At 72.3% G+C, this 112,766-nt stretch carries 98 protein-coding genes, 2 tRNA genes, 2 pseudogenes and 1 riboswitch (1 of these 103 running past the window's edge); of the genes and pseudogenes, 54 read left to right on the top strand and 48 right to left on the bottom strand.

All coding sequences use genetic code 11. The annotated features are described in order from the left end of the window. On the top strand, window positions 1-673 hold the end of the coding sequence (locus ACZ7BZ_RS17300; RefSeq protein ID WP_470359048.1) for an FAD/NAD(P)-binding protein. 1,253 nt of this gene lie to the left of the window's left edge; the window shows 673 of its 1,926 coding nt (coding positions 1,254-1,926); the start codon falls outside the window, past its left edge; its stop codon occupies window positions 671-673. A 39-nt stretch (window positions 674-712) separates the two neighbouring features. On the opposite strand, the gene ACZ7BZ_RS17295 is transcribed toward ACZ7BZ_RS17300, so the two are convergent. Beyond that, window positions 713-2,737: a serine/threonine-protein kinase gene (locus ACZ7BZ_RS17295; RefSeq protein WP_470359047.1), complete on the bottom strand. Its 2,025-nt coding sequence runs from the start codon at window positions 2,735-2,737 to the stop codon at window positions 713-715. A 138-nt stretch (window positions 2,738-2,875) separates the two neighbouring features. On the opposite strand from ACZ7BZ_RS17295, the gene ACZ7BZ_RS17290 reads away from it, so the two are divergent. Next, window positions 2,876-5,161 (top strand): FdhF/YdeP family oxidoreductase, encoded by a 2,286-nt coding sequence (locus tag ACZ7BZ_RS17290; protein WP_470359046.1) that lies wholly within the window; start codon window positions 2,876-2,878, stop codon window positions 5,159-5,161. A 90-nt stretch (window positions 5,162-5,251) separates the two neighbouring features. Here ACZ7BZ_RS17290 and ACZ7BZ_RS17285 read toward each other — a convergent pair whose 3' ends face one another. Continuing rightward, window positions 5,252-6,784, bottom strand: a complete 1,533-nt coding sequence (locus ACZ7BZ_RS17285) for an NlpC/P60 family protein (RefSeq protein ID WP_470359045.1) — start codon at window positions 6,782-6,784, stop codon at window positions 5,252-5,254. A 367-nt stretch (window positions 6,785-7,151) separates the two neighbouring features. Between ACZ7BZ_RS17285 and ACZ7BZ_RS17280 the strand changes: the two genes are divergently transcribed. Together ACZ7BZ_RS17280 and ACZ7BZ_RS17275 are read left to right on the top strand one after the other, a co-directional pair. Further along, window positions 7,152-8,336, top strand: a complete 1,185-nt coding sequence (locus ACZ7BZ_RS17280) for an inorganic phosphate transporter (protein WP_470359044.1) — start codon at window positions 7,152-7,154, stop codon at window positions 8,334-8,336. Between the two features lie 25 nt (window positions 8,337-8,361). Beyond that, complete coding sequence (locus ACZ7BZ_RS17275; RefSeq protein ID WP_470359043.1) at window positions 8,362-8,610, top strand: hypothetical protein; 249 nt, start codon at window positions 8,362-8,364, stop codon at window positions 8,608-8,610. Between the two features lie 99 nt (window positions 8,611-8,709). Here the strand turns inward: ACZ7BZ_RS17275 and ACZ7BZ_RS17270 are convergent, their stop codons facing one another. After that, window positions 8,710-10,206 carry an MDR family MFS transporter gene (locus tag ACZ7BZ_RS17270; RefSeq protein WP_470359144.1) on the bottom strand — a complete coding sequence of 499 codons (1,497 nt, stop codon included), beginning with the start codon at window positions 10,204-10,206 and terminating at the stop codon, window positions 8,710-8,712. A gap of 203 nt (window positions 10,207-10,409) precedes the next feature. After that, the gene (locus ACZ7BZ_RS17265) at window positions 10,410-10,859 is read right to left on the bottom strand and encodes a MarR family winged helix-turn-helix transcriptional regulator (RefSeq protein WP_380452836.1); all 450 of its coding nucleotides are present in this window, start codon (window positions 10,857-10,859) and stop codon (window positions 10,410-10,412) included. 112 nt (window positions 10,860-10,971) lie between these two features. Between ACZ7BZ_RS17265 and ACZ7BZ_RS17260 the strand changes: the two genes are divergently transcribed. Next, window positions 10,972-12,030 carry an ABC transporter permease gene (locus tag ACZ7BZ_RS17260; RefSeq protein ID WP_470359042.1) on the top strand — a complete coding sequence of 353 codons (1,059 nt, stop codon included), beginning with the start codon at window positions 10,972-10,974 and terminating at the stop codon, window positions 12,028-12,030. An 80-nt stretch (window positions 12,031-12,110) separates the two neighbouring features. On the opposite strand, the gene ACZ7BZ_RS17255 is transcribed toward ACZ7BZ_RS17260, so the two are convergent. The 4 genes from ACZ7BZ_RS17255 to ACZ7BZ_RS17240 form a co-directional block, all read right to left on the bottom strand. Beyond that, window positions 12,111-13,322 (bottom strand): ROK family transcriptional regulator, encoded by a 1,212-nt coding sequence (locus ACZ7BZ_RS17255; protein WP_470359041.1) that lies wholly within the window; start codon window positions 13,320-13,322, stop codon window positions 12,111-12,113. A 71-nt stretch (window positions 13,323-13,393) separates the two neighbouring features. Next, window positions 13,394-13,936, bottom strand: coding sequence for a GtrA family protein (locus ACZ7BZ_RS17250; RefSeq protein WP_470359040.1), 543 nt, complete (start codon window positions 13,934-13,936; stop codon window positions 13,394-13,396). 45 nt (window positions 13,937-13,981) lie between these two features. Beyond that, window positions 13,982-16,378: an endopeptidase La gene (gene lon, locus ACZ7BZ_RS17245; RefSeq protein ID WP_470359039.1), complete on the bottom strand. Its 2,397-nt coding sequence runs from the start codon at window positions 16,376-16,378 to the stop codon at window positions 13,982-13,984. Between the two features lie 165 nt (window positions 16,379-16,543). After that, window positions 16,544-17,302, bottom strand: a complete 759-nt coding sequence (locus ACZ7BZ_RS17240; protein ID WP_470359143.1) for a rhomboid-like protein — start codon at window positions 17,300-17,302, stop codon at window positions 16,544-16,546. A 619-nt stretch (window positions 17,303-17,921) separates the two neighbouring features. On the opposite strand from ACZ7BZ_RS17240, the gene ACZ7BZ_RS17235 reads away from it, so the two are divergent. The 7 genes from ACZ7BZ_RS17235 (at window position 17,922) to ACZ7BZ_RS17205 (ending at window position 28,517) form a co-directional block, all read left to right on the top strand. After that, window positions 17,922-18,659, top strand: a complete 738-nt coding sequence (locus ACZ7BZ_RS17235; RefSeq protein WP_094742879.1) for a response regulator transcription factor — start codon at window positions 17,922-17,924, stop codon at window positions 18,657-18,659. A 79-nt stretch (window positions 18,660-18,738) separates the two neighbouring features. Next, on the top strand, window positions 18,739-19,869 hold the full coding sequence (locus ACZ7BZ_RS17230; RefSeq protein WP_380452827.1) for a sensor histidine kinase: 1,131 nt from the start codon (window positions 18,739-18,741) through the stop codon (window positions 19,867-19,869). Between the two features lie 285 nt (window positions 19,870-20,154). Continuing rightward, window positions 20,155-23,913: a multifunctional oxoglutarate decarboxylase/oxoglutarate dehydrogenase thiamine pyrophosphate-binding subunit/dihydrolipoyllysine-residue succinyltransferase subunit gene (locus ACZ7BZ_RS17225; RefSeq protein ID WP_470359038.1), complete on the top strand. Its 3,759-nt coding sequence runs from the start codon at window positions 20,155-20,157 to the stop codon at window positions 23,911-23,913. Window positions 23,914-24,162: 249 nt separating this feature from the next. Further along, the gene (locus tag ACZ7BZ_RS17220) at window positions 24,163-26,130 is read left to right on the top strand and encodes a serine/threonine-protein kinase (protein ID WP_470359037.1); all 1,968 of its coding nucleotides are present in this window, start codon (window positions 24,163-24,165) and stop codon (window positions 26,128-26,130) included. 33 nt (window positions 26,131-26,163) lie between these two features. After that, a complete protein-coding gene (locus ACZ7BZ_RS17215) occupies window positions 26,164-26,346 on the top strand; it encodes a DUF6104 family protein (protein WP_350504423.1) in 183 nt (60 codons plus the stop codon). 193 nt (window positions 26,347-26,539) lie between these two features. Beyond that, on the top strand, window positions 26,540-27,463 hold the full coding sequence (locus ACZ7BZ_RS17210) for a DUF4097 family beta strand repeat-containing protein (RefSeq protein WP_380462648.1): 924 nt from the start codon (window positions 26,540-26,542) through the stop codon (window positions 27,461-27,463). A 1-nt stretch (window position 27,464) separates the two neighbouring features. Next, window positions 27,465-28,517, top strand: coding sequence for a PadR family transcriptional regulator (locus tag ACZ7BZ_RS17205; RefSeq protein ID WP_470359036.1), 1,053 nt, complete (start codon window positions 27,465-27,467; stop codon window positions 28,515-28,517). A 59-nt stretch (window positions 28,518-28,576) separates the two neighbouring features. On the opposite strand, the gene ACZ7BZ_RS17200 is transcribed toward ACZ7BZ_RS17205, so the two are convergent. Next, complete coding sequence (locus ACZ7BZ_RS17200) at window positions 28,577-29,539, bottom strand: zinc-binding dehydrogenase (protein ID WP_470359035.1); 963 nt, start codon at window positions 29,537-29,539, stop codon at window positions 28,577-28,579. Window positions 29,540-29,763: 224 nt separating this feature from the next. Then, window positions 29,764-30,957 (bottom strand): NAD(P)-dependent malic enzyme, encoded by a 1,194-nt coding sequence (locus ACZ7BZ_RS17195; protein ID WP_380462642.1) that lies wholly within the window; start codon window positions 30,955-30,957, stop codon window positions 29,764-29,766. Between the two features lie 587 nt (window positions 30,958-31,544). Here ACZ7BZ_RS17195 and ACZ7BZ_RS17190 point away from each other — a divergent pair. From ACZ7BZ_RS17190 to ACZ7BZ_RS17170, 5 genes are all read left to right on the top strand, one after another. Next, window positions 31,545-32,471, top strand: a complete 927-nt coding sequence (locus ACZ7BZ_RS17190) for an ABC transporter substrate-binding protein (protein WP_470359034.1) — start codon at window positions 31,545-31,547, stop codon at window positions 32,469-32,471. 479 nt (window positions 32,472-32,950) lie between these two features. Beyond that, window positions 32,951-33,880, top strand: a complete 930-nt coding sequence (locus ACZ7BZ_RS17185) for an ABC transporter substrate-binding protein (protein WP_380462638.1) — start codon at window positions 32,951-32,953, stop codon at window positions 33,878-33,880. Between the two features lie 152 nt (window positions 33,881-34,032). Next, window positions 34,033-34,890 (top strand): amino acid ABC transporter permease, encoded by an 858-nt coding sequence (locus tag ACZ7BZ_RS17180; RefSeq protein WP_470359033.1) that lies wholly within the window; start codon window positions 34,033-34,035, stop codon window positions 34,888-34,890. Window positions 34,891-34,934: 44 nt separating this feature from the next. After that, window positions 34,935-35,687, top strand: a complete 753-nt coding sequence (locus ACZ7BZ_RS17175; protein ID WP_380462650.1) for an amino acid ABC transporter ATP-binding protein — start codon at window positions 34,935-34,937, stop codon at window positions 35,685-35,687. 114 nt (window positions 35,688-35,801) lie between these two features. Beyond that, window positions 35,802-36,389 carry a CGNR zinc finger domain-containing protein gene (locus ACZ7BZ_RS17170; protein ID WP_380462635.1) on the top strand — a complete coding sequence of 196 codons (588 nt, stop codon included), beginning with the start codon at window positions 35,802-35,804 and terminating at the stop codon, window positions 36,387-36,389. Window positions 36,390-36,431: 42 nt separating this feature from the next. Here the strand turns inward: ACZ7BZ_RS17170 and sodX are convergent, their stop codons facing one another. Continuing rightward, window positions 36,432-36,875 carry a nickel-type superoxide dismutase maturation protease gene (gene sodX / locus ACZ7BZ_RS17165; protein ID WP_470359032.1) on the bottom strand — a complete coding sequence of 148 codons (444 nt, stop codon included), beginning with the start codon at window positions 36,873-36,875 and terminating at the stop codon, window positions 36,432-36,434. 196 nt (window positions 36,876-37,071) lie between these two features. Here sodX and sodN point away from each other — a divergent pair, with 196 nt between their 5' ends. From sodN to ACZ7BZ_RS17125, 8 genes are all read left to right on the top strand, one after another. Next, the gene (sodN, locus tag ACZ7BZ_RS17160) at window positions 37,072-37,467 is read left to right on the top strand and encodes a superoxide dismutase, Ni (protein WP_045699892.1); all 396 of its coding nucleotides are present in this window, start codon (window positions 37,072-37,074) and stop codon (window positions 37,465-37,467) included. Window positions 37,468-37,797: 330 nt separating this feature from the next. Beyond that, the gene (locus ACZ7BZ_RS17155; RefSeq protein WP_470359031.1) at window positions 37,798-38,850 is read left to right on the top strand and encodes a FecCD family ABC transporter permease; all 1,053 of its coding nucleotides are present in this window, start codon (window positions 37,798-37,800) and stop codon (window positions 38,848-38,850) included. Then, window positions 38,847-39,626: an ABC transporter ATP-binding protein gene (locus ACZ7BZ_RS17150; protein ID WP_470359030.1), complete on the top strand. Its 780-nt coding sequence runs from the start codon at window positions 38,847-38,849 to the stop codon at window positions 39,624-39,626. Before ACZ7BZ_RS17155 ends, ACZ7BZ_RS17150 begins: the two co-directional genes overlap by 4 nt. 17 nt (window positions 39,627-39,643) lie before the next feature. After that, complete coding sequence (locus ACZ7BZ_RS17145; protein WP_470359029.1) at window positions 39,644-40,636, top strand: ABC transporter substrate-binding protein; 993 nt, start codon at window positions 39,644-39,646, stop codon at window positions 40,634-40,636. 91 nt (window positions 40,637-40,727) lie between these two features. Further along, on the top strand, window positions 40,728-41,111 hold the full coding sequence (locus tag ACZ7BZ_RS17140; RefSeq protein WP_470359028.1) for a nuclear transport factor 2 family protein: 384 nt from the start codon (window positions 40,728-40,730) through the stop codon (window positions 41,109-41,111). Between the two features lie 9 nt (window positions 41,112-41,120). Next, window positions 41,121-41,597: a GNAT family N-acetyltransferase gene (locus ACZ7BZ_RS17135; protein WP_380462623.1), complete on the top strand. Its 477-nt coding sequence runs from the start codon at window positions 41,121-41,123 to the stop codon at window positions 41,595-41,597. A 137-nt stretch (window positions 41,598-41,734) separates the two neighbouring features. Further along, entirely contained in the window at window positions 41,735-42,145 is a 411-nt protein-coding gene (locus ACZ7BZ_RS17130; RefSeq protein WP_380462621.1) for an ATP-binding protein, read from the top strand. Between the two features lie 154 nt (window positions 42,146-42,299). Then, on the top strand, window positions 42,300-43,295 hold the full coding sequence (locus tag ACZ7BZ_RS17125) for an RNA polymerase sigma factor SigF (RefSeq protein ID WP_465740710.1): 996 nt from the start codon (window positions 42,300-42,302) through the stop codon (window positions 43,293-43,295). A 78-nt stretch (window positions 43,296-43,373) separates the two neighbouring features. Here the strand turns inward: ACZ7BZ_RS17125 and ACZ7BZ_RS17120 are convergent, their stop codons facing one another. Next, window positions 43,374-43,790: a hypothetical protein gene (locus ACZ7BZ_RS17120; protein WP_470359027.1), complete on the bottom strand. Its 417-nt coding sequence runs from the start codon at window positions 43,788-43,790 to the stop codon at window positions 43,374-43,376. Window positions 43,791-43,840: 50 nt separating this feature from the next. Between ACZ7BZ_RS17120 and ACZ7BZ_RS17115 the strand changes: the two genes are divergently transcribed. Beyond that, window positions 43,841-44,812: a diacylglycerol/lipid kinase family protein gene (locus ACZ7BZ_RS17115; RefSeq protein ID WP_465740712.1), complete on the top strand. Its 972-nt coding sequence runs from the start codon at window positions 43,841-43,843 to the stop codon at window positions 44,810-44,812. Between the two features lie 369 nt (window positions 44,813-45,181). Next, window positions 45,182-45,433, top strand: coding sequence for a WhiB family transcriptional regulator (locus ACZ7BZ_RS17110; RefSeq protein WP_014138019.1), 252 nt, complete (start codon window positions 45,182-45,184; stop codon window positions 45,431-45,433). Window positions 45,434-45,948: 515 nt separating this feature from the next. Here the strand turns inward: ACZ7BZ_RS17110 and ACZ7BZ_RS17105 are convergent. The 7 genes from ACZ7BZ_RS17105 to ACZ7BZ_RS17075 all read right to left on the bottom strand — a co-directional run bounded on the left by ACZ7BZ_RS17105 (window position 45,949) and on the right by ACZ7BZ_RS17075 (window position 55,884). Beyond that, entirely contained in the window at window positions 45,949-47,469 is a 1,521-nt protein-coding gene (locus ACZ7BZ_RS17105) for a sensor histidine kinase (RefSeq protein ID WP_380459147.1), read from the bottom strand. A 579-nt stretch (window positions 47,470-48,048) separates the two neighbouring features. Next, window positions 48,049-49,134, bottom strand: a complete 1,086-nt coding sequence (locus ACZ7BZ_RS17100) for an SIS domain-containing protein (protein ID WP_470359026.1) — start codon at window positions 49,132-49,134, stop codon at window positions 48,049-48,051. Between the two features lie 226 nt (window positions 49,135-49,360). Then, entirely contained in the window at window positions 49,361-50,674 is a 1,314-nt protein-coding gene (locus ACZ7BZ_RS17095) for an extracellular solute-binding protein (protein WP_470359025.1), read from the bottom strand. Between the two features lie 420 nt (window positions 50,675-51,094). Further along, a complete protein-coding gene (locus ACZ7BZ_RS17090) occupies window positions 51,095-52,648 on the bottom strand; it encodes a glycoside hydrolase family 3 protein (protein ID WP_470359024.1) in 1,554 nt (517 codons plus the stop codon). Window positions 52,649-52,654: 6 nt separating this feature from the next. After that, window positions 52,655-53,482 (bottom strand): carbohydrate ABC transporter permease, encoded by an 828-nt coding sequence (locus ACZ7BZ_RS17085; RefSeq protein WP_380459136.1) that lies wholly within the window; start codon window positions 53,480-53,482, stop codon window positions 52,655-52,657. Further along, the gene (locus tag ACZ7BZ_RS17080; RefSeq protein WP_470359023.1) at window positions 53,479-54,507 is read right to left on the bottom strand and encodes a carbohydrate ABC transporter permease; all 1,029 of its coding nucleotides are present in this window, start codon (window positions 54,505-54,507) and stop codon (window positions 53,479-53,481) included. Before ACZ7BZ_RS17080 ends, ACZ7BZ_RS17085 begins: the two co-directional genes overlap by 4 nt. 90 nt (window positions 54,508-54,597) lie before the next feature. After that, window positions 54,598-55,884: an extracellular solute-binding protein gene (locus ACZ7BZ_RS17075; RefSeq protein ID WP_470359022.1), complete on the bottom strand. Its 1,287-nt coding sequence runs from the start codon at window positions 55,882-55,884 to the stop codon at window positions 54,598-54,600. A 338-nt stretch (window positions 55,885-56,222) separates the two neighbouring features. On the opposite strand from ACZ7BZ_RS17075, the gene ACZ7BZ_RS17070 reads away from it, so the two are divergent. The 4 genes from ACZ7BZ_RS17070 (at window position 56,223) to ACZ7BZ_RS17055 (ending at window position 60,296) form a co-directional block, all read left to right on the top strand. Next, window positions 56,223-57,014 (top strand): GntR family transcriptional regulator, encoded by a 792-nt coding sequence (locus ACZ7BZ_RS17070; RefSeq protein ID WP_380459128.1) that lies wholly within the window; start codon window positions 56,223-56,225, stop codon window positions 57,012-57,014. Window positions 57,015-57,355: 341 nt separating this feature from the next. Further along, complete coding sequence (locus tag ACZ7BZ_RS17065) at window positions 57,356-57,652, top strand: DUF3311 domain-containing protein (protein WP_465740719.1); 297 nt, start codon at window positions 57,356-57,358, stop codon at window positions 57,650-57,652. Beyond that, complete coding sequence (mctP, locus tag ACZ7BZ_RS17060) at window positions 57,649-59,259, top strand: monocarboxylate uptake permease MctP (protein WP_465740720.1); 1,611 nt, start codon at window positions 57,649-57,651, stop codon at window positions 59,257-59,259. Before ACZ7BZ_RS17065 ends, mctP begins: the two co-directional genes overlap by 4 nt. A 200-nt stretch (window positions 59,260-59,459) precedes the next feature. Then, on the top strand, window positions 59,460-60,296 hold the full coding sequence (locus tag ACZ7BZ_RS17055; RefSeq protein ID WP_380459120.1) for a histidine phosphatase family protein: 837 nt from the start codon (window positions 59,460-59,462) through the stop codon (window positions 60,294-60,296). Window positions 60,297-60,396: 100 nt separating this feature from the next. Here the strand turns inward: ACZ7BZ_RS17055 and ACZ7BZ_RS17050 are convergent, their stop codons facing one another. Continuing rightward, window positions 60,397-61,359, bottom strand: coding sequence for a helix-turn-helix domain-containing protein (locus ACZ7BZ_RS17050; protein ID WP_470359021.1), 963 nt, complete (start codon window positions 61,357-61,359; stop codon window positions 60,397-60,399). A gap of 400 nt (window positions 61,360-61,759) precedes the next feature. Here ACZ7BZ_RS17050 and ACZ7BZ_RS17045 point away from each other — a divergent pair, with 400 nt between their 5' ends. Beyond that, complete coding sequence (locus ACZ7BZ_RS17045) at window positions 61,760-62,254, top strand: GNAT family N-acetyltransferase (protein WP_470359020.1); 495 nt, start codon at window positions 61,760-61,762, stop codon at window positions 62,252-62,254. A 193-nt stretch (window positions 62,255-62,447) separates the two neighbouring features. Then, entirely contained in the window at window positions 62,448-64,574 is a 2,127-nt protein-coding gene (locus ACZ7BZ_RS17040; RefSeq protein WP_470359019.1) for a DUF459 domain-containing protein, read from the top strand. 18 nt (window positions 64,575-64,592) lie between these two features. On the opposite strand, the gene ACZ7BZ_RS17035 is transcribed toward ACZ7BZ_RS17040, so the two are convergent. From ACZ7BZ_RS17035 to ACZ7BZ_RS17015, 5 genes are all read right to left on the bottom strand, one after another. Then, a complete protein-coding gene (locus tag ACZ7BZ_RS17035) occupies window positions 64,593-65,786 on the bottom strand; it encodes a glycoside hydrolase family 113 (RefSeq protein ID WP_470359018.1) in 1,194 nt (397 codons plus the stop codon). A 16-nt stretch (window positions 65,787-65,802) separates the two neighbouring features. After that, window positions 65,803-67,254 (bottom strand): glycosyltransferase family 2 protein, encoded by a 1,452-nt coding sequence (locus ACZ7BZ_RS17030; protein ID WP_188308442.1) that lies wholly within the window; start codon window positions 67,252-67,254, stop codon window positions 65,803-65,805. A gap of 66 nt (window positions 67,255-67,320) precedes the next feature. Beyond that, window positions 67,321-68,172, bottom strand: a complete 852-nt coding sequence (locus ACZ7BZ_RS17025; protein WP_470359017.1) for a hypothetical protein — start codon at window positions 68,170-68,172, stop codon at window positions 67,321-67,323. 164 nt (window positions 68,173-68,336) lie between these two features. Next, on the bottom strand, window positions 68,337-69,791 hold the full coding sequence (locus tag ACZ7BZ_RS17020) for a glycoside hydrolase family 26 protein (RefSeq protein WP_470359016.1): 1,455 nt from the start codon (window positions 69,789-69,791) through the stop codon (window positions 68,337-68,339). A 136-nt stretch (window positions 69,792-69,927) separates the two neighbouring features. Then, window positions 69,928-70,848 (bottom strand): hypothetical protein, encoded by a 921-nt coding sequence (locus ACZ7BZ_RS17015; RefSeq protein WP_470359015.1) that lies wholly within the window; start codon window positions 70,846-70,848, stop codon window positions 69,928-69,930. Window positions 70,849-71,287: 439 nt separating this feature from the next. Beyond that, window positions 71,288-71,428: riboswitch (cobalamin riboswitch) on the top strand. Between the two features lie 191 nt (window positions 71,429-71,619). On the opposite strand from ACZ7BZ_RS17015, the gene ACZ7BZ_RS17010 reads away from it, so the two are divergent. The 3 genes from ACZ7BZ_RS17010 to ACZ7BZ_RS17000 all read left to right on the top strand — a co-directional run bounded on the left by ACZ7BZ_RS17010 (window position 71,620) and on the right by ACZ7BZ_RS17000 (window position 75,614). Beyond that, window positions 71,620-74,040: a ribonucleoside-diphosphate reductase subunit alpha gene (locus ACZ7BZ_RS17010; protein WP_470359142.1), complete on the top strand. Its 2,421-nt coding sequence runs from the start codon at window positions 71,620-71,622 to the stop codon at window positions 74,038-74,040. Further along, a complete protein-coding gene (locus ACZ7BZ_RS17005) occupies window positions 74,040-75,056 on the top strand; it encodes a ribonucleotide-diphosphate reductase subunit beta (RefSeq protein WP_470359014.1) in 1,017 nt (338 codons plus the stop codon). The genes ACZ7BZ_RS17010 and ACZ7BZ_RS17005 overlap by 1 nt, the downstream gene beginning before the upstream one ends. 84 nt (window positions 75,057-75,140) lie before the next feature. After that, on the top strand, window positions 75,141-75,614 hold the full coding sequence (locus tag ACZ7BZ_RS17000) for a hypothetical protein (protein WP_470359013.1): 474 nt from the start codon (window positions 75,141-75,143) through the stop codon (window positions 75,612-75,614). On the opposite strand, the gene ACZ7BZ_RS16995 is transcribed toward ACZ7BZ_RS17000, so the two are convergent. Beyond that, window positions 75,607-75,828 (bottom strand): DUF397 domain-containing protein, encoded by a 222-nt coding sequence (locus tag ACZ7BZ_RS16995; RefSeq protein ID WP_470359012.1) that lies wholly within the window; start codon window positions 75,826-75,828, stop codon window positions 75,607-75,609. The genes ACZ7BZ_RS17000 and ACZ7BZ_RS16995 overlap by 8 nt on opposite strands. Before the next feature lie 27 nt (window positions 75,829-75,855). Beyond that, on the bottom strand, window positions 75,856-76,710 hold the full coding sequence (locus ACZ7BZ_RS16990) for a helix-turn-helix domain-containing protein (RefSeq protein WP_470359011.1): 855 nt from the start codon (window positions 76,708-76,710) through the stop codon (window positions 75,856-75,858). 231 nt (window positions 76,711-76,941) lie between these two features. On the opposite strand from ACZ7BZ_RS16990, the gene ACZ7BZ_RS16985 reads away from it, so the two are divergent. The 5 genes and pseudogenes from ACZ7BZ_RS16985 to ACZ7BZ_RS16965 all read left to right on the top strand — a co-directional run bounded on the left by ACZ7BZ_RS16985 (window position 76,942) and on the right by ACZ7BZ_RS16965 (window position 78,703). After that, on the top strand, window positions 76,942-77,355 hold the full coding sequence (locus ACZ7BZ_RS16985) for an ATP-binding protein (protein ID WP_470359010.1): 414 nt from the start codon (window positions 76,942-76,944) through the stop codon (window positions 77,353-77,355). After that, window positions 77,352-77,624 (top strand): hypothetical protein, encoded by a 273-nt coding sequence (locus ACZ7BZ_RS16980; protein ID WP_470359009.1) that lies wholly within the window; start codon window positions 77,352-77,354, stop codon window positions 77,622-77,624. Before ACZ7BZ_RS16985 ends, ACZ7BZ_RS16980 begins: the two co-directional genes overlap by 4 nt. Window positions 77,625-77,640: 16 nt before the next feature. Further along, window positions 77,641-77,835, top strand: a pseudogene (locus ACZ7BZ_RS16975) (DUF6879 family protein); the annotation flags it as partial. Further along, window positions 77,832-78,026 (top strand): annotated as a pseudogene (locus ACZ7BZ_RS16970) (helix-turn-helix domain-containing protein); the annotation flags it as partial. The pseudogenes ACZ7BZ_RS16975 and ACZ7BZ_RS16970, both read left to right, overlap by 4 nt. A 530-nt stretch (window positions 78,027-78,556) precedes the next feature. After that, window positions 78,557-78,703, top strand: a complete 147-nt coding sequence (locus ACZ7BZ_RS16965) for a hypothetical protein (RefSeq protein ID WP_470359008.1) — start codon at window positions 78,557-78,559, stop codon at window positions 78,701-78,703. 167 nt (window positions 78,704-78,870) lie between these two features. Here the strand turns inward: ACZ7BZ_RS16965 and ACZ7BZ_RS16960 are convergent, their stop codons facing one another. After that, the gene (locus tag ACZ7BZ_RS16960) at window positions 78,871-79,464 is read right to left on the bottom strand and encodes a DinB family protein (RefSeq protein ID WP_470359007.1); all 594 of its coding nucleotides are present in this window, start codon (window positions 79,462-79,464) and stop codon (window positions 78,871-78,873) included. A 289-nt stretch (window positions 79,465-79,753) separates the two neighbouring features. Further along, the gene (locus ACZ7BZ_RS16955) at window positions 79,754-80,674 is read right to left on the bottom strand and encodes an LLM class flavin-dependent oxidoreductase (RefSeq protein ID WP_470359006.1); all 921 of its coding nucleotides are present in this window, start codon (window positions 80,672-80,674) and stop codon (window positions 79,754-79,756) included. Between the two features lie 65 nt (window positions 80,675-80,739). Between ACZ7BZ_RS16955 and ACZ7BZ_RS16950 the strand changes: the two genes are divergently transcribed. Next, window positions 80,740-81,180 carry a MarR family winged helix-turn-helix transcriptional regulator gene (locus tag ACZ7BZ_RS16950; protein WP_470359005.1) on the top strand — a complete coding sequence of 147 codons (441 nt, stop codon included), beginning with the start codon at window positions 80,740-80,742 and terminating at the stop codon, window positions 81,178-81,180. 86 nt (window positions 81,181-81,266) lie between these two features. On the opposite strand, the gene ACZ7BZ_RS16945 is transcribed toward ACZ7BZ_RS16950, so the two are convergent. After that, window positions 81,267-82,235 carry an oxidoreductase gene (locus ACZ7BZ_RS16945; RefSeq protein WP_470359004.1) on the bottom strand — a complete coding sequence of 323 codons (969 nt, stop codon included), beginning with the start codon at window positions 82,233-82,235 and terminating at the stop codon, window positions 81,267-81,269. An 84-nt stretch (window positions 82,236-82,319) separates the two neighbouring features. Here ACZ7BZ_RS16945 and ACZ7BZ_RS16940 point away from each other — a divergent pair, with 84 nt between their 5' ends. Then, a complete protein-coding gene (locus tag ACZ7BZ_RS16940) occupies window positions 82,320-82,934 on the top strand; it encodes a TetR family transcriptional regulator (protein WP_470359003.1) in 615 nt (204 codons plus the stop codon). A 61-nt stretch (window positions 82,935-82,995) separates the two neighbouring features. Next, a complete protein-coding gene (locus ACZ7BZ_RS16935) occupies window positions 82,996-83,256 on the top strand; it encodes a hypothetical protein (protein WP_470359002.1) in 261 nt (86 codons plus the stop codon). 106 nt (window positions 83,257-83,362) lie between these two features. Here ACZ7BZ_RS16935 and def read toward each other — a convergent pair whose 3' ends face one another. The 8 genes from def to ACZ7BZ_RS16895 all read right to left on the bottom strand — a co-directional run bounded on the left by def (window position 83,363) and on the right by ACZ7BZ_RS16895 (window position 91,415). Next, window positions 83,363-84,016: a peptide deformylase gene (gene def, locus ACZ7BZ_RS16930; protein WP_470359001.1), complete on the bottom strand. Its 654-nt coding sequence runs from the start codon at window positions 84,014-84,016 to the stop codon at window positions 83,363-83,365. Between the two features lie 27 nt (window positions 84,017-84,043). Then, the gene (locus ACZ7BZ_RS16925) at window positions 84,044-85,030 is read right to left on the bottom strand and encodes a tetratricopeptide repeat protein (protein WP_380459061.1); all 987 of its coding nucleotides are present in this window, start codon (window positions 85,028-85,030) and stop codon (window positions 84,044-84,046) included. Window positions 85,031-85,335: 305 nt separating this feature from the next. Continuing rightward, window positions 85,336-86,748: an HD-GYP domain-containing protein gene (locus ACZ7BZ_RS16920; protein ID WP_470359000.1), complete on the bottom strand. Its 1,413-nt coding sequence runs from the start codon at window positions 86,746-86,748 to the stop codon at window positions 85,336-85,338. Continuing rightward, window positions 86,745-88,166 (bottom strand): HD-GYP domain-containing protein, encoded by a 1,422-nt coding sequence (locus ACZ7BZ_RS16915; protein ID WP_470358999.1) that lies wholly within the window; start codon window positions 88,164-88,166, stop codon window positions 86,745-86,747. The genes ACZ7BZ_RS16920 and ACZ7BZ_RS16915 overlap by 4 nt, the downstream gene beginning before the upstream one ends. Window positions 88,167-88,505: 339 nt before the next feature. Further along, window positions 88,506-88,931, bottom strand: a complete 426-nt coding sequence (gene rsrA, locus ACZ7BZ_RS16910; protein ID WP_470358998.1) for a mycothiol system anti-sigma-R factor — start codon at window positions 88,929-88,931, stop codon at window positions 88,506-88,508. Further along, complete coding sequence (locus ACZ7BZ_RS16905; RefSeq protein ID WP_380459155.1) at window positions 88,928-89,671, bottom strand: sigma-70 family RNA polymerase sigma factor; 744 nt, start codon at window positions 89,669-89,671, stop codon at window positions 88,928-88,930. The genes rsrA and ACZ7BZ_RS16905 overlap by 4 nt, the downstream gene beginning before the upstream one ends. Before the next feature lie 327 nt (window positions 89,672-89,998). Next, window positions 89,999-90,640 carry an alpha/beta hydrolase family protein gene (locus tag ACZ7BZ_RS16900; protein ID WP_470358997.1) on the bottom strand — a complete coding sequence of 214 codons (642 nt, stop codon included), beginning with the start codon at window positions 90,638-90,640 and terminating at the stop codon, window positions 89,999-90,001. Window positions 90,641-90,662: 22 nt separating this feature from the next. Further along, complete coding sequence (locus tag ACZ7BZ_RS16895) at window positions 90,663-91,415, bottom strand: SOS response-associated peptidase (RefSeq protein ID WP_470358996.1); 753 nt, start codon at window positions 91,413-91,415, stop codon at window positions 90,663-90,665. A 137-nt stretch (window positions 91,416-91,552) separates the two neighbouring features. On the opposite strand from ACZ7BZ_RS16895, the gene ACZ7BZ_RS16890 reads away from it, so the two are divergent. The 5 genes from ACZ7BZ_RS16890 (at window position 91,553) to hisN (ending at window position 96,117) form a co-directional block, all read left to right on the top strand. After that, complete coding sequence (locus ACZ7BZ_RS16890; RefSeq protein WP_470358995.1) at window positions 91,553-92,275, top strand: M50 family metallopeptidase; 723 nt, start codon at window positions 91,553-91,555, stop codon at window positions 92,273-92,275. Window positions 92,276-92,393: 118 nt separating this feature from the next. After that, the gene (gene aroA / locus ACZ7BZ_RS16885; RefSeq protein WP_470358994.1) at window positions 92,394-93,731 is read left to right on the top strand and encodes a 3-phosphoshikimate 1-carboxyvinyltransferase; all 1,338 of its coding nucleotides are present in this window, start codon (window positions 92,394-92,396) and stop codon (window positions 93,729-93,731) included. Window positions 93,732-93,746: 15 nt separating this feature from the next. Next, a complete protein-coding gene (rsgA, locus tag ACZ7BZ_RS16880) occupies window positions 93,747-94,802 on the top strand; it encodes a ribosome small subunit-dependent GTPase A (RefSeq protein WP_380459042.1) in 1,056 nt (351 codons plus the stop codon). Between the two features lie 119 nt (window positions 94,803-94,921). Beyond that, complete coding sequence (locus ACZ7BZ_RS16875; RefSeq protein WP_470358993.1) at window positions 94,922-95,245, top strand: DMT family transporter; 324 nt, start codon at window positions 94,922-94,924, stop codon at window positions 95,243-95,245. Window positions 95,246-95,319: 74 nt separating this feature from the next. Beyond that, window positions 95,320-96,117, top strand: coding sequence for a histidinol-phosphatase (hisN, locus tag ACZ7BZ_RS16870; RefSeq protein WP_380459039.1), 798 nt, complete (start codon window positions 95,320-95,322; stop codon window positions 96,115-96,117). A 107-nt stretch (window positions 96,118-96,224) separates the two neighbouring features. On the opposite strand, the gene ACZ7BZ_RS16865 is transcribed toward hisN, so the two are convergent. Continuing rightward, complete coding sequence (locus ACZ7BZ_RS16865) at window positions 96,225-97,700, bottom strand: catalase (protein WP_470358992.1); 1,476 nt, start codon at window positions 97,698-97,700, stop codon at window positions 96,225-96,227. 105 nt (window positions 97,701-97,805) lie between these two features. Here ACZ7BZ_RS16865 and ACZ7BZ_RS16860 point away from each other — a divergent pair, with 105 nt between their 5' ends. Next, the gene (locus ACZ7BZ_RS16860; RefSeq protein ID WP_470358991.1) at window positions 97,806-98,219 is read left to right on the top strand and encodes a Fur family transcriptional regulator; all 414 of its coding nucleotides are present in this window, start codon (window positions 97,806-97,808) and stop codon (window positions 98,217-98,219) included. A gap of 19 nt (window positions 98,220-98,238) precedes the next feature. Here ACZ7BZ_RS16860 and ACZ7BZ_RS16855 read toward each other — a convergent pair whose 3' ends face one another. The 4 genes from ACZ7BZ_RS16855 to ACZ7BZ_RS16840 all read right to left on the bottom strand — a co-directional run bounded on the left by ACZ7BZ_RS16855 (window position 98,239) and on the right by ACZ7BZ_RS16840 (window position 103,874). Further along, on the bottom strand, window positions 98,239-100,212 hold the full coding sequence (locus tag ACZ7BZ_RS16855) for a tetratricopeptide repeat protein (RefSeq protein ID WP_470358990.1): 1,974 nt from the start codon (window positions 100,210-100,212) through the stop codon (window positions 98,239-98,241). 366 nt (window positions 100,213-100,578) lie between these two features. After that, window positions 100,579-100,652, bottom strand: a tRNA-Met gene (locus ACZ7BZ_RS16850). Between the two features lie 83 nt (window positions 100,653-100,735). Continuing rightward, a tRNA-Met gene (locus ACZ7BZ_RS16845) sits at window positions 100,736-100,809 on the bottom strand. 68 nt (window positions 100,810-100,877) lie between these two features. Then, window positions 100,878-103,874 (bottom strand): UPF0182 family membrane protein, encoded by a 2,997-nt coding sequence (locus ACZ7BZ_RS16840; protein ID WP_470358989.1) that lies wholly within the window; start codon window positions 103,872-103,874, stop codon window positions 100,878-100,880. Between the two features lie 247 nt (window positions 103,875-104,121). On the opposite strand from ACZ7BZ_RS16840, the gene ACZ7BZ_RS16835 reads away from it, so the two are divergent. Further along, window positions 104,122-104,694, top strand: a complete 573-nt coding sequence (locus ACZ7BZ_RS16835) for a PPA1309 family protein (protein ID WP_470358988.1) — start codon at window positions 104,122-104,124, stop codon at window positions 104,692-104,694. A 14-nt stretch (window positions 104,695-104,708) separates the two neighbouring features. Here the strand turns inward: ACZ7BZ_RS16835 and ACZ7BZ_RS16830 are convergent, their stop codons facing one another. From ACZ7BZ_RS16830 to ACZ7BZ_RS16815, 4 genes are all read right to left on the bottom strand, one after another. After that, window positions 104,709-105,821: a YlbL family protein gene (locus ACZ7BZ_RS16830; protein WP_470358987.1), complete on the bottom strand. Its 1,113-nt coding sequence runs from the start codon at window positions 105,819-105,821 to the stop codon at window positions 104,709-104,711. 42 nt (window positions 105,822-105,863) lie between these two features. Continuing rightward, window positions 105,864-106,055 (bottom strand): hypothetical protein, encoded by a 192-nt coding sequence (locus ACZ7BZ_RS16825; protein ID WP_380523985.1) that lies wholly within the window; start codon window positions 106,053-106,055, stop codon window positions 105,864-105,866. Between the two features lie 224 nt (window positions 106,056-106,279). Then, on the bottom strand, window positions 106,280-106,720 hold the full coding sequence (locus ACZ7BZ_RS16820; protein ID WP_470358986.1) for a molybdenum cofactor biosynthesis protein MoaE: 441 nt from the start codon (window positions 106,718-106,720) through the stop codon (window positions 106,280-106,282). 159 nt (window positions 106,721-106,879) lie between these two features. Then, complete coding sequence (locus ACZ7BZ_RS16815) at window positions 106,880-108,028, bottom strand: NAD-dependent epimerase/dehydratase family protein (protein WP_188303064.1); 1,149 nt, start codon at window positions 108,026-108,028, stop codon at window positions 106,880-106,882. A gap of 200 nt (window positions 108,029-108,228) precedes the next feature. On the opposite strand from ACZ7BZ_RS16815, the gene ACZ7BZ_RS16810 reads away from it, so the two are divergent. Continuing rightward, window positions 108,229-109,749 (top strand): zinc-dependent metalloprotease, encoded by a 1,521-nt coding sequence (locus ACZ7BZ_RS16810; protein WP_470358985.1) that lies wholly within the window; start codon window positions 108,229-108,231, stop codon window positions 109,747-109,749. After that, a complete protein-coding gene (locus tag ACZ7BZ_RS16805) occupies window positions 109,746-110,333 on the top strand; it encodes an NUDIX hydrolase (protein ID WP_470358984.1) in 588 nt (195 codons plus the stop codon). Before ACZ7BZ_RS16810 ends, ACZ7BZ_RS16805 begins: the two co-directional genes overlap by 4 nt. Window positions 110,334-110,420: 87 nt before the next feature. Here the strand turns inward: ACZ7BZ_RS16805 and ACZ7BZ_RS16800 are convergent, their stop codons facing one another. Continuing rightward, window positions 110,421-110,996, bottom strand: a complete 576-nt coding sequence (locus ACZ7BZ_RS16800; protein WP_470359141.1) for a M48 metallopeptidase family protein — start codon at window positions 110,994-110,996, stop codon at window positions 110,421-110,423. Between the two features lie 423 nt (window positions 110,997-111,419). Between ACZ7BZ_RS16800 and ACZ7BZ_RS16795 the strand changes: the two genes are divergently transcribed. Continuing rightward, a complete protein-coding gene (locus ACZ7BZ_RS16795) occupies window positions 111,420-112,508 on the top strand; it encodes a TOMM precursor leader peptide-binding protein (protein ID WP_470358983.1) in 1,089 nt (362 codons plus the stop codon). The last annotated feature ends 258 nt before the right edge of the window (window positions 112,509-112,766 follow it).

Genomic DNA, 112,766 nt, shown 5'->3' with positions numbered 1-112,766 from the left:
CCGCGCCGACCCGGCCCACAGCGCCGACCTCGGCGCCTTCTTCGCCCTGCTCTCGCTGTTCGGCCAGCTCCCCCGGCTGCTGGCGGCCGGCCGGCTCACCGCCCGCTCGGTCGCCGAGGAGGTGGACGGCTGGTTCTTCGGCTACTTCGGCTTCCTCGCCTCCGGCCCGCCCGGCTTCCGGCTGCGCCAGCTGGTCGCGCTCTCCGAGGCCGGCGTGGTGCGCTTCCTCGGCGCGGGCGTACGGGTCGAACGGGACGAGCCCACCGGCACCTGGCGGGCCTCCGGCGCCACCGTGCCCGGCCACACCGTCACCGCCACCGCGCTGGTCGAGGCCTACCTGCCCAAGCACGCGTTGGCCCGCACCCTCGACCCGGTCCTGGGCGAACTCCACCGCGCCGGACGGGTGGTGGAGGAGGTGGTCAGCGACCGGGAGCACACCCACCGCTCCGGCCTGGTCACCATCGACCCGGCCGACGGCCGACTGATCGACCCCGCCCTGGGCGGCGCCCCGCACCCCCGCCGCACCGCGCTCGGCCCGCACACCAGCCTGCGGGCGGCGACCGCCTTCGCCCGCCCGCGCACCGACTCACCGGGGTTCCGGCAGAACGACGCCGTCGCCCGGGCGCTGCTACGGGCCCTGGCGGCGCTCCCGACGGCGGCACTGGTGGGGTGAACCGCGCCGGGGCCGACCGGATCGGCTCGCCCCGGGCGGTCAGGGGCCGAAGATCTCCTCCACCAGGTCCTCGTCCGAGACGTGGTCCGGCGCCTCGAAGACCAGGTCGGCGACGCCCTTGAGGCCGATGCCCCGCTCCAGCGCGGCCACGCAGGCGGCGACCTCCTGATCGGTGGCGAAGTCCCACACCCGCAGCCGCCGGACCAGCACCAGCGCCTCGACCGGGCTCATCCTCGGCGTCCGGCGGCGGTGGGTGCCGCCCTTGCGGCCGGCCTGGGCGAGGCGCTGCTGGTAGCCGGCCAGGTCCTGCCAGGCCTGGACGGTGCTCGGGTGGTGCTCGCCCAGCGAGCGGGCGAGCTCGGGCAGCAGCGCGTGCAGGTGCGCCGTCGCGCCGTGCAGGTCGCCCCGGTTGGCCAGGTGGACGGCGAGGTCGTGCCGGGCCTTCAGCACCCGGCTGTCCTGCGGGCCCCAGGCCGCGGTGAGGTCCGGCAGCAGTGCGTGCAGCAGCCGGACCGCGGTGACCGAGGAGCCGCTCTCGCCGATGCACCAGGCCAGGTGGTAGCGGGCGCCCAGGGTGTCCGGGTCGGCCGGACCGAGCGCCGCGTGCATGTCGCCGACCACGCTGGACAGCAGCCGGATCGCACCGTCCAGGTCGCCGGCGCGGCTGAGGTACCAGGTGAAGTCCCGCCAGGCGCCCAGGGTGTCCCGGTCGGCGGCGCCGAGTGCGGTGACGCTCTCCTGGGCGATCGTCTGCAGCAGGATCGCCGACTCCCCGGCCGTCGCCGCCCGGTAGGCGGCCGACCGGCGCTCGCGCAGCCCGGCCCGGACGGCGTCGTCGACCGGCGCGGGGGCCACCACCGGCGGGGTGGTCAGCGGGGGCAGCACGGAGGGTGCCCCGGGAACGGCGGGCGGCACGGCGGGCGGCGCCGGAGGCATCGCGGGCCTCGCCGGCGCGGCGGGAGGCGTGGGCAGGGCGGACGGGGCGGACGGGGCGGACGGGGCGGACGGGGCGGACGGGGCGGACGGGGCGGACGGGGCGGACGGGGCGGACGGGGTGGACGGGGCGGACGGGGCGGACGGCGGCAGCGGCAGCGGCGGAGGCACCACCGGCCCCACCGGAACGGACCCGACGGAGTCCGAGGGAACCGCCGACGGGACCGTCGAAGGAGCCGGCGACACGGCCGCCCCCCGGTCCACCACCGTCGGCACCGCGCCCCCCGCCCCGCTGCCCGGCCACCCGGCCAGCTCGGCGAGCCGCCGCTCGACCGTACGGGCGTCGGCCGGCCGCTGCTGCGGGTCCTTGGCCAGCAGCTCCGCGACCAGCCCGGCCACCTGCGGCGGCAGCCCGAACTGCGCCGGGTCCAGCGCGGGGGGCGGCTCGTTGAGGTGCTGGTACATCAGCACCGGCGTCGAGTCCCCGCCGAACGGCCTTGCCCCGGTGAAGAGTTCGACCAGCACGCAGCCCAGCGCGTAGAGGTCGGCCCGCCCGTCCACCCGGCCGCCGGTCCAGCGCTCGGGCGCCATGTACGCGGGGCTGCCGACGATCGTCCCGGTGGTGGTCAGTCCGCCGGCGCCGGTGTCCAGCTGGGCGATCCCGAAGTCCAGCACCTTCAGGTGCCCGGCGTCGGTGATCATCACGTTGTCCGGCTTGATGTCCCGGTGCACCATGCCCGCGTCGTGGGCCGCCGCCAGGGCCCCGCAGATCTCCCGCCCCCAGCGCAGGCTGAGCGCGGGCTCGGGCAGGCCCGTCCGCAGCACCTCGGTCAGGGTGCGGCCGGTGAGCAGCTCCATCACCAGGAAGGTGACCTGCCGGTCGGCGAGTTCGCTCTGCCCGAGGTCGTGCACGGTGACGATGTGCGGGTGCGAGAGGTTGCCGGCCGCGCAGGCCTCCCGGACGAACCGCAGCGCGGCCTTCGCCTGGTCGCCGCCGTGGTGCCCGATCACCTTGACCGCCACCGGCCGCCGCATCCGGGTGTCCTGGGCCCGCCACACCACCCCGAAGCCGCCCTGGCCCAGCTTCTCCCGCAGCTCGTACCGGCCGTCCAGAACGTCCCCGACTCGCACGGCGCCCCTCCCCTCCCGTTGTGACGCCCAGACTCTACCGACGGCCCTCCCCCTGCCACGGGCCAGGTGGAAGGATGGGCGGAGAGCCCCCGCAACGGTGCGCCGGCTCGCACCAGCACAGCCCCGAGGAGCGCAGTCATGGCCAAGCAGGCCCCGCAGAGCGACCCGGTGCAGGACGCCCCCGAGGTGTCCGCGCCCCAGCACGCGGCCGCCGGCCTGCCCGCCGTCGGCCACAGCCTGCGGATGGCCGCCGAGCAGATGGGCGCCCGCCGCACCGTCGCCACCCTCCTCAAGGTCAACCAGCCGAACGGCTTCGACTGCCCCGGCTGCGCCTGGCCCGAGCCGGACAGGACCCACACCGCCGAGTTCTGCGAGAACGGCGCCAAGGCCGTCGCCGAGGAGGCCACCGAGCGCCGGATCCGGGCCGAGTTCTTCGCCGCCCATCCGGTCGCCGAACTGGCCGAGCGCTCCGGCTACTGGCTGGGCCAGCAGGGCCGGCTCACCCAGCCGATGCTGCTGGACGAGGGCGCCACCCACTACACCCCGGTCTCCTGGGACGACGCCTTCGCGCTGATCGCCGAGGAGCTGCGCGCCCTGGACACCCCGGACGGCGCCGCCTTCTACACCTCCGGCCGCACCAGCAACGAGGCCGCGTTCGCGTACCAGCTGTTCGCCCGCCGGCTCGGCACGAACAACCTGCCGGACTGCTCCAACATGTGCCACGAGTCGTCCGGTTCGGCGCTGACCGAGACGCTCGGCGTCGGCAAGGGCAGCGTCAGCCTCAAGGACCTCTACCAGGCCGACCTGATCATCGTGGCCGGCCAGAACCCGGGCACCAACCACCCCCGGATGCTCTCCGCCCTGGAGCGCGCCAAGCGGTCCGGCGCCACCGTCGTCAGCGTCAACCCGCTGCCGGAGGCGGGCCTGGAGCGGTTCAAGAACCCCCAGCACGCGCGCGGCCTGGTCGGCCACGGCACCAAGCTCACCGACCTGTTCCTGCAGATCCGCCTCGGCGGGGACCTCGCGCTGTTCCGCGCACTCAACCGGATCGTGCTGGAGCAGGACGGCGTCGACCGCGCCTTCGTCGCCGAACACTGCCACGGCTACGAGGAGTTCGAGGCGCAGGCACTGAAGACCGAGCGCGACGAGGTGCTCGCCGCGACCGGCCTGCCCTGGGAGCAGATCGAGGAGCTGGGCCGGCTGGTGCTGGCCTCGAAGAAGATCATCGTCTGCTGGGCGATGGGCCTCACCCAGCACAAGCACGCCGTGCCGACCATCCGCGAGGTGGTCAACTTCCTGCTGCTGCGCGGCAACATCGGCCGCCCCGGCGCCGGGGTCTGCCCGGTGCGCGGGCACAGCAACGTCCAGGGCGACCGCACCATGGGCATCTTCGAACGCCCCAGCAAGGCCTTCCTCGACGCACTGGAGAACGAGTTCGGCTTCGAGCCGCCGCGCGAGCACGGCCTCGACTCGGTGGACACCATCCGCGCGATGCGGGACGGCCGGGTCAAGGTGTTCTTCGCGATGGGCGGCAACTTCGTCGCGGCCACCCCGGACACCGAGGTCACCGAGGCGGCGATGCGGCGCTGCCGGCTGACCGTCCACGTCTCCACCAAGCTCAACCGCTCGCACGTGGTCACCGGCGCCCGCGCCCTGATCCTGCCCACCCTCGGGCGCACCGACCGGGACGTCACCGGCGCCGGCGCCCAGTTCGTCAGCGTCGAGGACTCGATGGGCCAGGTCCACTCCTCCCGCGGCGGACTGCGCCCGCCCGCGCCCGGCCTGCTCTCCGAGACGGCGATCGTCTGCCGCCTGGCCCGTACCGTCCTCGGGCCGCGGGACACCGTGCCGTGGGAGGACTTCGCGACCGACTACGACACCCTGCGCGCCCGGATCGCCCGGGTGGTGCCGGGCTTCGAGGACTTCAACGAGAAGGTCCGCCGCCCCGGCGGCTTCACCCTCCCGCACGGCCCGCGCGACACCCGCACCTTCCCCACCGCGACCGGCAAGGCCAACTTCACGGTCAACCCGCTGACCGCCCCCGAGGTCCCGCCGGGCCGCCTGCTGCTGCAGACCCTGCGCTCCCACGACCAGTACAACACCACCATCTACGGCCTGGACGACCGGTACCGCGGCATCAAGGGCGGCCGCCGGGTGGTCCTGGTCAACCCCGCCGACGCCGCCGAACTCGACCTCGCCGAGGGCCGGTACGTCGACCTGGTCAGCGAGTGGACGGACGGCACCGAACGCCGCGCCCCGCACTTCCGGGTCGTCCACTACCCCGTCGCCCGCGGCGGCGCGGCGGCCTACTACCCGGAGACCAACGTCCTGGTCCCGCTCGACTCCACCGCGGACATCAGCAACACCCCCACCTCCAAGGCCGTCGTCGTCCGCTTCGAGCCCGACTCGGCGCCGACGGGCTGACCCGCCCCCGGACGGCACGGAGGCCGCCCAGCGTCACCGGACGCTGGGCGGCCTCCTAGGTCCTGGCCCGACAGGGCCTGGGCCGCCGGGTCAGTGCAGCAGGCCGCCCAGCGGCAGCGTGGCCGTCGGGCTGCCCGGTGCGGCGGCGCTCGACGAGCCGGTGGTGCTCGGCGTACCGGTACCGGTCGGGGTCTGCGTCGGGCTCTGGGTCGGGCTGCCCGTGGGGGTCTGAGTGGGCGTGCCGGTCGGCGTCTGGGTCGGCGTGCCCGTCGGGGTCTGGGTCGGGGTGGCGGTGGGCGTCCCGGTCGGCGTGCCCGGGTCGGTCGGCGTGGGCGTGCCGGTGGACGGCGTGCCGCCCGGGGCGGGCGTCGCCGGGGTGCCGCCGGCCGCGGGGGCCGGGGTCGTCGGGGCCGGGCTGGGCGCGATCGGGGTGGCGGAGTCCCAGCCCTTGGGCAGGTCCGGCACCTTCCAGGCGCCGCCGGCGTCGTCCGCCGCGCCGTCCGGGTCGGGCCGGACGGCGCCGAGGATCGGCATCGAGCCGATCGGCGACACCTTGATGAAGGCGCCGGGCCGCGGGGCCTGGACGATGAGTCCGCCGCCGATGTACATCGCGACGTGCGAGGCGTCCTGGAAGTAGACCACCAGGTCGCCGGGCCGCAGCTGGTTGAGCGGGACGTGCTGGAGCTGCGCCCACTGCTCCTGGCTGGTGCGCGGGATGGCCTTGCCGGCGTGCAGCCAGGCCTGCGAGGTGAGGCCGGAGCAGTCGTAGGAGTCGGGGCCGGTGCCGCCCCACAGGTACGGCTTGTTCAGCTGGGCGAGGGCGAAGGCGACGGCGCCGCGGCCGGCCAGCGAGGGGGTGCGCTCGCCCTTGCCGAGGGCGCCGGAGGCGAGGAAGGCGAGCTGGGCCTCGTCGGCCTGGGCCTTCTCCAGCTGTTCGAGTTCGGTCCGCTGGGCGCCGGTCAGCGAGGAGACCAGCTGTTCGACCGAGGCGAGGTCGGCGGCGACCTTGGTCTTGGCCGCGTCCTGCTGGGCGACCAGCGTCCGGGAGGTCGCGAGGGCGTCCTCGGTCTGCTTCTTCAGACCGTCGAGGGCGTCCCGGTCGGCCTTCAGCTTGTCCAGGAACTCGGACTGCGAGCGGCTGGCCGCGGCGAGCAGTTCGGCGATGGTGACGGCCTCGTACGGGTCCTTGGAGAGCAGCAGTTCGGCGTAGGCGGAGGTGGCGCCGTTGCGGTACTGGGCGGCGGCGAGCTGGGAGGCGATGTCCGTCCCGGCGTCGACCTGCTTCTGCTGCCGGTCGAGCTTGCCCTGGAGGTCGGTGAGCGTGGCCTGCTGCTCGGTGACCTTGGCGACCGCGCCGTTGTACTGCTCGGTGGCGGCCTCGGCGCTCTGGTACAGCCCGTGGAGCTGGTCGAGCAGCGGTCCGAGGGTGGCCTTGGCGGCGGCGAGCGGGTCGGCGCCGGGCGCGACGGTGATGCCGGTGCCGGGGTCGGGCGAGGCGTAGGCGGCCTGGGTGGCGACCGGCAGGGCGAGTGCGGCGGCCGCGAGGACGGCTCCGCACCTCAGGGCGGCCCGTACCCAGGGGCGTGCCCCCGACGTCTCCGTGCGCTGTGCAGCCCCGCCCATGGGTTGGTCCTCCCCGCCCTTGCCCTGTCCTGCCCCGGTGGCGCCGTCCACGGGCTCCCCCGGGGACGATCCCGGAGATCCTCCCACGGGTTACTCGGCGGAAACAGAGCGCACGCGGACCAGGAGGTTAATTTCCGATTGATCCGTTGATCTGTGAGACAGCTCTCATCAAACGGGGGCGAACCAGGACGTTCTCGGCTAAGGGCCAGCTCAGCGCGGCCAAGGTCACCCTCCCGAAAGCTCCTGGCCACCGCCGGGACACCGGAGGAACCACGATTCCCGATCCAGTTCACCTTCCGTTCACCAGACGGACCTACGGTCGCGACGTCATCAACGTCCGTGCGACAACTAAGACGATTGTTTGGGTATGGAACACATCTCGTTCCTGGTGGCCGTTGTGATCATCACGGCGCTCGCCTTCGACTTCACCAACGGGTTCCACGACACCGCCAACGCGGCCGCCACCGCGATCGCCACCGGCGCCCTTCGCCCCAAGGTCGCGGTCACCATCGCGGCCCTGCTCAACTTCGCGGGTGCGTTCCTGTCCGTGAAGGTCGCCACCACCATCTCCGGCGGCATCGTCAACGAGAAGGCGGGCGTCCACCCCGAGATCATCTTCGCCGCACTGGCCGGAGCGATCCTGTGGAACCTGCTGACCTGGCTGCGCGGCCTGCCGTCCAGCTCCTCGCACGCGCTGTACGGCGGCCTGATCGGCGCCACGATCGTCGGCGTCGGCATGAACGGCGTCAACTTCGACACCGTGATCACCAAGATCATCATCCCGGCAGTCGCCTCCCCCGTCGTCGCCGGACTCGCCTCCTGGGGCGCCACCAAGCTGGCCTACGCGATCACCCGCAAGGGCAACGGCGCCGCCACCGACAAGGGCTTCAAGACCGGGCAGATCTTCTCCTCCTCACTGATCTCGCTCGCGCACGGCACCAATGACGCCCAGAAGACGATGGGCATCATCACCCTGACCCTGGTCTCCGTCGGCGCCCTTCCGCACGGCGCACTGCCCCCCACCTGGGTGATCGTCTCGGCCGGCGCCGCGATCGCGCTCGGCACCTACATGGGCGGCTGGCGCATCATCCGCTCGATGGGCAAGGGCCTGGCGGACATCAAGCCGCTGCAGGGCTTCGCCTCCGAGTCGGCCGTCTCCACCGTCATCCTGACCTCCTCGCACATGGGCTTCGGCCTCTCCACCACCCAGGTCTGCACCGGCGGCATCATGGGCGCCGGCCTCGGCGGCCCGAAGCCGGAGCTGCGCTGGAGCCTGGTCCGCCGCATGGTCTACACCTGGGGCCTGACCCTGCCGGCCGCGGCCCTGGTGTCCGGCGGGGCGGCCGTGCTGGCCCGCCAGGGCACCTGGGGCGTCGCCCTGGTCGGCGCGGTGCTGGTGGCCGGTTCGGCCACGATGTGGATGATCTCCCGCCGTCAGCCGGTGGGCGCGGACAACGTCAACGACGTCCCCGAGATCACCCCCGTCGAGGTCACCACCGCCACCCCGGCCAACGCCGTCCCCACCCCCGCCTCGACCACGGTCGCGGCCTGAGCGCCGAGACCGAGGAGCACTCACCATGCACATCAAGTGGAACGCCCTGGCCCAGACCGCCGGCATCAGCTTCGGCGTCACCGTCGCCGTGGTCGCCGTCTTCGCCCTCGGCATCCTGGCGCTGTCCCGCCGGGAGGCCGCGCTGAGCGCCCGTGAGCCGGGCGGCCGGGCGGCCGGCGGCGGCAAGCCCGCCCTGCTGGCCGGCGCGTACGCCTGTTTCGCGCTCTGCGCCTGCGCCGTGGTCTACGGCCTGGTGCTGATCGCCGCGCCGTAGCAGCACCCGCACCGTAGGGCCTGCCGGCACCCGCAGCACGCCGAACGGGCCGGGGAGTGTCGAACACTCCCCGGCCCGTTGCGCGTTTCCCCGCCGCCGTCAGCTCTCCTGGCTGGTCCGCAGCGCGGTCTCCCGGATGAACAGCACGGTGACGAAGGCCAGCGCCGCGAAGGGCGCGGCCCACAGGAAGACGGTGCCCACGCCGTGGCCGAAGGCGTCGGTCACCAGCGGGAGGATCGGGGCGGGCAGCTTCGCGAGGTCCGGGATGCCGCCGCCGGCCGCCGCGTGCCCGGCCGGGATGTGCGCCGCGGCCAGGTTCTCGGTCAGGTAGTGGCCGACCTTGTTGGTCATCAGCGCGCCCAGCGCGGAGACGCCCATCGCGCCGCCCATGGTGCGGAAGAAGGTGACGACGGAGCTGGCCGCGCCGAGCTCGTGCCGGGGCACCGTGTTCTGCACCGCGAGCACCAGGTTCTGGCTGGTCAGGCCGAGGCCGATGCCGGTGAGCGCCATGTAGAGGGAGAGCAGCCCGTAGTTGGTGTCGACCCGGGCGGTGCCGAGCAGGCCGAAGCCGACGGCGAGCAGCGCGGTGCCGGTGACCAGGTAGGCCTTCCACCTGCCGTACTTGGTGATCAGCCGGCCGGCCACGGCGGAGGAGACCGCCAGGCCGACGATCATCGGCAGGGTCATCAGGCCGGCCGTCGTCGGCGACTTGTCCCGGGCCAGCTGGAAGTACTGGCTGAGGAAGGTGGTCGCGCCGTACATCCCGACGCCGACCAGCACGCTGGCGATCGCGGCCAGGGTGACGGTGCGGTACTTGAAGAGGTCCGGCGGGATGATCGGCTCGGCGGCCCGGCGCTCGACCACGATCGCCAGGGCGCCCAGCAGCAGGCCGCCGCCGACCATCACCGCGGTCTGCCAGGACAGCCACGGGTAGTTGGTGCCCGCCAGGGTGATCCAGATCATCAGCAGGCTGACGGCGCCGGTGATGACCAGCGCGCCCAGGTAGTCGATCTTCACCTTGCGCTTGACCACCGGCAGCTTGAGGGTGCGCTGCACCACCAGGATCGCGGTCACGGCGAACGGGATGCCGACGTAGAAGCACCAGCGCCAGCCGAGCCAGGAGGTGTCGACGATGACGCCGCCGATCAGCGGGCCGCCGATGGTGGCGAGGGCGAAGACCGCGCCGAAGTAGCCGCTATACCGGCCGCGCTCGCGCGGCGGGACCATCGCGGCCAGGCAGATCTGGCCGAGCGCGACGACACCGCCGGCGCCGACGCCCTGCAGGGCGCGGCAGGCGATCAGTTCGCCGGTGTTCTGCGAGAGCCCGGCCAGCGCGGAGGTGGCGATGTAGATCAGCAGGGCTATCTGGAGCAGCAGCTTCTTGCTGACGAGGTCGGAGAGCTTGCCCCAGATCGGGGTGGCGGCGGTCATGGTGAGCAGCGCCGCGGTGATGACCCAGGTGTAGGCGGACTGGCCGCCGTGCAGGTCGGTGAGGATGTGCGGCAGGGCGTTGGAGACGACGGTCGAGGAGAGCACGGCCACGAACAGGCCGAGCAGCAGGCCGGACAGTGCCTCCATCACCTGCCGGTGGGTCATCGGTCGGTCGTCGACGGCGGCTGTGGTGCCGATCGAGGCCTCGGTGGTCACGGTCATCTGGGTCCTTCGGCGAGGCGGGCTGGGCGTGGAGCGCGGGGGTACGCGGGGCATGAAAATTTGTTGCCTTAAGCAACCATACGACCGATGGTTGACTAGGGCAACTTTCTTCAAGCTCTAGCAAAGCCCGCGCCCGGGCGGCCCGCTCACTCCGCGGGCGGCTCCCCCAGCACCTCGTTGAAGCGGTGCAGCAGCTCGGCGAACCGGTCCACGTCCTCGCGCGGCCAGCCGTTCATCACCTCGCGCACCCGTCGCATCCGGACGTCCCGGGCCGACTCGTAGCGCCGTCGGCCGTCCTCGGTCAGCGAGACCAGCGCCGCCCGGCGGTCCAGCGGGTCCGCCTCCCGGGCGACCAGGCCGAGCTCCTCCAACGCGCGGATCTGCCGGCTCACCGTCCCCTTGCCGACCGCGAAGTGCACGCCGACGTCCGTCACCCGCACCCGCCCGGCCTGCTCGATGTAACCGAGCATGCTGTACGCCATGCCGTCCAGCCCGGGGTGCACCCGACGTGAGAGTTCCGCCACTCTCGCGCGGCCCCGCCGGAACATCAGCCCGACCTCACGCTCCACCGCCACCAGGGCTTCCTCGTCCGTCACCGCGCCAGTATCGCCCAGCGACGGTGGCCGAGAATCGGCGCGGGAGGTAGGACAACCCAGTTAGTTCATGGTATTAAGTATCCGTTTTCCGCCGATACGCAAGGAGATGTGGATGGCCGCCCCGGGGCAGGGATTCGTCGCGGAACTGAAGGGCGCGGTCACACCGCGTGCGGCACTGCTCGTGATCGGGGTGCTGCTGCTGCAGCTCGGCTTCATCACCTCGTACGTCGGAGCGCTGCACCACCCGACCCCGCACAAGCTGTCGATCGCGGTGGTCGCCCCGCCGCAGGTCACGCCCAAGCTGGTGGCGGCCCTGGAGTCGGTGCCGGACGAGGCCGTCAAGCCCGTCACCGCGCCGGACACCGAGACGGCGACCCAGCAGATCAAGGACCAGAAGATCTACGCCGCGCTGGTCGTGGACCCGAACGGCACCGAGGACACCCTGCTCACCGGCAGCGCCCGCGGCACCTCCGCCGCCAAGGCCGCCGAGAGCATCACCACCGCACTGGACAAGTCCCAGGGCCGCACCGTCAAGGTCGAGGACGTCGTCCCGCTGGCCAAGGGCGACACCAACGGCCTCACCGCGTTCTACCTGGTCATCGGCTGGTGCGTCGGCGGCTACCTGGTCGCCTCCATCCTCGGCATCAGCGCCGGCTCCAAGCCGGCCAACGTCCACCGCCTGCTGATCCGCCTCGGCGTCCTGGCGCTGTACTCGGTCGGCGCCGGCCTCGGCGGCACGATCATCGCCGGACCGGCGCTGGACGCGATGCCCGGCTCGATCCTGGCCCTGACCGCGATCGGCACCCTGGTGGTGTTCACGGTCGGCGCCTTCACCATGGCGCTGCAGTGCCTGTTCGGCATCATCGGCATCGGCCTGGCCGTGCTGGTCTTCGTGGTGCTCGGCAACCCGAGCGCCGGCGGCGTCTACCCCGCTCCGATGATGCCGCCGTTCTGGCGCGCGATCGGCTCGCTGATCCCCAACGGCGCCGGCACCAGCGCCACCAAGTCGATCGCCTACTTCGGCTCCACCAACCTGGGCATGCCGATCCTGGTCCTGGTGATCTGGGCGGTGATCGGCATCGGCGTCGCCCTCCTCGCCGTCCTGCGCGGCCCGCGCGGCCCGCGCGACGGCGAGCGCGAGCTCACCACCGAGGCCCCCGCCGCGGCCTGAGCCCCGACGCGGCATCGATCCGAGCCCCTGGCCAGCACGGCCGGGGGCTCGGTCGCGTTTCGAACGGGTACGGGCCGGGCTCAACCGCCCGCGAGCGGCCCCGGGTCGGCGACGATCGCGCGCACCACGCCCACCGCCGCGCCCAGCAGCGGGCCGCGCCGGCCCAGCCGGGAGACCGTCAGCCGCTCCGGCGTCCACGGCCGCACCGTCACGCGGTCAGTCAGCTCGCGCCGCATCGCCGGCAGGAGCCAGGGCGCCAGCCGGGCGTAACCGCCGCCGAGCACCACTTCGGCCGGGTCCAGCAGGTTGACCGCCCCGGCGGCCGCGATGCCGAGTGCCGAGCCCGCCCCGGCCAGCGCGGCCCGGGCCGGTTCGTCCCCGGCGGCGGCCCGTTCGGCCAGCAGCGTCACCCAGTCGCCGCGCACGCCGGCCAGCCCGGCCGCCCGCAGCACCGCCGTCTCGCCCGCGTACTGCTCCAGGCAGCCGTGCGCCCCGCAGGCGCAGCGCGGCCCCTCCGGGTGGACGGGCACGTGCCCGAGTTCGCCCGCGTAGCCGCGCGCCCCGCGCAGCAGTCGGCCGCCGACCACCACGGCCGCGCCGACGCCGGCCTCGGCGGAGACGTACAGGAAGTCCTCCGGGCTCTCGCCCAGCCACCGTTCGGCCAGTCCGCCGAGGTTGGCCTCGTTGTCCGCCTCCACCGGCAACTCCCCCAGGCCGTCCCCGGCCAGCCGCAGCGCCGGGCGCAGCGCGGCGGCCAGCGGGACGTCCTGCCAGCCGAGGTTGGCGGCCCGCTGGAGCACCCCGCCGCCGACCAGCCCGGGGACGGCCAGGGTGAGCCCGGCCGGGCGCAGGCCCGACTCGGCGACGGCCGAGTGGATCAGCCGGGCGAGGTCGGTCATCACGGCGGCGGGCGGCCGGCCGCGGTTGGCGCTCTCCTGGCGGCGCCAGGCGCGCACCTCCCCGCGCAGGTCGACCACGCAGACGCCGAGGTGGCGGACGCCGATCTCGGCGCCCAGGCCGCCGGGGCCCAGCGGGTTGAGTCCGAGCGCGGTGCCGGGTCGGCCGACCTTGCCGCTGGGGGCGGCCGGGCCCTCCTCGACGACCAGGCCGCCGGAGATCAGCTGTTCGGCGAGCGAGGAGACCGCGGCCCTGGTCAGCCCGGTCTCGGCGGCCACCTCGGCGCGCGAGCGGGGGCCGCGGGCGATCACCCCGAGCACCAGGGCCAGGTTGGCCCGGCGCATCCCCTGCTGGCTGGCGGGCCCGGCCCGAACGCCGTCCGGCTCCCCGCGCATAACTCTCACCTCACGGTCTCGGAGCGCTCACGGTCACGGAGCGGCTCACGGTCCCGGCGCACCTCTTGGACTCAGGTCGCGTCCCGTGGCATCTCGGGTGCAGCGTAACCGGGTTCCACCTCGGAGTGCGTCCGCACGGCGGGGCTGGTGAAGACCCAGCGCCGCATCGCCCAGAAGCGGAACAGCATGGCGACGAAGGTGCCGACGACCATCCCGCTGAGGAAGTCCGCGACCTCCTGCTGGAACGGGCTGAGGTAGGGCTCGCGCAGGCCGAGGGCGTACCGGGAGAGCGCCAGCGGGATCACGTTCACGCCGATCGCCACCGCGCTGACCAGGAAGAACAGCAGGGCCTCCGGTCGGCGCCCGTCCGTCCGGAAGGCCCAGCGGCGGTTGAGTACATAGGAGACGACGGTGGCGATCACCGTCGCCACCGTCAGCGCCACCACCGGCGCGTGCGCCAGGACGGTGAACTTGAGCTCGAAGTCGATCACCGTGGTGAGCGCGAAGCAGCCGCTGCCGACCAGCAGGAACTTCACCGGTCGGCGGTGCCGCACCAGGAACGGGCGCAGCCGGGCCGGCACCCGGGCCAGGGCGCGCTGCGTGGGGGACGGCATCTCCGCAGTGTTGCACGCGGAGCGGCCGTCCCCCCGTCGGCCACGTCAGGCCGCGGCGACCAGCACCCCGGCGGGCTCCAGGGCCAGCGCGAGCACCTCCCGGACGTCCGCCACCGGGTGGACCGTGAGGCGCTCCAGCACCTCGGCGGGGACGTCGTCCAGGTCGGCCTCGTTGCGCTTGGGGATGATCACCGTGGTGAGGCCGGCCCGGTCGGCGGCGAGCAGCTTCTGCTTCACCCCGCCGATCGGCAGCACCCGCCCGGTCAGCGACACCTCACCCGTCATCGCCACGTCGGTGCGCACCTTGCGGCCCGAGAGCAGCGAGGCCAGCGCCGTGGTCATGGTGATGCCGGCGCTCGGCCCGTCCTTGGGGACGGCCCCGGCCGGGACGTGCAGGTGCACGCCGCGGTCGCGCAGCGAGGTGACCGGCAGTTCCAGCTCGGCACCGCGCGAGCGCAGGAAGGAGAGCGCGATGTGCGCGGACTCCTTCATCACGTCGCCCAGCTGCCCGGTGAGGGTCAGCCCGGTGCCGCCGGTCTCGGCGTCGGCCAGCGAGGCCTCGATATAGAGGACGTCGCCGCCGGCGCCGGTGACGGCGAGGCCGGTGGCCACGCCGGGGACGGCGGTGCGCCGCTCGGCGGGCTGCTGGGCGGACTCCGGCACGTGGTGCGGTCGGCCGATCAGGGCGCGCAGGTGCTCCGCGCCGACCTCGGCGGGTAGCTCGCGCTCGCCCAGCTCGGCCTGCGCGGCGATCTTGCGCAGCACCCGGGCGATCGAGCGCTCCAGGGTGCGCACGCCCGCCTCCCGGGTGTACTCCCCGGCGAGCCGGCGCAGCGCCTCCTCGTCGACGCTGACCTGCCCGTCGCCGAGGCCGGCCTTCTCCAGCTGGCGCGGGAGCAGGTGGTCGCGGGCGATGACGACCTTCTCGTCCTCGGTGTAGCCGTCCAGGCGGACCAGCTCCATCCGGTCGAGCAGCGGCTCGGGGATGGCCTCCAGCACGTTGGCGGTGGCGAGGAAGACGACGTCGGAGAGGTCGAGCTCGACCTCCAGGTAGTGGTCCCGGAAGGTGTGGTTCTGGGCCGGGTCCAGCACCTCCAGCAGGGCGGCGGCCGGGTCTCCCCGGTAGTCGGAGCCGACCTTGTCGATCTCGTCGAGCAGGACGACCGGGTTCATCGAGCCGGCCTCCTTGATCGCCCGCACCAGCCGGCCGGGCAGCGCGCCGACGTAGGTGCGCCGGTGGCCGCGGATCTCCGCCTCGTCCCGGACGCCGCCGAGCGCGACCCGGACGAACTTGCGGCCCATGGCGCGGGCCACCGATTCACCGAGCGAGGTCTTGCCGACGCCGGGCGGGCCGACCAGGGCGAGCACCGCGCCTCCCCGGCGGCCGCCGATCAGGCCGAGCCCCTGGTCGGCCCGGCGCTTGCGGACGGCCAGGTACTCGACGATCCGCTCCTTCACGTCGCCGAGGCCGGCGTGGTCCGCGTCCAGCACGGCGCGGGCGCCGGCGATGTCGTACGCGTCCTCGGTGCGCTCGTTCCAGGGCAGCTCCAGGACGGTGTCCAGCCAGGTGCGGATCCAGGAGCCCTCGGGCGACTGGTCGGAGGAGCGCTCCAGCTTGTCGACCTCCTTGAGCGCGGCCTCGCGGACCTTCTCGGGCAGGTCGGCGGCCTCGACCCGGGCGCGGTAGCCGCCCTCCTCGTCGGCCGGGTCGCCGTTCAGCTCGGCCAGCTCCTTGCGGACGGCCTCCAGCTGGCGGCGGAGCAGGAACTCCTTCTGCTGCTTGGCCACGCCCTCCTCGACGTCCTTGCGGATGGTGTCGTTGACCTCCTCCTCGGCGAGGTGGTCGCGCAGCAGGGTGAGCGCGTACTCCAGTCGGGCGACCTGGTCGGCCTCCAGCAGCACCTTGAGCTTCTGCTCGGCGGTGGCGAAGGGCGCGTAGCCGATGTTGTCGGCGAGCTCGCCGACGCCCTCGATCCGGTCGACGCGGTCGACGATCTGCCAGGCGCCGCGCTTGCGCAGCCACTGGGTGGACAGCGCCTTGTACTCCTTGACCAGCTCGGCGGCCCGACCGGCCACCGGCATGCCGACCGAGGACTCCTTGAAGGGCGTGGTCTCCACCCAGAGCGCGGCGCCGGGGCCGGTGGTGCCGGCCCCGATCCGGACCCGGCGCACGGCGCGCACCAGTGCGGCGGGGTCACCGTCGGCGAGGCGGCCGACCTGCTCCACGGTGGCCAGCGTGCCGGCCGCCGCGTACGAGCCGTCCACCCGCGGGACCAGCAGGACCTGCGGCTTGCCGGAGCCGGTGACCGCCGCGCGGGCGGCCTCGACCGCGGCGCGCACCTCGGTGTCCTTGAGGTCCAGCGGAACGACCATGCCCGGGAGGACGACCTCGTCGTCGAGCGGCAGCACGGGCAGGGTGAGCGGTGTGGACGTCGATGCCATGATCTCTCCCCAGTCAGCGAACTTGAGTCGACCTGACTAAGTCTTCGCGGGCACCGGATGTTCCCGGCATCTTGTTCGCTGTGAGCGAACGCGCCGTCACCGGAGCGGTCGAGTGGAGGCGCCGTCAAAAGGGCGGGGAAAGAACGGCCCAAGAGGGCCCCGGCATCAGCGCACGGCGGACGGCGGCCGCACCCCGGCCCGCACCACCGCGAAGACCTGAGCGGTCGAGGAGGCGGCGGAGCCGACCCCCCGGAGCCGCGCCGAGCGGATCCGCGGCCGCGGCGGGCGGCGCTCGATCCGGCGCAGCCAGGGCCACAGCGCCATCCCGGTGAGCAGCGCGGCCGGGTGCCCCACGGCCGTGACCAGGTCCTTACCGGTGACGATCTGCTGGACGATCATCAGCCCGGCACCGGCCAGCACCGCGACCCGGGCGGACCGCGGCAGCGCCCCGGCCGCCGCACCCAGGCAGGCGAACACCCCGTAGCTGACCCCGATGTCCAGCCGGTCCATCGCCTCCGGCGCCAGCCGCCCGGCCTCCACCGCGGTGATCACCACGCCCTGGGAGAGCAGCGTGGCCGCGACGTGCCCGATCGCGAACACGGCCGCCGCCCGGGCCGGGCCGACCCGGCGCTCCAGCGGCGCCAGGGTGAGGGCGAATCCCCACAGGTAGGGGACCCAGTCGCCGCCGGCCACCCAGACCCCGCTGAGCACGAGGGCCCGCAACGGGTGCTGGAGCAGGTTGTGGCCGTCCGAACTGGAGGCCTCCTGCAAGCGCTGGACGAGTTCCGGATCGGCGAGCCGGGCAAGGGTGGAAGTCGCTCCCACCACGGCCAGATATCCGAGCGTGAAGGGAGTGCGCCGGGGCGTCGGCACGCGTTCCAGCAGCCATTCGAAGACGCCGCCGCGAAGTCCGCACCGGAGCATTCCGTACGGCACCCGCGCGGACCCGCGCCCGGCGGAGTCCCGCCGCAGTCCCGCCATGACGCCTCCGCTCCACGCCCGCGGCCGGCGGTGCCCGAAGGTGCCCGGAGTACCGGCGCGGACGCCGGATTCCGCCCTGCGCGGCGTTGTCGCGGCCACGCTACGTCGAGGTTCTGAGAGGCACCTGAGAAAAGCCCGTGAAGACCGTCGACGCGGGGAGCGGCCGGATTACCGACATTGGTCCAGACCTTCTCCCGATTAACGCGTCAGTAGGGGCTCTGACCGGCGACTTGGCGTCAACTGAACTGCATACGTACCGTTACGCAGTGAAAATTCGCCGGGTAAGGTATCGGCCCGTGCCCACTCGTGCAGTGGGCCCAAGGGCGGCCGGACAGCCGCTCTCAGCGGGCCGGAAACGTCCGGTCCACCTGCCGGGAGGCATCCGCTGTCCGTACGCTGCGGAGTGCGCGGGAGAAGTGGGCGGAAGACCATCCGCCCGCCGCTCCCGGGCGCGCGACGGGACGGCGGACCCGGCACAGTCCACGACGGAACAAGACTACGAGCGGAGCCCCGCCATCCCCACAGGTGGCCGGCCCGCAGCCCTGGGGGCGGTGGCGTGACCGTGACAGAAATTCAGCAGGACAACCCCAACACCGGCGGCACTGTGAGCAGCCAGCGCAGAGTGCTGGTGGTGGAGGACGAACCCACGATCGCCGAGTCGATCGCCGCCCGGTTGGGCGCCGAGGGGTTCAAGGTCGCCGTGGCCCACGACGGCCCCGGCGCGGTGGACGGCTTCCACACCTGGCAGCCGGACCTGGTGGTCCTGGACATCATGCTGCCCGGCTTCGACGGGCTGGAGGTGTGCCGCCGGATCCAGGCCCAACGCCCGGTGCCGGTACTGATGCTGACCGCCCGCGACGACGAGACGGACCTGCTGGTCGGCCTCGGCGTCGGTGCCGACGACTACATGACCAAGCCCTTCTCGATGCGCGAACTGGCCGCCAGGGTCAACGTGCTGCTGCGCCGCGTCGAGCGCGCCCAGCAGGCCGCCCGCACGCCCGCGCTCGGCAGCCTGCGCTTCGGTGAGCTGGAGATCGACCACGTGCAGCGCCGGGTCCGGCTCGCCTCGGGCGACGTCCACCTGACGCCGACCGAGTTCGACCTGCTGGCCTGCCTGGCCGCCCAGCCGCGCGCGGTGCTCACCCGCGAGCAGCTGCTGGCCGAGGTCTGGGACTGGACCGACGCGTCCGGCACCCGCACCGTCGACAGCCATGTGAAGGCGCTCCGCCGCAAGATCGGTGCCAGTTGGATCCGCACCGTCCACGGCGTCGGATACGCGCTGGAGGCCCCGCTCTCCTGACGGGGGCTCCGGGCGACGGGCCGCCGGGGGGCCCGTGTCCGGCACCGCCGTGACACCACGCGGGGATCACAGGGGACCAATGACCTTTCCACAGCAACGCAACGGGGACGCCGACGGCGCGCGCCCGCAGAACCTGGCAGCCCGCGCGGCCAGCCGGGTCTGGGCCGACATCCGTCCGCTCGACCCGGTCCGCTCGATCAAGGGCAAGCTCGCCCTGCTGGTGATCGTCTCCGTGTTCCTGGCCACCGGGATGGTGGTCGTCGCGATCCGGTCCGAGACCCAGATCCGGATCATCATGGTCTTCTCCATGATCGCCTCGCTGCTGTTCATGCAGTTCCTCGCGCACGGGCTGACCGCCCCGCTGCGCGAGATGACGGACGCCGCCCGCGCGATGGCCTCCGGCGACTACAGCCGCCGGGTCGAGGTGAGTTCGCGCGACGAGATCGGCGAGCTGGCGGCCGCCTTCAACGCCATGGCCGCCGACCTCCAGGCCGCCGACCGGCACCGCCGCGAGCTGGTCGCCAACGTCTCGCACGAGCTGCGCACGCCGATCGCCGCGCTGCGCGCCGTGCTGGAGAACGTGGTGGACGGCGTCGTCCAGCCCAATCCGGCGACGCTGGGGGCCGCGCTGGAGCAGACCGAGCGGCTCGGCCGACTGGTCACCCACCTGCTGGACCTCTCCAAGATCGACGACGGCGTGGTCGATCTGGACGCCCGCCCGTTCGAGGTGCGCGAGTTCCTGGACGGCGTGCTGCGCGGGGTCACCGTGGACGGCGCGACGGCCGGCGGGGCGTTCTCCCGGCGGGGCGACGTCCGACTGGCCCTGGAGGTCAGCCCCGCCGGGCTGACCGCCGTGGCGGACCCGGAGCGGCTCCACCAGGTGGTCGCCAACCTGGTCGACAACGCCTGCAAGCACTCCCCGCCCGGCGGCACCGTCACGGTGCGCGCCAGACCCGAGGGCGAGGAGGGCGGCCTGCTGCTGGAGGTCCAGGACGAGGGTCCGGGCATCCCGCCGGCGGACCGCGGCCGGGTCTTCGAACGGTTCAGCCGCAGCGGCACCGCGACCGCCGCCGGACCGGGCGCGGACGGCGGCACCGGGCTGGGCCTGGCGATCGCCCGCTGGGCGGTGGACCTGCACGGCGGGCGGATCGCCGTGGCGGAGTCGCCGCGCGGCTGTCGGATCGAGGTCCGGCTGCCGGGACAGTCCTGAGCGCCGGGACATTTGTCACAGATCCGACACAGACGCATACGAAGATCGTCAATCGATTCGCCTGGTGGTTTGTCCGTTTTCGCCCCGCTTTGCGGGGCGATCGGGCCCGATCGGTTCCCCTCAGATACGGCTTTCTAACGTACTTTTTCAGCCAACCTGCAGGTCAGGACTGTGATCTGGGCGACGCCTGGGGCCCGGGGACTGCGCGATCACTGGTCAGGGGCGTAGCCTTAATCCCCGCTGTCCAAACATCCCAAAAGGAAGCGGAAGAGGGCGGTTGCCGCCGTGTCGCCACAGTCCCCTGAAACCCCCAACAGCTCGGCCCCACGCAGTACGGAGAAGCCCACTGGCTTCGGCCCCAATGAGTGGCTCGTCGATGAGATCTACCAGCAGTACCTCCAGGACCCGAACTCGGTAGACCGAGCCTGGTGGGACTTTTTCGCCGACTACAAGCCCGGTACCGAGGTGACCCCAGTGACCCAGGCCGCGACCCAGGCCGGCCCCACGCCGACCCCTGCCGCTGCCCCCGTGCCCGCCGCTGCTGCTGCTCCGGCCGCACCTGCCGCACCCGCCGCTCCGGCCCCGGCTGCCGCACCGCTCGCCGCCGCGCCCGCCGCGCCGCCGGCCCCCAAGGCCGCCGCCCCGGCCGCCCCGGCCGCGCCCGCCGCCACCGCCGCGGCCGGCCCCGAGCTGGTCCAGCTGCGCGGCCCGGCCAAGGCCGTCGCCACCAACATGGACGCCTCGCTGGAGGTGCCGACCGCGACCTCGGTCCGCGCCGTCCCCGCGAAGCTGTTGATCGACAACCGCATCGTCATCAACAACCACCTGCAGCGCGCCCGCGGCGGCAAGGTCTCCTTCACCCACCTGATCGGTTACGCCCTGGTCCAGGCCATCAAGGCCGCCCCGGGCATGAACTACAGCTACAAGGTGGAGGACGGCAAGGCCTTCCTGGTCAAGCCGGAGCACGTCAACCTCGGCCTGGCCATCGACCTGGTCAAGCCGAACGGCGACCGCCAGCTCGTCGTCGCGGCCATCAAGAAGGCCGAGACCCTCGACTTCTACGGCTTCTGGCAGGCCTACGAGGACATCGTCCGCCGGGCCCGCGCCAACAAGCTGACCATGGACGACTTCACCGGCGTCACGGTCTCGCTGACCAACCCCGGCGGCATCGGCACCGTGCACTCCGTGCCGCGCCTGATGCAGAACCAGGGCACCATCGTCGGCGTCGGCGCCATGGAGTACCCGGCCGAGTTCCAGGGCTCCGCCCCGGAGACCCTGTCCCGGCTGGGCGTCTCCAAGATCATGACGCTGACCTCGACCTACGACCACCGCGTCATCCAGGGCGCGGCGTCCGGCGAGTTCCTGCGCGAGATCCACCGCCTGCTGCTCGGCGAGAACGGCTTCTACGACGAGATCTTCGAGTCGCTGCGGATCCCGTACGAGCCGGTCCGCTGGGCCACCGACGTCGCCACCACCCACGACGACGAGGTCAACAAGACCGCGCGCGTCATGGAGCTGATCCACGCGTACCGCGTGCGCGGCCACCTGATGGCCGACACCGACCCGCTGGAGTACAAGCAGCGCAAGCACCCCGACCTGGACGTCACCACCCACGGCCTCACCCTGTGGGACCTGGAGCGCGAGTTCGCGGTCGGCGGCTTCGGCGGCCAGAAGATGATGAAGCTCCGCGACATCCTCGGCCTGCTGCGCAACACGTACTGCCGCACCGTCGGCGTCGAGTACATGCACATCCAGGACCCGAAGCAGCGCAAGTGGCTGCAGGAGCGCCTGGAGAAGCCGTACGCGAAGCCCGAGCGCGAGGAGCAGCTGCGGATCCTCCGCCGCCTCAACTCGGCCGAGGCCTTCGAGACCTTCCTGCAGACCAAGTACGTCGGCCAGAAGCGCTTCTCGCTGGAGGGCGGTGAGTCGCTGATCGCCCTGCTGGACGCGACCATCGACGCCGCCGCCGAGCACCGCCTCGACGAGGCCGTCATCGGCATGGCCCACCGCGGCCGCCTGAACGTGCTGGCCAACATCGTCGGCAAGCCGTACGGCAAGATCTTCGGCGAGTTCGAGGGCAACCTCGACCCGAAGTCGATGCACGGCTCCGGCGACGTCAAGTACCACCTGGGCTCCGAGGGCACCTTCACCGGCCTGGACGGCGAGACCATCAAGGTCTCGCTCGCCGCGAACCCCTCCCACCTGGAGACGGTCGACCCGGTCGTCGAGGGCATCGCCCGCGCCAAGCAGGACATCCTGGACCAGGGCGGCACCACCTTCCCGGTGCTGCCGATCCAGATCCACGGCGACGCGGCCTTCGCCGGCCAGGGCGTCGTCGCGGAGACCCTGAACATGTCGCAGCTGCGCGGCTACCGCACCGGCGGCACGATCCACCTGGTGGTCAACAACCAGGTCGGCTTCACCGCCGCCCCGGCGTCCTCGCGCTCGTCGATGTACTGCACCGACGTGGCCCGGATGATCGAGGCCCCGATCTTCCACGTGAACGGCGACGACCCGGAGGCCGTGGTCCGCGTCGCGCGGCTCGCCTTCGAGTTCCGCCAGGCGTTCCACAAGGACGTCGTGATCGACCTCATCTGCTACCGCCGCCGCGGTCACAACGAGGCCGACAACCCGTCGTTCACCCAGCCGCTGATGTACGACCTGATCGACAAGAAGCGCTCGGTGCGCAAGCTGTACACCGAGGGCCTGATCGGTCGCGGCGACATCACCATGGAAGAGGCGGAGCAGGCGCTCCAGGACTTCCAGGGCCAGCTGGAGAAGGTCTTCGCCGAGGTCCGCGACGCGGCCCAGGCTCCGGCCGACGCCACCGCGGGCAAGCCGGTCGCCGACTTCCCGGTCTCCATCCAGACCGGCATCTCCCAGGAGATGGTCAAGCGGATCGCCGCCTCGCAGGTCAACCACCCGGACTGGCTGACCGTCCACCCGCGCCTGCTGCCCCAGCTGCAGCGCCGCGCCGCCTCGGTCGAGGACAACACCATCGACTGGGCGATGGGCGAGACCCTCGCCATCGGCTCGCTGCTCATGGAGGGCCACCCGGTCCGCCTGGCCGGCCAGGACAGCCGCCGCGGCACCTTCGGCCAGCGGCACGCCGTCCTGATCGACCGCAAGACCGGCGAGGACTACACCCCGCTGCAGTACCTCACCGAGGACCAGGCCCGCTACACCGTCTACGACAGCCTGCTGTCGGAGTACGCGGCCATGGGCTTCGAGTACGGCTACTCGCTGACCCGCCCGAACGCGCTGGTCATGTGGGAGGCGCAGTTCGGCGACTTCGTCAACGGCGCGCAGACCATGGTGGACGAGTACATCGCCTCCGCCGAGCAGAAGTGGGGCCAGCACTCCGGCGTCACCCTGCTGCTGCCGCACGGCTACGAGGGCCAGGGCCCGGACCACTCGTCGGCCCGCCCGGAGCGCTTCCTCCAGCTGTGCGCGCAGGACAACATGACGGTCGCGATGCCGACCCTGCCGTCGAACTACTTCCACCTGCTGCGCTGGCAGGCGCACAACCCGCACCACAAGCCGCTGATCGTCTTCACCCCGAAGTCGATGCTGCGCCTGAAGGCCGCGGCGAGTGCGACCGAGGAGTTCCTGTCGGGCTCGTTCCGCCCGGTCATCGGCGACACCACCGTCGACCCGGCGCAGGTCCGCAAGGTGGTCATCACCTCCGGCAAGTTCTACTACGACCTGGCGGCGGCCCGGACCGAGCGCGGCGTCACCGACACCGCCATCGTCCGCATGGAGCGGCTCTACCCGCTGCCGGTGGCCGAGCTCCAGGAGGAGCTGGCCCGCTACGGCGACAACGTCCAGTTCGTCTGGGCGCAGGAGGAGCCGGCCAACCAGGGTGCCTGGCCGTTCATCGCGATGAACCTGGTCGACCACCTGCAGGTCGTCATCGGCCGCAGCGGCGGCGACGCCCGTCTGCGCCGGGTCGCCCGCGCCTCGGCCTCGTCGCCGGCCGTCGGCTCGGCCAAGCGCCACGGTGCCGAGCAGCAGGCGCTGATCGAGGAGGTCTTCGCGCTCTGACGCGCCGAGGCCCCGCACCGCAGTGACGCCCGCGGCCCCGCCTCCCGACCAGGGAGGCGGGGCCGCGGGCGTTCCGCACTCCTGTCGTGCCCCGGCAAAGGTCGCAGCTCTGCAACCAATGCCGGACCTGCCCGCACGCCCTCCTGACGGATCGATAGGTTATGCATCGCCAGATCGCCGCCCGGCGCCCGTCATCGCGCCCGCGGCCCCGGCCGAACGACCTCACCGCGCTCCCAGGGGGACCACCACATGACCGCCGACACGCCACGTGACCCGGGCCAGCTCCCTCCGGTCTTCCCGCCGCTGCTCCCCGAGGATCCCCGGGAGGTCGGCGGCTACCGGCTGTTCGCCCGGCTCGGCGCCGGCGGCATGGGCCGGGTCTACCTCTCGTACACACCGGGCGGGCGCCCGGTGGCGCTCAAGGTGGTCCGTCCCGAGTTCGCCGAGGACGGCGAGTTCCGCCGCCGCTTCGCCCAGGAGGTCAGCAACGCCCAGCGGATCCACGGGCTGTACACCGCCCAGGTGATCGACTCCGGCGGCCTGGACTCGGACGCCCCCTGGCTGGTCACCGCGTACGTCCCGGGCCCGTCCCTGCAGCAGGTGGTGCGGGAGCACGGCGCGCTGCCGGTCCGCACCGTGCTGCTGCTGATGGGCGGCATCGCCGAGGCGCTGCAGGCGATCCACAGCGTCGAGGTGGTCCACCGCGACCTCAAGCCCGCCAACGTGCTGGTCGCCGGGGACGGCCCCCGGGTGATCGACTTCGGCATCGCCCGGGCCGCCGACGCCACCGCGCTCACCGGCACCGGCTACCGGATCGGCTCCCCCTCCTTCATGGCCCCCGAGCAGGCCCAGGGCCGCGCCGTCACCCCCGCCACCGACGTCTTCGCACTGGGCGCCCTGGCCGCCTACGTGGCGGGCGCCAGCGCCCCGTTCGGCGACGGCCCGGACACCGCGGTGCTCTACCGGGTGGTGCACGAGGAGCCGGACCTGGAGGCCGTCCCGGCTGACCTGCGCGAGCTGATCCAGCGCTGCCTGGCGAAGTCCCCGGAGGACCGGCCGAAGCCCGCCGAGATCATTCAGGCCGCCCGCAACCACCCGGAGGTCGGCGGCCAGCTACGGTTCGCCGACGACTGGCTGCCCCGGCAGGTCAACACCGAGATCACCCGCCGATCCGACCTCCCCCGGACGCCGCCCACCCCGGCACCGGCCGCTCCCACCGCCCCGCCCGTCCCGGCCGCTCCCACCGCCCCGCCGGTCCCGGCCTCTCCCACCGCCCCGCCGGTCCCGGCCGCACCCCCGCAGCCGCTCGCCGCGCCGACCCACCCGGCCACCGCGATCGCCCCGCCGCAGCAGCCCGTCGGCCCGCCGTCGGGCTTCACCCCGCCGCCGCTCGGCGCGTACGGCGCCCCGCAGCCGCCCACCGAGATGCCCACCGCCCCGGTGCTGCCCGCTCCGCCGACCGTCCGGCTCCAGCCGGAGCCGCCGGCCTTCGACACCCCGCCGCCCGGCCCGGCGGTCACCACCGCCGTCCCGCTGCCCGCGCCGGAGCGCAAGGGCGGGGTGTCCTGGAAGGTGCTGCTCACCGTCGCCCTGGTGATGGCGGTCGGTGGCACGGTCGGCGGCGTGGTGCTGGTGAAGAAGCTGGACGACGGCAAGAAGCCGGCCGCGGCCACCACCCCGGCCCCCGCGGGCTCCGTCACCCAGACCTCCCAGCCGCTGCCGCCGACGGCCTCGCCCAGGCCGACCACGTCGTCCGGCTCCCAGGCCGGCTCCGCGAGCGGCTCCCCGAGCGCCACCACGACGCCGAACCCGGCGATGAGCGCCACGGCGAGCCAGGTCAGGTACACCCCGGTCTACGAGAACCGCGATCTCTCCGCGCCGAGCCACAACTACTACTTCGACCTGATCGCGGGCAAGGTGACGTCCGCGTCCGGCGAGTGGGGCATGAGCCCGAGCTACGACGACTTCAACTGGAGCGACGCGGACCCGTACATCTCCCAGGGCTCCTCGCTCACGCCCGAGGAGTGCTCCGCGGCCATCGACAAGGAGCCGACGGCCAACCTGAAGTACTCCGACCTGCCCCCGGGACGGCTGTTCTGCCTGCGTCACCGCGCCAACGGCAACATCGTGATCGCCAAGGTCGTCGAGATCAACGGCAGCGCGGGCTCGGCCAAGCTGACGCTGTCCCTCTACCGCAAGGACGTCGGTCTATCCTGACCAGGTCAATCCCCATCCGACCGGAGCGAAACCGTGTACTTCACCGACCGAGGCATCGAGGAGCTGGAGAGCCGGCGCGGCGAGGAGGAGGTCACCTTCGAGTGGCTGGCCGAGCGCCTGCGCGAGTTCGTCGACCTCAACCCGGACTTCGAGATCCCGGTCGAGCGGCTGGCCACCTGGCTGGCCCGGCTCGACGACGAGGACGACGACGAGTGACGCCCTGACGGCACGCGCGAAGGGCCCGGGAGGCGGTTGCCTCCCGGGCCCTTCGCGCGTTTCCCGTAGGGGACGGCTCCGGGAAGCGTCCGGGCTCGTCCCGGGGGCGAACCGCTTGCTTTTCCCGGCACGCGATATATCGTCTTCAGAAGAGAACGCGATACATCGCGATCAGCGACGGGAGGCGGCAGACATGAGCCAGTGGACGATCGAGGGGCCCGGCAGGACCACCTTCGAGGAGCCGGTCAGCGCGCTGCACGTGCGCGTCATCGACGGCACCGTGAACGTGGTCGCGGCCGAGGGCCCGGCCCGACTGGAGGTCACCGACCTCAAGGGCGACCCGCTGCACGTCACGCTGGTGGACGGCGTCCTGACCGCCACCTACAAGGACATCAACAGCTGGGGCGAGTTCGGCGACTGGATCAAGTCGATCGGCTCGGTCCGCAGCTTCTTCGACTCCTTCAAGCGCAAGCGCTCCGTCGACCTCACCCTGACCGTGCCGGCCGGCACCGAGGTCAAGGTCGGCACCGTGTCGGCCCACTCCACCGTCACCGGCATCGACGGCCACGTCTCGGTGCAGAGCGCCAGCGGCGACACCACCCTGGCCGGGGTCACCGGGCGGATCGACGCCGGCACCGTCACCGGTGACGTGGACGCCCAGGCGGTCGGTGGCCAGCTCAAGGTCAACACCGTCTCCGGGCAGCTCACCGTGATCGCCGGGACGGCCGACCGGGTGCAGGCCAACACCGTCACCGGCGCCGTCACCCTGGACCTCGACGTGGCCGGCGAGACCGACGTCAAGGTCAACACCGTCAGCGGCCCGGTCGTGGTCCGCATCCCCTCGCTGGCCGACGCCACCGTCGAGGCCGGCTCCACCAGCGGCGACGTCTCCAGCACCTTCGACGAACTCACCATGAGCAGCACCTGGGGTGCCAAGAAGATCTCCGGCCAGCTCGGCGAGGGCCGCGGCAGCCTCAACGTCACCACCGTCTCCGGTGCGGTCACCGTGCTGCGCCGCCCCGAGTCGGAGGACGACGCCCCGGTGGTGGTCAAGGAGCTCCCCGCCTCCCCCGCCGCCGACCGGCCCGCCGGCCCCGACCTCACCAAGGAGGCCTGAGATGACCCCCGTGTTCGGCCACGGCCGGCTCCGGCTCTACCTGCTGAAGCTGCTGGACGAGTCCCCGCGGCACGGCTACGAGGTGATCCGCCTGCTGGAGGAGCGCTTCCAGGGTCTGTACGCCCCCTCCGCCGGCACCGTCTACCCGCGGCTGGCGAAGCTGGAGCAGGAGGGCCTGGTCAGCCACAGCACCGAGGGCGGCCGCAAGGTCTACCGGCTGACCGACGCCGGGCGCGCCGAACTCGACGCCCGGCAGGGCGAGTTGGACGATCTGGAGCTGGAGATCCACGACTCCGTGGCCCAACTCGCCGGGGCGATCCGGGAGGACGTCCGGGACAGCGCCAAGGACCTGCGCGAGGAACTGTGGCAGGCCGCCAAGCAGGCTCCCCGGCCGGACCGCCCGGACACCGGCGGCAAGGCCGGCGGCGACCCGTGGGCCGGGCCATGGGGCGACAACGAGTCCTGGCAGCGCGCCAAGGAGGAGTTCGCCCAGTTCAAGCGGCAGGCCAAGGAGCAGGCCAAGCGCGCCCGGGAGCAGGAGCGGGCAGCCAAGGCCAAGGCGAAGGCCGCCGAGGAGGAGGCCCGCCGACTGCGCGAGCAGGCCAAGGCCTCCCGCACCGCCGCCCAGCAGGAAGCGCTGCGGATCAAGCGCCGGGTCGAGCAGCAGGTGCGCGAGCACGCCGCGAAGGGCGACTGGCCGACCGGACTGGCCGAGGGCCTGTCCGAGCTGACCAAGGGCCTGGCCGGGCTGGCCGACGCGGCCCGCTGGGGCCACCCGACGAAGGAGGCCGCCGAGCCGTCCGAGCGGATCACGGTGACCAGGATCGACCTGGACAAGGACCAGGACGCCGCGGACGCCCCCACCGACCTGCCGGAGTGGGCCCGCACCGACCCGGCCGGCGAGCCGGCCCGCGAACTGGAGCGGCTGCTCGACCGCTTCCGCGACCAGGTCCGCGACGCGGCCCGGGACGGCGGGGTGAGCGCCGACAAGCTGGCCGAGGCCCGCTCGGTGCTGGGCGCGGCCGGCGAACGGCTGAAGCGCCTGCTCGGCTGAGCCGGACGCCCGGTGACGGCCCGTGCCCCTCCTGCGGGAGGGGCACCGGCCGTCACGGCTCAGGGGTTGAGCACGATCTTGCCGAAGACCTCGCCCTTGGCCAGCTTGGCGAAGCCGTCCCGGGCCTCGGCCAGCGGCAGCACCGAGTCGATCACCGGACGGACCCCGGTGTTCGCGCACAGCGCCAGCAGCCCGGCCAGCTCCTCCTTGGTGCCCATGGTCGAGCCGACCACCTTGAGCTCCAGGAAGAAGATCCGGTTCAGCTCGGCGGCCTTCGGGCTGGGGCCGGAGGTGGCACCGGAGATGACGATGGTGCCGCCCGGGCGCAGCGACTTCACCGAGTGCGACCAGGTCGCGGCGCCGACCGTCTCCATCACCGCGTCCACCCGGGCGGGCAGCCGGGCGCCGCTCTCGAAGGCCGCGTCCGCGCCGAGTTCGACGGCCCGGCGGCGCTTGGCCTCGTCCCGGCCGGTGACCCAGACCCGCAGGCCGGCCGCCTTGCCGAGGACGACCAGAGCGGTCGACACCCCGCCCCCGGCGCCCTGCACCAGGACGGTGTCACCGGGCTTGACCCCGGCGTTGGTGAACAGCATCCGGTACGCCGTCAGCCAGGCCGTGGGCAGGCAGGCGGCCTCCTCGAAGCTCAGCTCGGCGGGCTTGGGCAGCAGGTTCCAGGTGGGCACGGCCACCCGCTGGGCGAAGGTGCCCTGGTAGCGCTCGGTCAGGATGGAGCGGGGCTCGTTCGGGCCCACCCCGTGGCCGGACTGGCCGATCACCGAGTGGATGACCACCTCGTTGCCGTCCTCGTCGACGCCGGCGGCGTCGCAGCCGAGGATCATCGGCAGCTTCTCGGCGGGCAGCCCGACCCCGCGCAGCGACCACAGGTCGTGGTGGTTGAGACTGGCGGCCTTGACCGTGACCACGCTCCACCCGGGACGGGCCTGCGGCTCGGGGCGTTCGCCCAACTCCAGCCCGCTCAGCGGGTCGTCGGCGTCGATACGGGCGGCATAGGCAGCAAACATGCCCCGGACACTAGCCGGGACGGCCGGGGCCGGGAACCACGCGTAAGTGTGACGCGTGTCCCGCGCCCTGCTTTCGCCCGCTCGCCTCCGGGCGCTCGGACCCGCTGCCGACGGTCGTCGCTCTGGCGGCGGCGCGCCCTTCGGCTCGGAGGAGGCGGGGGCGGGGGGCCGGAGCGGGGGCGGGGGAGCGGCCCACCGTGGCGGGCACGCTCCCCGGCACCGCGTCAGGCCCGGGCCACGCCCTCGGCACGGGCGGCCTCGGCCACGGCCTTGGTGACCGCCGGGGCGACCCGCTCGTCGAACGGCGAGGGGATGACCTTCTGCGGGGTCAGCTCGTCGGCCACCACCGCGGCCAGCGCCTTGGCGGCCGCCAGCTTCATGCCCTCGGTGATCCGGGAGGCCCGGACCTGGAGAGCGCCGGCGAAGATGCCCGGGAAGGCCAGCACGTTGTTGATCTGGTTCGGGAAGTCGCTGCGCCCGGTGGCGACGACCGCCGCGTACTTGTGCGCGACCTCGGGGTGGATCTCCGGGTTGGGGTTGGCCATCGCGAAGATGAACGCGCCCTCGGCCATGGTCGCCACGACCTCCTCCGGCACGGTGCCGCCGGAGACGCCGATGAACACGTCGGCGCCGGCCAGGGCGTCGGCCAGCGAGCCCTTGAGCTCCGAACGGTTGGTCAGCTCGGCGATCTCGGCCTTGACGTCCGTCAGGTCCTCGCGGCCCCGGTAGACCACGCCCTTGCGGTCGCAGACGGCGACGTCGCCGATGCCCGCGGCCAGCAGCATCTTGGCGATGGCGATGCCGGCCGCGCCGGCGCCGGAGATGACGGCCCGCAGCGAGCCGATCTCCCGGCCGGTCACCTTGGCGGCGTTCCACAGGGCGGCGGTGGTGACGATCGCGGTGCCGTGCTGGTCGTCGTGGAAAACCGGGATGTCCACGGCCTCCTGGAGCCGGCGCTCGATCTCGAAGCAGCGCGGGGCGGAGATGTCCTCCAGGTTGACGCCGCCGAAGGACGGGGCCAGCCGGACCACCGTCTCGACGATCTCGTCCACCTCGGTGCAGGCGAGCGCGATCGGCACCGCGTCCACCCCGCCGAACTGCTTGAACAGGATGGCCTTGCCCTCCATCACCGGGAGCGAGGCCTCCGGGCCGATGTCGCCGAGGCCCAGCACCGCGGTGCCGTCGGTGACCACCGCGACGGTGTTGGACTTCCAGGTGTAGTCGTTGACCAGCTCCGGCTGCTCGGCGATGGCCGTGCAGACCCGGGCCACACCGGGGGTGTAGGCGAGGGACAGGTCGTCCGCGTCGCGCACCGGCACGGTCGCCCGGATCTCCATCTTGCCGCCGCGGTGGAGCGCGAAAACGGCGTCGACCGGATCGTCGGTGTCCTGGGTGCTGCTGATGATCTCCGCTGCCACGATGACCTCTTCGTCATTGTTCTGGCGAGGTGCGCGGCCGACGGGCTGGGCGCCCCGTACCGGAAGCCGGAAACCGGGTACGCCGAAGCGGACCCGGGGTCGGGGCGGGGGCGCTGCCGTCGGGTGGCGCCCTCGGATGAGGGTTTTTTATGGGGTCTTGTCTTGTCCGCGTTGTGCTGCCGGGCCGAGCGTAGGTCGGACAAAGGCATCGCACCTATGCCTTTTCGTCCTCGTCACGCACCGTTCATCGCCGTGCTGTCGCGTCGACTGGGGCCCGGTGTCGGAAGCACCGAGCTCCGGCGGCGGCAACGGCGCTGAGACACGCGCACCCGCAGGAGTGAACGCAGACCCGTAGGGGATCCGGCGCCCCGGATACGGAGCCACGTGATGACTTCCGGTCCTGAGCACCCCGAGCCTGTCGGGGCTCGTCGGTCTGGTTCGAGCGTTCGGGGGTCACCCGGTACCGAATTCTGACACACCCGCCGCCGGGCCCGGCAGGGCGGGATGGCAGGATCGCATGTCCGCCATCCCGCGTACACCGGCGCGACACCGCGGTGACCGCGGTTCCGCCCTCAGGAGCATCCCTCATGCCTCACCTCCGCCCCGCCCGCCGTCGGTCCGTCGCCGCAGCCGCACTGGCTGCCGCCGGTTCCCTGTTCCTCACCGGTTGCGGCGGTGGCGGGCAGGCCGCCGCGAGCGACCCGGTCAAGGACATCCGCGGCAAACTGCCCACGGCCCAGCGCTCGGCCGGCGTGCTGCGCATCGGCATGGACGTCAACTACGCGCCGGTGGAGTTCCGCGGCCCGGACGGCAAGCCGGCCGGCCTGGACCCGGAGCTCGCCGCCGCCCTCGGCCGGATCCTCGACGTGCGGGTCGAGTTCGTGGAGACCCCGTTCGACAAGCTGATACCCAACCTCCAGGGCAAGCAGTTCGACGTGGCGATGTCCGCGCTCAGCGACGTCCGCCAGCGCCGCGAGGGCCTGGACGCCGACGGCAAGCAGGTCAACCCGGGCGTGGACTTCGTGGACTACTTCATCGCCGGCACCTCGATCGTCGTCCCGAAGGGCAACCCGAAGGGGATCCGGACCCTCGACGACCTGTGCGGCCGCACGATCGCCTTCCAGCAGGGCACCACCCAGGACGGCGTCGCCACCCGGCAGGTCGCCGTCTGCGCCCGCACCGGCAAGCAGCTGACGGTGCACCGCCTCGACACCGACGCCAAGGCGCTGGCCGAGGTGTCCGCCGGCACCGCCGCGGCCGGGCTGAACGACTTCCCGGTGGCCGCCTACGCGGCGAAGACCACGGACGGCGGGGGCCGCTTCGAGGTGACCGGCGCCCAGTCCACCTCCAACCCGTACGGGATCGCGGTGCGCAGGGAGGACACCGAGCTGCGCGACACCCTGTCCAAGGCGGTGGACCAGCTGATCCGCAGCGGCGAGTACGACAAGATCCTCGGCAAGTGGAACGTGAGCGCGGGCGCGGCGCAGAACGCGGTGGTCAACGGCGGGATCTGAGCCCGCGGGCCGACGGGAGCACGGCCGGGGCACGGCAGGGGCACGGCAGCGAGTGCGGCGGGGCGGCGGCGGGGCTTCCCGAGGGAGCACAGGCGGATCTGCATACTTATACGCAGCGTGACAGGGGCACGCGATCCGTCCGAATAGCGGACAGCATGAGCCCTCGTTATCCGATTTTGATCTGGATGAGGGCCATCTGACCGTCATCAGATGGCAGGATTCCCCCCATCTCGGATCGAGTCGGCCACTGGGTCGAGGCGGTTCAGGTCGACGTCCACCTCGGCGGAGGGTGGCGGAAGCAGTACCCGCACCACCCCGGGCGGCCCCCTGCGCCCGGGCAACTGCACCACCCGGCAATGCACGTACGACGACGTACAGCGACATGTCCACCCGTACGGCTTCGTACGGCCAGCTGCCCCGGTGCGCCGCTCCCGCGGCGCGCTCCGCCCGATTTCTCTCCCCAGGAGGAGATCCCCCTCATGACCGTCCGTACCCAGCGCACCCGCCTCTTCGCGGCCGGCGTGGCTGCCGTCTCGGTGTCCCTCGTCCTGACCGGCTGCGGCAGCAGCAAGTCGTCCTCCGGCTCCACCGGCGTCAACGCGAGCGCGTCGGTCCCCGCCGTGACCGCCGACGCGTCGCTGGCCGCGCTCGTTCCGGCCGACGTCAAGGCCGCCGGCAAGATCGTGGTCGCCACCGACGCCTCCTACGCGCCCAACGAGTTCAAGGACGACAAGGGCGCCATCGTCGGCATGGACGTGGACCTGGCCAATGCGATCGCCAAGAAGCTCGGCCTGACCGCCGACATCCAGAACGCCACCTTCGACGCGATCATCCCCGGCATCACGGGGAACAAGTACGCGATGAGCATGAGCTCCTTCACCGACACCAAGGAGCGCGAGGCGTCGGTCGACATGGTCACCTACTTCAGCGCCGGTACGGGTGCCGCGGTCAAGAAGGGCAACCCCGACAAGATCGACCCCAAGGACCTCTGCGGCAAGAAGGTCGCCGTCCAGACCGGCACCACGCAGGCCAAGGACATCACCGACACGATCAACCCCGCCTGCACCAAGGCCGGCAAGCCGACCATCCCGAACGACGGCGACAAGTTCGACCTGCAGACCGACGTCACCCAGGCCCTCGTCTCCGGCCGTGACCAGGTCATGCTGGCCGACTCCCCGGTCGTCGACTACGCGATCAAGCAGACCAACGGCCAGCTGGAGAAGGTCGGCGACGTCACCGACACCGCCCCCTACGGCGCGGTCCTGCCGAAGGGCTCGCCGCTCTCCAAGGCCGTCCAGGGCGCTGTCCAGTCGCTGATGGCGGACGGCACCTACAAGAGCATCCTGGAGAAGTGGGGCGTGCAGGCGGGCGCGATCGACAAGTCCGTCATCAACGGCGCCACCAGCTGATCCCGCTGTCTGAACACAACCCCTGAGGCCACACAGTGAACTCTTCCGACCAGGGGTCGGCGCACCCGGGACGGCCCGAAACCCTCAAGGCCGTCCCGGTCCGTCACCCCGGACGCTGGGTCGGGGCAGCAGTCGTCGCGCTCCTCGCGGCCATGCTGATCCACGCCCTCACCACGAATTCCCAGTTCCAGTGGGACGTCGTCGGCACCTACCTCTTCGACTCCTCGATCCTGCACGGCCTCGGCGTCACGCTCGAACTGACCTTCCTCTCCATGCTGATCGGCGTCTCGGGCGGCGTGATCCTCGCGATCATGCGCCTGTCGCCGAACCCGGTGCTCTCCAGCACCGCCTGGTTCTACATCTGGGTCTTCCGCGGCACGCCGGTGCTGGTCCAGCTGCTGTTCTGGAACTTCCTGGGCACCCTCTGGGCCAACATCTCGATCGGCGTCCCGTTCGGCCCCGCCTTCTGGTCCCAGCCGACCAACGAGGCGATCCCGCTGTTCGTCGCCGCCCTGCTGGGTCTCGGCCTCAACGAGGCCGCGTACATGGCGGAGATCGTCCGCGGCGGCATCCAGTCCGTGCCGCTCGGCCAGACCGAAGCCGCGCACGCACTGGGCATGAGCCAGTTCAACACCATGCGGCGGATCATCCTGCCGCAGGCCATGCGCGTGATCATCCCGCCGACCGGCAACGAGACCATCTCGATGCTGAAGACCACCTCGCTGGTCTCGTCGATCGCCCTGGAGGAGCTGCTCCGGGCCGGGCAGAACATCTACTCGCGCACGTTCCAGACCATTCCGCTGCTGATCGTCGTCAGCATCTGGTACCTGCTGATGACCTCGATCCTCACCGTGGTCCAGTACTACATCGAGCGCCACTACGCCCGCGGCGCCAACCGGGTGCTGCCGCCCACGCCGCTGCAGCGACTGCGCCGCCTGTTCGCCGGCCAGCCCGTCCCGCCGGCCAAGGACGACGTGGTGCCCGGCCTCGAAGGAGGTGGCCACGTATGACCGATCTGACGAAGCCGCAGCCGAAGGACGCCGCAGTCGCCCCGATGGTCGAGGCCCAGGGAGTGCGCAAGTCCTTCGGCCTGGTGGAGGTGCTCAAGGGCATCGACCTGGAGGTCAAGAAGGGTGAGGTGTTCGTCCTGGTCGGTCCCTCCGGGTCCGGCAAGTCGACCTTCCTGCGGTGCATCAACCACCTGGAGAAGATCAACGGCGGCCTCCTCTCGGTGGACGGCGAACTCGTCGGCTACCAGATGAAGGCCGGCCGGCTGCACGAGCTGAAGGACCGCGAGGTCGCGGCGAAGCGCCGGGACATCGGCATGGTGTTCCAGCACTTCAACCTGTTCCCGCACATGACCGCCATAGAGAACGTCATCGAGGCGCCGGTCCAGGTCAAGGGCGAGAGCCGGGCCGACGCCCGCGAGCGCGGGATGGCCCTGCTGGAGCGGGTCGGCCTGGCCGACAAGGCGAAGAACTACCCCTCGCAGCTGTCCGGCGGCCAGCAGCAGCGCGTGGCGATCGCCCGCGCGCTGGCCATGAAGCCCAAGCTGATGCTCTTCGACGAGCCCACCTCGGCGCTCGACCCGGAGCTGGTCGGCGACGTCCTGGACGTCATGCGCGGCCTGGCCGAGGAGGGCATGACGATGGTGGTCGTCACCCACGAGATGGGCTTCGCCCGCGAGGTCGGCGACGCGCTGGTGTTCATGGACGGCGGCGTGGTGGTCGAGTCCGGCAACCCCCGCGAGGTGCTCACCAACCCCCAGCACGAGCGCACCAGGGCCTTCCTCTCCAAGGTCCTCTGAGCCCGTACGCCCGGCGCCCGGCAGGCAGCTTCCTGCCGGGCGCCGCCGTTTTCCCCAGCCGAGTAATAGGCTGGAAGCAATCAGCCCGTTACCGACACCTCTGGAAGGACCGCCGTGGAGCTCGCCTCGTACGCCGACCTCGCCGTTCGGCTGGTGAACACCGAGGAACCCGAGCGCGGCACCGACGCGCTGACCTCGGTGGACGCGGTGCGCGCCCTGTTCTCCGACTCCTCCCGCGCCGCCGCGCTGGCCGACGAGTCCGACGTGCCCCGGCTGCGGGCGGTGCGGACCAGGCTTCGCGGGGTGTTCGAGGCGGCCGCCGAGGGGGACGAGATCCGGGGCGTCGACCTGCTGAACAGCCTGCTGATGGAGTACCCCGTCAGCCCGCTGGTCTCCGGGCACGACTACCTGGACGACGCCGGCCGGCCGCGCTGGCACCTGCACCTGGCGGACAACTCGCCGACCGCCACCGCCCACTTCAGCGCCGTCGCCTGCATGGGCCTGGCCGTCCACCTCACCGAGCTGGGCGCCGACCGGCTCGGCATCTGCCAGGCCGCGCCCTGCCGCAACGCCTACCTGGACACCTCGACCAACCGCTCCCGCCGTTACTGCTCCGACCGCTGCGCAACCCGCGCCAACGTCGCCGCGTACCGGGCCCGCAAGCGCCAGGAGGCCGAGGCGGCGCTGCACTCGGGCGGCTAGGGGCCCGGCGGATCCCGCCGGGCGCGCGACGCCGGGCAGACCCTAGAGCTCCTCGACGAAGACCCCGAGCCGGCGGGCCAGGCCCGGCACCCGGGCCAGCCGGGGGCCGAGCAGCAGGCGCTCCAGCCAGCGGCCCGGCGCCAGCCAGGCCGGGCTCGGGCGCAGCCGCAGCAGCACCCGGCCGAGCACCAGTTCGTCCGGGACGGGGCCGTAACTGCGACTGTCGCTGTCCACCGGGCGGTTGTCGGACAGCACCCACCAGCCCTCCGGGCGGCGCTCCGCGGCCCGCTTGACCACCAGCAGGTCCTGCTGGAAGGGGTGCCGGAACAGCACCACCGCGCCGGGCCGGATCGGCGCGCCGTAGCGGACGAGCAGCTGGTCGCCCTCGCGCAGGGTCGGCACCATCGACGGGCCCGCCACGTCGACCAGCCCGAACGGCACCGCGCCGCCCCCCGCACCGCCCTTCGGCTCCGTGCTCCGCGCCACGACTCCTCCTCCCGGATCCGCCCGGGTCCGCCCGGTCCGACCGCCCCAGTCTGCCGTACGGGCCGTCATCCGTTCGATGTCCGGATTACCCCGGTTCCGGGTCGGCCTTTTGCCCTAGGCCCGCCGCCCGATCGCGAAACCCCGGGAGCGGAAGGGTAATCTCGGGCGCGGGAAGACGATCTAAGGAAGGACTCCCATGTTCTCTCGTCTGTTTGCACCTCGTGCCACGGCTCACGCCCACTGCGACCTGCCCTGCGGCGTGTACGACCCGGCGCAGGCCAAGCTGGAGGCCGAGTCGGTCAAGGCCACCCAGGAGAAGTACCAGGCCAACGAGGACCCGCACTTCCGCGCCCGCGCCATCATCATCAAGGAGCAGCGCGCCGAGGCCGTCAAGCACCACATCTCGGTGCTGTGGAGCGACTACTTCAAGGCCCCGCACTTCGAGAAGTACCCGCAGCTGCACCAGCTGATCAACGACACCCTGAAGGCCGCCTCGGCCGCCAAGGCGTCCACGGACCCGGCCACCGGCCAGGCCCTGCTGGACCTGATCGCCGAGGTCGACAAGATCTTCTGGGAGACCAAGCAGGCCTGAGCCTGACGCGTCGCCAGCCGGCCGCCCCCGTCCGCACCGTCGGACGGGGGCGGTCGTGCGTTCACGTGCGACCCACCACCGGTAAGGGTTGCCTGCCCTGAGTGGCTGTTATGCTGCCAGGGCGTCCGAGGGGGAAGTCCGGTGAGAATCCGGCGCTGACCCGCAACGGTGAGCACGGTCCGCATCCGTACGGCCGCGCCAGCCCGATCGCCCTCGGTCGCTGGACTCCCGACGACTCGCCGCGGACTGCGAGGGGACGGCGCCCGGGCACGCCCCCGGCCGGCGCCCGCCCCGGCACACCCTGCGGCCCGAGGCAAGGCACGACCGCACGTGAGTGATCCCGTTCGCCGAATACCGACCCTCCCGCTCGCCGCCGGCCTCGGCGTCGCCCTGCTGCTCTCCCTGGTCTGCGGGGTCGCCCTCGGCGCCTCCGGCATCGAACTCCCCCACGTGCTGCGACTGTTGGCCGCCGGACTGACGGGCGGCCGGCTGGACGCCGACGAGGCGGCGGCGTACGCGATCGTCTGGGAGCTCCGGCTGCCGCGCACCCTGCTGGCCGCCGTGGTCGGCGGCGGACTGGCCGCCACCGGGGTCGCCGTCCAGGCGCTGGTGCGCAACGCCCTCGCCGACCCCTTCGTGCTCGGCATCTCCTCCGGCGCGGCCGTCGGCGCCAACGCCGTCCTGCTGCTCGGCGCCTTCGCCTCGCTCGGGGTGTGGGCGATCTCCGTCTCCGCGTTCGGCTCCGCGCTGGTCGCCATGGTGCTGGTCTACCTCACCGCCCGCACCGCGTACGGGCTCACTCCGCTGCGGCTGGTGCTCACCGGCACCGCACTCTCCTACGGCTTCTCCGCCCTGACCACCCTGATGGTCTTCTCCGCCGACCACGCCGAGGCCGCCCGGGACGCCATGATGTGGCTGCTCGGCAGCCTCGGCGGCGCCACCTGGGGTTCGGTGCCGATCGCCGCCTGCACCGTCCTGGCCGGGCTCGCCCACCTGGCCTGCGCCGCCGGGCGGTTGGACGCGCTCGCGATGGGCGACGAGACCTCCGCCTCGCTCGGCGTGGACCCGGACCGGCTGCGCCGGGAGCTGTTCGTGGTGACCGCCGCCGTCACCGGCACCGTGGTCGCGGTCAGCGGGGCGATCGGCTTCGTCGGGCTGCTGATGCCGCACCTGGCCCGGATGCTGGTCGGCGCCGGGCACCGCCGGGTGCTGGTGATCGCGCCGCTCGCCGGAGCTCTGCTGCTGGTCTGGGTGGACATCGCCTCGCGCACCCTGCTGGCGCCCGCCGAACTGCCGGTCGGGGTGTTCACCGCCGTGCTCGGGGTGCCCGCCTTCCTGCTGATGATGCGTCGGCGCGGCCAGGCCTTCGGGGGGTCCCGATGAGCGGCGCCCAGGATCTCGCCGTCGACGGCGTCTCGGTGGAGCTGGCCGGTGCCCGGCTGGTCCACGAGGTGAGCCTGACGGCCGCCGCCGGCCAGGTGGTCGGGCTGATCGGCCCGAACGGCAGCGGCAAGTCGACCCTGCTGCGCTGCGTCTACCGCGTGCTGCGGCCGGCCGGCGGGGCCGTCCGGCTGGGCGGCGAGGACCTGCACGCCCTCACCGCCCGCGAGGCGGCCCGCCGGGTGGCCGCGCTGACCCAGGAGCACCCCGCCGAGTTCGACTTCACGGTGGCCGAGGTGGTCGCCATGGGCCGGTTGCCGCACCGGCGCGGCCCGGGCGGCCCGACCGGGTCGGACCGGGAGCGCTGCGCGGCCGCGCTGCGGAAGGTCCGGGCCGACCACCTCGCCGAGCGCGGCTTCCTGAGCCTGTCCGGGGGCGAGAAGCAGAGGGTGCTGATCGCCCGCGCCCTCGTCCAGGAGCCGCGGCTGCTGGTGCTGGACGAGCCCACCAACCACCTGGACATCGCCCACCAGTTGGAGGTGCTGGCGATCGCCCGCGAGGCCGGGCCGACGGTGCTCACCGCGCTGCACGACCTCAACCTGGCCGCAGGCCACTGCGATCGGCTGTACGTGCTGGCGGCCGGCCGGATCGTCGCCTCCGGCGAGCCCCACGAGGTGCTCCGACCGGCGCTGCTGGCCGAGGTCTTCGGCGTCCGGGCCACCCCGGTCCGGCACCCGGGGACCGGCGCCCTCCAGCTGCTGTTCGACCGTCTCCCCTGATCCCCCGAGGAACTCCGATGCGCACCAAGGCCGTTGCCGCCACCGCCCTGCTCACCCTCGGACTGACCGCCTGCGGCGCCGAGATCGCCCCGGGCCGGGCCGCCTCCGCCTCCGCCCACTACCCGGTGACCGTGGAGAACTGCGGCGAGAAGCGCACCTTCGCGCAGAAGCCCGCCCGGGTGGTGACCAACGACGTCAACATCACCGAACTGATGCTCTCCCTCGGCCTCGCCGACCGGATGGCCGGCTACGTGATGCCCGACGACAAGGGCCGGGTCGACCAGGTGCCATGGAAGGACGGCTACCAGCAGACCACCTGGCTCTCCAAGAAGGTGCTCACCAAGGAGATCGCCCTGGACGCCAGGGCCGACCTGGTGTTCGCGGGCTGGCACTACGGCTTCGACGAGGGCAGCGGGGTCACCCCCCAGGCCTTCAAGGCACTCGGCGTGGGGTCCTACGTGCTCAGCGAGTCCTGCCGCAGCGGCAAGGGCTCCGAACGCGGCGTGATGGACCCGCTGGACGCGCTCTACACCGACCTGGCCAACCTCGGCGAGATCTTCGACGTCAAGGACCGCGCCGACAAGCTGATCGCCGAGTCCAGGGCCACCATCGCCGCCGTGCCGGCCGCCGAGCGCCGCCCGTCCGTCTTCCTGTACGACAGCGGGCAGGACAAGCCGTACACCGCGGGGAGGTTCGCCGCCGCGAACGAGATCATCGCGAAGGCCGGCGGGACCAACATCATGGCCGACCTGGCCGACACCTGGGTCACCGCCGGCTGGGAGAGCGTGGTGCGGCGCGACCCCGAGGTGATCGTGATCAACGACTACGGGACCCCGGGCGCCGAGGAGAAGCGCGCGTTCCTCACGTCCTTCCCGCCGCTGGCCGGGGTCTCCGCGGTCAAGAACGACCGGATCTTCGTCATGGACTACGTCGACCTGGTCGAGAGTCCGCGCAACCCGGCCGCGATCAGCACCCTCGCCGACTTCCTGCGCACCGTCCCGGCCCGCTGACCGGCCCCTCGACGACCGCCCTCCGGTCGAGTCCGCCGGGCGTACGCTCGAAGGTGCGAACCGACGGAACCCGACCGGAGGAGCGAGGACCATGACCGCCATGGCGGCCCCCACCGCCTTCGACGCCCGCGCGCTGCGCGAGGGCATCGAACGCCGTGACGCCGAGACCCTGCTGGCGCTCTACGCCGAGGACGCCGAGCTGCGCGTGGTCGACCGCACGACCCAGCCCAGCCACCCCCTGGTGATGCACGGGCGGGACGAGATCGGCGCGATGCTCAGCGACGTCTACGGCCGCGAGATGACCCACAAGCTGGAACAGGTGGTCGTCCAGGGCGACCAGGTCGCGTTCCTGGAGTCCTGCCGCTACCCCGACGGTGTGCGGGTGCTGATGGCCTCGATGGCCGGTCTGCGGGACGGCCGGATCGTCGACCAGACCTCCGTCCAGGCCTGGGACGAGACGGGGCCCGAGCAGTAGGCTCGCGGCATGATCCGCACCGCCGTCGTCACCGACGTTCCCGTCATCCTGGCCATGATCCGCGAACTGGCGGAGTACGAGAAGGCCCCGCAGGAGGCGGTGGCCACCGAGGAGCAGCTGCGCGAGGCGCTGTTCGGCACCGACCCGGCGCTGTTCGGCCTGATCGCGGAGGACGAGACCACCGGCGAGCCGGTCGGCTTCGCGGTCTGGTTCCTCAACTTCTCGACCTGGCGCGGCACCCACGGGATCTACCTGGAGGACCTGTACGTGCGCCCGGCGGCCCGCGGCGGCGGCCACGGCAAGGCGCTGCTGCTGGAGCTGGCCCGGATCGCCGTGGAGCGCGGCTACGCGCGGGTGGAGTGGTCGGTGCTCGACTGGAACCAGCCCTCGATCGACTTCTACAAGTCGCTGGGCGCGGTGCCGATGGACGGCTGGACGGTCCACCGGCTCACCGGCGAGGCACTGCTGGCCGCCGGAAGCCGTTGAACGGACGCACGGAGTACGGGCAAAGCCCCTGCCACCCTGCGTCGCAATGCCTTACCATGAGTAACTCCCGCACCGGGTGCGGAGGACGCCCCCTCGGGGGTACCGAGCAAGTACAGTGCGTCACCCAGGAGGCAAGGGTGTCCCAGATCGACAGCGATCTCGGCGTTCAGGACTTCGTGGAGGTCCGGCTGCCCGCGGCGGGGGCCTACCTCTCCGTGCTGCGAACAGCGACGGCCGGGCTCGCCGCCCGGCTGGACTTCACCCTCGACGAGATCGAGGACCTGCGGATCGCGGTCGACGAGGCCTGCGCCATCCTGCTCCAGCAGGCGGTGCCGGGCTCCGTCCTGTCCTGTGAGTTCCGCCTGGTCGGCGACTCGTTGAAGGTGACCGTCACCGCTCCCACCACGGACGGCAAGGCCCCCGAACGGGACACCTTCGCCTGGACGGTGCTCTCCGCGCTGGCCGGCGAGGTGGACTCCTCGGTCGCCGAGGACAACACCGTGACGATCAGCCTGCACAAGAAGCGCGGCGGCTCCGCCGCCCTTTGACCGGGCACCGAGCAGCACCCTGCAAGGGCCGTCCGCCGTTCCCCACCCGGGGCCCGACGGACGGCTCCCGGTACCGCCCCCCACGCGGTACGACCAACGAGACGATGCCGGGGCCGCGGCCCCGGTGCTCCCGGAACGGAACGGGGGAATGGCCGTGAGTGATCTGGACCGTACCGGCCTCGCGACGGCGGGACCTGCCGTACCGACCCAGGCGAGCGTTTCCGGCCTCGCCGCCAACGACGAAGCGCACCCGAAGGACGCCCACCGGATGAGCCACCCGACCGAGCCGACGTCCGAGCCGACGCCCGCCTCCCCTCCTGCGCCGGAGCCGGCGGAGGAGGAGGCCGCGGAGCTGCACGGCGCCGTGCCCGCCCAGGGCTCGCACCGGTCCGGCGCGCCGGACCGGGAGGCTGCCCGAGCGCTGTTCGTCCGGCTGTCCGCGCTGCCCGAGGGCTCCCCGGAGCGCGTCGAGCTGCGCAACCAGCTGGTGCGGATGCACATCCCGCTGGTCGAGCACCTCGCCAGGCGGTTCCGCAACCGGGGCGAGCCGCTGGACGACCTGACCCAGGTCGCCACCATCGGACTGATCAAGTCGGTGGACCGCTTCGACCACGAGCGCGGGGTCGAGTTCTCCACCTACGCGACGCCGACCATCGTCGGCGAGATCAAGCGGCACTTCCGCGACAAGGGCTGGGCGGTGCGCGTCCCGCGCCGCCTGCAGGAGCTGCGGCTGTCGCTCACCACGGCGACCAGCGAGCTCTCCCAGCGGCACGGCCGCTCCCCCACGGTGCACGAGCTGGCCGAGCACCTGGGGATCTCCGAGGAGGACGTCCTGGAGGGCCTGGAGTCCGCCAACGCGTACTCCACGCTGTCCCTGGACGTACCGGACAGCGACGACGAGTCGCCGGCCGTCGCGGACACCCTGGGCGCCACCGACGAGGCCCTGGAGGGCGTCGAGTACCGCGAGTCGCTCAAGCCGCTGCTGGCCCAACTGCCGCCCCGGGAGCAGAAGATCCTGGTGCTGCGGTTCTTCCGGAACATGACCCAGTCGCAGATCGCCGCCGAGGTGGGGATCTCCCAGATGCACGTGTCCCGGCTGCTGGCCCGCACTCTGGCCCAGCTGCGGGAGAAGCTCCTCGTGGAGGAGTAGCAGGAGCGAGAGGGACGGCCGCCGCAGCTCGGAGCTGCGGCGGCCGTCCCTCTTGTCCGGGGCGGTTCTGCGGGGCGCTCAGCCCTCCTGCGGGGCGTACAGGGCCGCCGTCGTCCTCGGGTTCAGCAGCGAGCCGATGCCCACCAGGCCGAGCAGGCCGACCAGCACGCCGACGGCGACCATCGCGCCGCCGCTCTGGATCATGTAGTAAGCGACCGGCAGGCAGATCGAGTTGGTCAGCACGGCCGGGCTGCGGCCCCAGCGGCGCTCCTTGAGCAGCGCGTGGGCGGCCAGTATCGGCAGCACCCCGAGCAGCACGATGACCAGGCCGCCGAACTCGTTCAGGGCCAGCTGCTTGGCCTGGCCGGACAGCGCGGACACCATGTCCGAGACGCCGACGACGGCCAGCGCGGCGCCCTCCAGAGCGGTGATGGCGGCGCCCAGGGTGAGCGGGACCGGGCGGGCGGGTGCGGGGGCGGAGGTTTCTGCGGTCACTCCAGCAGGGTAGCCGCCGGTCGGTCCGTACCGCCCCGTAGGCTTTCCCCATGCGCGCTCTCCTGGTCGTGAACCACAAGGCCACCACCACCAGTGGCCGGACCAGGGACGTACTGATCCACGCCCTGCGCAGCGACCTCAAGCTGGACGTCGCCGAGACGCAGTACCGGGGCCACGCGCGCGACCTGGCCCGGGACGCGGCGCAGGACGGCACGGTCGACCTGGTGGTGGCGCTCGGCGGGGACGGCACCGTCAACGAGGTGGTGAACGGGCTGCTGACGCAGGGCCCGGGCGAGAAGGTCCCGCGACTGGCCGTGGTGCCGGGCGGTTCGACCAATGTCTTCGCCCGCGCGCTGGGCCTGCCGAACGACCCGGTGGAGGCCACCGGCGCCCTGCTGAACGCGCTGGAACAGGGGCGCGAGCGGCCGATCGGGCTGGGCAAGGCGATGACCGACGGGCTGCCGGACCGCTGGTTCACCTTCACCGCCGGCCTCGGCTTCGACGCCGGGGTGGTCGGCCGGGTCGAGGAGCAGCGACGGGCCGGGCGCAGGTCCACCCACGCCCTGTACGTCGGGCAGGCCGTCCGGCACTACCTCACCCAGCGTGAGCAACGCCGATCGGGCCCGGTGGCCCTGGAGATTCCGGGCCACGAGGCCGTTCCGGGCCTGGCGTTGACGATAGTCAGCAACACCTCGCCGTGGACGTTCCTCGGCAACCGTCCGGTCTACCCCTCACCGCTCGCCTCCTTCGACACGGATCTGGACGTCTTCGGGATCACCCGTATGACGGCGTTCGGTACCGCTCGAACGATCCGTCAGATCCTGCGGTCGTACGCGCCTTCGAGCGACGGCGCCCCGCCGGCCGGGCCGTCCGGGAAGCACGTCGTCTCCTATCACGACGTCAGACACTTCACCTTGGTTTCCCAGGAACCCGCCCCGTTCCAGGTGGACGGGGACCATCTTGGAGACCGGAGTCGCGTCAGTTTCACAGGCGTTCGGCGGGCACTGCGTGTGATTGTGTGACCGGAAGTGGGCTTCGCCCTTCTTCTCGAACGCACAAGCCCCCTTCACTCCATAGAAGTACTGGCTGTGAGCTAGGCGACACCGAAGAATCAAAAATTCCTCCCCGAAGGGGGTTGTATCCGAGCCCGAGGTTTGCGAACCTCTACATGGCGATCGGGACACATCGCAGCGACGGCGACTCCGGAACCACAGGAGCACCGACCGCGGGGTGTCCCTCGAATCGCCGAATCCCCCCCAGCACAGACCACCCGGGCCCGGTAGGCCTTTGGTCTCTTTTGTTGTTGTGGGATTCGTGAAAGCGTTCACATTCACAAGCCATTCGATTATGCCGATCGGGCCACCCCCCGCGGCAGGAGGAGTTGGACGACCATGGACTGGCGCCACCGCGCTGTCTGCCGCGAAGAGGACCCCGAGCTGTTCTTCCCGATCGGGAACACCGGTCCTGCTCTGCTGCAGATCGAGGAAGCCAAGGCCGTGTGCCGCCGCTGTCCGGTGATGGAGCAGTGCCTCCAGTGGGCTCTCGAAACCGGCCAGGACGCCGGCGTCTGGGGCGGCATGAGCGAGGACGAGCGTCGCGCGATGAAGCGCCGTGCCGCCCGCAACCGCGCCCGCACCGCCTGATCAGCAGCATCCGGTCACACGCCGTAGTACCAGCAGTAACCGCAGGACCGCTCCACAACCGATCAACACATGATCAAAGGCTTCCCTGCACCTCCTGGTGAAGCCTTCCGCACCAAGGGCCTTGCTCAGCGAGGTCCCGCGACACCGGACCGTCCAGCCACTTGATACTGTTCACTTAGAGCAATACTGTGGAGCTATGGCGCTCACCGTGTGCAACGCACATGCGAGGTGTCGCACCACCCAGAGCCCCCGTTCCGGCCGACTCCCCCCGACGGCCGGAACGGGTTGAGAGGCCCTGTCGACCCACCCCCCCCCCGGTCGACAGGGCCTCGTTTCTGTTTCCGCGCCCGGATGTTCCGCGCTCCGACGTTCTGCGCGCCGACGTTCTGCACCCCGGGACGTTCTGCACCCCGACGTTCCGCGCGCCGACGTTTCCGCACCCCGGCGCACGGGGCGTCCACCCGGCGCTTCCGCCAGACGCACGCCCCTCTCGCGCAACCCAGTGCGCCAAGAACTCAGCGGACCGGGATCTCCAGGATCACCTTGGTGCCGCCGTTCGGACCGGCCACCATGTCGAAGGTCCCGCCCAACTCGCCGGTGGCCAGCGTCCGGACGATCTGCAGCCCGAGGTTGCCGGCCGTCTTCGGGTCGAAGCCCTCCGGCATGCCCCGGCCGTCGTCCTGCACGGTGATCAGCAGGTACTCCTCCGGTCGGGCACCGCCGTTCCAGCTGTCCGACCAGCCCTTGCCGGTCGCCGGCGCCCGGCCGCGCAGCGCGCTCACCTCCAGGTTCCCGGAGGCCGTCGGGCCGAAGGCGTGTTCCAGGGCGTTCTGCAGCAGCTCGGTCAGCACCATCGACAGCGGGGTGGCCACCTCGGCGGAGAGGATGCCGAAGCTGCCGCTGCGGCGGGTCGCCACCCGGCCGTCCTGGGACAGCTCCATCACCATCGCCAGCACCCGGTCGGCGATCTCGTCGAAGGCCACCTGCTCGTCCAACGCCTGGGAGAGCGTCTCGTGCACGATCGCGATCGAGCCGACCCGGCGCACCGCCTCGTCCAGCGCGGCCCGGCCGGACTCGGACTCCATCCGGCGGGACTGCAGTCGCAGCAGGGCCGCGACGGTCTGCAGGTTGTTCTTCACCCGGTGGTGGATCTCCCGGATGGTGGCGTCCTTGGTCATCAGTTCGCGGTCGCGGCGGCGCAGCTCGGTGACGTCCCGGCAGAGCACCAGCGAACCGGTCAGCGTGCCCTTGGGCTTGAGCGGGATCGCCCGCAGGGTCACCACTCCCCCCTGGACCTCGACCTCGGTCTGGCGCGGCGCCCAGCCGCTGGCCAGCTTCACCAGCGCCTCGTGCACGGCCGCGCGGGAGGGCGGGACGAGCTCGGCGGTGGCCCGGCCCAGGTGGCTGCCGACCAGGTCGGTGGTGAGGCCGAGCCGGTGGTAGGCGGAGAGCGCGTTGGGGCTGGCGTAGGTGACGATGCCGTCCGCGTCCAGCCGGATCAGGCCGTCGCCGACCCGGGGCGCGGCGTCCATGTCGGCCTGCTCGACGCCGGGGTACGGGAAGCTGCCGGCCGCGATCATCTGGGCCAGGTCGGAGGCGCTCTGCAGGTAGGTGAGCTCCAGCCGGCTGGGGGTGCGCACGGTCAGCAGGTTGGTGTTGCGGGCGATCACCCCGAGCACCTTGCCCTCGCGCCGGACCGGGATCGACTCGACCCGGACCGGGACCTCCTCGCGCCACTCCGGGTCGCCCTCGCGCACGATCCGCCCCTCGTCGAAGGCGGCGTCCAGCAGCGGGCGGCGCCCGCGCGGGACGAGATGGCCGACCATGTCGTCCTGGTAGGAGGTGGGCCCGGTGTTGGGCCGCATCTGGGCCACCGAGACGTAACGGATGCCGTCCCAGGTGGGGATCCACAGCACCAGGTCGGCGAAGGAGAGGTCGGAGAGCAGCTGCCACTCCGAGACCAGCATGTGGAGCCATTCCACGTCGGCCCCGGTCAGGGTGGTGTGGCGGCGGACGAGTTCGTTCAACGAGGGCACATGGCGAGGGTAGCGCCGCCGGTCGGCGGCGGGCTCGGCGGACCGTGTGGTGGCGGTGGATGACTGTCCGGAGTTGTTTAGACCAATCTGCCGGGCGGCCTGGACAACCCAGATTGGTCTAGTCCACAATGGAAGGGCACCAAGGAGAGGCCCCCGCGCAACTGCCCTGACCGCGCGCGGCTTCTCCTCGGTCGGACGCCGCCGAACGAGGGCCCCGCACAGTTCTCGATCGACACCGGTGACCGACGACAGCTCCGGGCTGCGGTGCCGCATGGGTTGAGGGTCCCGTGTCGGCGCCGTGGCCCGTAGTGCTTTCCGGGCCGTGCCGCCTCCGGCCCTCCCCTCCCCCGAAGCCACGTTCCGCCGCTCAGCGGTCCGGCCCCCTGTCCACAGCCTGTGGACAGGGGGCCGGACCCGTTCCCGCCGAGCGGACGAGCACCCGCCCAGCGGGCGAGTCACCGCCCCGAGCCGAAGGGGCGCGCCGGTGCCGAAAGCGAGGAGCGACCAGCGAGGCACGAGCGCCGGAGCGACGACCGTCGGCACCGGGCCCGAGCGCCCCGGAGGCGAGCGGGCGAGTAATCAGCGCGTCTCAGTGACCTTGGCGAGGGCGCGCGGGGCGTCCGGGTCCTGGCCGCGGGCGATGGTGACCTCGTAGGCCAGCTGCTGCAGCGGCAGGATCTCCAGGATCGGCTGGACCTCCTCGGGCACCCCGGCGGGCAGCGCGAAGCCCGCCGAGGCGGCGTCCACCTGGGCCTGCTGGCCGATCACCACGAGGTCCGCGCCGCGGCCGCGCAGCCGGTCCAGCACCGGCTGGAGGGCCTCACCGCCCTTGCCGTCCGGGACGATCGCGATCACCGGCGATACGTTGTCCACCATGGCCAGCGGGCCGTGCAGCAGGTCGGCGCCGGAGAACGGGGTGGCCGGGATGTACGTGGTCTCCATCAGCTTGAGCGCCGCCTCGCGGGCGGTCGGGTAGCCGTAGCCGCGCGAGGTGATGACCAGCCGCTGGGCGAAGCGGTAGCGCTCGGCCAGCGCCCTCACCTCGGCCTGGCGGGACAGCACCCCGGCGGCCAGGGCCGGCAGCTCCTTGGCGGCCGAGCCTCCCCCACCCCCCGGTCGGGAGGTGCCCCCATCGCCGCGCAGGCCCTCGACCAGCAGGTAGAGGGCGAGCAGCTCGGCGGTGTAGGTCTTGGTGGCCGGCAGCGCCTTCTCCGGGCCGGCCAGCACGTCGATGTGGAACTCGGAGACCTCGGCGAGCGGGGAGTCGGGGTTGTTGGTGACGGCGAGGGTGATCGCCCCGGCCTCGCGGGCGGCCTTGGTGGAGGCGACCAGGTCCGGCGAGCCGCCGGACTGGCTGACCGTGATCACCAGGACGTCGGTGAGGTCCGGCTTGGCGCCGTAGGCGGTGGTGGTGGACATCGAGGTCAGGCCGGCCGGCTTGCCGAGCAGGATCTCGATCAGGTACTTGGCGTAGAGCGCCGCGTTGTCGGACGTGCCGCGTGCGGTCAACAGGACGAAGCGCGGGCTGCGGGCGGCGATCCCGGCCGCGATCTCGCGGATCTTCGGCGCCCCCTCGTCGAGGATGCGCTGGAGGACGGCCGGCTGCTCGGCCATCTCCGCCGCCATGATCCGGCCGGGGACGGAAACAGTCTGCGGGTCGGACATCTGGGTTGCCTCCGATGAGATGGGTCGACCCCGCCCGGGCGGGTTGCCCGACGGGGACCTCTACGGCGGCGAGTCCGCACACTCGCTGCGGTTCCTGCTGCGCAATCCTACGAGCGCGCCCCCGGCGCGGCACCCCCGGCCGGCTCCCGGCCCGCCCCGCCCGGAGACGGGCGGAAGCGGTGTGACGGGGGCGTGACGGAGGCGGTGCGGCGGGGCGGACCGGGCGTCAGGACGGGTTGTTGATCAGCTGGTCGATCGCGGCGTCGGCGTCCTTGGTGGCCTGGTCCACGGACTTGCCCTTGAGGATCGCGGTCAGCATGTCGGGGATGATCTTCTGCTTCTCCACCGCGCCCCAGCCGGGGGCCAGCGGGGTGAACCAGGCGTCCGGGACGGCGTTGGCCGCGGCGGCGGTGGTGGGCTTGTTCTTCAGCGGGTTCAGCTGGGTGAGGTTGTTCGGCAGGATGTCCTTGTCGGCCAGCGCCTGTTCGGACTTGGTGCTGGTGAACATCCGGATCCAGTCGGTGGCCGGCGCGACCTGCTGGGACTTGGCGGTGACGGCGAGGTCGGAACCGCCGATGAAGGTGGGCAGCGGCTTGCCGTCCGGGCCGGGCATGGTGGCGACCTTTACGGCGTCCTTGAGGGTCGGGTCGCCGGTGACCGGCGCGGTGACGCTGGCGGCCTCGTAGCCGTTGCCGTAGAAGGACGCGGCGTGCCCGCGCGCCATCGACTCGAACTGGTTCTGCTCGTTCTGCGTCAGGTCGCCCTTGTTGTACTTGCGGACCAGGTCGGCGAAGTGGCTGATGCCCTGCTGGGACTTGGCGTCGTGCAGGGTGCCGTGCCAGTTGCCGGAGCTGTCGAACTTGGCGATGCTGCCGCCGTACGCGGCCACGTAGCTCATCGCGGCGTACCAGTACGGGCCGGGCAGGTAGAGCGGCGAGAAGGTCCTGTCCGACTTGTTCTTGTCGGCGATCCTGTCCAGCGCGGTCAGCAGTTCGGTCTCGGTCCTGGGGAACTCCGCGCTGCCGGTGGCCTGTTGGAAGGAGGCGGAGTTGTAGACGGCGACCCGGGCGCCGGCGTAGTACGGCACGCACCACAGCTTGTCCTGGTACGTACAAGTGTTGGCGAGTGCCTTGATCCAGCTGTCGGAGTTGTCGAAGGTGGTGCGGTCCACCGGGGCGAGCGCGCCGGAGAGCACGTACTTCATGGTCTCGGTGTTGCCCAGCTCGACCACGTCGGGGGCGCTGCCGTCGGCGAGGGCCTTGTCGAGCTTGCCGACCTTGTCGGCCCATCCCTGGTACACCAGCTTGAGGCTGACGTTCGGGTACTTCGCCGCGAACTCGTCGTTGACCCGCTGGACGAGGTCCGGCCAGTTCTTCTGGGCGTCGTCCATCAGCCAGACGGTGACGGTGCCGCCGGCGCCCTTCGGGTCCGAGGAGGCGTTCTTGCCGTCACCCGAGGGTGAGCCGGACGAGGAACAGGCCGTCAGTCCGGCCGCCAGTGCGGTGATTCCGAGCGCCGAAACGAGCTGACGCTTCTTCACGCCATCCTCCGAGGGTTGTCCAAGAACGGTGGTGCCCGCCGACAGCGTGATTGGCGCCCGCGGCGGGAGAGTCCGAGCGGGGGCGGCGAAGAGCTTCGAAGGGGGCGCGATACCACATCCGGTGAGGTTCAATTTCGAACCGGATGCATGGACTCTGGCCTAGACCAACTGTGGTGTCAACGGCCAACAGGCCCTGTTGCCAAGGCCGTTGCAGAGCCGTTGTACCGCGTGGCGATCAGTCGCCGGGCCATCACCCTAAGTGGGACTTAAGGTGGATTTAAGGCCCCCTTGAGGGAGCACGGTCATCCGACGGAAGCCCGGGCCGGCACCCGGGAAACGGAACGGGCCCGCCATGCGACATGCGCATGACGGGCCCGTCGGCCGACGCCTCCCGGACCGGCCGGTGGCGTCTCTCCGCTCTCAGCTGACGGCTCCCGGCTGCCCGGTGAGCACCTCCACCGCCGCCAGCCCGCAGACCCGGGCGGCGCCGTGGGTGGCGACGTACAGCGCGCCGACCGGCTCGGACTGGGGGAGCCCCATCTCCACCACCGCGGCGTCCGGCCGGGCCGCCACCAGGCGGGCCAGCGCGGCGGCCATCCAGGCGTGCCGGTGGGCGTCCCGGACCACCAGCACCAGCCGGCGGCCCTCGGCGCCCGCCACCAGCTCGGTGACCAGGGCGTCCAGCAGCTCCGGCGCGGCCTCGGCGGCCGACACCTCACGGGTGCGGGTGCCCGGGAAGCGGTCGGCCAGCATGCCGGCCACTCCCCACGGGGTCACGCCGCCGACCGCGATGTTCGGCTCGTCCGAGAACGAGGCCACGTACGGGCGCTCGCTCACCGGCAGCACCTCGCGGCCCGGCGCCCGGACCACCTTCAGCGCCCGGCGCGCGGCCCGCAGGCCCACCGCGAGGTCCGGCTCGGCCTGCTCGCCCTGGGCCGCGATCCGGCCCCAACTGCCCAGCGCCCGCACCCGGTCGGCGGCGTCCGCCAGCCGCTCCTCGGTGAGCCGGCCGGAGCGCACGCCCGCCACGATGGCGTCGCGCAGCATCAGGACCGTCTCCTCGTCGGCCAGCCCGCCGCCGACGCAGATCGCGTCCGCGCCGGCCGCCAGCGCCAGCACGGTGCCCTCGCCCATGCCGAAGGTGTCGGCGATGGCGCCCATCTCGATCGCGTCGCTGACGATCAGGCCCTGGTAGCCGAGGCCGCCGTCGGCCGGGGCGGCACGCAGCAGGTCGCGCAGCACGGTGGGGCTCAGGGTGGCCGGCAGCTTCGGGTCCAGCGCCGGGACCATGATGTGGGCGGTCATCACGGCCTTGGTGCCGGCCGCGATCGCGGCCTGGAACGGCACCAGGTCGCGCGCGCGCAGCACGTCCAGGTCGACGTCGATGACCGGCATGCCGTGGTGCGAGTCCACCGCGGTGTCGCCGTGGCCGGGGAAGTGCTTGGAGCAGGCGGCCACGCCGGCCGACTGCAGGCCCTCCACCCAGGCGGCGGTGTGCCGGGCGCACAGCTCCGGGTCGGCGCCGAAGGAGCGGACGCCGATGACCGGGTTGCGCGGGTTGGAGTTGACGTCCGCGGTGGGCGCCCAGTTGTAGTTGACGCCGGCCGCGGCCAGCGCCCGGCCCAGCTCGCGGGCGACGTCCCGGGTCAGCGCCGGGTCGTCGATCGCGCCGAGGGCGAGGTTGCCCGGCCAGGAGGAGCCGGAGCCGGCCTCCAGCCGGGTGACGTCGCCGCTCTCCTCGTCGATCGCGATCAGGAGGTCCGGATTCTCCGCGCGCAGCGAGCCGGTGAGGGCGGAGAGCTGGTCGAGGTCGACCACGTTGCGGTCGAACAGCGCGACCGAGCCGAGGCCGGCGGCCAGGTGGCGGCGCAGCCAGGCGGGCGGCTCGGTGCCGACGAAGCCGGGCTGCAGGACGGTCAGGGCGTCCCGGTGGAGCTGGTCGCTGTCCGGGACGGTGGGAACGAGGATGCTCACGGTGGCTCAGCCCTTCACGGCGCCGTCGGTCAGACCGCCGACCGCCTTGCGCTGCAGGAAGACGAAAAGGATCAGCACGGGGACGGCGAACATCGTGGAGGCCGCCATGGTCGCGCCCCAGTCGTTGCCGAAGGCCGTCTTGAAGGAGGACAGCCACAGCGGGAGGGTCTTGCCCTCCTCCTTGTTGACGATCAGGACGAGCGGGAACTCGTTCCAGGCCGTGATGAAGCCGAACAGCGAGGTCGACATCAGGCCGGGCGCCAGCAGCGGGAAGATCACCTTCACGAAGGCCTGGGTGCGGGTGCAGCCGTCCACCATGGCCGACTCCTCCAGCTCCTTCGGCACCGCGGCGATGAAGCCGCGCAGCGTCCAGATGGTGAAGGGCAGGACCATCATCATGTAGAAGAACGTCAGCGGCAGCAGGCTGTTCAGCATGTCGTTGTCGCGCGAGATCATGTAGACCGCGATGGTCATGACCTCCCAGGGGGCCATCTGCGCCAGCATGATGACCAGCACGAAGGCCTTGCGGCCGCGGAACTTCATCCGGGCGATGGCGAAGGCCGCCAGGGTCGCGATCACCAGCGAGATCAGCACCGCGCCGACGGTGACGGTGACGCTGTTGGTGACGTACGTCCAGAAGTCCGGGGCGTTCACCGCGGTGGTGAAGTGGTCGAACGTCGCGTCGAAGGGGACGAAGACCGGCGTCTTGCTGATGATGTCGCGGTCCTGCTTGAACGCGGTCGCGATCATCCAGTAGACGGGGAAGATGAAGAAGACGATGAGGACGACCGCGATCACGTTCGGCCAGGTACGTCCGAAGAGAGAGCGCCTCACAGCTCGTCCTCCTGCTTGATCATGATGCGGAAGTAGTACGCCATCAGCACGCCCAGCATCAGGATGGTGAGCACCGCGATCGCGGCGCCGACGCCGTAGTGCTGACTGCCCGAGCCCTCCAGGAAGGCGTGCACGGGCAGGGTGCGGGTCAGCTTCTCGGGGCCGCCGCCGTTGATCGCGTAGACCTGGGTGAAGGACTTGAACACCCAGATGACCTCGAGGAAGGTCGTGGCCAGGAAGAACGGCTTCAGGTTGGGGAAGATCACCGAGCTGAAGATCTTCGAGGAGCCGGCGCCGTCCATCCGGGCGGCCTCGTAGAGCTCCTTGGGGATGGTGGTCAGGCCGGCGTACATGTTGAACGCCACGAACGGGATCGACATCCAGACGATCAGCAGGATGACGACGAAGAAGGTGGAGTACTCGTCGCTCATCCAGTTGTAGTCGGCCATCGAGTGCCAACCCAGCTTGTCCAGGAACCAGTTGACGACGCCCCACTGCTCGTCGAACAGCCAGGTGTAGACGGTGGTCGCGGCGACGACGGGCATCGCCCAGGCCATCAGCAGCGCGATCGACAGCGCCAGGCGCATCTTCTTGCCGAGGTTGTTGAGCAGCAGGCCGATCAGGGTGCCGCCGACCATGATCAGCACCACGTTGATCAGGGTGAAGGCGACGGTGCGACCGGTGACCGACCAGAACTCCGGGTCGGACAGCTGCTCCTTGTAGTTGTCGAACCCCGTCCACTCGGTCAGGTGCATCACCAGCTGGCGCCGGTTGAGGTTCTGGAACGACAGCAGGACGGTCTTCAGCAGCGGCCAGCCCAGCAGGACGATGGTCGCCACGATGGCCGGCAGCAGCAGCAGGTACGGGGCGAGGCGGGCACCCAGGCCGGGGCCGCCCGCGGATCTGGTGCGCTTCGGCACGGCGCCCTCGGCCCCGCCGCCGGCGGCACTGGTGTCAATCTCGGCCACAACAGCCTTCCCTGACTCCGGGGACTGTGTCTGCACCCGCTCCGAATGCACAGCCATCGTTCTCACTTCCTCACAACCCGGCCACGACGGACAGGCGCCGCTCACCGACCCCCCGCCGGGGGCCGGTGAGCGACGCCGCTCAATCCCTTAGTTCTTCTCGTTGAGCCGCTTGGCGATCTCTTCGTCGTACTTCTTCGCGGTGGCCGCGTAGTCGCCGCCCTGCAGGGCCGCGGTCAGGAAGTCCTTGATCGGGTTCGGCTTGTTCTCGACGCTGGCCCAGTTCGGGGTGTTCGGGGTGATCCCGCCGACCGCGGCGGCCGTCTGGGCGGCCTTCGCGAAGTCACCGGTGAGCTGGCTGTTCAGCGCGGCCTTGTTCGGGATGTTGCCGGCCGCGGCGACCAGGCCCTCGTTCTTGTCGTTGAGGGCGATCTTCAGGAAGTCCTTCGCCATGTCGGTGTTCTTGCTCTGCGCGGCGATCGCGAGGTTCGAGCCGCCGAGGAACACGCCGGAGGGCTTGTCGGCGGTCTTGCCCGGGATCGGGAAGAAGCCGATCTTGTCCTTCGAGAGGTCCTTCTCGTCCGGGAGCTCCCAGCCGAGGGCGATCATGGTGCCGACGTTGCCCTTGGCGAAGACGTCCTTCTGCTGCGGGGTGGCCTCGTCCTTGTCCTTCGGACCGGTGGCCGAGTAGCTCTGCAGCTTCTGGTAGGTCTGGAACGCGGCCTTCGCCTCGGGGGACTCCAGGCCGCCGACCCACTTGTCGCCGTCCTTCTTGGCGATCTTGCCGCCCTCGCCGGTGAGCAGACCGAAGTAGGTGTACCACTCCTGGCCCGGCAGGTAGATCGGGTCGGTGACGCCCTGGGTGGTCTTCAGCTTGTCCAGGTCGCCGTAGAACTCGTCCAGGGTCTTCGGCGTGTCGGTCAGGCCGGCGGCCTTCCAGAGGTCCTTGTTGTAGGCGACCACGCGGTTGGAGACCCACCACGGGGCGGCGTACTGCTTGCCGTCCAGGATCGCGGCCTCGTTCTGGTTGGCGGCCCAGCCGTCGCCGCCCAGCGCGGACTTGTCCTTGGTGATGTCCAGCAGGCCGCCGGTGGAGGCGTAGCCGGCGGTCTGGGTGTTGCCGATCTCCAGGACGTCGACCGAGCCCTCGGACAGCGCGGCGGTGACCTTCGGGCCGATGTCGGTCCACTCCTGGGTCTGGAAGTCGACCTTGGAGCCCGGGTAGGTGGTCTCGAACTCGGTCTTGACCGCGTCGGTCCAGCCCTTGGGGGCCGAGCCGGTCATCGTCCAGACCTTGAGCGTCTTGCCCTTGTACTTGTCGGCCGCGTTGGAGGACGACGACGAGCCGCCGTCGCTCTTCTTGCCGTCCGAGCCACAAGCCGCGAGACCGACGACCATTGCTGCGACGCCGACCGCCGCGATGAGCTGACGCTTCACGCCATCCTCCTGAGGGATGCCTGGGTTACCCCCGTCGGGCGGCAGCGGCAGACCCGCGCAAAGCGGGAGGAAAAGGTGCCGCGGACCCCTTCGAACGGGTGGGGGGATTCATCGTTACCGGCCTAGTGGTGTAGACCAGATGCCTGGAGCTTGGCCTAGACCAATGGGCCTGTCAACGGCTGTTCGACCGATCTCGACCACCCGTTATCAAGCCGACACCGCACATCGTTCATCGCGTGATGAGGTATTCGTTCCGTAGCCATACATGCAACGATGTGGTCCGTTAACGATGTGGCGGGGCGGTAGAAGGCCCCGCGAGAAGCGGGAGAACAGGTCCGATGAGCAGCGACGGGGGATCCACCGCCCAGGCCGACGACCCCGAGGTGAAGAACCTCCCGACGCAGGCCGGCACCGACCCGACCGCGCGCGTCCCCAAGTACTACGGCCTCAAGCGCCACCTCCTCCAGCTCACCGAGACCCAGCCCGCGGGCACCCCGGTCCCGCCCGAGCGCGCGCTGGCCGCCCAGTTCGACACCTCGCGCACCACCGTCCGCCAGGCCCTGCAGGAACTGGTCGTCGAGGGCCGACTGGAGCGCATCCAGGGCAAGGGCACCTTCGTGGCCAAGCCCAAGGTCGCCCAGGCCCTGCAACTCACCTCCTACACGGAGGACATGCGCGCCCAGGGCCTGGAGCCCACCTCCCGGCTGATCGAGATCGGCTACATCACCGCCGACGACCGGCTCGCCCCGCTGCTGGACATCAAACCCGGCGGCCGGGTGCTGCGGATCGAACGGCTGCGGCTGGCCAACGGCGACCCGATGGCCATCGAGGTCGCCCACCTCTCCGCCAAGCGCTTCCCCGCGCTGCGGCGCAACCTCGCCAAGCACAACTCGCTGTACGCGGCGCTGCGCGAGGTCTACGGGGTCACCGTGGCCGAGGCCGAGGAGACCATCGAGACCACCCTCGCCAACCCGCGCGAGGCCGGGCTGCTCGGCTCCGACCTCGGCCTGCCGATGCTCCAGCTCTCCCGGCACTCCTTCGACGCGGACGGCGACCCGGTCGAGTGGGTGCGCTCCATCTACCGCGGCGACCGCTACAAGTTCATCACCCGGCTGAAGCGTCCGGAGTAACCGGAAGCGTCCGGAACCACCGGGCGCCCCCGCTCACCACGGGCACCGGCGCGCACGCCCCGCGCGCCGGTGCCCGTTCGCGTTCCCGCCTCCCCCGCACCCGCACCCGCACCCGCACCCGCACCCGCCACACGCCACACGCCACACGCCACACGCGGCCCTTCGTGTCCGGATGGCGGGAAGTTGCGTCAATCCCGGTGACATGGATCACGCGATGCCCTAGATTGCGCAGCCGTACTGACTGCCGATCACCGCTGGTGCTGCTCGGCGGGCTCACGGGGGGCAGGCGCTTCCTCCGGAGCTGCGGCGCCGACGGGGAACCCTCCGGAGCGGAGCCCACGATGTCGTCTGATCAAGCCCCCAGCGAAGCCGCCATGCCCGAGCCGGCCGGGAGTCCCGTCCCGGCCGTGACCCCCGAGCGGGTGCTGGCCGGGCTCGCCCTGCTCGTGCCGATCGTCGCGATGCTCTGGGTCTCCTCGTACGACAAGACCGACCCGGCGGCGTCCGGGATGCCCTTCTTCTACTGGTACCAGCTGCTCTGGGTGCCGGTGTCGGCCGTCTTCACGGTCGCCGCCTACCTGCTGATCAACCGGGACGAGAAGGCCCGCAAGGCGGCCCGGACGGGCGGTGCGCGATGAAGGACGTCAACGTGCCGGCCCTCGCGGTCTTCGTACTGTTCTTCCTGCTGGTCACCGTGATGGGCTTCCTCGCCTCCCGCTGGCGCCGCGCGGACGACGCGGCCCACCTGGACGAGTGGGGCCTGGGCGGGCGCAACTTCGGGACCTGGGTGACCTGGTTCCTGCTCGGTGGCGACCTCTACACCGCTTACACCTTCGTGGCCGTCCCGGCGGCGGTCTACGCGACCGGCGCGGCGGGCTTCTTCGCGGTGCCGTACACGATCATCGCCTACCCGCTGGTCTTCCTGTTCCTGCCCCGGCTCTGGTCGGTCTCCCGGGTGCACGGCTACGTGACCCCGGCCGACTTCGTCCGCGGCCGGTACGGCTCCCGGCCGCTGTCCCTGGTCATCGCACTGACCGGGATCCTGGCCACCATGCCGTACATCGCCCTCCAACTGGTCGGCATCCAGGCGGTGCTGGACGTGCTCGGCGTGGGCGGCGGGGAGAACGCCAACTGGTTCGTCAAGGACCTGCCGCTGTTCCTCGCCTTCGGCGTGCTGGCCGCCTACACCTACTCCTCCGGCCTGCGCGCCCCGGCGCTGATCGCCTTCGTCAAGGACGCCCTGGTCTACATCGTGATCATCGTCGCGGTGATCTACATCCCGATCCGGCTGGGCGGCTACGGGCACATCTTCGACGCGGCCGCCCAGCACTTCAAGCAGGCCAAGACCGGCGGACTGACCCTCCCGGACAACAAGCAGTGGACGTACGCCACGCTCGGCCTCGGCTCGGCGATGGCGCTGTTCATGTACCCCCACTCGGTGACCGGCGTGCTGGCCTCCAAGTCCCGCAACACCGTGCGCCGCAACATGGCGATCATGCCCGCCTACTCGCTGATGCTCGGCCTGCTGGCACTGCTCGGCTTCATGGCGATCGCGGCGGGCGTGGGCAGCGGCGTCAAGGGCTACAACTCCCAGCTGTCCGTGCCGCAGCTGTTCGCGAACATGTTCCCGGACTGGTTCACCGGCGTGGCCTTCGCGGCGATCGGGATCGGCGCCCTGGTGCCGGCCGCCATCATGTCCATCGCGGCGGCCAACCTGTTCACCCGCAACGTCTACAAGGAGTGGCTCAAGCCCGCCGCCACCCCCGCCGACGAGACCCGGATCGCCAAGCTGGTCTCGCTGCTGGTGAAGGTCGGCGCGCTGGTCTTCGTGCTCGGCATGGACAAGCAGGCCGCGATCAACCTCCAGCTGCTGGGCGGCCTGTGGATCCTGCAGACCTTCGTGGCGATCGTCGGCGGCCTGTTCACCCGCTGGTTCCACCACTGGGCGCTGTTCGCCGGCTGGGCGGCCGGCATGGTCTACGGCACCTGGAAGGCCTACGGGCTGGCCAGCCCGGCCACCAAGCACTTCGGTGGCAACGCGGCCGAGATCCCCGGCATCGGCGAGATCGGCTACATCGGCCTGACCGCCTTCGCGCTCAACCTGATCGTCGCGGTGGTGCTCACCCTGGTGCTGCGGGCGGTCAAGGCCCCCGACCTCCCGGACGAGACCAAGCCCTCCGACTACAGCGCCGAGGCCGGCGACGACGAGCTGAAGAACGCGCCGGAGCCCGTAGCGGCGCACTGATTGGCACTGCGCGCGCCCTGTGATCGCGCCGCCTTCTCCGTGAACACTGGAGGAGGCGGCGCGATCATATGTATGAACAGGCGTGCACGCCGGGCACCACCAGACCGGACCGGCATCCGGCCGGAACCCGATCGACCCGAACCTGATCGACCCGAACCTGATCGACTCGAACTTGATCGACCCACGGGGAGCTCGCGGCCATGGCAGAACTCGGCACCACCCTCAACGGCCAGCACCAGTCCACCCAGAGCCCGCACCAGCCCGTCCAGGGCGTGCACCAGTCCGGCCAGGGCGTGCACCACCACGTCCCCGCCCACCGCCCGGCGTCCGCCACCCGGCTGCCGTCCGTGCTGATCGCCACCCGGCACGGCGAGTCCACCGCCAACGTCGAGTTCCAGCTGGCCGAGGCCGCCGGCGCGCTCAGCGTCCCGATCAGCTGCCGCGACGCCGACATCCCGCTGTCGCTGCGCGGCCGGCAGCAGGCTCAGGCGCTCGGCCGCTGGTGGGCCGCCCTGCCCGCCGCCGACCGCCCGCGCAGCGTCTGGTGCTCGCCGTACGTGCGCACCGCCGAGACCGCCCGGATCGCGCTCGCCCAGGCCGCCGGGCTCGGCGCCGTACCCGTCACCCTCGCCGTCCGGTACGACGAACGGCTGCGCGACCGCGAACTCGGCGTCCTGGAGATGCTCCCCAAGGCCGCCATCGAGGCCAAGCACCCGGAGGAGGCGGCCCGGCGGCGCAAGATGGGCGAGCTGTACTACCGCCCGCCCGGCGGCGAGTCCTGGGCCGACGTCGCCCTGCGGGTGCGCAGCCTGCTGCGGGACGTCTGCGAGGAGGACGCCGGACGGCCCGTCCTGCTGGTCGCCCACGACTGCACGGTGCTGATGCTGCGCTACGCGCTGGACCGGCTCGACGAACAGCAGCTCACCGCGCTCGGGCCGGTGCACAACTGTTCCACCAGCCTGTGGCGGGCCAAGGACGGGCGGCTGCGGCCGGACGGGTGGAACGGGGTCGGGCACCTGGGCGTCGAAGGGGCCTAGCCAGGACGTGTCCGGCCGGTCCTGCCGGGCCGCCCGCCGTCCGGTCAGGCGGCCGTCCAGTCAGGCGGTCAGGCGGTCAGGCGGTCAGGCGGTCAGGCGATCAGGCGGTGGCGACCGCCGGGTCGGCGAAGCAGCGCCGGTAGGCCAGCGGCGTGGTGCCCAGCCGGCGGCCGAAGTGGTGCCGCAGCGCCGCCGCGTTGCCGAAGCCGCAGCGGGCGGCGATCGCGTCCACCGACTCGGTGGTGGACTCCAGCAGCCGCTGGGCCAGCAGCACCCGCTGCCCCACCAGCCAGCGGTGCGGGGTGGTGCCGGTCTCCTGCTGGAAGCGCCGGGCGAAGGTGCGCGGCGACATGTGCGCCCGGGCGGCCAGTTGCTCGACGGTCGCCTCCTGGTCCGGGTGGTGGCGCATCCAGTCCAGCAGCGGGGCCAGCGAGTCCCCGCCGCCCTCCAGCAGCGGACGGTTCACGAACTGCGCCTGCCCGCCCTCCCGGTGCGGCGCCACCACCATCCGGCGGGCGATCCCCCGGGCCACCTCGGCTCCTTGCAGCTTGCGCACCAGGTGCAGGCAGGCGTCGATGCCGGCCGCGGTGCCGGCCGAGGTGATCACCGGGTCGTCGTCCACGTACAGCACGTCCGGCTCCACCACCGTCCCCGGGAAGCGCCCGGCCAGCTCGTCGCTGTGCCGCCAGTGGGTGGTGGACCGGCGGCCGTCCAGCAGCCCGGCCGCGCCCAGCACGAAGGCTCCGCTGCAGATGGACAGCACCCGTCCGCCGTCCGCCACCACCCCGCGCAGCGCCGCCAGCAGCGGCTCCGGGTACCGCGCGCGGATCCCGGAGGCGGTGACCACCACGAGGTCCGCCCCGGCGAGGCGCTCCGGGCCGTACGGGACGTCCACCGAGAAGCCGGAGTGGGTCGCGTGCGGCCCGGGGTGGGCGCCGGCCAGCGCGAAGTCGTACCCGGGCAGCCCGTCGGCGGTGCGGTCCAGGCCGAAGACCTCGCAGGCCACCCCCAGCTCGAACGGATGGACCTCCTCCAGCACCACCGCGACCACGTTCTTCAGCATGCCGAACAGAATGCCCCGGCGGGCCGGGTGCCGGGAAGGGCCCGGCTGGCAGGATTTCGAGGCAACGCGGCGTTCCTGCCACTCGTGGGCACCGGCACCCCCCGGCCACAGTGGTGGCCATGGAACCCGGCACCCTCGCAAGCGCACTCGCCCTGGCCGGCACCGTCGGCGGCTTCGGCCTGCTCGGCGCCCTCATCGGCCGCGAGCTCTCCCACGGCCCCGCCGCCGGCCGCGACAACCACCACCGCGCCGGCGGCTACCCCGCCGACCCGCACCGCGCCGACCGGCTGTACGGCACCCTGCCGGCCGCCTCGCTGCGCCCCTCCGCCGACCCGGCCACCCTCCCGGTCCGCTCCACCCCCGAGATCACCACCCCGCACGGCTCCGGCACACTGACCCGATGGACTACCTCATCCGCCACGCCCTCCCCCGCGACCTCGAAGCCGCCGGCCGGATCACCGTCGACGCCTTCGTCGGCGACGGCTACACGCGGCCCACGAGCGGCTACGTCGAGCTGCTCCGCGACGCCGAGCGCCGCTCCCGGGAGGCCGAACTCCTGGTCGCCGTCGACCCGGCCGGCGAACAGGTCCTCGGCTGCGTGACCTTCGCCGTCGGCGGCACCGAGTGGGCCGACATCGCGACCCCGCGGGAGGGCGAGATCCGGATGCTCGCCACCGCCGCCGCCTCCCGCGGCCGCGGCGTCGGCGAGGCCCTGGTCCGTGCCTCCGTCGCCCGCACCCGCGAACTCGGCCTGGCCGGCATGGCGTTCTCCACCCGCCCCGAGATGACCGCCGCCCACCGCGTCTACGAACGGGTCGGCTTCCGCCGCACCCCCGAACGCGACTGGGCGCCCTACCCGGGGATGGACCTGATGGTCTACACCATGACGTTCTGACGCCCCGCTCCGGTTCACCGGCCCACCCCCTCACCGGTGACAGGGCAGACGATCAACAGGCGTCTTTTGATATAAACCACAGATCAAGACATGTCTTTGACACGTCGCGAGAGTCGATCGACGCAGGGGGACGCACCACATGGACGACGGGCCCGGCCTCAGCATGACCGGAAGCGGGCCGACGCTCCAGGACATGCGCGAAGCACGGGGCATCGAAGCCCCGGCCTCCAGCCGCTACGCGATCCCCGCGCCGGTCCCCGCGCCGCGCGGCCCGCTGCCGCCCTCGGTCCGCTTCAAGGCGGTCGACGGGCTGCGGGGCCTCGCCATCGCCTCCGTGCTGCTGTACCACACCGACTGGTTCCAGAACGGCCTGTTCGGCGTGGACGTCTTCTTCGTGCTCTCCGGCTTCCTGGTCAGCCTGGTGCTGATCCGCGAGCTGGACCGCACCGACGGCATCCGGCTCGGCGTCTTCTACCGCCGCCGGGCCAAGCGGCTGCTGCCCGGCCTGCTCGCCACCATCACCCTGGTCGTCGGGCTGTCCGCCCTGGTCAGCCCGCTACGGGACGTCAAGGACCTGCGCCCGCAGGCACTCGCCGCGCTCGCCCAGGTCGCCAACTGGGCCCAGTTGTCGCGCGGCGACGCCTACTGGCAGCACTTCGCGTCGATCGACCCGCTGGCCGCCATGTGGTCGCTCAGCATCACCGAGCAGTTCTACGTGGTCTGGCCGGTGCTGCTGCTCGTGGTCTTCGGCCTGTGCCGCCGCTCGCTGCGCGCGACCGGCATCGCCACCGCCGTCCTGTTCGCGGTCGCCGCGGCGGTCGCCCCGCTGATGTGGAACGGCGACAACAGCGACCGCCTCTACCTCGGCACCGAGACCCGCGCCGTCGGCTTCGCGGCCGGCGCCACCGCCGCCTTCGGGGTCTACCTGTGGCTGCGCCGCAGGGCCCGCGCCACCACCGGCGGCTCCCGTTCGGCCCGGCGCGGTGGCATCGCGCTGCCCACGCTGGTCGGCACCGCGGCCCTCGGCGGCCTGGTCTGGGCCAGCCTGTCCGTCGGCACCTACCACGAACCGTGGCTCTACCAGGGCGGACTGGCCCTGGTCGCGGCGCTCGCCGCCGTACTGACCGCCGCGCTCTGCCACGACCGCGGCCCCCTGGTGTGGCTGCTGTCGCTGCCCCCGTTGCGACTCACCGGCACCATCTCGTACAGCCTCTACCTGCTCCATCTGCCGGTGTACTGGCTGCTGCAGCACTACGTCGACGACATCTCGCCGCAGAAGCTGCTGCTGATCGGCGGACCGGTCTCCTGGGTGCTGGCCTGGCTGCTGCACACCGCCACCGAGAAGCTGCGGGTGCTGCGCTGGCGGGCCTTCCCAGCCGTCCCGCTGCTCGCCGTCACCACCGCGGTGGCCACCGCCGGGGCCTGGTACCTGCCCGCCTGGGTCGCCCACGACATGCGGTCCGGCCCGGACGGCAAGCCGATGGTCCTGGTCCTCGGCGACTCCTTCGCCCAGGACCTCGCCACCGGCCTCTACCGGCACGGCGACCGCTACCGGGTGGTCGACGGCGGCATCAGCGGCTGCGGGGTGTTCGATCCGGACAAGGTGCGCACCACCTCCCAGGTGGAGTTCGACACCGAGACGGACTGCCGGGACCGGGCCGCCGAGTGGGACCGGCAGCTCGCCTCCGCCGCCCCGAAGGCCGTCCTGGTCCACCTCGGCTGGGACGCCGCCGAGCAGCACCTGGACGGCACCTGGCTCAACCCCTGCGACGACGACTACCGCACCCGGTACCGCACCCAGCTCGCCCAGGCCATGGAGCAGATCCACCGGCGGGCGCCCGGCGCCCAGGTGCTGCTGATGAACGAGCGCGTCGAGAACGGCGCCATCAGCAAGGCCTGGGGCACCTGCTACGACCAGCAGGTCTCCGACTACGTGAAGTCCGCCGGCGGCACCGTCCGGCTGGTCGACCTGGACGGCTTCTACTGCCCGTACGACACCTGCGTGTGGAAGGACAAGGACGGCCACTGGGTCACCCCCGCCAACGACGGGGTGCACCTCACGCCGGCCGGCATGCGGTTCGTGACGCCGTGGCTTGAGAAGCAGATCGCGGACGCGCTGGCCGGGGTGCAGCCGGACCACTCGGCCGCCCCGGTTCCGACGGCGTCCCCGACGCCGACCCCGACGCCCACGGCCTCCCCCGCGGCCTCCCCCACGCCGACGCCGACCACCGGCAAGCCCACCACCCGGCCGACCACCGGCAAGCCGGCCCGCACCCCGACCACCAGGGCGACCACCGGCGAACCCCCGGCCCGGCAGTAACCGGCGGCCGAACCGGCCCTACGCGGGCGGGACTTCGTAGGTCTGCGAGAAGCAGTCGCGGATCGCCTTCTCCGAGCCCGCGCGCCCCGCGTAGTCCATCCGCGGGGTGTCCGGGGTGATCGGCAGGGTCGGGTCGATGCCGAAGTACAGCGACCAGAAGTACACCCCGCCCAGCTTGCGCTGCTGGGCCACCTGGCAGACCGCGGTGAACCAGCTGGCCTGGACGGCCTCGTTCACCTCGGTCTTCTTGTAGTACTCACCTGGTGTCTTGTACGCGCCCTTCTGCGCCGGAATGCCCACCTCGGTGAGCTTGGTGGCCGGCTGCGCGCCCTTGCCGCGCTTGTCGAGCCACGCGTTCCAACTGGCCTCCAGCTCGGCGATCGGGGCGTCGTCGTCGGCGTTCTTGGCCGGCGGGTAGGCGTCCACACCCGTGACGTCGGCGGGCACCGCGATCGGCGCCTGGGACCAGTTGTCGAAGTTCGCGTCGTACGCCAGCTCGCCGTGGAAGGTCTTCCGCGCCTGCTCGATCAGCCCCGGCCAGTGCGCGTCGCCCTCCAGCGAGTTGAACTCCGTGCCGATGGTGAACTCGGCCGCGTCGTGCTCCTGGGCGGCCTTCAGGTACGGCTCCAGGAAGGCGGCGTAGCTGGCGAACCAGGCATCCCGGTCGGTCGGGGCGATGTTGCCGCGCCACTTGAGGGTGTTGAGGTAGTCGAACACCTCCTCGTCCATGATCGGACGCACGGTGGTGCGCAGACCGGCCCGGTGCGCGGCGTCCAGCAGCATGGCGAGCCGCTCCGGGGTGGGCGAGGTCGGCCGGGCGGCGACGGCGTTCGACTTGGTACCGGTGGTGTAGTACGGGAAGGTCACCGACAGGGAGTTGGCGTTCAGGCCGACCACGTACTTGACGATGCGGTCGACCTTGCCCTGGACGAAGTTGTCCGGGTCCGCCGGGTCGTCCAGCCAGTACACCTGCACGCCCCACTCGGGACTCCCCTTGGTCCACGGGCGGGCCACCTTGGGGCCGGTGTCCGCGACCGGCGGCGCGTCCTTGCCGAAGCCCCAGACCCGGCCCTGCTCGGTAGGGGCGGCGAGGTGGACGGTGGTGGGCCTCTGGTGGTCGAACCGGATCGGGTGGTCTCCCCACACCATGGGGACGGCCACGGTGACGGCGACGACGACGGTCGGCAGGATGAAGATGGCGGGGCGCTTCAACGGTCGTGACTTCCGATCAGGCCGGCTTGGCGATGACGACGAACTTGTTCTCCTCGCGCTTGAGGAACTTGATCAGCCCCCGCAGCCCGCCCCAGCCCTCCAGGAAGGAGAACACCGGGATGCAGGCCACCACGACGATCGGCTCCCACCACTTGCGCCGGTGGTTGGCCGAGGCGACCACGTTCAGCCGCAGCCCCTCCCAGTAGGTCCAGATCACGTAGGCGAAGTTGATCGCCCACAGCAGCACCACGGACTGGGTGACCGGTGAGGTGTTCCAGGTGCCGGTGAACCAGGCGACCATCAGCACCAGGCCGACGTGCTGCAGCGGGCCGAGCACCCAGCTGACCATGCCCATCCCGATGAACAGCCGGTACCGCAGCGGGATGGTCTTGTTGAAGCAGAGCGCGACCAGGCCCCAGGCCCAGCGCTCGCGCTGCTTGAGGAAGTCCTTGACGCCGGCCGGTGAGGCGCCGTAGCAGCGCCCGTTGAACCAGTCGCTGCGGCCCGGGTAGCGCTGGCAGAAGTTCAGCGCCATCTGGGCGTCCTCGACGATGGTCTTCGGCCCGAAGTCCCAGCCGATGGTGGCCTCCACCGAGGAGCGCACGATCAGCAGCTCGCCGTGGACGCCGGCGATCGGGGTGCCGGTACCGGTCATCGCGCGGAAGCGGGCGATGTCGTCGGCCGGGCGGATCGCGTCGGCGAGCCAGGTGAAGGTGGAGACGGCGTTCTCCCGCGGGTACGTCAGGATGCCCTGCGCCATGTGCTTGGCGTCGTCCCCGGCCCGGCGCTGCCGGTTGACGAACTGGGCGACGGCGGCGGCGGTGTCCGGCCCGACGCCGGTGTCGTCGTCCATGTGCAGCACCCAGACGTCGTCCTGCGCCTCGCCCTCCTCGATCCGCAGCTCGTGCGAGTAGTGGTTGGCGCGGGCCTTGAACTTGGTGCCGTTGGCCGTCTGGTAGGCCTTCGGCACGGTCACCACCCTGATCAGCGGGTGGCGTTCGGCCAGCTCGTCGATCTTCTCGGCGGCGGCGCAGCCCTCCTCGGTGAGGATGTCCACCCGCATCCAGGGGAAGTACGACGGCAGGTGCTCGACGTACGAGAGCACCGAGCGCTCCAGCGCCGGGTAGGTGTCATGCCGGCCGATGGTCGGCACCAGCACGATCAGGAAGTCGTCCTCGACCGGCGCCGGCGGGGTCATCCGACCCACCTGGCGCAGCCGTCGGCGGACCATCAGCACCCCCTGGAAGCCGATCAGCACGCCGAACACCGGCATGCCCCACAGGATGGTGATCGCCCAGCCGAGCGGGGTCGGGTTGGGCACGTACGCCCAGATCGAGAAGGTGAAGATGATCGCGAAGGCGATGTAGAACGGCAGCACCCGGGGCTTCCACGACATCTGTCGCTCGGCGAGCCGGGCGGCCTCGCGGGAGGTGGTGAGCACCGTCCGCGCGGGGGCTGTCGCTGTCATGGCGGAACTCGTTCCTCGTCTGGTCTCGGTCCGGCCCCGGGCGGGGCACGGGTGGTCGGTGGGCGGTCAGGCCTGCGGCGGCCGGTTCGCCGGCGGGGCGTCGGCGGGCGGCGGCACGACCGGGCCGGGGGCCACCGGGCCCGTGGCCGGCTGACCCGCGGGCGGCTGACCGGGTGCCGGCTGGCCGGCCGCGGGCCACTGCTGCTGGGCCACGGTCGGCTGGTACCCCGGCGCCGCCTGGGGCGGCGGCTGCTGGGCGTACCCACCGGGCGGCGGCACCTGCTGGGGCAGGGGCTGCGCCGGCGGCCACGCGGCGGGCTGGGGCTGCTGGGGCTGCTGGGGTGCAGCCGGCTGCTGGTACCACGACGGCTGGGCCGACTGCTGCTGCGGCCATCCGGGCTGCGGCGAGCCGTACGGCGCGGGCTGCGGGGCGGACGGGGCGGTCTGCACGACCGGCCAGGGCGCCCCGGCCGACGCGGTCTCCGGCCGCTCCCGCCACGAGGAGCGGGCGAGCAGCACGATCAGCGCCGCGGTGACGACCACGCCGAGCGCGAAGGTCGCGAGCTTCAGCTCGCCCTCGGTCGTCCCGGTGAACCACTCCCGCTGCGGCTTGTCCAGCAGCGCACCGGTCAGGCTGCGCACCCGGTTGTAGCCCTCGACCAGGGCCACGCCCGCCGCGACGCCGAGCGCCCAGTTGCGCCCGCGCAGCAGCAGGAGGCCCGAGAGCAGGTACAGCAGGCCGTAGTTGAGGCTTCCGGTCTCGGCGTCCACCGAGGTCCCGCCGTAGTAGAAGATGCCCTTGAGGTAGGTCGCGAAGCCGACCTGGCCGAAGCAGTTGTAGGCCGCCCAGCCGAGCAGCACCACGCCCCAGCCGATCGCCAGGCCACCGGCCCCACGCATCGGACGCGTCTGTGTCATCCCCGTACCCCACCCCTTCGGCCTTCTGCCGACCGTCCGCCCGCCCGCCCTCGGTTTCGCCGCCACAGGATGCCACACGGCGCAACGGACCCGGAATCCAGCCCGCTCAACGGATCCGGCAGACGGATCCCGGCAGACGGGTCCCGCCGACCGATCCCGACGGCTCAGCGGACGTGTAGCCCGCTCCAGTCGATGCTCCCGCCGGACTGGCCGGAGCCGCCGGTGATCGCCAGGGGGCTGTGGTAGGTGGCGTTGACGTCCGCGCCGGAGTTGCCCGGCTGGTCCGGGGCCAGGTTGTCGGCGGTGAGCGCCTGTCCCCAGACCGTCCAGATCGTCCAGGGGGTGCGCCGCAGGGTGTCCGGCTGGCGGGAGTTGACGGGCACGGCGAAGGACTCGGCGAGCATCCGCGGCTTGCCGTAGGCGGCGAGCCCGTCGTAGTAGCGCTTGGTCCACACCTCGCCGGTGCCGATCGGGTGCGCCGGGCTGCCGCTGTAGTCGTCCACCCCGACCACGTCGACGTACTGGCTGCCCGGGTAGTAGTCCCACGGGTCCATCCCCGGGGCGCCGTCCCAGGACACCGGCGTCCAGACGAACAGCAGGTTGTGCAGGCCCCTGGTCTCCACCAGGTACTTGTAGGTGATCCGCCACAGCGCCTGGTAGTCGGCTGGCTTCTGGCCCGCCCACCAGAACCGGCTGGAGCAGTCCTTGACGTTCATCTCGTGGTACGGGCGCAGCAGCACCGGCACGCCGTGGGCGGCCAGGTACTCCAGGTGGTCGGCCAGGTAGGACAGGTCGGTGATCAGCGCGCGGTATTCGGGGGTGTCGCCCGCGGCGTCCACGACCCGGCCGAACCAGCCCGGGTCGGTGGCCGCCGGGGAGTTCGAACAGAGCACCCGGTCGAAGGACTTGACGTCGGATCCGGGGTAGGGCTCGTGGAAGGACATGCCGACGATCCCGGCCGGGGCCCCGCCGTTGTCCGGCAGTTCGGTGGTGCTGCCGTCGCAGTTGTGCTGGACGCCGGCGCTGTCGTAGGAGCCGTCGTCGGCGCGCGGGTGGCCGGACCAGACGGCGGCCATCAGGTCGACGGCGTCGTCGGTGTACTGCCAGCCGGCCCGGCAGGTGGGCCAGCGGCCGGCCGAGTAGGAGCGCGGGTTGCCGACGCCCCAGGCGTTCTGGCCGTAGCCGGGGCCGAGGTCGGTCTCCATGAAGCCGGGCAGCCGGCCGGTGATGTCGGCGGCCTTCCTGTAGTAGTAGCCGACCTGCTTGGTGCCCCGGTAGTCGCCGTACCCGGGGTTGTCGCGCTCGTTGTGCGCCTCGACGTGCTGGCCGACCACCGTGCCGCCGCTGTGCCCGGTCCGGGCCTGGGCCTCCAGGTCCGCGAGGAACTGCTGGACGGCGCGGGCGTTCGGCGAGGCCTGCGCGTCCCGGGCCAGCAGGTCCCGGCCCACGTCCGGCGGCAGGGTCCGGCCGGGGGCGCCGACCGACACCGGTACCCGGACGGGCGGTCCGACGTCGGTCCGGTCGTCGCGGTCCAGCAGCACGAGGCTGCCCGCGACGACCACGATGCCGGCCGCGGCCAGGACGGCCGACTTGCCGCGCAGGGCTCTGGGCAGGGCCACGACCGCTCCTCCGGTTGCTCGCCGGTACCGACCCCCACGGACGCAACCGGAACACGCGTACGACTCACTCCGACGAGAGCCTGCCACACTCCCCCGGCCCCGGCGAACGGCTCCGCCGCCGGGGTGTCACGACGGGTCAGCCGGTCGGGGTGGCCGCCGACGTGCCCTGCGAACCGGGCGTGGCGGAGCCCGCCGCCTTGGCCCGCTGGAGCAGCTGGCCCTTCACGTGTTCGGCGAACCCGGAGGACGCCGCGGTCGCGGTGGCGTCGGGGGTGTTGCCGCCCTTCGCCGTGCCCTCGACGGTGAAGTAGGCGTACCGGCCCAGACTGCCGTGGGTGCCGGTGCAGCCGGGGCTGGCGCAGAACGCCGGCGCGCCCGGCGCGGGGAGGCCCTTGAGCTGACCGGCGAAGTTCTTCATCGCGGTCTCGGCCTGGATCTTGTGGTCGAAGACCGCCACGCCGACGGTCACCGCGCTGTCGCCGGAGACGTACGTCGCCCGGAGCACCTTCTGGCAGCCCTGGTCGCCGAGGATCTTGCCCAGCCCGCCGGTGGTGGAGTTGCCGTCCCAGCAGGGCTGGTCCAGCGAGACCACGGTCCGGTTCCAGGTCGCGCCGTTGACCGTCACCTGCAGGGCGGAGAACAGCGCCCCCGCGTCCTGCGGCGCCGGGTCGGTGGCAGCCTCCCAGATCGGCTTCGACGGGTCGTCCGGCTGGCCGCCCGGGGTCCCGCTCGCGCTCGACGGACCGGGGGTCGGCTTGGTCGAGGCGGTGGAGACCGCACCGCCGCCGGGCTTCTTCGGGTCGTCCTTCTTGCCGAGGAGCAGCACGCCGCCCGCGACCGCGCCGCCCACCAGGACGACGGCGGCCACGATGCCGATGACCTTCACCCGGCGCTTGCGCTTGCCGTCGGCCTCGTTGCGGTTCGCCAACGCCTCCCAGTCCGGCTCGACGCGCTGCGGCGGGACGGGCTGCGGCGGAGCCGGCTGCTGGGGAGGCTGCTGCTGCCACTGCGGCTGCGGGGCCGGCGGCTGGACCGGCTGGGCAACCGGCTGGGGCACCGGCGGGACGGGCTGCGAGAACGGCTGCCCGGGCGGTGCCACCGGCCCGTAGGAGGCCGGCGGCGGGCCGAAGCCGCCGCTCGGTGGCGGTACCGGACCCGGTACCGCCGGCTGCTGATTCTGTGCGCCCCCCGGCCCGGCGGGAGGCGTCCCCTGCGGTCCGTGCCCAGGTACGCCAGTTCCGTCGCTCATGCGCCCAGATCGTAGGGCATCCCCCCGGGCGCCCCGAGGCCCGGTGACCGTTCCGTGGCGAAACCAGGACGCGCGGCGCCCGGACCGGGGGCGTCCGACGCGCGGATCCGGGGCGCCCGGTGGGCCGCCGCATCGCCTCCCGGGCGCCACTCCAGCCCTCGGAAGACCACGAACCATCACCCGCCCGGGCACCGCAGGTCATCGCGCCAACACGCCACGCCGCACTACATGTGGTGTCGCATCGAGGAGACACCACTACATGTATGCTCGCTTCTGCTGTCGATGCAGGGGAACCCGGTGCGATTCCGGGACTGCCCCGCAGCGGTGTGCGGGCGGCTCCAGCAGCCGTACCGCGAGTCCGAGTACCTGCCGAACAGTGTGCGCCACGGCCCTCCCGCAGAGGCCGCGCCGGCACCAGAACGACCCCTCCGGGCCTCGCGGGCGGGCCGGGGAGACACCTCGCGCGACGCTTTTTGCGTTCGCGCCGTGCTCCCCTGCCCACATCGGCCCGGGTGACCCCGATCACGCCGCCGATCGCCGCCAGGAGAGAGCGCCTTGACCACCGCTGCCTCAGTCACCCTGCCCGCCCAGGGCACCGGTACCGCATTTGTCGACCCGACGGTCTCCGACCCCGGCGGCGCGCTCCTGCGGCTGCTCACCGACCGCAGCGCCGACCTCACCGAGGTCGACCCCGGCCATGTCGCCGCCGCCGCGCTGCGCGGCCGCCACGCCGGCTCGGACTTCGCCGAGCTGCGCGGGCTGGCCGTGGACGCCGCCGCGTCGATGATCGCCGAGGACCCCCAGTACTCGAAGCTGGCGGCCCGTCTGCTCGCCCTGGAGATCGTCGACGAGGCGAACGGCCAGGGCTCGGTCTCCTTCTCCGCCTCGATCGCCGTCGGCCACGCCGAGGGCCTGATCGGCGACACCACCGCCGCCTTCGTCGCCAAGCACGCCGACACCCTCGACGCGCTCATCGACACCAAGGGCGACGACCGCTTCGAGTACTTCGGCCTGCGCACCGTGCAGTCCCGCTACTTGCTGCGCCACCCGATCACCCGCAAGGTCATCGAGACCCCGCAGCACTTCCTGCTCCGCGTCGCCTGCGGCCTGGCGGTCGGCGACTCCGAGCAGTCGGTGCGCGAGGTGTCCGAGCTGTACGGCCTGATGAGCCGCCTGGAGTACCTGACCTCCTCGCCGACGCTCTTCAACTCCGGCACCCGGCACCCGCAGATGTCCAGCTGCTACCTGCTGGACTCGCCGCTGGACAACCTGGACTCGATCTACAACCGCTACGCGCAGATCGCCCGCCTCTCCAAGCACGCCGGCGGCATCGGCCTGTCGTACTCGCGCATCCGCTCGCGCGGCAGCCTGATCCGCGGCACCAACGGCAAGTCCAACGGCATCGTGCCGTTCCTGCGCACCCTCGACTCCTCGGTCGCCGCCGTCAACCAGGGCGGCCGCCGCAAGGGCGCGGCCTGCGTCTACCTGGAGACCTGGCACGCCGACATCGAGGAGTTCCTGGAGCTCCGCGACAACACCGGTGAGGAGGCGCGCCGCACCCACAACCTGAACCTGGCGCACTGGATCCCGGACGAGTTCATGCGCCGCGTGAACGCCGACCAGGACTGGTCGCTGTTCTCCCCGGCCGACGTCCCCGAGCTGGTCGACCTGTGGGGCGCCGAGTTCGACGAGGCGTACCGCAAGGCCGAGCTGGCCGGCAAGGCCGTCCGCACCATCCCGGCACAGACCCTGTACGCCCGCATGATGCGCACCCTGGCGCAGACCGGCAACGGCTGGATGACCTTCAAGGACGCCTCCAACCGCGCCGCCAACCAGACCGCCCTGCCGGGCCGCACGGTGCACTCCTCCAACCTGTGCACCGAGATCCTGGAGGTCACGGACGACTCCGAGACCGCCGTCTGCAATCTCGGGTCGGTCAACCTCGGTGCCCACGTGGCCGCCGGCGCCTCCGCCGACGACCTGGTCAACGCCATGGACTGGGAGCGCCTCGACGCCACCGTCCGCACCGCCGTGACGTTCCTCGACCGCGTGGTGGACATCAACTTCTACCCGACCACCGAGGCCGGCACCTCCAACTCCCGCTGGCGGCCGGTCGGCCTCGGCGTGATGGGCCTCCAGGACGTCTTCTTCAAGCTGCGGATCGACTTCGACTCCGCCGAGGCCGCCCGGCTCTCCACGCTGATCGCCGAGCGCATCATGCTCACCGCCTACGAGCGCTCCGCCGACCTGGCCGAGCAGCTGGGCCGCCACGAGGCGTACGGCGAGACCCGCGCCGCCCGCGGCGAGCTGCACATCGACCACTTCCCGACGGCGGCCCCGCAGTGGACCGACCGCTGGACGGCGCTGCGCGCCCGCATCGCCGAGACCGGCCTGCGCAACTCGCTGCTGCTCGCGATCGCCCCGACCGCGACCATCGCGTCCATCGCCGGCGTGTACGAGTGCATCGAGCCGCAGGTGTCCAACCTGTTCAAGCGCGAGACCCTGTCGGGCGAGTTCCTCCAGGTCAACCCGTACCTGGTGCGCGAACTCAAGGAGCTCGGCGTCTGGGACCAGCAGACCCGCGACGCCCTGCGCGACGCCAACGGCTCGGTGCAGGAGCTGGGTTGGCTGCCGGAGGAGGTCCGCTCGCTGTACCGCACCGCGTGGGAGCTGCCGCAGCGCGCCCTGATCGACCTGGCCGCGGCCCGCATGCCGTACCTCGACCAGAGCCAGTCGCTGAACCTGTTCATGGCGGCGCCGACCATCGGCAAGCTCAGCTCGATGTACGCCTACGCGTGGAAGGTCGGTCTCAAGACCACCTACTACCTGCGCTCGCGCCCCGCGACCCGGATCGCCCAGGCCGCCTCGGGCGCCGCCCGCGCCGCCGCGCCCGTGCCGACGGGCACGATTCCTGTGGGCACCCCCACGCTCACCCCCGAGGAAGAGGCCGCGCTGGCCTGCTCCCTGGAGAACCCCGAGTCCTGCGAGGCCTGCCAGTAATGACTGCCGACGACCGCAAGATGCTGCTCGACCCCGGCTTCGAGCTGACCCTGCGCCCGATGCGCTACCCGTCGTTCTACGACCGGTACCGCGACGCGATCAAGAACACCTGGACCGTCGAGGAGGTGGACCTGCACTCGGACGTCGCCGACCTGGCGAAGCTGAGCGAGGGCGAGCGCCACCTGATCGGCCGGCTCGTGGCGTTCTTCGCGACCGGTGACTCGATCGTCGCGAACAACGTGGTGCTGAGCCTCTACAAGCACATCAACTCCCCGGAGGCGCGGCTGTACCTGAGCCGTCAGCTGTTCGAGGAGGCCGTGCACGTCCAGTTCTACCTGACGCTGCTCGACACCTACCTTCCGGACCCGGAGGACCGCAACGCGGCCTTCGCCGCGGTGGAGAACATCCCCTCCATCCACCAGAAGGCCCAGTTCTGCTTCAAGTACATGAACGCGGTCGACCACATCGACTCGCTGCAGACGAAGGAGGATCGGCGGGCGTTCCTGCTCAACCTGATCTGCTTCGCGGCGTGCGTCGAGGGCCTGTTCTTCTACGGCGCGTTCGCCTACGTGTACTGGTTCCGGAGCCGGGGCCTGCTGCACGGGCTGGCGACCGGCACCAACTGGGTGTTCCGCGACGAGTCCATGCACATGGACTTCGCCATGTCGGTCGTGGACACCGTCCGCGAGGAGGAGCCCGACCTCTTCGACGACGAGATGGCCAAGCAGGTCACGGAGATGCTGGAGGAGGCCGTCGCGGCCGAGCTCCAGTTCGCCCAGGACCTCTGCGGCGACGGTCTCACCGGGATGAACACCGACTCCATGCGCCAGTACCTGGAGGCCGTGGCGGACCAGCGCCTGGCCCGCCTCGGGATGCCGATCCGCTACGGGTCGACCAACCCGTTCGGGTTCATGGAGCTCCAGAACGTGCAGGAGCTGACCAACTTCTTCGAGCGCCGGGTGTCGGCGTACCAGGTGGCCGTCGAGGGCACCGTCGCCTTCGACGACGACTTCTAGATCGACAACGTTCAGCAAGACAGCGGAGCTGCCGTCCCACGGCAGCTCCGCTGTCGGTTCTCGGTATACGGGGGTAGCCCAGACATGCCCAAGCTCCAACAACGCGTGATCGACGGCCCGTTCGGGCCGATCCAGGTCAGCCACGACCGCTGGCCGTCCGTCGTGGCCAAGGTCCAGGGGGCGGGAATGCCCACCGTCACCGTGGTGCCCGACCGCGACCACGGCGCGATGAACGTCAACGGCCACCCCGTGCCGACCAGCCGGAAGGGCCGGACCCGCACGGCTGTTGTCGGTGACCGCAGCTACGAACTCCGGTCCACCAGCCTGCGCAAGGCGGAGCTGCGCCGCAACGGCCATCTCATCGCCCACGCCCGGGGCACCTACCGGGCTTACGCCCCCGGCCGCACCATCCCCGGCCTGGATGCCAAGGTCACCTGGTCCCAGGGCATCGACCCGACGGATGTCGCGGTCGCCCAGTCCATGGTGATCGCCTTCGGCGCCGGCGGCCCGGGCGTGGTCCTGCGGACGCTCTTCTTCTGGTACGACAACCTCAGCTGAGGTAACGGACGGTCGAAAACTCCCCGCCCTTGACCCCGGAGAGGAAGTCGGCCCACACCTCACCTGCGAACAGCAGAACCGGGCCGTCCGGGTCCTTGGAGTCCCGGACGGCTATTCCGCCTCGCACCAACTGCCCGGTCTCCACGCACTCGTTCGCCTGGGCGCTGTAGCTGCTCTTCCACCAACCCCGAGCGGCGATCTCTGGCACAGTCATGTGCTCACACCTCTTTTGATCTCGTCGTCACATCTCCGCCGCAATCGCCGCGATCATATCCAGCGACTTCACCGGGTCCAGGGCGGCCGATCGCAGATACTCGAAGACCAGCCCGTAGCCGTCCAGCTCACCCTGCTGCTCCAGGTAGTGGCTGCTCGTCAGCGTCTCCAGGAACACTGCCCCTGGAGTGGGCGAATCGGAGAAGCCGTACATCACGAAGGCACCGCACGCACCAGCGGTTGCACCGACATCCAGTGGCACCACTTGCAGGGTCACGTTCGGCAGCTTCGCCGTCTCGATCAAGTACGTCAGCTGCTCACGATGAACGTCCGCCCCTCCCACCGGACACCTGAGTGCTGGCTCCCAGATGATCGCCCAGAAGCGGGCCGGGTCCGGCTTCGCGAGCACTTCCTTCCGCCCCATCCGAATCTCGACCAACTGGTCGATCCGCTCCGGGCGCACCGCGGCGGGATTGGCCTCCAGCAGGGCCCGGGCGTAGCGCCTCGTCTGCAACAGGCCCGGCACAACCATGGTCTGCCACATGCGGATGTACCGGGCATCGTCTTCGAGCCCGAGAACGTCTACGTACGCCGACGGGATCGTGTCGCCGTAGTCGTGCCACCAGCCCCGCTTCTTGCTCTCCCTGGACAACCTCTCGAGCGCGTCACGTTCCGCCCCGACCACGCCGTAGAGGTCCAGCAAGATCCCCAGATCCAGCCGGCGAACGCCGGATGCCCCGGTCTCTATGCGGCTGATCTTGGCGCGGGAGCAAGCCAGAGCCTTCGCTGCGTCTTCGGTGCCCTTGCCCGCGACCTCGCGGAGACGGCGAAGCTCGGAGCCGAGTCGGCGAGCACGCACGGTCGGCCTCAGCTCGTCAGCCATGTACAAATCCTCTCCCTGGCCTCCCTCAGTTTGCCTTGTGACGATCCGTCATTCCAGCGGGAGCCTATCTGCATCGTTGCATTTGTTTCGCTTGCAGTCTGCATCAGCACGGGTGCATGCTACCTGGAGTAGTGGGGCCCGACACAAAGAGTGATCATGGCGGGCTCACCTCCCGGGCATTCCCATGCCCCTTCACCACTCTCACCTGCACACTCCAGAGGTGGCCCTGCCATGCGCGAACAGACCTGCTGGCTCCCCCGACACCCCAAGTCCCCCCGCAACGCCCGCCAGGAGCTCCGCGAGTTCCTCCTCCCCCACCCCTCCGCCGAACCCCTCCTCCCCACCGGCGAGTTGATCCTCTCCGAGCTGGTCACCAACTCCGTCCAGCACGCCCGCGCCCCGCGCGACCGCCTGGTCTTCATCCGCCTCCAGCTCCCCGCCCCCGCCACCCTCCGCATCGAGGTGCACGACGCCGACAGCGAGAAGCCCTCGCTCCGGCCCACCTCCACCAGCTCCGAGACCGGCCGGGGGCTGCTCCTCGTCCAGGAGTTGGCCTCCGAGTGGGGCTGCTGCCCGCGCAGGGGCGGGATCGGCAAGTTCATCTGGTGCCACATCACCGCCTCCGCCGAGGCGGTCGCCGCGTGAGCGCCGTCCGGGCCCGGATCACCGGCATCATGCTGCCCACCGCGTTCCCGAGCCTCGACCACGCGCTGCCGGTCCTCTGGGACCACGTCCGCCGGCGCCCGGTCCGCGCGGCCCACCGGGACTTCATCCGTCTCTGCATCGGCCCTGGCGGCGGCAACGGCGTCGCGGAGTGCCTCTCCCGCAGCGGCCGCTGGTCCGTCACCCTCTACGTCGGCGACATGACCGACTGGACCGCCCACCCGATCACCATCACCACCCACCGGCTCTGAACTCCGTCGCCCCCAGCAGAATGTGGCCGGCCTGCCCGGCCACGACTGCTGGCTGTTCGACGACGCCCAGGTCTACCGGATGCGCTACACCGACGCAGGGCAGTTCATCGGCGCGGAACTACTGCCCGACAACCGTCTCGACGAGTACCAGCGGTACCGGGAGATCGCGCTGGCCAACGCCGTACCGTTCGGGGAGTACTCGGCGGGTTGAGCAGAGATCAGCACAAAGAACTGGGCAAAGCCCTGCGGACGCTGCGGATCGCCTCGGACAGAACAGCCGAGACCGTCGCCCGCAGGGCTTCCATGTCTCCGGCCAAGCTCTCGAAGATCGAAACCGGCAAGGCTCTCCCCAGCGTGCAGGACGTGGACCTCATCCTGACGGCGCTCGGAATATCGGACGAAGCCGAAGCCGAGTTCCTGGAAGCCGCTCGCGGCGCGGCCACGGAGGAGACGGCCTGGCGAGAACTCAGACAACAACCGCGGCACGAAGGTCCCGATGGCCAAGCGGATCGCCCGAGAGGCGGTCGCTTTCGTCGCCACGGGCGCGCTCCGACGCGACATCGCCATCGCTCCGAGCCGCATCGTGGACGAGGGCTGGCACGCCCTCACCCAACACACCGAGGCTTACGCGGACCTCTGCACGCGCTTCGGGGAGTTCGTCCACCACAGCCCGGGGTACGGCGCCCAGAACTACGACCCGGACATCCTCCAGCACACGCAGGACGCCATCCGCGCGGCCGGTTTCCACGTCGACCCGGACCTGTGGCGGGCCCCCGACGACGACAGCCTGGTGACGGTCGCCGCGAGCCGCCAGCACGCCCCCCGCCAAGGACGGGCCGATCAAACCGATGCCGAAGCCCGAACACCCGTGCCACAAACCGAAGGTGGCCTGAGCGGCATACCCTGCCGAGCAACCGACAGGAGGTACTCCGGTGGAAGAGTGGGTCGACCCCCGGTACGCACAACTGGTCGCGTGGTACCGAAAGCAGCAAAAGGCGCCGGAGGGCCCCGCCTACGGCCCGCCCGCCGATGACGTGCCGGTCCGCGGCTTCGTCCTGGAGCCGATGCCGCAGCAGTAGGGCCCCGGCATGAGCCCCCGCTCGGCGCAGACGCCGGGCGGGACACCGCACTGGTGCACGGGGAGTCGGCCCCGCCGGCTTCCCGCGCACCGCGTCAGCCGCGCTCCTCCCGATCCGGGGCGCAGGGCTGGGGCTGCTGCCCGCACAGGGCGGCATCGGGGGCGGGCTCAGCCCTGCTTGGCCTGAGCCTCCTTGGCGGACGCCTCCAGCCGGTTCCGGTAGTCCTGGTACCAGGCCTCGTCTCCGCCATCCATGTTGCTGTTGTCCTTCCGCATACCGGCCTTGCCGTCGATCAGCTCGCGGACGATGTCGGCGTGGCCGGCGTGCCGGTTCGTCTCGGCCGTCATGTGCAGCATGATCCGCTGAAGCGTCACGTCTCCGTTGTCGCCCCACCAGGCGACGTGGCCCATCGCGTCGAGCGGTAGCGCCTCGATCGTCGTGTCCGCGTGCGCCCAGGCGCGGCGGTAGAGGCCGAGGACGTCCTCGCGCGACTCGTCGGCGGGTGCCCACATGTCCGAGTTGGGCTCGGCGTCCTCCTCGTGCCAGGGGAGGGATTCGTTGTGCGGGCGGCCGAAGGTCGGGCCGAAGTACCCGAGCTCGACGCTGGCGAGGTGCTTGACGAGGCCGAGGAGATTGGTGCCGGTCGGCGTCAGGGGGCGGCGGATGTCGTACTCGGACAGTCCGTCCAGCTTCCAGACGATGGCTTCGCGGGCTGCTTTGAGGTAGCGGTGCAGGTCATCCTTGGGATCATTGGGCTTCATGGGGCCGAGTCTCGCATCACCTGCCGACAGCGGTCTCGTGAATTCGCCGGAGCAGTGGAGCCACCACCCGAACTCCCCTTCCTCCGGGCGGAGTGGCGCAGACCCGACAGTGGTCCTGATGCGCCCTCAGGAGCGGGTCAGGGGAGGATCGGGGTTGATCCCGATGAGACGCGGCCCTCCGACGACGACGCCGCCGCCGTCGCGGTCGCCCCGGTCGCCGAGCCGGCCCGGTGTGCGGGAAGCCGGCCCCGTCGGCTTCCCGCGCACACCTCGGCAGTGGTGCTCACGGTCATCCGCGCTGCAGCGGCCGGATGATCTCCTCCACCAGCCACCGGGCCGCGCCCGCCGGGTACGGGCTGCGCAGGCTCAGCACGAGGTGGTTGAAGCCGGCCGCGATCAGTTCGGCGATGGTGGCACGATCCCCGGCCGGGTCGTCGTACGAGACGATGTACTGCACGGAGCGAGTGATCGTTAGCGGGTCGCGGCCGATCGCCGCGCAGTGGGCGTCGAGGACGCGACTGCGCTCGACGACGCGCTCGACGCCGTTGTGCGGAGGCCCCGGGACGTTCCAGATGTCGGCCTGTTCGGCGACCAGCCGCAGCAGCCGCGTCCCCCAGCCTCCGATGAGGATCGGCGGCCCGGGGCGCTGGACGGGCTTGGGTTCGTTCCGGTTGCCGGTCAGCCGGTAGTACCGGCCGTCGTGGTCGAAGACGTCCTCGGTCCACATGCCCCGCAGCACTTCGACGGTCTCGGCGAGCCGGTCGATGCCCTCACCGGGCGGCACCAGGTCGAATCCGTACCCGGCGTACTCCGCCAGGGCGGGGTTGTCCCCCGCGATCCCCCCGGCCCCGGCCGGCTGGTGGGTGCCGCCGACGCCCAGGCCCATGACGAGGCGCCCGCCGGAGATGACGTCGACCGTGGTGGCCATCTTCCCGAGCAGCGCGGGGTGCCGGAGGCGGTTGCTGGTGACCAGCAGGCCGAGCCGGAGCCGGGTGGTGCGGGCGGCGAGGGCGCTGAGCAGGGTCCAGCCCTCCAACACCTCGCCGTCCTTGGGACCGGCGACGGGCATCAGGTGGTCCCACAGCCAGGCGTCCGCGATCTCGGGCAGGTCGTCGGCCTCCCGCCAGACGCGGAGGATGTCCGCGTAGGGGACCCGCATGGGGGTGGTCTTGATGCCGAAGGTGACAGCGGGTAAGGCGAGTTGACTCATATTCATCAGCCTAGCAAATCATCAGCATCACTGACCATCAATCGCACGGAGATATCCTGACCCCCATGACCAGCGACGCAAGCCCCGACGACCTCCTGTCGACCCGCCTCGGCTACCTGCTCAAGCGCGCCCACCTGCGCTACGCGGAGGCGTCCGCCCAGGCGCTGGCACCCCTCGGCCTGGACGGCCGCGAACTGGCCGTACTCGCCGTGCTCGCCCCCGACGTGCCACTCTCCCAGCAGGAGGCGGCCGCCAGGCTGGGCGTCGACCGGACCACGATGGTCACCCTGGTCGACGGCCTGGAGTCCAAGGCCCTCGCGGAGCGCCGCCGCAGCGCCGAGGACCGCCGCAAGAACATCGTCCAACTCACCCCGGAAGGGCGGAACTTGCTCCACCGGGCGGAACGCGTCCAGATCGAGGCCGAACAGCGCTTCCTGTCCGCCCTGCCCGCCGCCGAGGCCGAGGCCCTGCTGCGCTCCCTTCGAACGCTCGTCACCGAACCCTGACGCCCGTCACCGAACCCTGACGCCCGACACCCGGCACCCGGCACCCCGGCACCCCGACGCTCACCGGGCGGGGCCGGGCCCCAGGCTCAGGCACCCGCCGGCAGTCCGAACCGGACGTCCGTCAGCCGCTCCGACAGCTCCCACAGCCGTCGCCCGGTTTCCATCTCGACGGCCCTCGGGGCCAGCTGGACCACCTTCGGCGCCCCGCGCAGCTCCCCCATCCCGCCCGGTCCGATGAACTGCCCGCTCGTCGCCCCCGCTTCGGTGGCCGCGAACAGTTGGGGCAGCGCGCCCTGCTCCGAGGACTGGGCGAGCGGGAGCAGGATGCACCCGAAGAGCAGTTTCACCATTCCGACCGAGCGGGCCGGGATGTTGGTGGCCGCGTAGCCGGGGTGGGCGAGCACGCTGCGGACGGGGCTGCCGGCCAGGGCCAGCCGCCGGTGCAGCTCCCACCCGAACACGGCGTTGGCGAGCTTCGACTGGTTGTAGTAGCCCATCGGGGAGTAGGCACGCTCGCCGGTGAGGTCCTCGAAGAAGATCCGCCCCTGCCGGTGGTTGGCCGAACTCACCGTGACCACCCGGGAGTCGGGCCCCGCCGCCAGCAGGTCGAGCAGCAGCCCGGTGAGCGCGAAGTGCCCGAGGTGGTTGGCGGCGAACTGGAGCTCGTGCCCCTGCGGGCTGAGCGTGCGCGGCGGTGCCAGCACCCCGGCGTTGTTCACCAGGACGTCCGGGCGGACGCCGTCCGCGCGCAGCCGCTCGGCGAAGGCGCGCACGGAGTCCAGGTCGGCCAGGTCGAGCCGGCGCACCTCCAGACGCCCCTCCGATCGCCCCTCCAATCGCCCCTCCGGTCGCGCCTGCGGCTGCCCGGCAGCGATCTCCGCAACCGCCCGCCGACCCTTCTCCTCGTCACGTACGGCGAGAACCACCCGGCCGCCGCGACGGGCGATGGCGCGGGTGGTCGCCAGTCCGAGGCCGCTGTTCGCCCCGGTGACGACGAACACCCGCCCCGTCTGGTCAGGAATCCGTTCGGCACTCCATGCCTGGCGCTTCGTCATGCGTCACACGTTGCCCTTCGTGTCACCAAGTGTCAAGACAGGCATCGAGCGCCGAAGAAGCCCCCGCGTGTAACATCCACTCCCATGAACCCCCTCCCCTCCCCGAGCCTGGCCGAGCGCAAGCGCCGGCTCGTCGCCGACGAACTGACCAGGACCGCACTGGGCCTCTTCGCCGAGCAGGGGTTCGACGCGGTCACCGTCGACGAGATCGCGGCCGCCGCCGGCATGTCCAAGCGGACGTTCTTCCGCTACTTCGCCTCCAAGGAGGACGTGGTCGTCCAGTTCCTGGCGGAGCTGGGCGACGTCATGCGCGCCGAACTGGCCGGACGCCCGCCCGGCGAACGCCCCTCCGCCGCGCTGCGGCACACCGTCTGGGCCGCCCTCGACGCCTGCGCCGGCCACGACGCCGGCCGGACCCTGCCGGTGGTGCGGCTGATCCTGGGCACGCCCGCCTTGCGCGCCCGCTTCCTGGAGCGCCAGGCGCAGTGGCGCGAGGACCTGGCCGCCGAACTCGCCGCCCGGCTCGGCCTGGACCCGGCCGCCGACCTCCACCCCCGCCTCACCGTCGGGACGGCCCTGACCGCCTTCGACGTCGTGCTCCAGCAGTGGAGCGACGGCAACGGCACGGACGACCCGGCCGCCCTCACCGACCGTGCCTTCGCCACCATCTCCTCCGCCCTGGACGCACCCGCGCGGTAGCGGGCGACTCCCCGCAGCGGCGGGCAACTCCCCCGGCCCCGCCCGGCGTTCACCCGGCCGAGTGCCCGAGGGCGGCTGGGCGGACCACCCGGGCATCGAGCCCGACCAGGCCACCGGCGAACTCCTGCGGACGTTCGACCGGCACTACGGCGACATGCTCCGCGCCCTGGAGAGGGCGTGGCGGGGTGACGCCTCCGCCATCGGTCGGGCGGTCGGGATGACGGGCTCCCTCGGGGGCCTCGCCCGGCAGCTCGCGGACGTCGGGCCGCCCGCCAACCCCCGCTTCACGTACGGCCCGGAGTGGCTCTTCGTCCCGGCCTGACCGGACACGCCGCCGCCCCGTACGGAACTCCCGTACGGGGCGGCGGCGTTCGGTGCTGCACGTTCGACGCGACTACACGTTCGGTGTCACTACACGCGTGGCGTGACTACGCGTTCGGCACCGTCGCGTACTTCGGGGTGCCCTCGGCCATCTGCTTCAGGGCGTCCTTGCGGTCCCGCTTCGACAGCTTGTCGATGTAGAGGGTCCCGTACAGGTGGTCGGTCTCGTGCTGGAGGCAGCGGGCGAAGAAGCCGGTGCCCTCGACGCGGATGGCGTTGCCGTCCTTGTCGACGCCGGTCACGGCCGCGTAGTCCGGGCGGGGAAGCTCGGCGTAGGCGGTGGGGACGGACAAGCAGCCCTCGTTGCTGTCGTCGAGCTCCCGGCGCCGGCCGGCCGGGTACTCCTCCAGCTTCGGGTTGATCACGTGGCCGATGTGGCGCACGCCCTCGTCGTCCGGGCAGTCGTAGACGAAGACCTTGAGGTCGACGCCGATCTGGTTGGCGGCCAGGCCGACGCCCTCAGCGGCGTACATCGACTGGAACATGTCGTCGATCAGCGCGGACAGTTCGCCGTCGAACGCGGTGACGTCCTTGACCTCGCGGTGCAGGACGGGGTTGCCGACCACGGTGATCGGACGCGCGGTGCCCTTGGTCAGGTCGGGCTCCTCACCGATCACCTTCGCGGGGGCCTCGGACGCCGCCCCCTCCACGTCGTGCTCGTGCTCGTGGTCGTGCTGCTCCGCCATGTCTTCCGCTTCCATAGGTCTACGCGTACCTCACCAGGGTACTCAGCACACTTCTTCGAGGTCCCGGTAAGCCCGGCTTGCGGGGGCAGCCGCGACCCAGCGGTCCAGCAGGGTGCGGACCAGGTGCGCCGGGGCGGCGAGCCCGCACTCGCGCTCGACCAGCCAGGACATTCCGGCCGCGCCGCCCTGGCTGAGGTGGCTGAGGTGGCCGGGGTGGGCGGCGTCGCCGTCGTCGTGGGGGTCGTGGTGGGCGACGACACCGTCGTCGGAGGCCATCCGGCTCTCCGAGCAGGCGCGACACAGCAGCCGCACCGAGGAGGTCCAGTCCTCGGCCGCGTACCCGGCCTCGGCGACCAGCCGCTCCAGCGCGTCCCGGTCGCCGGCGGTGGCGGCCTGCAGCAGCACCACGTAGGTCGGCACCGGGGAGGGCGCCCACAGCTCGATCTCGTCGAAGACGGGGTAGGCGACGCCGTCGGTGACCCGCTCGCCGTGCGGGGCGCCGTCGTGCAGCACCACCTCGCCCCAGCGCCGGCCGGAGGAGGGCAGCGGGATGGACAGCACCTCGATCCGGGCCGGGTCCAGCCGCCGGCCCCACACCACCTCGGACTCGCCGTCCGGGGACAGCCGCACCGGGGTGGTGCCGAGGTCCAGGCTGACCGGGCCGTCCCCGCCGGGGCCGCCGGGCACCTTCAGCCCGTACGCCTGCCAGGCGCGGCGGGCCAGCGGCCAGTCCTGCAGGGCGGTGGCGGTGATGCCGAGGTTCCACCAGTCGGGGGCGCCGTGCTCGCGGTCCAGCAGGGCGACGGCGCGCAGACCGGCCGAGCGGGCCTGTTCCCAGTCGCGGCGGAACTTGTGCAGCAGGGCGAGGTTGAACCAGGAGTCGGACAGCCACGGCTCCAGGTCGGCGGCCATCACCAGCAGGGCGCCGGCGTCCTCGTAGCGGCCGTCGCCGATCAGCGTGAAGGCCCGGTCGGTCGTCTGCCGCCAGGTGGCGGACGGCCGGTGCCGTGCCCGGTGGAAGATCCTCACGTTCGTCCCTGCCGTCGTCGTCCGCTCAAGTCCCCTGCCGCCGGGCCCGTTCCGTCCTCGACGGGGCCCGGATCCCGGTGTTCCGGGTCGGTGTTCCACGCTACGACCGCATCCAACCACGCTCGCCCCCGCCCGCGCTCCCCACCGCCGAGGTTGGGGACCGCCCCTCCCCAGCCTGCCCGCCGCGGCGCGCCTCCTCAACCCCTGACCAGCCCGACCCGACCGCGGCCCGACCGATCCCGGCGCTCCGGGCCCGAACCGGCCGCCGCTCAGCCGCGCCCCTGCCTCCCCCCAGACCCCGCCGCTCAGCCGCGCCCCTGCCCGCCGACCCGGGCGAGCGCGTCCACCACCCTGGCGTCGTAGACCCGCCCGCGCCCCAGCCGCAGCACCTCCAGGGCCTCCAGTCGCCCCACGGCCTCGCCGAGGCCCCGGCCGCGGGCGGCGGTGAGCAGGTCGTCGTGGGCGTTGGCGACCCGGATGATCCGGGCGGCGAGCGGCACCGGCCCGTCGCCGGCCACCGGCCCGGGGCAGGGGTCGGCCAGTCGGGCGACCTGCTCGGCGACCTGCCGGGGCACCCCGGTGCGGCTGATCACCTCGCTGCCCAGGCGGGCGATGCGCTGCTGCTCGTCGCAGGGCAGCAGCGCGGTGGCGCCGTCCGGCACCGGCTCGACCAGGGACAGCTGGCCGACGTCGTGCATCAGCGCGGCGTACTCCAGCAGGGCGAGCTCGCGGGTGCCCAGCCCCAGCTCGCGCCCGAGCGCGCACGCCGTGTCCGCGACCCGGCGCGCGTGCCCGTGCGGGGTGTACCCGGCGACCTCGGTGGCCCGGGCCAGGCTGGCGATGGTCTGCCCGGTGGTGGCCCGCACCGCCGCGGCCCGCCGGAAGGAGATCTGGGCGAGCAGCAGCGGGGTGCAGAACAGCGGCAACGCCCACAGCCCGACCTCGCCGGCCGCCAGGCTGACCAGCATCCCGGTGGCGACGATCGCCGAGCCGATCCCGAACAGCGAGCGCAGCTCGTCCTCCAGCGCCGCAGGGAAGCGCGGTCCGGTGGCCCCGGCCCCGCCGTCGGCCGCCCGCCCGCGGGGCGGACGACGGGGGTTCGAGGACCCGCCCGAGGCGCGCAGCAGCGCCGCCAGGGTGGCGTCGCAGAGCGCGGCCAACGCGGCGACGGTGGTCAGGAACGCCCCGTAGGCCGGGCCCTCGGGCGAGAAGCGGTCGACCAGGCCGCCGTTGTAGAGCGGCTGGAAGACGGCCGCGGCGAAGCCGACCGCGAGCAGCCGGCGGGCGGCGCTGTCGCGGCGGGCCGGGTCGGCCCAGGGCGGGCGCCGGTGCGGGCGCCCGGGCCCGTGCGGCCGGGCGAGGCCGGGCAGCCAGCCCAGCAGCAGGCCGGCGCCGGTCACCGCGACGACCTGGAGCGTGCCGTGCGCGGTCGGCACTCCGCGCAGCGGTCCGAGCAGGGCGTACGCCAGCGCGCCGGCCGCGCCGATGGGCGCCTGCTCGCGATCGCCCGGAAGGGTGATCCGGACGCATTCGCCGAGCGCGATCAGCCCGGCGAACGCCAGCGCGACCCTCGGCTCGGCGACCCCGCGCACCGCGACCGCGCCGAGCGCGAGCACCAGCAGCGCGGCGGCGGCCGTGTGCACGGCACGGGCGGTGCGGCCGCGCGCCGCGAGGGCGCGGGTGCTCCGGTCGGCGGTCGCGGGCCCGGGGCCGGTCACGACGGCCCGGCCGCGCGGGCGGTCCCGCCCTGGGCGGGCACCCGGCCGGGCGCGGCCCGCACCGGCTCGGGCACCCCGAGCGGGATGTCCGGCACGGACCGTACGCAGTCCTCGGAGTGCACCACCGGCTGCCAGCCGTGCACGGCCAGCGCGTCGATCAGCGCCCGCACCATCACCGGGTCGAACTGGCTGCCGGAGCAGCGCTCCAGTTCGGCGACCGCCTCGGCGACGGGGCGCCCGCGCCGGTAGGAGCGGGTGGAGGTCATCGAGTCGAAGGCGTCGGCGACGGAGATGATCCGGGCGAACTCGGGGATCTGCGCGCCGGCCAGTCCGCTGGGGTAGCCGCGTCCGTCCATCCGCTCGTGGTGGTGCAGGATCCCGGAGTGGGCCTCGCCGAGGAAGTCGATCCCGCGCACCAGCTCGTACCCGTACACCGGGTGGATCTCCACGGCCCGGCGTTCGTCCTCGCTGAGGGGACCGTTTCTGCGCAGCAGTTCGGTGGCCACGCCGAGCTTGCCGACGTCGTGCAGGATCCCGGCGAAGCGCAGGGTGCGCAGCCGCTCGGCCTGCATGCCGAGCTGACCGGCGATCAGCACCGAGGCCCGGCCGACCCGTTCGCTGTGCCCGCGGGTGTACGCGTCCTTGATCTCCACCGCCTGCACCAGCGACTGCACGGTGGCCTGGTGGGCGTCCTGCTCGCGCTGCCCCTGGGCGAACACCCAGGCCGAGATGGACAGCGGCAGCAGGGCCAGCAGCGCGGCGAACGCCCCGTACGGGCCCTGCCAGAGCACCGCGACCATCAGCCCGCCGGCCGCGTGCACCAGCACCGGCAGCCCGCACATCGAGCAGGCGCCGCGCAGCACCTCGACCAGCGGGCGGTCCTCGCTGAGCACCACCATGACGCCCACCACCAACCCGTTGACCAGGCAGAACGCGGCGACGGCGGCGAAGCCGGGCAGCAGCGCGGCCGGGAAGCGGGAGCCGAGCAGCAGCTGCGGGCCGCGCAGCAGGTGGAAGGCGACGGAGGAGGCGAAGGCGCACAGGGCGAGCTGGGAGCCGTTGAACAGCTGGCGCCGGCGGCAGCCCGGGCCGGTCGGGCCGCCGAGCAGTGCGGCCGGGGCGGCGACCAGGGCGGCGGCGGCCGGCGGGAGCATCAGCACCCCGGCGAACAGCACCGGGAAGAAGGTGTTCACCCCGGGCCGGGAGGGTGCCCGTCCGGTGGGCGCGGGGCGGCGCAGCAGCCGGCGCAGCAGGAGGGAGCAGGGGGTCGGCAGGCCCTGGGCGAGCGACTCCCAGCAGCCGTGCAGGAAGCCGAGGAGTCCGACCTTGGGCCAGTCCGTCGGGTGGCCGAGCCAGCGCGGCACCCCGGGGGTGACGGCCTCGGGCAGCAGCGGCAGCAGGCAGCACAGGGCGGCCACCGGGACGGCCGCCAGGTAGCGTGCCGCCCCTTGCGGCAGGGTCGCGCCTCCACTGTCGGTAGCGATCTCGACCTCCCCGCGTCCGGGCCCCGTGTTGCCTCAGCGCGCCGGGGCGACCGACGGTGAGCGTCCGTCAGGAGGATAGGCCGCCGTCCGGGCGCGGGGACGCATGATCGCGCAATGGCGCAGTTGGCGCACCGCCAACTCACCCGTACGAGTGACGGCGCATGCGAGCAGAACGGGAGCGGCCCCGGGAGCGCATGCTCCCGGGGCCGTCGAACTCCCTGCTCGAACCGTTTCGCCCGCCCTCGCCGGCGGACGGTACGGACCGCTCCGCGGCTACTCCGCGGGGGCTCCAGCCTCGACCGGCGCACCGGGGCGCACGCCCGGCTCATCGGTCGCGTGCTCCGGGGCCGGCGTCTGGGCCGGCCTGGGCGCCGGGCGGGCGGACTCGGCGTGCACCTCGACCGACGCCTCCACCGCGACGACCACCTGCTCGCCCGAGCGCTGCCCGGCCCGGATCGAGTCGATCCTGGCCAGCACCTTGCTGCGCAGGTCCGTCGGGGTGTCGTCGCAGCCGCAGGAACGCTTGATCAGCGCCTTGATCGCCTGCTCCAGTCCGTACTGCTTCAAGCACGGCGAGCACTCCTCGAAGTGCACGCGCAGCTTGGCGCAGTCGCCCTCGGCCATCTCGTTGTCGAGGAATTCATAGAGGTGGTCGAGGACCTCGCCACACTCGGTTTCGTGCGGATCGCCGCAGCTCATGAGCCCGAGCCCTTCGCTTCCTGCCCTGCCCCGCTGCCGGCCGGGACGAGCCCGCGCTCACGGGCGTAGTCCTCCAGCATGCCGCGCAGCTGACGACGGCCGCGGTGCAGCCGGGACATCACCGTACCGATGGGAGTACCCATGATGTCCGCGATCTCCTTGTACGCAAAGCCTTCTACGTCCGCGAGATAGACGGCGATCCGGAATTCCTCCGGGATCGCCTGGAGCGCGTCCTTCACATCGCTGTCGGGGAGGTGGTCGAGCGCCTGGGTCTCGGCCGAGCGCAGACCGGTCGACATGTGCGACTCGGCCCTGGCCAGCTGCCAGTCCTCGATCTCCTCCGCCGCGGTGCGCTGGGGCTCCCGCTGCTTCTTGCGGTACGAGTTGATGAACGTGTTGGTGAGGATGCGGTACAGCCAGGCCTTGAGGTTGGTGCCCTCACGGAACTGGTGGAAGGACGCGTACGCCTTGGCGAACGCCTCCTGGAGCAGGTCCTCCGCATCCGCGGGGTTGCGCGTCATGCGCAGCGCCGCGGAGTACATCGGATCGAGATAGCCCAGGGCGTCGCGCTCGAAGCGCTCCCGCCGAGCCCCCTCGGACTCCTCCGCCGACACCCTGAAGGTGTCCTCACCGATCGCCTCGGCCAGCTCCTCACCGGTGAGCGCCTCGCCCGCAGGCAGGGCCTCGTCCGGGCCACGGCCCGGCTCGGCCTCGTGCTCGGTCCCGACGACCGGACCCACCTCCTCGGCATGACGGGCTCGGCCCACTGCGGGCCGCCCAGAAATGGAGGATATCGGGCTGACGGGCTTCTCGCCCGCGTCGATCCACTCCGGCCAGGAGGGGGTGAAGGCCGTGGCGGCCTCGCGCTCCTCAGGCCGTTCGGGGCACGCGATCGAACCCATCTGCCCTGCCTCTCACCGGTGACTCCTGCTGACGGAGACGACAACCACACCGGCCCCGCCCGCATTCCCGCCCCGACGCCCCATTCACTCGCACGAGTGATCGAGCGGAAACTCCCTGCTCACGGCCCCGCGCCCGGCACCGGCCACCCGGCACCGGCCGGCCGCTCAGACCAGCCCCAGCACCCAGTCGCCCACCGACGAACAGATCAGCTCCAGCACCTCGTCCTGCCCCACCGACGCCCGCTTGGGCACCTCGAAACCGTGGTTCCCGTACGGCAGCGCCACCAGCCCGTGCCCCGGCGGCAGCTCCGGGAACTCCTCAGGCCCGCCGAACGGGTCCGCCGCGCCCTGCACCACCAGCGTCGGCAGACCCGACCCCAGCAGTTCGTCCGCCCGGCTCTTCTCCGGCCTGCCCGGCGGGTGCAGCGGGAACGCCAGCGCCACCACCCCCACCGCCCCGCTCGCCGCCCCCGTCCGGCAGGCCACCCGCGCCCCCGCGCTGCGCCCGCCCACCACCAGCGGCAGCCCCTGCCCCACCAGGTGCTCCGCGACCGGCCGCCAGCCGGCGTCCAGGGTCTTCGCCGCCGACGGGCCCAGCTTCTTCCCGGCCACCTTCCAGGGCTGCTCGACCAGCGCCACGGTGATCCCGCGAGCCGGCAGCCGCCCGGCCAGCGCCGCCAGGTCCCGGCCGTCGATCGCACCGCTGGTCCCGTGCCCCAGCGCCAGCACCGCCTTCGGCGCGGCGGCCCGGTGGTAGGTGATCCGGGCGTCCCCGGCCCCGGTGGCGACGAGTTCGGTGGTGGTCATCTCAACGGCTCCCGAAGACGGTTCAGAACAGTGTGGTCTCGTACTCGACCTCGGCCCACGGCTCCTTGAGCTCCGGGCCGTTGTTGCGGATGCTGCCGACCGCCGGCGACACCGGCGTGGCCAGCAGCGCCCCCGGCGGCGGGGGTATCAGCAGCCGGCGCGCCTCCTCCGGATCGCTCAGCCCCGGGTCCAGCCAGTCGCCCCAGTCCCCGGGGTCGAGGAACAGCGGCATCCGCTCGTGGATCGGCGCCAGCAGCTCCTCGGCGTCCGTGGTGACGATCGTGAAGGTCACCAGCCAGGCCTCCGGATGCCCCGGCGGCACCGCCCGGTTGCGCCAGAACTCGTACAGCCCCGCCAGCGCCAGCGGGCTGCCGTCCGCCCGGGAGACGAAGAACGGCTTCTTGCGCGCCTTTCCCCGCTCGCCCGGCACCGTCTGCCACTCGTAGTAGCCGTCCACCGGCAGGATGCACCGGCGGGCGGCGAAGGCCTGCCGGTAGGCGGGCTTCTCGTACACCGTGTCCGAGCGCGCGTTGATCATCTTCACCGCCGTGTCGGCGGAGTTCGACCACTGCGGCACCAGCCCCCAGCGCAGCGCCCGCAGCTGCCGCACCGGCCGCGCCGCCCCCTTGGCCTGCCGCTCCAGCACCACGAAGGCGCTGGTGGTCGGCGCCACGTTCCAGTTCGGATCCAGGGACTCCTGCGGGTCCCAGAACTCCACGTCGAACAGCTCGACGAGGTCCTCGGGCTTGCTGCTGGCTGCGAACCGACCGCACATGCGGGCCAGCTTGCCATGCCGCCCGCACTCACCACTTCCTCATCCCACCGGGAGAACCGCCCGCTGCCGTCCCGCCGTCCCCGCATGGGAAGCTGCCCCGAACGGCCCAACGCAGCGAACGGAGGCGACGAGCGCCGATGAACCCGAACAACCAGAACCTCGGCGAACTGTGGGACCGGGTCACCGGCGCCCAGGCCGCCCCGCCCGGCTGGCTGGTCCTCGCGACCGGCTGCGCCGCCCTGCTCACCGTCCTCGCCCGCCCGCTCTGGCACGTCGCCCGCAACGCCGTCACCATCGCCCACGAGGGCGGCCACGGCCTCGCCGCGCTCGTCACCGGCCGCAAGCTCGCCGGCATCCGGCTGCACTCCGACACCTCCGGCCTCACCCTCTCCTACGGCCGCCCCACCGGCCCCGGTATGGTCCTCACCGCCGCCGCCGGCTACACCGCCCCCGCCCTGCTCGGCCTCGGCTGCGCCGCCCTGCTCGCCGCCGACCGGATCACCCTGCTGCTGTGGCTGGCCGTCGCCCTGCTGCTCGCCCTGCTGATCCGCATCCGCAACGCCTTCGGGCTGTTCACCGTGCTGGTCGCCGGCGGCGCCTTCTTCCTGGTCTCCTGGTTCGGCAGCAGCCAGGTCCAGGCCGGCTTCGCCTACCTCGGCTGCTGGTTCCTGCTGTTCGGGGCGGTGCGCCCGGTCCTGGAGCTCCAGCACCAGCGCCGGATCGGCTGGGCCCGCGACTCCGACGCCGACCAGCTCGCCCGGCTCACCCACGTCCCCGCCCTCGCCTGGGTCACCGTGTTCCTGCTGATCGCCCTCGCCTGCCTGGCCCTGGGCGCCAACTGGCTGCTGCGGCCGCTGTAGCGTCCCCGGCCGGCTGCCGCGTCCCCGCCGAGTCCGCTGTGTCCGCCCTGTCCGCCCTGGCTTCCCACCATGCGGCCGTCGCCCGGGCCGTTCCGGTACGGCCCCTAGACTGGCCCACATGACCGAGACCCTGTGGCCCGCCCCCGTCGCCACCGCCCCCGTCGACGCCACCGTCACCATCCCCGGCTCCAAGTCGGTCACCAACCGGGCCCTGGTGCTGGCGGCACTCGCCGACGGACCGGGCTGGGTGCGCCGCCCGCTGCGCAGCCGCGACTCCCAGCTGATGGCCGACGGCCTGCGCGCCCTCGGGGTCACCATCGAGGAGAAGGTCAACAACGACTCCGGCGGCACCGGCGGCGGCGAGGCGTGGCGGGTCATCCCCGCCCCCGCGCTGCGCGGCCCCGCCAGCGTGGACGTCGGCAACGCCGGCACGGTCATGCGCTTCCTGCCCCCGCTCGCCGCCCTCGCCGACGGCCCGGTGCACTTCGACGGCGACCCGCGCAGCCACGAGCGCCCCCAGCACGGCGTGATCAACGCCCTGCGCGCGCTCGGCGCCCGGATCGACGACGGCGGACGCGGCAGCTTCCCGCTCACCGTCCACGGCACCGGCGGCCTCGACGGCGGCCCGGTCGAGCTGGACGCCTCCTCCTCGTCCCAGTTCGTCTCCGCCCTGCTGCTCTCCGGCGCCCGCTACAACCACGGCGTCGAGGTCCGGCACGTCGGCGGCCCGGTGCCGTCGCTGCCGCACATCCGGATGACCGTCGAGATGCTGCGCCTGGCCGGCGCCCAGGTCGACGCCCCCGAGGACGGCGGCGAGAAGGACGTCTGGCGGGTCACCCCCGGCGCCCTGCTCGGCCGCGACCTGGTGGTCGAGCCCGACCTCTCCAACGCCGCCCCGTTCTTCGCCGCCGCCCTGGTCACCGGCGGCCGGGTCACCGTCCGCGACTGGCCCAAGCACACCACCCAGCCCGGCGACCAGCTGCGCGACCTCTACACCCGGATGGGCGGCGCCTGCGAGTTCACCGACGAGGGCCTGCAGTTCACCGGCACCGGCCGGATCCACGGCATCGAGGCCGACCTGCACGACGTCGGCGAGCTCACTCCGGTGATCGCCGCCGTCGCCGCCCTCGCCGACTCCGAGTCCCACCTGTACGGCATCGCCCACCTGCGCCTGCACGAGACCGACCGGCTGGCCGCCCTCGCCAAGGAGATCAACGACCTCGGCGGCGACGTCAGCGAGACCGAGGACGGCCTGCGGATCCGCCCGCGCCCGCTGCACGGCGGCATCTTCCACACCTACGAGGACCACCGCCTGGCCACCGCCGCCGCGGTGCTCGGCCTGGCCGTGCCCGGCGTCGACGTGGAGAACGTCGGCACCACCGCCAAGACCCTGCCCGACTTCCCCGGGATGTGGGCGGAGCTGCTCGGCGAGGGCACGGCGGCGACGGACGCCTGAGCGGAGACTGGAATCATGCGCCGCTACGGCAAGGACGCCGACGAGGACGACATCCGCAACCGCCCCGCCCGCCGGGGCTCCCGGCCGCGGACCCGGATCAGGCCCAAGCACGAGGACGCCGCCGAGGCGATGGTGCTGACCGTCGACCGCGGCCGGATCACCTGCCTGGTCGATCCGGGGACCAAGCAGGAGCGCGAGGTCGTCGCCATGAAGGCCCGCGAACTGGGCCGCAAGGGCGTCGTCGTCGGCGACGTGGTCAACCTGGTCGGCGACCTCTCGGGGGACGCCGACACCCTGGCCCGGATCGTCCGGGTCGAGGAGCGCGGCTCCGTGCTCCGGCGCACCGCGGACGACGACGACCCGTACGAGCGGATCGTCGTCGCCAACGCCGACCAGCTGGCCATCGTCACCGCGCTGGCCGACCCGGAGCCCCGCCCCCGGCTGATCGACCGCTGCCTGGTCGCCGCCTACGACGCGGGCATGGAGCCCCTGCTGGTGCTCACCAAGTCCGACCTCACCCCGGCCGACGAGCTGCTGGAGTCGTACGCCCCGCTGGGCATCGACTACGTCGTCACCCGCCGGGACGAGCTGGAGACCACCGGCGCCGAGGCCGTCCGCGAGCACCTGCGCGGGCTCTCCACGGTGTTCATCGGCCACTCCGGCGTCGGCAAGACCACCCTGGTCAACGCCCTGGTCCCGGACCGCCAGCGGCAGACCGGCCACGTCAACGCGGTCACCGGCCGCGGCCGGCACACCACCGTCTCCGCCCTGGCCCTGCGGCTGCCCCCGCCGCCCGGCGCCAAGCCCGGCTCCCGCAAGGCGCTCGACCCGGGCTGGGTGATCGACACGCCCGGCTTCCGCTCCTTCGGCCTCTCCCACATCGACCCGTCCCGGGTCATCCACGCCTTCCCCGACCTGGAGCCCGGCACCGTCGACTGCCCGCGCGCCTGCAGCCACGACGAACCGGACTGCGCCCTGGACGCCTGGGTCGCCGACGGCCACGCCGAGGGCGCCCGGCTCTACTCGCTGCGCCGTCTGCTGGCCAGCAAGGAGGCCCGCGAGGGCGACTGACGGCTTTGCCGTCCCTCGGGTCCGTGACCCGTTCGAGGTGTCGGACCGGCCCGCCCTGGCGATCATAGGAAAGTCGGGCCGGGCACGGCCCGTCCGTCGATCGACAGGGAGGGCACCCGATGGCATGGGCCCTGGTGATCCTGGCCGGCCTGCTGGAGACCGGCTTCGCGATCAACCTCAAGCTCAGCGAGGGTTTCACCAAGCTCTGGCCCACCATCAGCTTCTGCGTGTTCGCCCTCAGCAGCTTCGGGCTGCTCACCCTCTCGCTGAAGAGCCTGCCGGTCGGCCCCGCCTACGCGGTGTGGACCGGCATCGGCGCGGCCGGCACCGCCATCTACGGCATGGCCTTCCTGGACGAGAGCACCTCGGTGCTCAAGCTGGTCTCCATCTCGCTGGTGATCGCCGGGGTGATCGGCCTCCAGCTCAGCGGCTCGGCCCACTGACCGCCCGGCCCGACCCGCCGACCACCCACCGAGACACCCGGACCGGCCCGACCCACTGAGCTAGGGTTTCCGGCATGGCCGACTACCACGACGATCTCCGACTCGCCCACGTCCTCGCCGACTCGGCCGACTCGATCACCCTGGAGCGCTTCCGCGCCCTCGACCTGAAGATCGAGACCAAGCCGGACCTCACCCCGGTCAGCGACGCCGACAAGGCCGCCGAGGAACTCGTGCGCGGCGTGCTCCAGCGCGCCCGCCCGCGCGACGCCGTCCTCGGCGAGGAGTTCGGCCTCCAGGGCTCGGGCCCGCGCCGCTGGGTGATCGACCCGATCGACGGCACCAAGAACTACATCCGCGGCGTCCCGGTCTGGGCCACCCTGATCGCCCTGCTGGAGGACGGCCCGGACGGCGTCGAGCGCCCGGTGGTCGGCATCGTCTCCGCCCCGGCGCTGCAGCGCCGCTGGTGGGCCGCCAAGGGCCTGGGCGCCTACGCCGGCCGCAGCCTGGCCAAGGCCTCCCGGATCCACGTCTCCGGCGTCTCCCGGATGGAGGACGCCTCCTTCTCGTACTCCTCCCTCACCGGCTGGGAGGACCGCGGCCGCCTGGACCCGTTCCTGGACCTCACCCGCGCCTGCTGGCGCACCCGCGCCTACGGCGACTTCTGGTCCTACATGATGGTCGCCGAGGGCGCCGTGGACATCGCCGCCGAGCCCGAGCTGTCGCTGTGGGACATGGCCGCGCCCTGCATCGTGGTCGAGGAGGCCGGCGGCCTGTTCACCGGCCTGGACGGCGTCCCCGGCCCCGGCGGCGCCGACGCGGTGGCCACCAACGGCCTGCTGCACGACGAGACCCTGCGACGGCTCTCCGTCTGACCCGCAGGCGGGCGGGCGAGCACCCGCCCGAGCGGGCGAGTAACCGGCACGGGCCCGGATGACCAGCGGGAGCTGGTCATCCGGGCCCGCCGCTCGTTCCGGTCCGGCTACTGCTTGCGCAGCTCCCGGACCGCCGCCTCCAGCCGCTGCCCGTAGTCGGCGTCGGCCTTGCGGAAGTTGTCGATCGCCCGCTCCACGATGTCCTCCCGGTCGGCCGAGACCTTGGCGATGAAGCCCGCCAGGTTCGCGATCAGCCGCTGCTTCTCCTCCTCGGAGAACAGCCGGTAGAGGTCGCCCGCCTGCACGAAGTCGTCGTCCTCGGCGTGCGAGGGCGCCGGGTGGGTGCCGGTGGAGCCGTCGACCGCGGTCGCCGCCCACAGCGGACGGCCGGTCTGCACCGGGCCGCCGAAGCTGTTCGGCTCGTAGTTCTTCTGCCGCCCGTGCCGGCCGTCGTACAGGTGGCCGTCCCGGCCGTTGGTGCGGGCCTCGGTGGCGTGCGGGCGGTTGACCGGCAGGTGGTCGGCGTTGATGCCGACCCGGTAGCGGTGGGCGTCCGCGTAGGCGAACAGGCGGCCCTGGAGCATCTTGTCCGGGGACGGCCCGATGCCGGGCACGAAGTGCGCCGGGGAGAACACCGACTGCTCGACCTCGGCGAAGACGTTGTCGGGGTTGCGGTTGAGCTCCAGTCGGCCGATCTCGACCGGCGGGTAGTCGGCGTGCGGCCAGACCTTGGTCAGGTCGAAGGGGTTGAAGCGGTACGCGGCCGCGTCGGCCGCCGGCATGATCTGGACCTGCACCGTCCAACTGGGGAACTCACCGCGCTCGATCGACTCGCGCAGGTCCCGCTGGTGGCTGTCCGGGTCCTCGCCGGCGAGCTTGTTGGCCTCGGCCTGGGTGAGGTTGCGGATGCCCTGGTCGGTCTTGAAGTGGTACTTGACCCAGAAGTGCTCGCCGGCCTCGTTCTGCCACTGGAAGGTGTGCGAGCCGTAGCCGTTCAGGTGCCGGTAGCTGGCCGGGATGCCGCGGTCGCCGAACAGCCAGGTCACCTGGTGGGTGGCCTCGGGCGACAGGCCCCAGAAGTCCCAGACGTTGTCGGCCTCCTGCGAGCCGGTGTACGGGTCGCGCTTCTGGGTGTGGATGAAGTCGGGGAACTTGATGGCGTCCTTGATGAAGAACACCGGGGTGTTGTTGCCGACGAGGTCGTAGTTGCCCTCCTCGGTGTAGAACTTCAGCGCGAAGCCGCGCGGGTCGCGCACCGCGTCGGCCGCGCCGAGGTTGCCGGCCACGGTGGAGAACCGCAGGAAGACCTCGGTCCGCTTGCCGATCTCGGACAGGAAGGCCGCCCGGGTGTACGGCGTCACGTCGGCGGTCACCGTGAAGGTGCCGTACGCGCCGGCACCGCGGGCGTGCACCACGCGCTCCGGGATCCGCTCGCGGTTGAAGTGCGCGAGCTTCTCGAACAGCAGCTGGTCCTGGATCAGGGCCGGGCCGCCGACACCAGCGGTCGCGGTGTTCTGGTTGTCGGCGACGGGGGCTCCCGCCTCCGTGGTGAGGGTCGGGCGCAGCTCGTCCTGCGTGGTCATAACGGGTCGCCTCCGAGGGATCCGATCGTGATGACACGATCCTAACTTGGACTTCGTCCAAGTCAACACTGGCACCAATCTCGGAGCCTGACTTATTCTGGTCCCATGAGTGAGCTGCTGGAGAGACTGCGCGGACGCGGCTGGCGGCTGACCTCCCAGCGCCGGGTGGTGGCCGAGGTCCTCGACGGCGAGCACGTCCACCTCACCGCGGACGAAGTGCACGCCCGCGCCGCCGCCCGCCTGCCCGAGATCAGCCGCGCCACCGTCTACAACACGCTCGGCGAACTCGTCACCCTCGGCGAGGTGCTGGAGGTCGCCACCGACGGCCGCGCCAAGCGCTACGACCCCAACGCCCACCGCGCCCACCAGCACCTGGTCTGCTCCGGCTGCGGCGCGATCCGCGACGTCCACCCCCAGGGCGACCCGCTCACGGCACTGCCCGCCGCCGAGCGCTTCGGCTTCGCCGTCACCACCGCCGAGGTCACCTACCGCGGCCTGTGCCCCGACTGCCGCCGCTGAGCCGGAGGCCGACGGCCCGCTACGCGCTCAGCTCCGCGTGCAGCGCGCCCAGCAGTCGCCCGGCCCGCTCCGCGACCTCGGCCGGCCCGTAGTCGATCGCCCGCCGGCACCAGTTCTCGGCCTGCACCGGCTCGCCCCGGCGCAGCGCCAGCAGCGCCAGGCGCAGCGCCGCCCGCCCGTGCCCGGCGTCGGCGGCCCGGGTGTACCAGAGCATCGCCTCCGCCTCGCTGTCCTGCCGGGCCAGCAGCAGCCCCAGGTTGAACGCCGCGCTGCGGCTGCCCGCCTCGGCGGCCCGCCGGTACCAGCTCTCGGCGATCTCCAGCGCCCCGCGCTCGGCCGCCCGCACGCCCATCCGCACCTGCGCCCGGCGGTGCCCGGCGTCGGCCGCCAGCGCGTACCAGTGCTCGGCCTCGGCATCCGCGTCCCCGCGCCGGTCCAGCACCGAGGCCAGCCGGAACGCGCCCTCCGCCGAGCCGCCGGCCGCCGCCTGCCGGTAGCGCTCCAGCGCGCCGGACAGGTTGCCGCGCTGCTCCTGGGCGACCGCCAGCTGCAGCGCCGCCTCGCCGTGGCCCTCGGCGGCGGCCCGCGCGTACCACTCCTGGGCCTGCCGCACCTCGCCCCGCCCGGCGTGCAGCACGCCCAGGTTGAAGGCGCCGTCCACGCTGCCGGCCTCGGCGGCCTTGGAGAACCACGGCTCGGCGCCGGACTCCTCGCCGCGCTGGAGCAGCATCACGGCCAGCGCGTTGCAGGCCTCCCGGTGCCCGGCGTACGCGGCCCGGCGGTACCACTGCTCGGCCTGCTGCTCACGGCCGGTGCCGGCGCAGAGCAGGCCGAGGTTGAAGGCGCCGTTCTGGTCGCCCGCGTCGAGGGCGGTGCGGTACCAGTGCTCGGCCGCCTTGACCTCGCCGCGGCCGGCGTGCAGGGCGCCGAGCGCGTTGGCGGCGTTGCCGTCGCCGGCCTCGGCGGCCTCCTGCCACCACTCGGCGGCGGCGGCGATGTCCCCGGAGTCGCGCAGCAGGAAGCCCAGCGCGCAGGCGGCCCGCGGCTCCCCGTTCTGCGCGGACTGCCGGTACCAGCGGGCCGCCTCCTCCAACAGCGACCGGTCGTCGCCGGCGCGCTCCTCCAGCAGCACGCCCAGGCGCAGCGCGGCGCGGGCGTGGCTGCGGGCGGCGGCCGTGCGGTACCAGGCCTCGGCGGTCCCCTTGTCCCCGGCGGCCTCGCGCATCCGGGCCAGCCGGTAGGCGGCCTCCCGGTGCCCGGCGTCGGCGGACACCTTGAACCAGCGCTCGGCCCGTACGTCGCGCCGGTGCTCCATCAGGTCGCCGAGCGCGTAGGCGCCGAGCGGGTGGCCGTGGTCGGCGGCGAAGTGCAGCCAGTACTCGGCGGCCTCCTCCTCGCCCTGGTCGCGCAGCTGGAGCCCGAGCGCGTGCGCGGCGGGGGCGCTGCCCGCCACCGCCGCCTGGCGCCACCACTGGCCGGCCTCGGCGCGGTGGCCCTGCTGGTGCAGCAGCACGCCCAGGTTGTTGGCGGCGGCCCGCACCCCGGCGGCCGCGGCGGCGCGCAGGTAGGGCTCGGCGTCCTCCAGGTCGCCGCGGCGCAGCAGCAGGGTGCCGAGCCGGCCGGCGGCGTCCGCGTCGCCGTCGGCGGCGGCCTGCCGGTGCCGGGCCTCCAGGGCGGCGGACTCCCGGGCGGCCAGCGCGGTCTCGAAGCTGGTGGGGTCCAGCCCGGCCGGGTCCAGTGCGGCGCCCGCGGGCGATTCGTCGCCGCCCGCCCCGTACGGGCCGACGGCGGCGGAGAACTGACGGGCGGACACGTGGACCAGGCTGTCGGGCCCGGAGCCGCCGACCGCGGGACGCTCGGACAGCCCGCTGGTGCGCTGGGCGGGCAGGGCCCCGGGGCGGCTGTCGGGGCTCTCGGCGCTCTCCGCCCAGGCGTCGGTGTCGGCCTCGACGGCCGCACCGGACTTGGCGCCTGACTTGCCGATCAGCCTCATGCCGACTCCCGCTCCCCCAGAGTGTCGCGGCATCGTGCCCCGGCCGACGGCCGGGGGGACTCCCAGGAGAGGCGCCGGACCCGACGGCCCATCAGCGGCCGTGCACCGTCCCCCGTGTGTCCCATCGTCGCATCACCCGCTACCCGCGTACACCTGCCCCGGCCGAATTCGGGTGGGGCGGATCCGAAGCCGACGGAATTGCTTCGGCGCTTTGTCGATTTCCCGACACTTCCACCCCACAAACCCCGGTGCCGTCCCCGTTGGCGACGGTCGATAGTACCGGAGCGGTTCCCGCCGCTTCCGGACGGAAACATCCGGGAACGACAGAGGCCCGGAGGAATGATCCTCCGGGCCTCTGACACTGAGTAGCGGGGACAGGATTTGAACCTGCGACCTCTGGGTTATGAGCCCAGCGAGCTACCGAGCTGCTCCACCCCGCGTCGGTGATCAAACAATAGCACGGTTCCAACGGCGCAAATGCCAGGGGCCCGGAGGAAGAATCCTCCGGGCCCCTGGCACTGAGTAGCGGGGACAGGATTTGAACCTGCGACCTCTGGGTTATGAGCCCAGCGAGCTACCGAGCTGCTCCACCCCGCGCCGTTGTGGTTGAACCGTAACACGGACGCGGGGTGGAGCCAAAAGCGGTTACCGCAGCTCAGCGGGGACTACGGGTGCGGACTGGCCGCCCCCGTGCCGGTCGGCGCCGCCGTCGGGGTCGGCGCCGGGCTGCCGCCGCGGGCCGCGTCGGCCGCCTTCAGGGCGTCCCCGAGCGCCTTCTGGGCATTGCCGTAGGCCACCCAGTCGCCGTTCTTGAACGCGGTCTGGCTGTCGTTGTACGCCTTCTCCGCGTCCGCGAGCGCCTTCTGCAGCTCCGGCGAGAGCGTCCCGCCCGGCGCCGGGGTGCCCGGCCCGGTGGGCGTGGGCGTCGGCGTCCCCGGGGAGGTCGGCGTCGTGCCCGAGCCCGGCGTCGTGCCCGGGCCGGGCCCACCGCCCGGGTTGGACGGCGCGACCGGCGTGGCCGGCGGGGCCTGCCCGGCGAACAGCTTCTTCAGCGCGTCCTCCAGGGTGTTCTCGAAGGCCACGTTGTCGTCCCCGTACACCGCCAGGACCTTCTGCAGCGTCGGGTACTTGGCGCCGCGCCCGCGCACGTACACCGGCTCCACGTTCAGCAGTCCGCCGCCGACCGGCAGGGTCAGCAGGTTGCCGTACTCCAGCTCGGTGTCGCCGCCGCTCTTCAGCGCGAAGATCTGGTTGGCCACCTCCTGGCGGGAGTTGAACTTCGACTGCACCAGGCCGGGGCCGGGGGCACCGCTCTCGCCGGTCATCTTCAGGATCCGGATCTTCCCGTAGTCGTCGCCCGGATCCGCGTTGACGGCCATGAAGGCCGCCAGGTTCGGCCGCTGGTTGGGCACGAAGCTGCTGGTCAGCGAGAAGCTCGCGGCGGGGGCGTCCGGCATCCGCACCGTCACGTAGTACGGCGGCTGGACCTGCTTGGTGTCACTGGTCGGGTCCACCGGGACCTGCCAGATGTCACTGCCGTTGAAGAAGGAGTTGGCGTCCGTCACGTGGTACTGGCCGAGCAGGTCGCGCTGCACCTTGAACATGTCCTGCGGGTAGCGCAGGTGCGGCAGCAGCGTCGCCGGGATGTCCGCCTTCGGCTCGACGGTGCCCGGGAAGGCCTTCATCCAGGTCTTCAGCACCGGGTCCTTGTCGTCCCACTGGTAGAGCTTCACCTCGCCGGTGTAGGCGTCCACTGTGGCCTTGACCGAGTTGCGGATGTAGTTGACCTGGTTGGCGACGCTCAGCAGCTCACCGCGCTGGTTGGTCAGCGAGTCCTTGGTCGCGGTGCCCAGCGTCGTCTTCGACGAGAACGGGAAGCCGTCCGAGGTTGTGTAGCCGTCCACGACCCACACCACCCGGCCGCCCTGCACCACCGGGTACGGGTCGGCGTCGATCGACAGCCACGGCGCGACCTTCTCCACCCGCTCCTTCGGCGTCCGGTTGTAGATCACCTTGGCGCCGTCGGTGATCGCCCCCGCGTACAGGATCTGCGGCTCGGCGAAGCGCACCGCGTACGCGGCCCGGGTGATCGGGTTGTTCAGCGAGACACCGCTGTCACCGCCGTACGTGTACTCCACGTTCTGGCCGGTCTTGATGTCGGTGTAGTCGATCTCCTTGTTGGCGCCGCCGACGATCGAGTACGTCGTCGTCTTCTCGCCGTAGTAGATCCGCTGCTCGTAGTCGCCCAGCGAGCCGGTGGCCGGCAGACCGGACTCGGTGAACACCGGCCCGCCCTTGTCGTCGACCTGGTTGCCCTTGGCGACGGCCGCGCCGTAGCCGTGGGTGTACTTGAAGTGGTCGTTGATCCAGTTGCGCTGCACCCCGTTGAGGTCCAGCTCGCGCAGGCCGATCACGGTGTCCTGCTTGTCAGCGCCGGTGCCGTAGCGGTCCACCGACAGCGTGCTCGGGAAGGCGTAGTAGTTGCGCTGCTGCTCCAGCGACTGGAACGTCTGCGACACGATGTTCGGGTCCAGCAGCCGCACGTCCGCGATGGTCTGCGCGTCCGGCTTCAGCGCGTCACCCGTGGTCGAGCCCTGCGGGCTGTACGGGGTGGTCTCCGAGGCCGCGATCCCGTACGCCTGCCGCGTCGCGTCGATGTTCTTCTGGATGTACGGCGTCTCCTTGGCCTGCTCGTTCGGCTTGACCTGGAACTGCTGCACGATCGCCGGGTACAGCCCGCCGATCAGCACCGCCGACAGCACCATCAGCCCCAGCCCGATCAGGGCCGGCGCCCAGGTGCGGCGGATCGGGGTCAGGAAGAACAGCACCGCGCAGATGATCGCGACGAAGAACAGGATCGTCTTGGCCGGCAGGAACGCGTTGGCGTCCACGTAGCGCAGGCCCGTCCAGCCCGAGACCCCCTTGTAGGAGCCGGTCTTCACCGCCAGCGCGTACCGGTCCAGCCAGTACGCCACCGCCTTCAGCAGCACGAACACGCCCAGCAGCACCGCCAGGTGCCCCTGCGCGCCCGCGCTCGCCCGTCGGCCCGGGCCCTGCAGCCGCAGCCCGCCGTACAGGTAGTGCACCAGCGCCGAGGTCAGCAGCGAGACGATCACCGCGCTGAACGCGAAGCCCAGCACGAACTCGTAGAACGGCAGGTCGAAGGCGTAGAAGGAGACGTCCATGCCGAACTGGGCGTCCTTCTCGCCGAAGGACGTCGCGTTCGTCCACATCAGCCAGGTCCGCCACTGGCCCGACGCCGCCGCGCCCGCCACCAGGCCGATCACCAGCGAGACGCCGATCAGCGCCCAGCGCTTGAACGGCGCCAGGCCCGCCCGGTAGCGGTCCAGGCTCTGCTGCTCCACCGACATCGCCGACAGCGGCGGCCGCAGCCGGTGCGCCAGCCAGACGTTGAAGCCGACGATCACCGCCATCAGCAGGCCGAACACCGCGAACAGCCCGATCTTCGTCCACAGCTGGGTGGTGAACACCGAGGAGTAGTGCACCGACCTGAACCACAGCCAGTCCGTCCAGAACCCGGCGAACATGACGAACAGCAGGAACAGCACCGCGAGTACGCCCAGGGTCAGCAGGGCCACTCTCGCCCGCCGGGAGGGCGGGCCCACCCTCCGCCGGAAACCCGGCCCTGAGCGTTCCGGCATCTGGAATACCACGGTGGCACCTCAGCTGTGTCGTCTGGGATCAGTCGGTCGTCAGAGCAACTTAACCAGGCTTCGGCCGAGTTCCCACCGTTAGCAGACGGTTACTACGGCGTTCCCGCCCGGCTCCCGCCGACCCTGCGCCACACCCCCCGCCGGGCCCCGCGCCACACCCCCCGCCGGGCCCCTCGCCGAGCCGCCCGCGACCGCCCCGGCGAGCGCCCGCCGCCCGGCGTGTGAGGATTGAGTCATGTCCGACGCGCCTGATCTGAACAACTCCCCCGACGACGTCTCCAAGCTCCCCGCCGCCACCCCGCTCACCCGGGCCGCGCTGGAGATCGACGAGTACGCCGCCACCCTCGGCTGGGACCTCCCGGCCCGGCTGTTCGCCCTGGTGGACAGCGCCGCCCTGCGCAAGGCCGATCCGCGCATCGCCAAGCAGCTCGGCCTAGCCGACACCGACGAGCCCGGCCTCACCCCGGTCGAGCAGGACGAGCTCCCGGAGGGCATGGAGCTCGACAAGTTCCTCGGCACCATCGCCTGGCCCGCCGCGGTGGCCGGCTGCGCCCTGGTCGTCGAGCGCCTGATGCTGCCGCCGGGCGCCGAGCAGTCCCGCCCCCGGGGCGCCAGCGACGCCCAGCTCGCCGAGTGGGTGGCCAACCACCCCAAGCGCGAGGAGGTGCGGATCACCGCCGCGGTGCTGCGCAACGGCAAGAAGGAGATCGCCCTGCGGCTGCGCTCCAAGGACGTCGCCCGCGAGGTGCTGACCGGCCCGGACCTCGTGCCCGGCCTGACCGACGCGCTGCTGGCGACCTTCTCCTGACCCCCGCGCCCCGGCTACTTGGGGCAGGACGGCAGCGCCGAGGTCTGCCCGGAGCGGATCTGCTCCAGCGACTTCAGCGCGCCGTCCAGGGTGTCGGTCTTGATCAGGGTCAGCCCGGACGGCACGTTCTTGTCGGCCTCGGCGCAGTTCGAGGACGGGGTGAAGAAGTACTGGGCCCCGGCGTCCCGGGCGGCGATCAGCTTCATCGATATCCCGCCGATCGGGCCGACCTTGCCGTCGTCGTCGATGGTGCCGGTGCCCGCGACGAACTTGCCGCCGGTGAGGTCGCCGCCGGGGGTGAGCTTGTCGATGATGCCGAGCGAGAACATCAGCCCGGCGCTCGGGCCGCCGACGTCCTGCAGGCCGATGTCGATCTGGAACGGGTAGGTGTGCCGGATCCCGGTGCCGATGCCCACCACCGCGAGCTCGGCCCGCTCGGCCGGGGCCTTCGGGTCGAGGTCCTTGGCCCGCACGGTCGGGACGGTGACGTCGGTCTTCGTCCCCGGGGTGGTGGCGCCGTTGCCGGAGGCGTCCTTGGTCCGCGGCACCACGGTGAAGGCCACCGACTCGCCGGGCTTGTGCTTGGTGACGGCGGCGACCACCTGGTCGACCGAGTCGACGGCCGTGCCGTCCACCGCGACGATCTGGTCGCCCGCGTGCAGCCGGCCCTCGGCCGGCGCCCCCGCGGTGACCGACTTGACGATCAGTTCGTCGCCGACCGGGACGCCCAACTGCTTGAGCGCCGCGGTGCGGGCGCTGTCCTCGGAGGAGGCGAACTCCTCGGCGTTCTGCTTCTTGGCGTCCGCGTCCGACTGCCCCTTGGGGTAGACGTTGTCGTGCGGAACCACCAGCACGTCGTCGCGCAGCCAGCCGACCACCGCGTTGACCAGGCTGGGCTCGTACTTGGCCCCGGTGACCTGGACGGTGGTCATGTTCAGGTGCCCGCTCGTCTTGTACGAGTCGTGCCCGGTGATGGTGATCACCGGCTTGCCCCCCTGCTCGCCCAGCGTGTTGTACGTCGGGCCCGGGCTCATCTCCGTGTACGGCACCTTCATCAGCACCGAGACGCAGAGCAGCGCTATGAGCAGCAGGGTGGCAGCGAGCATCGTCGCGGAGCGGCGTGGCATGCCTCGACAGTACGGGACGCCCGTGAGAGGGCGCCCGCCGGGCTACCGGCCGGAGTGCTCCCCGGGAGCGGCGCTGCCCGCGGTGGTGCGTTCCATCGCAGCCATGAAGCGCCGGTGCTCGGCGAGCGAGGCGGGGTCCCCGGTGGCCTTCGGAGCCCGCTGGGCCCAACCCGCCCAGGCGGCGGCGACCAGGACGGCGACAACCGGAATGATCAACCAGGCGAGCGCACCCATATCAGTACTCCCAGCTCGTCGTGTCTATGAGCAGATTAACCACTCCGGCGGACAACGCGGCCGGCGCCATCCGGGTTACGGGACGGCCGATCGGCTCACTTCCAGGGAGTATCCGGCACCTCCGGCCGGACCCGTTCGGGTGAGGCCTCGGCGCGCCTGTCCCGGAAGACGTGTTCCGTGTGCGGCCGGTTCCGCGATGCCGGGGGGCGGGAGCACGGATCGGATCAGCAGCCGCCGGCGCCGACCCACTCCTCCTCGCCGTCGGCGAAGACCTGGTGCTTCCAGATCGGCACCTCGTGCTTGAGGTCGTCGATCAGCCGACGGGCCGCCGCGAAGGCCTCCCCGCGGTGGGCGCAGGAGACGGCCACGATCACGGCCTTGTCGGTGATCTCCAGCCGGCCCACCCGGTGCACCGCGGCGAGCGCCCGGACCGGGAAGTCCGCGACGACCTTCTCGGCGATCCGGCGCATCTCGTCCTCGGCGGAGGGATGGCAGCTGTACTCCAGCGCGGAGACCGACTTGCCGCCGTCGTGGTCCCGGACCGTCCCGACGAAGACGGTGGTGCCGCCGGCCGCGTCGTCGCCGACCGCCTCGTACACCTCGTCCAGCGAGAGCGGGGTGTCGCGGATGGCGAGCAGACGGATGGGGTCGTGGTTCTCGGACATGACCCCATGATGGCTCATCCGGGGCCGACCGGGACAAGGGGCTTCCGCATCACGATTCCGAAATTTCGCATCGTGAGAATCTTGGTCGTCGCCCCGCCAGGCCCGCCCAGACCTCCCCCGGCCCTCCCGGCCTACTCGAACCTCCCGTCCGCTCCCGTCTCAGAAGCGGCGCCGCTTGCGGGCCCGGCGCACCAGCGCCGCCGTACCGACCAGCGCCACCGTCGCCCCGGCCGCCCCCAGACTGGTCGCGGCCTCCTTGCCGCCCAGTCGGCGCCCCGCCACCGCGTGCTTGCCGGACACCTGCGCCAGCAGCTCGGCCAGCACCTGCTCATTGGTGAACTCCGGCCGCCAGCCCGCCTCGTGCAGCCGGCTGCCGGACACCACCCACGGATACATCGTGTACGCCAGGTCCCCCGCCGGGGCCGGGGTCAGACCCAGCCGGTGCAGCCGGGCCGCCGTCCCCAGCGCCAGCGCGGCCGGCAGCTCCATCCGCCGGATCCCCGACAGCCGCTCCACGTCCTCCTGCTCCAGCCAGCCGTCGCAGCCGACCGTCACCTCGCCCTCGACCAGGCCCAGCGCCGCGTACTCCAGCGCCGCCGCCAGGTCGTCCACGTGGCAGAACTGCCAGCACGGGCGGGAGCCGGCCACCACCAGCAGCCGGGGCGCCTCGAAGTGCCGGGTCAGCACGGTGTCCACCCCGGGGCCCACCACCACCGCCGGGCGCAGCACCGTCACCTGCAGGCCCGGGTGGGCCCGCGGCGCCCGCCGGGCCAGCCGCTCGATCTCCAGCAGGTCCCCGACCAGCGAGGCCTCCTCGGTCGCCCGCAGCTCCGAGTCCTCGGCCAGCGGCACCTCGTTGTCGGCCAGCGCGCCGTAGACCATCGCGGAGGTGCACAGCACCACCCGGTGCACCCCGGCGGCCGCCGCCGCGGTCAGCACCGTCTGGGCGCCGCGCACGTTGTAGGCGCTGCGGGCCCGCGGATCGGACTCCATGCCGAAGTCCATCGCCAGGTGCACCACGACGTCCACCCCGGCCAGCCGCTCGGCCACCGCGGGGTCCCGCACGTCCAGCACCCGCCACTGCACGCCGGGGACCTCACCGCGCCGGTCGTCCACCGCCAGCACTCTGCGCACGTGCGGCGAGGCCACCAGCCGGGCGGCGACCCGCTCGCCCAGCACACCCGCGGCACCCGTCACCGCCACGGTCAGCGGCCGCCCGCCGTAGGCTGGAGGCGGCGACGCCGTGGCGTCCGGATCGTCCTCTCCAGCGGTCAGCCCAGAGCGAACGTCCGAGGGCGGGGAACTCACCGGCCATCCTCCACGGTTAGCTTATGTGCGTACGGACGTGTGTCACGTACGTCCATCCTGCCCGAGGCGAAGGCCCGGCGGTGCACCCGGCGCGGGCCTTGCGCCCGGGAGCCGCCCACGAGTCCCCCGCTCCACCGGAGCCCCGGGCGGACCGCACTTCCCGCCACACCCGTATGACGGCCTACCGGATCGAGGACCCCGTGAGCGACCTTCCCTTCGGATTCGGCGTTCCTCCCGAGGAGCCCGAGGACGGCAAGGCCAAGCCCGACGACGCGCAGCACAAGAAGGACCAGGGCCAGGAGGGCGCCAGCGGCCCCCAGCCGTTCGGCTTCGGAGCCGGAAACCCCTTCGGCGCGATGTTCGGCATGCCCGGCGCCCCGGGCGGCCCCGGCGGCCCCGGCGCCGACAACCCCTTCGCCGCGATGTTCGGCGGTCTCAACCCCGGTGACCTCGGCGCGGCCTTCCAGCAGCTCGGGCAGATGCTCTCCTTCGAAGGCGGCCCGGTGAACTGGGACCTCGCCCTCAACATCGCCCGGCAGACCGTCGTCGCCGAACCCGCCGAGGGCAAGAGCAAGGACCGCTCGGTCGGCGCCGTCGAGCGCGCCGCCGTCGAGGAGGCCGTGCGCCTGGCCGACCTCTGGCTCGACGGCGTCACCGAGTTCCCCTCCGGCGCCGGCACCGCCGTCGCCTGGAGCCGCGCCGAGTGGATCGAGGCCACCCTCCCGGTTTGGAAGGACCTCGTCGACCCGGTCGCCGAGCGCGTCGGCACTGCCATGGGCGGCGTCCTGCCCGAGGAGATGCAGGCCATGGCCGGCCCGCTGATGGGCATGATGCGCTCCATGGGCGGCGCCATGTTCGGCACCCAGATCGGCCAGGCGCTCGGCGCCCTGGCCGGCGAGGTGGTCGGCTCGACCGACGTCGGCCTGCCGCTCGCCCCGGCCGGCAAGGCAGCCCTGCTGCCGCAGAACGTCGCCGAGTTCGGCGAGGGCCTGAACGTGCCCGCCGAGGAGGTCCGGCTCTACCTCGCCCTGCGCGAAGCCGCCCACCAGCGGCTCTTCGCCCACGTGCCGTGGCTGCGGACCCACCTGCTGGGCGCCGTCGAGGCCTACGCGCGCGGCATCAAGGTCGACACCTCCCGCATGGAGGAACTCGTCGGCCAGCTCGACCCGAGCAACCCGGAGGCACTCCAGGAAGCGCTGGCCGGCGGCCTGCTCCAGCCCGAGGACACCCCCGAGCAGAAGGCCGCGCTCGCCCGCCTGGAGACCGCCCTCGCCCTGGTCGAGGGCTGGGTCGACGCGGTCGTGCACGCCGCCGCCGAACCCCACCTGCCGCAGGCCGGCGCCCTGCGCGAGACCGTCCGCCGCCGCCGCGCGGCCGGCGGGCCCGCCGAGCAGACCTTCGCCACCCTGGTCGGCCTGGAGCTGCGCCCGCGTCGCCTGCGCGACGCCGCCCGGCTGTGGGCGCTGCTCGCCGACGCCCGCGGCGTCGAGGGCCGCGACGCCCTCTGGGAGCACCCCGACATGCTGCCCACCGCCGCCGACCTTGACGACCCGGACGCCTTCGTGCACCGCGGCAGCGGCGACCTTGAGGGCGGCTTCGACTTCGACGCCCTCGACAAGCTCCTCGGCGAGGCGGCGGCCGGCAAGCCCGACCTCACCAAGCCCGAGCAGCCCGGGACCGGCGAGGACGGCACCGACGGAAAGGGCGAGCCCACCGCATGACGGCCACCGGCACGCACGCGCCCGCCCTGCACGCGGACGCCGTCCGCACCCTGACCGACTGGCGGCCCGCCGACCAGGAACAGGAACAGCTGCGACTCGACTACCTCGCGCACCTCGCCGAGCAGCCCGAGGGCCTCTACCGGTCCTGCCTGCCCGCCCACATCACCGCGAGCGCGGCGGTCGTCGACCCGGCCGCCGGGCGGGTGCTGCTCACCCTGCACCCCAAGGTCGGCATGTGGCTGCAGATGGGCGGGCACTGCGAGCCCGGCGACGCCGACCTCGCCTCCGCCGCGCTGCGCGAGGCCGTCGAGGAGTCCGGCATCCCCGAGCTCACCCTGCTGCGGGACGGCGGCGCCGCCGTCCCAGCCAAGCTGGACCGGCACCTGGTCCGCTGCACCGGCAAGGACCGGCCGGAGAACACCCACCTGGACGTCCAGTACATCGCGCTCGCCCCGGCCGGGGCGCAGGCGATGATCAGCGAGGAGTCGCTGGACCTGCGCTGGTTCGACTACGACAGGCTGCCGGAACTGACCGACCACTCGGTCCGCGACCTGGTCGCCCGCGCGCGACGGCTGACCGCCTGACGGACTGAGGTGCGACGCGCCAAGGGGGCGCGGACCGATGCGGTCCGCGCCCCCTTTCGCCTGTCCGCCTGTTGCCCGTCCGCCTCCTCAGCCGCAGGACGCCGCCGGGTCCGGCCCCGGCCCACTGTGCCGGGCCCCCGGGATGTGCGGCAGCCGGGCCGCCGACACCACGCCCTCCAGATAGCCGCGGGCCCGCTCCGTCCGGGGGTAGGCCTCCAGCAGCGCCCAGAACGCCGCGCCGTGGTCCGGCACCAGCAGGTGTGCCAACTCGTGCAGCAGCACGTAGTCCAGCACGTACTCCGGCATGCCCTGCAGCCGGTGGGACAGCCGGATCGTCCCCTCGCTCGGGGTGCAGGAGCCCCAGCGCGAGTTCTGGTTGGTCACCCAGCGGACCTGCACCGGCTGGGCCCGTCCGTCCAGGTAGGCCGCCGACAGCTCCCGGGCCCGGGCCATCAGGGCGTCGTCCCCGAGGATCCGCCGGCGCTCCTGGGCCGCGAGCTTCTCCAGCATCTGCGCCACCCAGCGCTGCTCCTCGGCGTGCGACAACCGGGCCGGGATCAGCACGACGGTGCGGTCGCCCTCGCGGTAGGCGGAGACGGTGCGGCTGCGGCGGGCGCTGCGGCGCACCTCGACCCGGCTGCGGTCGTGCCCCTCGGGCGGCATCGCCCCGGCGGGCGGGTGCTGCGGCCTCGACTGCTGCTGCTCGTGCGACTTCTCGCGCTGCTTCTCGTCCGGGCGCCCACGTGTGCTCGGCGCCGCCGTCTGGGACCCGGACGCTGCACGGGCACGCCGACGCGACGCCGATGGATGGGAGTCCCGCTCGGCTGCCATGGCACACGACGTTACCCGGTACCGCTGACAGAAGTCCGGTGCCGTGGCCGAAATCTTTCATGGAGCGATCGGGAACGAAAGGCCGACGGGGGGTGTCCGGAAACCGACGCCCGGAAGGATGGGCAGTTATCCACAGGGCTTGCGAACAGATGGTGTGATCATGCCCCCGGCCCTGTGGATAACTTTCCGCACGCCGTCGGCGCGATGGGGCATGCTGCGGTCAGCCGTCTGGAAACGATCGGAAGGGAGATCGTCGTGCGCCTCGCACTCAAGCCCGCCCTGTCCCGCAGCTGGCGGGACTCCGAGACCCTGCAGTTCGGCACCGTCACCCGGTACGCCGGGGTGCTCGGCAACGCCGACAAGACGCTCTGCGAGTTCCTCGACCTGCTCGACGGAACGCGCGACCGGCCCGAACTGCTGACCGCCGGCGAACGGATCGGCCTCGGCCGCGAACCCGCCGACACCCTGCTGAGCGAACTGGAGGAAACCGGGCTGCTCGACGACGCGGAGGCGACCGACAAGGCGCTGTCCCGCTTCCCCCCGCCCCACCGGGACCTCCTAGGGCCCGACCTCGCCTCGCTGTCCCTGGTTCACTCCGGCCCGGGCGCCGCGCCGGCCGTCCTGGCCCGCCGATCCGAGGTCCGGATCGAGGTACGCGGCGCCGGCCGGGTCGGCGCCGCCGTCGCGGCGGTGCTCGCCGCCGGGGGCGCCGGCAGCGTCGCCGTAGCCGACAGCGGGCGGGTCCAGCCCGGCGACTGCTCCCCCGCAGGGCTACCGCCCTCGGACATCGGGCGGCTGCGCTCGACCGTCGCCCGGGAGGCCGTGCAACGGGCTGCCGGGCGCCCGCTGGTCCCGGTGCCACGGCGGAAGAGCGACGGCCCGCCACCCGACTTCGTGGTCCTCGCCCCGCGGGACGGCAGCGCCGCCTTCGCGGGCGGGACGTACGAGGCCCGCCTGCTGCTCCGGGCCGGGGTGCCGCATCTGTACGTGGGCGTGGTCGAGGAGTTCGGCATCATCGGGCCGCTGGTGATCCCGGGGAGATCGGCCTGCGGGCACTGCCTGGTGCTCCGGCGCGAGGACGAGGACGCCGACTGGCCGCGAGTCCTCGCCCAGCTGGCGGACAACGGCCCCGGCCGCGCCCGCACACCGGCCTGCGACACCGCCCTGGCGACGACCGTCGCCGGACTGGCGGCGCTGCACGTCCAGGTGTACCTGGACGGCGGCCGGCCGCCCAGCGTCGACGGCTGGTGCGAGATCTCCGCGGGCGACGGGATGCCCCGCCGTCTGCGGCTACGAGGCCACCCGGACTGCGGCTGCCTGTGGCAGCCGATGCCGCCGAGTTGAGGAGGAGGGAGGACCAGGAGAACGAACGCACGGGCCCGGACCCGGCGGCTGCCGGGCTCAGCAGCCGCCCCACCCGAGGCCCGAGCTGACGCGGACGCAGCGCCGGCCAGGTGAGCCCATGGCCAGGTGAGCCCATGGCCAGGTGAGCCCATGGCCCGCGCCCTGCCTGGGGCAGGGGGGGGGCCGCGAGAAGCGGGAGCCGCTTTTCCGAGGTGCGGGGTGGGGGTGGGAGGTGGGTGGGCAGGAGGCGCGTGAGGT

The sequence above is a fragment of the Kitasatospora sp. NPDC036934 genome (assembly GCF_055608425.1).
The sequence above is the reverse complement of the archived record's forward strand: the minus strand, read 5'-3'. Positions and strand labels throughout refer to the sequence as shown.

Bases quoted from the DNA above. Each gene is read 5' to 3' on its own strand.
- ACZ7BZ_RS17290 (WP_470359046.1), top strand. From the start codon at position 2,876: ATGGCCAAGCAGGCCCCGCAGAGCGACCCGGTGCAGGACGCCCCCGAG.
- ACZ7BZ_RS17285 (WP_470359045.1), bottom strand. From the start codon at position 6,784: ATGGGCGGGGCTGCACAGCGCACGGAGACGTCGGGGGCACGCCCCTGG.
- ACZ7BZ_RS17280 (WP_470359044.1), top strand. From the start codon at position 7,152: ATGGAACACATCTCGTTCCTGGTGGCCGTTGTGATCATCACGGCGCTC.
- ACZ7BZ_RS17275 (WP_470359043.1), top strand. From the start codon at position 8,362: ATGCACATCAAGTGGAACGCCCTGGCCCAGACCGCCGGCATCAGCTTC.
- ACZ7BZ_RS17270 (WP_470359144.1), bottom strand. From the start codon at position 10,206: ATGACCCACCGGCAGGTGATGGAGGCACTGTCCGGCCTGCTGCTCGGC.
- ACZ7BZ_RS17260 (WP_470359042.1), top strand. From the start codon at position 10,972: ATGGCCGCCCCGGGGCAGGGATTCGTCGCGGAACTGAAGGGCGCGGTC.
- ACZ7BZ_RS17255 (WP_470359041.1), bottom strand. From the start codon at position 13,322: ATGCGCGGGGAGCCGGACGGCGTTCGGGCCGGGCCCGCCAGCCAGCAG.
- ACZ7BZ_RS17250 (WP_470359040.1), bottom strand. From the start codon at position 13,936: ATGCCGTCCCCCACGCAGCGCGCCCTGGCCCGGGTGCCGGCCCGGCTG.
- lon (WP_470359039.1), bottom strand. From the start codon at position 16,378: ATGGCATCGACGTCCACACCGCTCACCCTGCCCGTGCTGCCGCTCGAC.
- ACZ7BZ_RS17240 (WP_470359143.1), bottom strand. From the start codon at position 17,302: ATGCTCCGGTGCGGACTTCGCGGCGGCGTCTTCGAATGGCTGCTGGAA.
- ACZ7BZ_RS17230 (WP_380452827.1), top strand. From the start codon at position 18,739: ATGACCTTTCCACAGCAACGCAACGGGGACGCCGACGGCGCGCGCCCG.
- ACZ7BZ_RS17220 (WP_470359037.1), top strand. From the start codon at position 24,163: ATGACCGCCGACACGCCACGTGACCCGGGCCAGCTCCCTCCGGTCTTC.
- ACZ7BZ_RS17210 (WP_380462648.1), top strand. From the start codon at position 26,540: ATGAGCCAGTGGACGATCGAGGGGCCCGGCAGGACCACCTTCGAGGAG.
- ACZ7BZ_RS17205 (WP_470359036.1), top strand. From the start codon at position 27,465: ATGACCCCCGTGTTCGGCCACGGCCGGCTCCGGCTCTACCTGCTGAAG.
- ACZ7BZ_RS17200 (WP_470359035.1), bottom strand. From the start codon at position 29,539: ATGTTTGCTGCCTATGCCGCCCGTATCGACGCCGACGACCCGCTGAGC.
- ACZ7BZ_RS17190 (WP_470359034.1), top strand. From the start codon at position 31,545: ATGCCTCACCTCCGCCCCGCCCGCCGTCGGTCCGTCGCCGCAGCCGCA.
- ACZ7BZ_RS17185 (WP_380462638.1), top strand. From the start codon at position 32,951: ATGACCGTCCGTACCCAGCGCACCCGCCTCTTCGCGGCCGGCGTGGCT.
- ACZ7BZ_RS17180 (WP_470359033.1), top strand. From the start codon at position 34,033: ATGCTGATCCACGCCCTCACCACGAATTCCCAGTTCCAGTGGGACGTC.
- ACZ7BZ_RS17175 (WP_380462650.1), top strand. From the start codon at position 34,935: ATGGTCGAGGCCCAGGGAGTGCGCAAGTCCTTCGGCCTGGTGGAGGTG.
- sodN (WP_045699892.1), top strand. From the start codon at position 37,072: ATGTTCTCTCGTCTGTTTGCACCTCGTGCCACGGCTCACGCCCACTGC.
- ACZ7BZ_RS17150 (WP_470359030.1), top strand. From the start codon at position 38,847: ATGAGCGGCGCCCAGGATCTCGCCGTCGACGGCGTCTCGGTGGAGCTG.
- ACZ7BZ_RS17145 (WP_470359029.1), top strand. From the start codon at position 39,644: ATGCGCACCAAGGCCGTTGCCGCCACCGCCCTGCTCACCCTCGGACTG.
- ACZ7BZ_RS17140 (WP_470359028.1), top strand. From the start codon at position 40,728: ATGACCGCCATGGCGGCCCCCACCGCCTTCGACGCCCGCGCGCTGCGC.
- ACZ7BZ_RS17135 (WP_380462623.1), top strand. From the start codon at position 41,121: ATGATCCGCACCGCCGTCGTCACCGACGTTCCCGTCATCCTGGCCATG.
- ACZ7BZ_RS17115 (WP_465740712.1), top strand. From the start codon at position 43,841: ATGCGCGCTCTCCTGGTCGTGAACCACAAGGCCACCACCACCAGTGGC.
- ACZ7BZ_RS17110 (WP_014138019.1), top strand. From the start codon at position 45,182: ATGGACTGGCGCCACCGCGCTGTCTGCCGCGAAGAGGACCCCGAGCTG.
- ACZ7BZ_RS17100 (WP_470359026.1), bottom strand. From the start codon at position 49,134: ATGTCCGACCCGCAGACTGTTTCCGTCCCCGGCCGGATCATGGCGGCG.
- ACZ7BZ_RS17080 (WP_470359023.1), bottom strand. From the start codon at position 54,507: ATGGCTGTGCATTCGGAGCGGGTGCAGACACAGTCCCCGGAGTCAGGG.
- ACZ7BZ_RS17070 (WP_380459128.1), top strand. From the start codon at position 56,223: ATGAGCAGCGACGGGGGATCCACCGCCCAGGCCGACGACCCCGAGGTG.
- ACZ7BZ_RS17065 (WP_465740719.1), top strand. From the start codon at position 57,356: ATGTCGTCTGATCAAGCCCCCAGCGAAGCCGCCATGCCCGAGCCGGCC.
- mctP (WP_465740720.1), top strand. From the start codon at position 57,649: ATGAAGGACGTCAACGTGCCGGCCCTCGCGGTCTTCGTACTGTTCTTC.
- ACZ7BZ_RS17055 (WP_380459120.1), top strand. From the start codon at position 59,460: ATGGCAGAACTCGGCACCACCCTCAACGGCCAGCACCAGTCCACCCAG.
- ACZ7BZ_RS17050 (WP_470359021.1), bottom strand. From the start codon at position 61,359: ATGCTGAAGAACGTGGTCGCGGTGGTGCTGGAGGAGGTCCATCCGTTC.
- ACZ7BZ_RS17045 (WP_470359020.1), top strand. From the start codon at position 61,760: ATGGACTACCTCATCCGCCACGCCCTCCCCCGCGACCTCGAAGCCGCC.
- ACZ7BZ_RS17040 (WP_470359019.1), top strand. From the start codon at position 62,448: ATGCGCGAAGCACGGGGCATCGAAGCCCCGGCCTCCAGCCGCTACGCG.
- ACZ7BZ_RS17030 (WP_188308442.1), bottom strand. From the start codon at position 67,254: ATGACAGCGACAGCCCCCGCGCGGACGGTGCTCACCACCTCCCGCGAG.
- ACZ7BZ_RS17025 (WP_470359017.1), bottom strand. From the start codon at position 68,172: ATGACACAGACGCGTCCGATGCGTGGGGCCGGTGGCCTGGCGATCGGC.
- ACZ7BZ_RS17005 (WP_470359014.1), top strand. From the start codon at position 74,040: ATGACTGCCGACGACCGCAAGATGCTGCTCGACCCCGGCTTCGAGCTG.
- ACZ7BZ_RS17000 (WP_470359013.1), top strand. From the start codon at position 75,141: ATGCCCAAGCTCCAACAACGCGTGATCGACGGCCCGTTCGGGCCGATC.
- ACZ7BZ_RS16995 (WP_470359012.1), bottom strand. From the start codon at position 75,828: ATGACTGTGCCAGAGATCGCCGCTCGGGGTTGGTGGAAGAGCAGCTAC.
- ACZ7BZ_RS16990 (WP_470359011.1), bottom strand. From the start codon at position 76,710: ATGGCTGACGAGCTGAGGCCGACCGTGCGTGCTCGCCGACTCGGCTCC.
- ACZ7BZ_RS16985 (WP_470359010.1), top strand. From the start codon at position 76,942: ATGCGCGAACAGACCTGCTGGCTCCCCCGACACCCCAAGTCCCCCCGC.
- ACZ7BZ_RS16960 (WP_470359007.1), bottom strand. From the start codon at position 79,464: ATGAAGCCCAATGATCCCAAGGATGACCTGCACCGCTACCTCAAAGCA.
- ACZ7BZ_RS16955 (WP_470359006.1), bottom strand. From the start codon at position 80,674: ATGAGTCAACTCGCCTTACCCGCTGTCACCTTCGGCATCAAGACCACC.
- ACZ7BZ_RS16950 (WP_470359005.1), top strand. From the start codon at position 80,740: ATGACCAGCGACGCAAGCCCCGACGACCTCCTGTCGACCCGCCTCGGC.
- ACZ7BZ_RS16945 (WP_470359004.1), bottom strand. From the start codon at position 82,235: ATGACGAAGCGCCAGGCATGGAGTGCCGAACGGATTCCTGACCAGACG.
- ACZ7BZ_RS16940 (WP_470359003.1), top strand. From the start codon at position 82,320: ATGAACCCCCTCCCCTCCCCGAGCCTGGCCGAGCGCAAGCGCCGGCTC.
- def (WP_470359001.1), bottom strand. From the start codon at position 84,016: ATGGAAGCGGAAGACATGGCGGAGCAGCACGACCACGAGCACGAGCAC.
- rsrA (WP_470358998.1), bottom strand. From the start codon at position 88,931: ATGAGCTGCGGCGATCCGCACGAAACCGAGTGTGGCGAGGTCCTCGAC.
- ACZ7BZ_RS16900 (WP_470358997.1), bottom strand. From the start codon at position 90,640: ATGACCACCACCGAACTCGTCGCCACCGGGGCCGGGGACGCCCGGATC.
- ACZ7BZ_RS16895 (WP_470358996.1), bottom strand. From the start codon at position 91,415: ATGTGCGGTCGGTTCGCAGCCAGCAGCAAGCCCGAGGACCTCGTCGAG.
- ACZ7BZ_RS16890 (WP_470358995.1), top strand. From the start codon at position 91,553: ATGAACCCGAACAACCAGAACCTCGGCGAACTGTGGGACCGGGTCACC.
- aroA (WP_470358994.1), top strand. From the start codon at position 92,394: ATGACCGAGACCCTGTGGCCCGCCCCCGTCGCCACCGCCCCCGTCGAC.
- rsgA (WP_380459042.1), top strand. From the start codon at position 93,747: ATGCGCCGCTACGGCAAGGACGCCGACGAGGACGACATCCGCAACCGC.
- ACZ7BZ_RS16875 (WP_470358993.1), top strand. From the start codon at position 94,922: ATGGCATGGGCCCTGGTGATCCTGGCCGGCCTGCTGGAGACCGGCTTC.
- hisN (WP_380459039.1), top strand. From the start codon at position 95,320: ATGGCCGACTACCACGACGATCTCCGACTCGCCCACGTCCTCGCCGAC.
- ACZ7BZ_RS16865 (WP_470358992.1), bottom strand. From the start codon at position 97,700: ATGACCACGCAGGACGAGCTGCGCCCGACCCTCACCACGGAGGCGGGA.
- ACZ7BZ_RS16860 (WP_470358991.1), top strand. From the start codon at position 97,806: ATGAGTGAGCTGCTGGAGAGACTGCGCGGACGCGGCTGGCGGCTGACC.
- ACZ7BZ_RS16855 (WP_470358990.1), bottom strand. From the start codon at position 100,212: ATGAGGCTGATCGGCAAGTCAGGCGCCAAGTCCGGTGCGGCCGTCGAG.
- ACZ7BZ_RS16840 (WP_470358989.1), bottom strand. From the start codon at position 103,874: ATGCCGGAACGCTCAGGGCCGGGTTTCCGGCGGAGGGTGGGCCCGCCC.
- ACZ7BZ_RS16835 (WP_470358988.1), top strand. From the start codon at position 104,122: ATGTCCGACGCGCCTGATCTGAACAACTCCCCCGACGACGTCTCCAAG.
- ACZ7BZ_RS16830 (WP_470358987.1), bottom strand. From the start codon at position 105,821: ATGCCACGCCGCTCCGCGACGATGCTCGCTGCCACCCTGCTGCTCATA.
- ACZ7BZ_RS16825 (WP_380523985.1), bottom strand. From the start codon at position 106,055: ATGGGTGCGCTCGCCTGGTTGATCATTCCGGTTGTCGCCGTCCTGGTC.
- ACZ7BZ_RS16820 (WP_470358986.1), bottom strand. From the start codon at position 106,720: ATGTCCGAGAACCACGACCCCATCCGTCTGCTCGCCATCCGCGACACC.
- ACZ7BZ_RS16805 (WP_470358984.1), top strand. From the start codon at position 109,746: ATGACGGCCACCGGCACGCACGCGCCCGCCCTGCACGCGGACGCCGTC.
- ACZ7BZ_RS16800 (WP_470359141.1), bottom strand. From the start codon at position 110,996: ATGCCGCCCGAGGGGCACGACCGCAGCCGGGTCGAGGTGCGCCGCAGC.